General features: G+C 70.9%; 102 protein-coding genes and 1 riboswitch (2 of these 103 running past the window's edge). Of the genes, 47 read left to right on the plus strand and 55 right to left on the minus strand.

The window, feature by feature from the left end; genetic code table 11:
• The 8 genes from INTCA_RS05185 to asnB form a co-directional block, all read left to right on the plus strand.
• Positions 1-454 carry the end of a glycosyltransferase family 4 protein gene (locus INTCA_RS05185; RefSeq protein WP_013491870.1) on the plus strand. Its footprint begins 680 nt before the window's first position, so the window shows 454 of its 1134 coding nt (coding positions 681-1134); its start codon lies beyond the left edge, outside the window; it ends in the stop codon at positions 452-454.
• Positions 455-581: 127 nt separating this feature from the next.
• Positions 582-1502 carry a lysylphosphatidylglycerol synthase domain-containing protein gene (locus tag INTCA_RS05190; RefSeq protein ID WP_013491871.1) on the plus strand — a complete coding sequence of 307 codons (921 nt, stop codon included), beginning with the start codon at positions 582-584 and terminating at the stop codon, positions 1500-1502.
• Positions 1495-2187 (plus strand): RibD family protein, encoded by a 693-nt coding sequence (locus tag INTCA_RS05195; RefSeq protein ID WP_013491872.1) that lies wholly within the window; start codon positions 1495-1497, stop codon positions 2185-2187. Before INTCA_RS05190 ends, INTCA_RS05195 begins: the two co-directional genes overlap by 8 nt.
• Positions 2188-2192: 5 nt before the next feature.
• Positions 2193-2861 carry a GTP cyclohydrolase II gene (locus INTCA_RS05200; RefSeq protein ID WP_013491873.1) on the plus strand — a complete coding sequence of 223 codons (669 nt, stop codon included), beginning with the start codon at positions 2193-2195 and terminating at the stop codon, positions 2859-2861.
• Positions 2862-3009: 148 nt separating this feature from the next.
• Entirely contained in the window at positions 3010-3795 is a 786-nt protein-coding gene (locus INTCA_RS05205) for an SURF1 family protein (RefSeq protein ID WP_244859871.1), read from the plus strand.
• A complete protein-coding gene (locus INTCA_RS05210) occupies positions 3792-4148 on the plus strand; it encodes a DUF3817 domain-containing protein (RefSeq protein WP_013491875.1) in 357 nt (118 codons plus the stop codon). The genes INTCA_RS05205 and INTCA_RS05210 overlap by 4 nt, the downstream gene beginning before the upstream one ends.
• Positions 4149-4172: 24 nt before the next feature.
• Complete coding sequence (gene guaA / locus INTCA_RS05215; RefSeq protein WP_013491876.1) at positions 4173-5756, plus strand: glutamine-hydrolyzing GMP synthase; 1584 nt, start codon at positions 4173-4175, stop codon at positions 5754-5756.
• 165 nt (positions 5757-5921) lie between these two features.
• Positions 5922-8597, plus strand: a complete 2676-nt coding sequence (gene asnB / locus INTCA_RS05220) for an asparagine synthase (glutamine-hydrolyzing) (protein WP_013491877.1) — start codon at positions 5922-5924, stop codon at positions 8595-8597.
• A 90-nt stretch (positions 8598-8687) separates the two neighbouring features.
• Here asnB and INTCA_RS05225 read toward each other — a convergent pair whose 3' ends face one another.
• The 3 genes from INTCA_RS05225 to INTCA_RS05235 are packed head-to-tail and all read right to left on the minus strand — an operon-like array spanning position 8688 to position 12359.
• The gene (locus INTCA_RS05225; RefSeq protein ID WP_013491878.1) at positions 8688-10352 is read right to left on the minus strand and encodes a long-chain-fatty-acid--CoA ligase; all 1665 of its coding nucleotides are present in this window, start codon (positions 10350-10352) and stop codon (positions 8688-8690) included.
• On the minus strand, positions 10306-11520 hold the full coding sequence (locus tag INTCA_RS05230) for a lysylphosphatidylglycerol synthase transmembrane domain-containing protein (RefSeq protein ID WP_013491879.1): 1215 nt from the start codon (positions 11518-11520) through the stop codon (positions 10306-10308). Before INTCA_RS05230 ends, INTCA_RS05225 begins: the two co-directional genes overlap by 47 nt.
• Complete coding sequence (locus INTCA_RS05235) at positions 11517-12359, minus strand: PIG-L deacetylase family protein (protein WP_041307287.1); 843 nt, start codon at positions 12357-12359, stop codon at positions 11517-11519. Before INTCA_RS05235 ends, INTCA_RS05230 begins: the two co-directional genes overlap by 4 nt.
• 580 nt (positions 12360-12939) lie before the next feature.
• Here INTCA_RS05235 and INTCA_RS05240 point away from each other — a divergent pair.
• Positions 12940-13659, plus strand: coding sequence for an ABC transporter ATP-binding protein (locus INTCA_RS05240; protein ID WP_013491882.1), 720 nt, complete (start codon positions 12940-12942; stop codon positions 13657-13659).
• Between the two features lie 109 nt (positions 13660-13768).
• Here INTCA_RS05240 and INTCA_RS05245 read toward each other — a convergent pair whose 3' ends face one another.
• Positions 13769-15052: an ISL3 family transposase gene (locus tag INTCA_RS05245; protein ID WP_218916289.1), complete on the minus strand. Its 1284-nt coding sequence runs from the start codon at positions 15050-15052 to the stop codon at positions 13769-13771.
• A gap of 198 nt (positions 15053-15250) precedes the next feature.
• Between INTCA_RS05245 and INTCA_RS05250 the strand changes: the two genes are divergently transcribed.
• The 6 genes from INTCA_RS05250 (at position 15251) to INTCA_RS05275 (ending at position 19873) form a co-directional block, all read left to right on the plus strand.
• Positions 15251-16675: a hypothetical protein gene (locus INTCA_RS05250; protein ID WP_013491885.1), complete on the plus strand. Its 1425-nt coding sequence runs from the start codon at positions 15251-15253 to the stop codon at positions 16673-16675.
• A gap of 209 nt (positions 16676-16884) precedes the next feature.
• The gene (locus INTCA_RS05255) at positions 16885-17418 is read left to right on the plus strand and encodes a hypothetical protein (RefSeq protein ID WP_013491886.1); all 534 of its coding nucleotides are present in this window, start codon (positions 16885-16887) and stop codon (positions 17416-17418) included.
• Positions 17419-17422: 4 nt separating this feature from the next.
• Positions 17423-18592 carry a glycosyltransferase family 4 protein gene (locus INTCA_RS05260; RefSeq protein ID WP_013491887.1) on the plus strand — a complete coding sequence of 390 codons (1170 nt, stop codon included), beginning with the start codon at positions 17423-17425 and terminating at the stop codon, positions 18590-18592.
• Complete coding sequence (locus tag INTCA_RS05265) at positions 18589-19287, plus strand: NUDIX hydrolase (RefSeq protein ID WP_013491888.1); 699 nt, start codon at positions 18589-18591, stop codon at positions 19285-19287. Before INTCA_RS05260 ends, INTCA_RS05265 begins: the two co-directional genes overlap by 4 nt.
• Before the next feature lie 9 nt (positions 19288-19296).
• Complete coding sequence (locus INTCA_RS05270) at positions 19297-19650, plus strand: hypothetical protein (RefSeq protein WP_013491889.1); 354 nt, start codon at positions 19297-19299, stop codon at positions 19648-19650.
• Positions 19651-19657: 7 nt separating this feature from the next.
• On the plus strand, positions 19658-19873 hold the full coding sequence (locus INTCA_RS05275; protein ID WP_013491890.1) for a hypothetical protein: 216 nt from the start codon (positions 19658-19660) through the stop codon (positions 19871-19873).
• A 6-nt stretch (positions 19874-19879) separates the two neighbouring features.
• Here the strand turns inward: INTCA_RS05275 and INTCA_RS05280 are convergent, their stop codons facing one another.
• The 5 genes from INTCA_RS05280 to INTCA_RS05300 form a co-directional block, all read right to left on the minus strand.
• A complete protein-coding gene (locus INTCA_RS05280; RefSeq protein ID WP_013491891.1) occupies positions 19880-20383 on the minus strand; it encodes a carboxymuconolactone decarboxylase family protein in 504 nt (167 codons plus the stop codon).
• 63 nt (positions 20384-20446) lie between these two features.
• Positions 20447-21343 (minus strand): type IV toxin-antitoxin system AbiEi family antitoxin domain-containing protein, encoded by an 897-nt coding sequence (locus INTCA_RS05285; RefSeq protein WP_013491892.1) that lies wholly within the window; start codon positions 21341-21343, stop codon positions 20447-20449.
• Positions 21344-21587: 244 nt separating this feature from the next.
• Positions 21588-23168, minus strand: a complete 1581-nt coding sequence (locus INTCA_RS05290; protein WP_013491893.1) for an amidohydrolase — start codon at positions 23166-23168, stop codon at positions 21588-21590.
• Entirely contained in the window at positions 23165-24160 is a 996-nt protein-coding gene (locus INTCA_RS05295) for a quinone oxidoreductase family protein (protein WP_013491894.1), read from the minus strand. The genes INTCA_RS05290 and INTCA_RS05295 overlap by 4 nt, the downstream gene beginning before the upstream one ends.
• A gap of 9 nt (positions 24161-24169) precedes the next feature.
• Positions 24170-24682, minus strand: coding sequence for a GNAT family N-acetyltransferase (locus INTCA_RS05300; RefSeq protein WP_013491895.1), 513 nt, complete (start codon positions 24680-24682; stop codon positions 24170-24172).
• A gap of 87 nt (positions 24683-24769) precedes the next feature.
• On the opposite strand from INTCA_RS05300, the gene pcrA reads away from it, so the two are divergent.
• On the plus strand, positions 24770-27334 hold the full coding sequence (pcrA, locus tag INTCA_RS05305) for a DNA helicase PcrA (RefSeq protein WP_013491896.1): 2565 nt from the start codon (positions 24770-24772) through the stop codon (positions 27332-27334).
• A 101-nt stretch (positions 27335-27435) separates the two neighbouring features.
• Here pcrA and INTCA_RS05310 read toward each other — a convergent pair whose 3' ends face one another.
• Both INTCA_RS05310 and INTCA_RS05315 read right to left on the minus strand, forming a co-directional pair.
• On the minus strand, positions 27436-28281 hold the full coding sequence (locus tag INTCA_RS05310; RefSeq protein WP_013491897.1) for a M23 family metallopeptidase: 846 nt from the start codon (positions 28279-28281) through the stop codon (positions 27436-27438).
• A 241-nt stretch (positions 28282-28522) separates the two neighbouring features.
• Complete coding sequence (locus INTCA_RS05315; protein ID WP_244859872.1) at positions 28523-29467, minus strand: esterase/lipase family protein; 945 nt, start codon at positions 29465-29467, stop codon at positions 28523-28525.
• 81 nt (positions 29468-29548) lie between these two features.
• On the opposite strand from INTCA_RS05315, the gene INTCA_RS05320 reads away from it, so the two are divergent.
• Positions 29549-29977 carry a cobalamin B12-binding domain-containing protein gene (locus tag INTCA_RS05320; RefSeq protein WP_013491899.1) on the plus strand — a complete coding sequence of 143 codons (429 nt, stop codon included), beginning with the start codon at positions 29549-29551 and terminating at the stop codon, positions 29975-29977.
• A gap of 222 nt (positions 29978-30199) precedes the next feature.
• On the opposite strand, the gene INTCA_RS05325 is transcribed toward INTCA_RS05320, so the two are convergent.
• From INTCA_RS05325 to INTCA_RS05335, 3 genes are all read right to left on the minus strand, one after another.
• The gene (locus INTCA_RS05325; protein ID WP_013491900.1) at positions 30200-31051 is read right to left on the minus strand and encodes a cytochrome c biogenesis CcdA family protein; all 852 of its coding nucleotides are present in this window, start codon (positions 31049-31051) and stop codon (positions 30200-30202) included.
• Positions 31048-31815 (minus strand): DsbA family protein, encoded by a 768-nt coding sequence (locus INTCA_RS05330; RefSeq protein ID WP_013491901.1) that lies wholly within the window; start codon positions 31813-31815, stop codon positions 31048-31050. The genes INTCA_RS05325 and INTCA_RS05330 overlap by 4 nt, the downstream gene beginning before the upstream one ends.
• A 102-nt stretch (positions 31816-31917) precedes the next feature.
• Positions 31918-32607 carry an ArsR/SmtB family transcription factor gene (locus INTCA_RS05335; protein ID WP_013491902.1) on the minus strand — a complete coding sequence of 230 codons (690 nt, stop codon included), beginning with the start codon at positions 32605-32607 and terminating at the stop codon, positions 31918-31920.
• A 217-nt stretch (positions 32608-32824) separates the two neighbouring features.
• Between INTCA_RS05335 and sucC the strand changes: the two genes are divergently transcribed.
• The 3 genes from sucC to INTCA_RS05350 all read left to right on the plus strand — a co-directional run bounded on the left by sucC (position 32825) and on the right by INTCA_RS05350 (position 36539).
• Positions 32825-34015, plus strand: a complete 1191-nt coding sequence (sucC, locus tag INTCA_RS05340; RefSeq protein ID WP_013491903.1) for an ADP-forming succinate--CoA ligase subunit beta — start codon at positions 32825-32827, stop codon at positions 34013-34015.
• Positions 34016-34054: 39 nt separating this feature from the next.
• A complete protein-coding gene (gene sucD / locus INTCA_RS05345) occupies positions 34055-34948 on the plus strand; it encodes a succinate--CoA ligase subunit alpha (RefSeq protein WP_013491904.1) in 894 nt (297 codons plus the stop codon).
• A 268-nt stretch (positions 34949-35216) separates the two neighbouring features.
• A complete protein-coding gene (locus tag INTCA_RS05350; RefSeq protein ID WP_148236476.1) occupies positions 35217-36539 on the plus strand; it encodes a cell division protein PerM in 1323 nt (440 codons plus the stop codon).
• A gap of 11 nt (positions 36540-36550) precedes the next feature.
• On the opposite strand, the gene INTCA_RS05355 is transcribed toward INTCA_RS05350, so the two are convergent.
• Positions 36551-36949, minus strand: coding sequence for a hypothetical protein (locus INTCA_RS05355; protein ID WP_013491906.1), 399 nt, complete (start codon positions 36947-36949; stop codon positions 36551-36553).
• 90 nt (positions 36950-37039) lie between these two features.
• Between INTCA_RS05355 and purN the strand changes: the two genes are divergently transcribed.
• Together purN and purH are read left to right on the plus strand one after the other, a co-directional pair.
• Positions 37040-37660 carry a phosphoribosylglycinamide formyltransferase gene (gene purN / locus INTCA_RS05360; protein ID WP_013491907.1) on the plus strand — a complete coding sequence of 207 codons (621 nt, stop codon included), beginning with the start codon at positions 37040-37042 and terminating at the stop codon, positions 37658-37660.
• A gap of 82 nt (positions 37661-37742) precedes the next feature.
• Positions 37743-37820: riboswitch (ZMP/ZTP riboswitch) on the plus strand.
• A 31-nt stretch (positions 37821-37851) separates the two neighbouring features.
• Positions 37852-39447, plus strand: a complete 1596-nt coding sequence (purH, locus tag INTCA_RS05365) for a bifunctional phosphoribosylaminoimidazolecarboxamide formyltransferase/IMP cyclohydrolase (protein WP_013491908.1) — start codon at positions 37852-37854, stop codon at positions 39445-39447.
• Between the two features lie 93 nt (positions 39448-39540).
• On the opposite strand, the gene bar is transcribed toward purH, so the two are convergent.
• The 6 genes from bar to INTCA_RS05395 form a co-directional block, all read right to left on the minus strand.
• Positions 39541-40677, minus strand: a complete 1137-nt coding sequence (gene bar / locus INTCA_RS05370) for a barbiturase (RefSeq protein ID WP_013491909.1) — start codon at positions 40675-40677, stop codon at positions 39541-39543.
• Between the two features lie 5 nt (positions 40678-40682).
• On the minus strand, positions 40683-41642 hold the full coding sequence (locus INTCA_RS05375) for a carbamate kinase (protein WP_013491910.1): 960 nt from the start codon (positions 41640-41642) through the stop codon (positions 40683-40685).
• Positions 41643-41867: 225 nt separating this feature from the next.
• Entirely contained in the window at positions 41868-42140 is a 273-nt protein-coding gene (locus INTCA_RS19795) for a hypothetical protein (RefSeq protein ID WP_174411511.1), read from the minus strand.
• A gap of 15 nt (positions 42141-42155) precedes the next feature.
• On the minus strand, positions 42156-42659 hold the full coding sequence (locus INTCA_RS20560) for a carboxyl transferase domain-containing protein (RefSeq protein WP_041307292.1): 504 nt from the start codon (positions 42657-42659) through the stop codon (positions 42156-42158).
• Positions 42660-42813: 154 nt separating this feature from the next.
• Complete coding sequence (locus INTCA_RS05390; protein ID WP_013491911.1) at positions 42814-43278, minus strand: hypothetical protein; 465 nt, start codon at positions 43276-43278, stop codon at positions 42814-42816.
• Between the two features lie 133 nt (positions 43279-43411).
• Positions 43412-45478 (minus strand): MMPL family transporter, encoded by a 2067-nt coding sequence (locus tag INTCA_RS05395; RefSeq protein ID WP_013491912.1) that lies wholly within the window; start codon positions 45476-45478, stop codon positions 43412-43414.
• Between the two features lie 66 nt (positions 45479-45544).
• On the opposite strand from INTCA_RS05395, the gene INTCA_RS05400 reads away from it, so the two are divergent.
• Entirely contained in the window at positions 45545-46018 is a 474-nt protein-coding gene (locus tag INTCA_RS05400) for a MarR family winged helix-turn-helix transcriptional regulator (RefSeq protein ID WP_244859873.1), read from the plus strand.
• Between the two features lie 100 nt (positions 46019-46118).
• Here INTCA_RS05400 and INTCA_RS05405 read toward each other — a convergent pair whose 3' ends face one another.
• Positions 46119-48125, minus strand: a complete 2007-nt coding sequence (locus tag INTCA_RS05405) for a hydantoinase B/oxoprolinase family protein (RefSeq protein ID WP_013491914.1) — start codon at positions 48123-48125, stop codon at positions 46119-46121.
• A gap of 2 nt (positions 48126-48127) precedes the next feature.
• Entirely contained in the window at positions 48128-50218 is a 2091-nt protein-coding gene (locus INTCA_RS05410; RefSeq protein WP_013491915.1) for a hydantoinase/oxoprolinase family protein, read from the minus strand.
• A gap of 189 nt (positions 50219-50407) precedes the next feature.
• On the opposite strand from INTCA_RS05410, the gene INTCA_RS05415 reads away from it, so the two are divergent.
• Complete coding sequence (locus INTCA_RS05415) at positions 50408-51151, plus strand: response regulator transcription factor (protein ID WP_013491916.1); 744 nt, start codon at positions 50408-50410, stop codon at positions 51149-51151.
• Positions 51148-52251, plus strand: coding sequence for a sensor histidine kinase (locus tag INTCA_RS05420; protein ID WP_013491917.1), 1104 nt, complete (start codon positions 51148-51150; stop codon positions 52249-52251). The genes INTCA_RS05415 and INTCA_RS05420 overlap by 4 nt, the downstream gene beginning before the upstream one ends.
• A 47-nt stretch (positions 52252-52298) precedes the next feature.
• Here INTCA_RS05420 and INTCA_RS18570 read toward each other — a convergent pair whose 3' ends face one another.
• Positions 52299-53066 (minus strand): ferritin-like domain-containing protein, encoded by a 768-nt coding sequence (locus tag INTCA_RS18570; protein WP_013491918.1) that lies wholly within the window; start codon positions 53064-53066, stop codon positions 52299-52301.
• 239 nt (positions 53067-53305) lie between these two features.
• Here INTCA_RS18570 and INTCA_RS05430 point away from each other — a divergent pair, with 239 nt between their 5' ends.
• A complete protein-coding gene (locus tag INTCA_RS05430; protein ID WP_013491919.1) occupies positions 53306-54685 on the plus strand; it encodes an MBL fold metallo-hydrolase in 1380 nt (459 codons plus the stop codon).
• A gap of 235 nt (positions 54686-54920) precedes the next feature.
• On the opposite strand, the gene INTCA_RS05435 is transcribed toward INTCA_RS05430, so the two are convergent.
• The 6 genes from INTCA_RS05435 to INTCA_RS05465 all read right to left on the minus strand — a co-directional run bounded on the left by INTCA_RS05435 (position 54921) and on the right by INTCA_RS05465 (position 63804).
• On the minus strand, positions 54921-55844 hold the full coding sequence (locus INTCA_RS05435; protein ID WP_013491920.1) for a carbon-nitrogen hydrolase family protein: 924 nt from the start codon (positions 55842-55844) through the stop codon (positions 54921-54923).
• A gap of 1 nt (position 55845) precedes the next feature.
• Positions 55846-56559 carry an SRPBCC family protein gene (locus INTCA_RS05440; RefSeq protein ID WP_013491921.1) on the minus strand — a complete coding sequence of 238 codons (714 nt, stop codon included), beginning with the start codon at positions 56557-56559 and terminating at the stop codon, positions 55846-55848.
• The gene (gene cutA / locus INTCA_RS05445) at positions 56556-59048 is read right to left on the minus strand and encodes an aerobic carbon-monoxide dehydrogenase large subunit (RefSeq protein ID WP_013491922.1); all 2493 of its coding nucleotides are present in this window, start codon (positions 59046-59048) and stop codon (positions 56556-56558) included. Before cutA ends, INTCA_RS05440 begins: the two co-directional genes overlap by 4 nt.
• On the minus strand, positions 59045-60583 hold the full coding sequence (locus INTCA_RS20565) for an FAD binding domain-containing protein (RefSeq protein ID WP_013491923.1): 1539 nt from the start codon (positions 60581-60583) through the stop codon (positions 59045-59047). Before INTCA_RS20565 ends, cutA begins: the two co-directional genes overlap by 4 nt.
• A gap of 66 nt (positions 60584-60649) precedes the next feature.
• A complete protein-coding gene (locus tag INTCA_RS05460) occupies positions 60650-62131 on the minus strand; it encodes a uracil-xanthine permease family protein (protein WP_013491924.1) in 1482 nt (493 codons plus the stop codon).
• Positions 62132-62448: 317 nt separating this feature from the next.
• Positions 62449-63804, minus strand: a complete 1356-nt coding sequence (locus tag INTCA_RS05465) for a PucR family transcriptional regulator (RefSeq protein ID WP_013491925.1) — start codon at positions 63802-63804, stop codon at positions 62449-62451.
• A gap of 65 nt (positions 63805-63869) precedes the next feature.
• Here INTCA_RS05465 and INTCA_RS18575 point away from each other — a divergent pair, with 65 nt between their 5' ends.
• The 3 genes from INTCA_RS18575 (at position 63870) to INTCA_RS05480 (ending at position 68151) form a co-directional block, all read left to right on the plus strand.
• On the plus strand, positions 63870-64814 hold the full coding sequence (locus INTCA_RS18575) for an oxamate carbamoyltransferase subunit AllH family protein (RefSeq protein ID WP_013491926.1): 945 nt from the start codon (positions 63870-63872) through the stop codon (positions 64812-64814).
• Entirely contained in the window at positions 64807-67776 is a 2970-nt protein-coding gene (locus INTCA_RS05475; protein WP_013491927.1) for a bifunctional FdrA/YlbE family protein, read from the plus strand. The genes INTCA_RS18575 and INTCA_RS05475 overlap by 8 nt, the downstream gene beginning before the upstream one ends.
• A 174-nt stretch (positions 67777-67950) precedes the next feature.
• Positions 67951-68151 (plus strand): cold-shock protein, encoded by a 201-nt coding sequence (locus tag INTCA_RS05480; protein ID WP_013491928.1) that lies wholly within the window; start codon positions 67951-67953, stop codon positions 68149-68151.
• A 215-nt stretch (positions 68152-68366) separates the two neighbouring features.
• On the opposite strand, the gene INTCA_RS05485 is transcribed toward INTCA_RS05480, so the two are convergent.
• The 8 genes from INTCA_RS05485 to INTCA_RS05520 form a co-directional block, all read right to left on the minus strand.
• Positions 68367-69191, minus strand: coding sequence for an alpha/beta fold hydrolase (locus INTCA_RS05485; RefSeq protein ID WP_013491929.1), 825 nt, complete (start codon positions 69189-69191; stop codon positions 68367-68369).
• Positions 69188-70642: an aldehyde dehydrogenase gene (locus INTCA_RS05490; protein WP_013491930.1), complete on the minus strand. Its 1455-nt coding sequence runs from the start codon at positions 70640-70642 to the stop codon at positions 69188-69190. The genes INTCA_RS05485 and INTCA_RS05490 overlap by 4 nt, the downstream gene beginning before the upstream one ends.
• 29 nt (positions 70643-70671) lie before the next feature.
• Positions 70672-70893: a 2-hydroxymuconate tautomerase gene (locus INTCA_RS05495; protein WP_244859874.1), complete on the minus strand. Its 222-nt coding sequence runs from the start codon at positions 70891-70893 to the stop codon at positions 70672-70674.
• On the minus strand, positions 70890-71696 hold the full coding sequence (locus INTCA_RS05500; protein ID WP_013491932.1) for a 2-keto-4-pentenoate hydratase: 807 nt from the start codon (positions 71694-71696) through the stop codon (positions 70890-70892). The genes INTCA_RS05495 and INTCA_RS05500 overlap by 4 nt, the downstream gene beginning before the upstream one ends.
• Positions 71696-72856, minus strand: coding sequence for a 4-hydroxy-2-oxovalerate aldolase (gene dmpG, locus INTCA_RS05505; protein ID WP_013491933.1), 1161 nt, complete (start codon positions 72854-72856; stop codon positions 71696-71698). The genes INTCA_RS05500 and dmpG overlap by 1 nt, the downstream gene beginning before the upstream one ends.
• A gap of 3 nt (positions 72857-72859) precedes the next feature.
• A complete protein-coding gene (locus INTCA_RS05510; protein WP_013491934.1) occupies positions 72860-73867 on the minus strand; it encodes an acetaldehyde dehydrogenase (acetylating) in 1008 nt (335 codons plus the stop codon).
• Positions 73868-73871: 4 nt separating this feature from the next.
• Entirely contained in the window at positions 73872-74699 is an 828-nt protein-coding gene (locus INTCA_RS05515) for a 2-keto-4-pentenoate hydratase (protein WP_013491935.1), read from the minus strand.
• 298 nt (positions 74700-74997) lie between these two features.
• A complete protein-coding gene (locus tag INTCA_RS05520; protein WP_013491936.1) occupies positions 74998-75804 on the minus strand; it encodes an IclR family transcriptional regulator in 807 nt (268 codons plus the stop codon).
• 67 nt (positions 75805-75871) lie between these two features.
• Between INTCA_RS05520 and INTCA_RS05525 the strand changes: the two genes are divergently transcribed.
• The gene (locus tag INTCA_RS05525) at positions 75872-76660 is read left to right on the plus strand and encodes an IclR family transcriptional regulator (RefSeq protein WP_013491937.1); all 789 of its coding nucleotides are present in this window, start codon (positions 75872-75874) and stop codon (positions 76658-76660) included.
• Between the two features lie 90 nt (positions 76661-76750).
• Here the strand turns inward: INTCA_RS05525 and INTCA_RS05530 are convergent, their stop codons facing one another.
• The 6 genes from INTCA_RS05530 to INTCA_RS05555 form a co-directional block, all read right to left on the minus strand.
• On the minus strand, positions 76751-77788 hold the full coding sequence (locus INTCA_RS05530; protein ID WP_013491938.1) for an ABC transporter substrate-binding protein: 1038 nt from the start codon (positions 77786-77788) through the stop codon (positions 76751-76753).
• 90 nt (positions 77789-77878) lie between these two features.
• Positions 77879-78724, minus strand: coding sequence for an ABC transporter permease (locus tag INTCA_RS05535; RefSeq protein WP_013491939.1), 846 nt, complete (start codon positions 78722-78724; stop codon positions 77879-77881).
• Positions 78721-79524 (minus strand): ABC transporter ATP-binding protein, encoded by an 804-nt coding sequence (locus INTCA_RS05540; RefSeq protein ID WP_013491940.1) that lies wholly within the window; start codon positions 79522-79524, stop codon positions 78721-78723. Before INTCA_RS05540 ends, INTCA_RS05535 begins: the two co-directional genes overlap by 4 nt.
• Before the next feature lie 124 nt (positions 79525-79648).
• Positions 79649-80098, minus strand: coding sequence for a GlcG/HbpS family heme-binding protein (locus INTCA_RS05545; protein ID WP_013491941.1), 450 nt, complete (start codon positions 80096-80098; stop codon positions 79649-79651).
• Positions 80099-80126: 28 nt separating this feature from the next.
• Entirely contained in the window at positions 80127-81044 is a 918-nt protein-coding gene (locus INTCA_RS05550; RefSeq protein ID WP_013491942.1) for a catechol 2,3-dioxygenase, read from the minus strand.
• Positions 81045-81046: 2 nt separating this feature from the next.
• Positions 81047-81418, minus strand: a complete 372-nt coding sequence (locus tag INTCA_RS05555) for a 2Fe-2S iron-sulfur cluster-binding protein (RefSeq protein ID WP_013491943.1) — start codon at positions 81416-81418, stop codon at positions 81047-81049.
• A gap of 334 nt (positions 81419-81752) precedes the next feature.
• Here INTCA_RS05555 and INTCA_RS05560 point away from each other — a divergent pair, with 334 nt between their 5' ends.
• The 8 genes from INTCA_RS05560 to INTCA_RS05595 all read left to right on the plus strand — a co-directional run bounded on the left by INTCA_RS05560 (position 81753) and on the right by INTCA_RS05595 (position 91908).
• Positions 81753-82781 (plus strand): hypothetical protein, encoded by a 1029-nt coding sequence (locus INTCA_RS05560; RefSeq protein WP_013491944.1) that lies wholly within the window; start codon positions 81753-81755, stop codon positions 82779-82781.
• Between the two features lie 130 nt (positions 82782-82911).
• The gene (locus INTCA_RS05565) at positions 82912-84888 is read left to right on the plus strand and encodes an ABC transporter transmembrane domain-containing protein (protein WP_013491945.1); all 1977 of its coding nucleotides are present in this window, start codon (positions 82912-82914) and stop codon (positions 84886-84888) included.
• Entirely contained in the window at positions 84869-86839 is a 1971-nt protein-coding gene (locus INTCA_RS05570) for an ABC transporter ATP-binding protein (protein ID WP_013491946.1), read from the plus strand. Before INTCA_RS05565 ends, INTCA_RS05570 begins: the two co-directional genes overlap by 20 nt.
• A gap of 152 nt (positions 86840-86991) precedes the next feature.
• Positions 86992-88230, plus strand: a complete 1239-nt coding sequence (locus INTCA_RS05575) for an NAD(P)/FAD-dependent oxidoreductase (RefSeq protein WP_013491947.1) — start codon at positions 86992-86994, stop codon at positions 88228-88230.
• Between the two features lie 126 nt (positions 88231-88356).
• The gene (locus INTCA_RS05580; RefSeq protein WP_013491948.1) at positions 88357-88929 is read left to right on the plus strand and encodes a hemerythrin domain-containing protein; all 573 of its coding nucleotides are present in this window, start codon (positions 88357-88359) and stop codon (positions 88927-88929) included.
• 145 nt (positions 88930-89074) lie between these two features.
• On the plus strand, positions 89075-90751 hold the full coding sequence (locus tag INTCA_RS05585) for an ABC1 kinase family protein (RefSeq protein WP_013491949.1): 1677 nt from the start codon (positions 89075-89077) through the stop codon (positions 90749-90751).
• 34 nt (positions 90752-90785) lie between these two features.
• Positions 90786-91643, plus strand: a complete 858-nt coding sequence (locus tag INTCA_RS05590) for a bifunctional methylenetetrahydrofolate dehydrogenase/methenyltetrahydrofolate cyclohydrolase (protein ID WP_013491950.1) — start codon at positions 90786-90788, stop codon at positions 91641-91643.
• A complete protein-coding gene (locus tag INTCA_RS05595) occupies positions 91627-91908 on the plus strand; it encodes a DUF3017 domain-containing protein (RefSeq protein WP_013491951.1) in 282 nt (93 codons plus the stop codon). Before INTCA_RS05590 ends, INTCA_RS05595 begins: the two co-directional genes overlap by 17 nt.
• A gap of 77 nt (positions 91909-91985) precedes the next feature.
• Here INTCA_RS05595 and INTCA_RS05600 read toward each other — a convergent pair whose 3' ends face one another.
• From INTCA_RS05600 to INTCA_RS05610, 3 genes are read right to left on the minus strand one after another with little or no spacing between them, the layout of a single operon-like run.
• Positions 91986-92663, minus strand: a complete 678-nt coding sequence (locus INTCA_RS05600) for a GerMN domain-containing protein (RefSeq protein WP_013491952.1) — start codon at positions 92661-92663, stop codon at positions 91986-91988.
• The gene (locus INTCA_RS05605; RefSeq protein WP_013491953.1) at positions 92663-94039 is read right to left on the minus strand and encodes a sensor histidine kinase; all 1377 of its coding nucleotides are present in this window, start codon (positions 94037-94039) and stop codon (positions 92663-92665) included. The genes INTCA_RS05600 and INTCA_RS05605 overlap by 1 nt, the downstream gene beginning before the upstream one ends.
• Positions 94036-94737 (minus strand): response regulator transcription factor, encoded by a 702-nt coding sequence (locus INTCA_RS05610; protein WP_013491954.1) that lies wholly within the window; start codon positions 94735-94737, stop codon positions 94036-94038. Before INTCA_RS05610 ends, INTCA_RS05605 begins: the two co-directional genes overlap by 4 nt.
• A gap of 124 nt (positions 94738-94861) precedes the next feature.
• Between INTCA_RS05610 and INTCA_RS05615 the strand changes: the two genes are divergently transcribed.
• The 3 genes from INTCA_RS05615 to INTCA_RS05625 are packed head-to-tail and all read left to right on the plus strand — an operon-like array spanning position 94862 to position 95852.
• Positions 94862-95155 (plus strand): STAS domain-containing protein, encoded by a 294-nt coding sequence (locus INTCA_RS05615; protein WP_041307299.1) that lies wholly within the window; start codon positions 94862-94864, stop codon positions 95153-95155.
• A gap of 11 nt (positions 95156-95166) precedes the next feature.
• The gene (locus INTCA_RS05620; RefSeq protein WP_148236482.1) at positions 95167-95670 is read left to right on the plus strand and encodes a hypothetical protein; all 504 of its coding nucleotides are present in this window, start codon (positions 95167-95169) and stop codon (positions 95668-95670) included.
• Complete coding sequence (locus INTCA_RS05625; protein ID WP_013491957.1) at positions 95667-95852, plus strand: hypothetical protein; 186 nt, start codon at positions 95667-95669, stop codon at positions 95850-95852. Before INTCA_RS05620 ends, INTCA_RS05625 begins: the two co-directional genes overlap by 4 nt.
• Positions 95853-96038: 186 nt before the next feature.
• Here the strand turns inward: INTCA_RS05625 and INTCA_RS05630 are convergent, their stop codons facing one another.
• On the minus strand, positions 96039-97019 hold the full coding sequence (locus INTCA_RS05630) for a malate dehydrogenase (protein WP_041307301.1): 981 nt from the start codon (positions 97017-97019) through the stop codon (positions 96039-96041).
• Positions 97020-97253: 234 nt separating this feature from the next.
• The gene (locus INTCA_RS05635; RefSeq protein ID WP_013491959.1) at positions 97254-98102 is read right to left on the minus strand and encodes a class II fructose-bisphosphate aldolase; all 849 of its coding nucleotides are present in this window, start codon (positions 98100-98102) and stop codon (positions 97254-97256) included.
• 127 nt (positions 98103-98229) lie between these two features.
• Here INTCA_RS05635 and INTCA_RS05640 point away from each other — a divergent pair, with 127 nt between their 5' ends.
• From INTCA_RS05640 to INTCA_RS05655, 4 genes are all read left to right on the plus strand, one after another.
• Positions 98230-98940, plus strand: a complete 711-nt coding sequence (locus INTCA_RS05640; RefSeq protein WP_013491960.1) for a FadR/GntR family transcriptional regulator — start codon at positions 98230-98232, stop codon at positions 98938-98940.
• 194 nt (positions 98941-99134) lie between these two features.
• On the plus strand, positions 99135-100586 hold the full coding sequence (locus INTCA_RS05645) for a four-carbon acid sugar kinase family protein (protein WP_013491961.1): 1452 nt from the start codon (positions 99135-99137) through the stop codon (positions 100584-100586).
• Positions 100587-100634: 48 nt separating this feature from the next.
• Entirely contained in the window at positions 100635-101528 is an 894-nt protein-coding gene (locus tag INTCA_RS05650; protein WP_013491962.1) for an NAD(P)-dependent oxidoreductase, read from the plus strand.
• A gap of 2 nt (positions 101529-101530) precedes the next feature.
• The gene (locus INTCA_RS05655; RefSeq protein WP_013491963.1) at positions 101531-102976 is read left to right on the plus strand and encodes a GntP family transporter; all 1446 of its coding nucleotides are present in this window, start codon (positions 101531-101533) and stop codon (positions 102974-102976) included.
• 149 nt (positions 102977-103125) lie between these two features.
• Here the strand turns inward: INTCA_RS05655 and INTCA_RS05660 are convergent, their stop codons facing one another.
• The 5 genes from INTCA_RS05660 to INTCA_RS05680 form a co-directional block, all read right to left on the minus strand.
• Positions 103126-105456: a CHAT domain-containing protein gene (locus tag INTCA_RS05660; protein ID WP_013491964.1), complete on the minus strand. Its 2331-nt coding sequence runs from the start codon at positions 105454-105456 to the stop codon at positions 103126-103128.
• 109 nt (positions 105457-105565) lie between these two features.
• Positions 105566-106351: a hypothetical protein gene (locus INTCA_RS05665; RefSeq protein WP_013491965.1), complete on the minus strand. Its 786-nt coding sequence runs from the start codon at positions 106349-106351 to the stop codon at positions 105566-105568.
• A gap of 95 nt (positions 106352-106446) precedes the next feature.
• On the minus strand, positions 106447-110136 hold the full coding sequence (locus INTCA_RS18580; RefSeq protein WP_013491966.1) for a DUF11 domain-containing protein: 3690 nt from the start codon (positions 110134-110136) through the stop codon (positions 106447-106449).
• Between the two features lie 35 nt (positions 110137-110171).
• On the minus strand, positions 110172-110831 hold the full coding sequence (locus INTCA_RS19800; protein ID WP_013491967.1) for a hypothetical protein: 660 nt from the start codon (positions 110829-110831) through the stop codon (positions 110172-110174).
• 210 nt (positions 110832-111041) lie between these two features.
• The gene (locus INTCA_RS05680; RefSeq protein ID WP_013491968.1) at positions 111042-111659 is read right to left on the minus strand and encodes a SatD family protein; all 618 of its coding nucleotides are present in this window, start codon (positions 111657-111659) and stop codon (positions 111042-111044) included.
• A 181-nt stretch (positions 111660-111840) separates the two neighbouring features.
• Between INTCA_RS05680 and INTCA_RS05685 the strand changes: the two genes are divergently transcribed.
• Positions 111841-112221: an MmcQ/YjbR family DNA-binding protein gene (locus tag INTCA_RS05685; protein WP_013491969.1), complete on the plus strand. Its 381-nt coding sequence runs from the start codon at positions 111841-111843 to the stop codon at positions 112219-112221.
• Positions 112222-112266: 45 nt separating this feature from the next.
• Here the strand turns inward: INTCA_RS05685 and aqpZ are convergent, their stop codons facing one another.
• Positions 112267-113067: an aquaporin Z gene (gene aqpZ / locus INTCA_RS05690; protein ID WP_280513533.1), complete on the minus strand. Its 801-nt coding sequence runs from the start codon at positions 113065-113067 to the stop codon at positions 112267-112269.
• A gap of 233 nt (positions 113068-113300) precedes the next feature.
• Between aqpZ and INTCA_RS05695 the strand changes: the two genes are divergently transcribed.
• A protein-coding gene (locus tag INTCA_RS05695; RefSeq protein WP_013491971.1) for a glycosyltransferase crosses the window boundary here: on the plus strand, positions 113301-115343 show its 5' portion. Its footprint extends 1314 nt past the window's final position; 2043 of the gene's 3357 nt are visible here — the first part of the coding sequence; its start codon is at positions 113301-113303; its stop codon lies beyond the right edge, outside the window.

Below are 115343 nucleotides of genomic sequence, written 5' to 3' on the forward strand. Positions count from 1 at the left end.
GCTCGAACCCGACTTCGTCCATGCGGTCCGCGAGCAGGCTCGTCGGGCCGGGATCGCGGACCGGACCGACCTCGTCGGCCCGCTCGGTCGTGCCGACCTCGACCGCGCCTACGCGGCCGCTGACCTCGTCGTGCACGCCTCCCGCGCCGAGACCTACGGGATGGTGGTCACCGAGGCGCTCGCCCGGGGGCTCCCCGTCGTCGCGACCGCGGTGGGCGGCGTGCCGGAGACCCTGGGCACCACGCCGGAGGGGGACCGCCCGGGACTGCTGGTGGGAGCAGGTGCGACCGAAGAGCTCGGCGGCGCACTGCGACAGTGGCTCGTCGACCCCGCTCTCCGACGACGGCTTCGGTCCCTGGCCCGGCAGCGGAGGGATCAGCTGACGGAGTGGGCGCGCACGGCGCAGGAGATCTCTGAGGTCCTCCACCAAGTGAGCGGCGGTGAGCGGCGGTGAGCAGCGGTGAACAGCGGTGAGCGCCGGTCACACCGGGAGCAGCAGCGCTGAACCCGATGGCCCGCCGCGACGTCATCGCTGACGAGGGGTCCACCCGGGAGCCGACGACGGAGGGCGACGGACGAGCATGCGCCGCGGTCTGGATTGGGTGCGCCCGGTCAGCGGCGCCGCGATCGTCGTCGTCCTGCTGTGGCAGGTGGGGGCCGCGCCCCTGCTGGCCGCCGTGCGTCGGCTCGATGGAGGCTCCTTGGCCCTGGCGTGCACCGTCGTGGCGATGAGCACCGTGTGCTCCGCGTGGCGCTGGGTACTCGTCGCCCGTGGACTCGGTGTCGCCCTCTCTCTGCGGTCAGCCGTCGCGGCGTGCTATCGGTCGCAGTTCCTCAACCTCGCCCTACCCGGGGGCGTGCTCGGGGACGTGCACCGTGGGGTGCGTCATGGTTGCGACGTCTCGGACGTCGGCAAGGGCCTGCGCTCCGTGGTCTGGGAGCGGTCAGCCGGCCAGGTGGTCCAGGTGATGGTCGCGGTCCCCGTCCTCGTGCTCCTCCCGTCGCCCCTTCGCTCGTGGGTGCCCGCGGCCGGCGTCGCCGTGCTCGCGGGGGCGGTCGCGACGGCGCTGCTGGCCCGGACCGGGCGCATCGGCGCTCCGGCCCTCCTGCGCACCTGGCGCGCGGCGGTGTCCGAGCTCCGCGCAGGAGTGCTCGGCAGGCACACCTGGCCGGGCGTCGTCGCCGCCTCGGCAGTGGCCGTCGCCGGACACGTGGGCGTCTTCGTCATCGCAGCACGGCTGGCCGGCTCCAGCGCCACGACGTCGCGACTGCTCCCGTTGGCCCTCTTCGTGCTCCTCGCGATGACCGTGCCCTTCAACGTCGGGGGCTGGGGGGCGCGCGAAGGCGCCTCGGCGTGGGCGTTCGGCGCAGCGGGCCTCGGAGCGGCGCAGGGCTTCACGGTCGCCGTCGTCTACGGCATGCTCGTGCTCGCGGCGGCGCTGCCGGGTGCCCTGGTGCTGCTCGGGGCGTGGCCCCGCGCGGGGGCGGGGCGCCATGCCTGAGCGTCCCTACGTCCTCCTGAGCTGCGGCATGTCCATCGACGGGTACCTCGACACCAGCGCCAGCAAGCGGCTCCTGCTGTCGAACGCCGCGGACTTCGACCGGGTCGACGCCGAGCGGGCGGCGTCCGACGCGATCCTCGTCGGGGCCTCCACCATCCGCAAGGACGACCCGCGCCTCCTGGTCCGCTCGCCCGAGCGGCGGGCCGACCGCGTGTCCCGCGGCTTGCCGGCATCACCGACGAAGGTGACGGTGACGAGCCACGCCGACCTCGACTGCAACGCGAGCTTCTTCACCGTCGGCGAGACCGAGAAGCTGGTCTACTGCGCCTCCGAGGCGGTGCCGGAGGCGTCCGCCCGGCTGAGCGGGGTCGCCACCGTGGTCGACGCCGGACAGCCGTGCACGATGCACCACGTCCTCGAGGACCTCCACGGCCGCGGTGTCCGCCGGCTCATGGTCGAGGGCGGCGGCACGGTCCACACCCAGCTGCTCACGGCCGACCTCGCGGACGAGCTGCAGCTCGTCGTCGCTCCGTTCTTCGTGGGCGACTCGGCCGCCTGCCGGTTCGTCGGTGACGGCGACTTCCCCTGGAACCCGGAGCGCCGGGCGACCCTGGCCGAGGTTCGCCAGATCGACGACGTGGTGATGCTCCGCTATGCGCTGTCGTCGCGCTTCGAAAGGGGATGAAGGCCATGCTCCAGCCGTTCCCGGCCGCGTCGGTTCGCAACCACGTCACCGTGCCGCTCGCGTTCCCGGACGGTTTCGAGACGACGGCCAGGCTCTTCACGTTCGACGGGCTGGCCGACGGGCTCGAGCACGTCGCTCTCGGACTGGGCAGTCGCGCCGCCCCGCCTGCTCTGGGACCGGAGCCGGCGGCGCCGCTGCCGGTGCGCCTGCACAGCGAGTGCCTCACCGGAGACGTCTTCGGCAGCCAGCGGTGCGACTGCGGTGCCCAGCTCCGGGAGGCGGTGCAGGTGCTGGCGAACTCGGGCGGCTACCTGCTCTACCTGCGGCAGGAGGGCCGCGGGATCGGGCTCTACGCCAAGCTCGAGGCCTACCTGCTCCAGGACGCCGGGCTCGACACCTACCAGGCGAACGTCGCGCTCGGCTTCGAGGAGGACGAGCGTGACTACACCGTCGCCGCCCAGATGCTCCACGCCCTGGCGGTGCCGCGCGTCGAGCTGCTGAGCAACAACCCCGACAAGGCCGCGCAGCTGCGGGGACTGGGCATCGACGTGGTCCGGCGGGTGCCGACGGGCGTGCACCTGTCCGCGGCCAACGCCCACTACCTGGCGACCAAGGTGGTTCGTGGCGCGCACACCCTGGACCTCCCGCCCGACGGGCACCCCGGCCCGGCCTGAGGTCGGCGACGTGCGGGGGCGAGCCCAGCGGCATACGACAGCCTCCGGATGCCCCCTCGGACCGCCACGTCGGTCCCGTGACCCGGCTGCCGGTGAAGCGGACGAGCCCCCAGTCGGCCGCCGTCGCCCCGTGACCTACGCTGGGCGGGTGCTCCGTGGCCTGCTCACACCCCGCTGGGTGGGCTTGACGATCGTCATGCTCCTCGCGGTCACCGCGTGCGTCTTCCTCGGCCTCTGGCAGCTCGGCGTCGCCCAGGACGTCGGGCGCAAGGAGGCCGTCAGCGCGGCTGCCGCGCTGCCGCGTGCGCCGCTCGCCGAGGTGACGAGCCCCCACTCCGCGTTCGAGCCGGAGTTCTCGAACCGGCCGGTGAGCGCGACGGGGACGTATGCCGCTGAGCTGGGTTTCCTCGTCCCGGACCGTCGGCTGGGTGGCCGGGTCGGCTCCTGGGTGGTCGGGGCGCTGCAGACCTCGGACGGGGTGGTGCCGGTGCTCCGCGGGTTCGTCGAGGGCACCCCCGCAGCGGCCCCGGCCCCACCGCGGGGCACGGTGACGGTCCTGGGCACCTTGGGGCCCGGCGAGTCCCCGCGCCCCGGCGCCGCCCTGCCGGACGGGCAGCGCAGTGGGATCGACCTGGCCCAGCTCGTCAACGAGTGGCCCGGCGACCTCTACAACGTCGTGCTGCTGGCCGGCTCCGAGTCCGAGGGGTCCGGGGGGTCCGGCGGGTCCGGCGGGTCCGGCGGAGCCGACCCTGCCCTCACCCGGGTGCCGCCGCCCGACCTCGACACGCCGCTCAACCTCAGGAACCTCGCGTACGCGGTCCAGTGGTGGGTGTTCGGTCTGTTCGCGATGTGGATGTGGTGGAAGATGTTCCGAGCAGAGCAGCAGCCGGCCAGTTCCGAGCCGGTCGCATCGAGAGAGGACGCGCACGCGTGAGCACGTACCCGACCAACCTGGCCAAGCCGAAGCAGATCCGGACGGCCCTCACCATCTACCGGGTCATGGCGATCGTCGCCGGCATCGCGCTGTTCATCCTCATCGCCGAGATGATCATGAAGTACGGCTTCGAGCAGGAGAACTTCCTCACCGAGAACTGGAGCTACATCCACGGCTTCATCTACATGGGCTTCGCCGCGTCGGTTGCCAACCTCGGCGTCAAGGTCGCGTGGGGCTTCAAGCGCATCGTGCTCAACCTGCTTGCGGGCTTCGTCCCGGTCCTGCCGTGGATCGCGGAGCACCGCAACACCAAGGAGATCTCCGCGATGCTCCAGCGGGCCTACGTCGCCTGAGTCACCGGCCGATAGGCTTCCCGGGTGAGTGAAGCGCACGACCTCCAGGCCCACCCCGTCATCGTCGTCGACTTCGGCGCCCAGTACGCACAGCTGATCGCGAGGCGGGTCCGCGAGGCGCAGGTCTACAGCGAGGTGGTGCCGCACTCGATCTCGGCCGCCGAGATCCTCGCCAAGGAGCCCGCCGCGATCATCCTCTCCGGCGGGCCGAGCTCTGTCTACGAGGACGGGGCCCCGCGGCTCGACGCGGCGCTGCTCGACGCAGGCGTGCCGGTGTTCGGTATGTGCTACGGCTTCCAGGCGATGGCTCAGGCGCTCGGCGGGACGGTGGACCGCACCGGAGCGAGGGAGTACGGCAAGACCCAGGCGTCCATCTCACGCACCGACTCCACCCTCTTCGACGGCCAGCCGGAGGAGCAGGTCGTGTGGATGTCGCACGGAGACTCGGTGGGCGAGGTTCCGGACGGCTTCCGCGTCACGGCCTCCACCCTGAGCACGCCGGTCGCCGCCTTCGAGAACGACGAGCAGCGGCTCTATGGCGTGCAGTGGCACCCCGAGGTGCTGCACTCCGAGCAGGGCCAGCGGGTGCTCGAGAACTTCCTCCGCAGGGGCGCCGGGATCACCCCCGAGTGGACGCCCGGCAACGTCGTCGACGAGCTCGTCGAGTCGATCCGGGACCAGGTCGGCGAGGACCGGGTGCTCTGTGCGCTCTCCGGCGGCGTCGACTCCTCGGTGGCGGCGGCCCTCGTCCAGCGGGCCGTCGGTGACCAGCTCACCTGCGTCTTCGTCGACCACGGGCTGCTCCGCGAGGGCGAGGCCGAGCAGGTCGAGAAGGACTTCGTCGAGGCGACCGGCGTCGACCTCGTCGTCGTCGACGCCCAGGAGCGGTTCCTCACGGCGCTCGCCGGGGTCACCGAGCCCGAGGCCAAGCGCAAGATCATCGGCGAGCAGTTCATCCGGGTCTTCGAGCAGGCCGCCCGCGACGTCGTCGGTTCGCACGCCGACGAGGAGCACCCCGTCAAGTGGCTCGTGCAGGGCACGCTCTATCCCGATGTCGTCGAGTCGGGTGGTGGCGAGGGCGCGGCCAACATCAAGAGCCACCACAACGTCGGTGGCCTGCCGGACGATCTGCAGTTCAAGCTGATCGAGCCGTTGCGCACCCTGTTCAAGGACGAGGTCAGGCAGGTCGGGCTCGAGCTCGGCGTGCCCGAGGTCATCGTCTGGCGACAGCCGTTCCCCGGTCCGGGGCTCGGGATCCGCATCATCGGGGCGGTCGACGCCGAGCGGCTCGCCATCCTCCGCCGCGCCGACGCCATCGCCCGCGACGAGCTGACGAAGGCGGGGCTCGACCGCGACATCTGGCAGTGCCCGGTCGTCCTCCTCGCCGACGTCCGCTCGGTCGGGGTCCAGGGCGACTTCCGCACCTACGGACACCCGGTCGTGCTGCGCCCGGTCGCCTCGGAGGACGCGATGACGGCCGACTGGGCCCGCGTCCCCTACGAGGTGCTCGCCCAGATCTCGACGCGCATCACCAACGAGGTGACCGAGGTCAACCGGGTCGTGCTCGACGTGACGAGCAAGCCCCCGGGCACCATCGAGTGGGAGTAGCCCCACCAATCGAAAGAGCAGTTCGTCCCCTTTCGTGCCCAAGATCGCGGCGCGGGGGTGGGGGACGAACTGCTCTTTCGATTCGGTCGTGGTGCGCGGGAGGGCTGGGACCGACGGGTCGAGCGGGTGCGAGCCCAGTGGCATACGGCCATTAGGGTGTTCCGCATGTGCGGAATCGCGGGTTATCTCGGAATCGAGGCGGACGAGGCGCTCCTGCAGCGGATGAACGACTGCCAGGTCCACCGGGGACCCGACGGGGACGGCCTCTTCACCGATGGTCCCGTGGGGCTCGCCCACCGGCGCTTGTCGATCATCGACCGCGCACACGGCCAGCAGCCGATGACGACCCGCGACGGGCGGTTCACCATCGTCTACAACGGCGAGGTCTACAACTACCTGCCGCTGCGCGCGGAGCTCGAGGGGCTCGGGCACACCTTCACGACGGACAGCGACACGGAGGTCGTCCTCCAGTCGTTCGCGCAGTGGGGCGCCGAGGCGTTCGACCGCTTCAACGGGATGTTCGGCCTCGCCATCTGGGACGCGCAGGAGCGGTCGCTGACGCTCGCTCGCGACCACTTCGGGATCAAACCCGTTTACGTATGCCGCTCAGCTGGCTCGGGTGCCGGCGGCGCGGACGCGTGGTTGTTCGCTTCGGAGATCAAGCCCATCCTCGCGTCGGGCCGCTACGAGAGGCGGCCGAACGAGCGCACCATCTACCGCTACCTGCGCTTCCGGATCCACGAGGACGGCCGGGAGACCTTCTTCGACGGGATCGAGCGGCTCGAGCCTGGCGAGGTCATGACCATTGCCGAGGACGGGACCGTCGAACGCCGGCCCTTCACCCGGCTCCGCGAGGAGCTGCTCGAGCTCGCTCGGGAGCAGCGGCCCTACGACGAGGCGGCCGCGCGCGAGTACCGTGACCGGCTCACCGAGGCCGTCCGGCTGCGGCTGCAGTCGGAGGTGCCGGTCGGGACCTCGCTGTCCGGGGGGCTCGACTCGTCGGCCGTCGCCGTCATCATCAACCGGCTGCTCAACGAGCACGACCGGACAGCGGAGTCCGTTGGGGCGCAGCAGAACACGTTCTCCGCTGTCTTTCCCGGCTCGATCAACGACGAGGAACGCTACGTCGACGACGTCCTCGAGATCTGCAAGGGACACGTCGCCGGGCACAAGATCACGCCGACGCCGACGGAGTTCAAGGAGGACCTCGCCGACTTCGTGCGCACCCAGGAGGAGCCGCTCATCTCGAGTGGCCCCTACGCGCAGTACCAGGTGATGCGCGAGGCGACGAAGCACGTCACCGTCCTCCTCGACGGTCAGGGCGCCGACGAGATGATGGCCGGCTACATCCCGTACTACTTCGTCTACCTGCGGCAGCTGCGGGCCCAGGGTGCGCTCAGGGCGGCGGCGGAGCTGTCGAAGTCCCTCGACGTCCTCTACCGGCTCGGACGGTTCAAGCTCAAGGCGAAGCTGCGTGGGCGCAAGAGCATCCCGACGACCCAGCTCCTCGCAAAGGGGTTCGTCGCCGCGCACGCGGGGGAGCGCTACACCGTCGAGGGGAGCAACCTCAAGAAGCGGCTCGTCGAGGACCTCTTCGTCGGCTCGCTGCCCTCACTGCTGCGCTACGAGGACAAGAACACCATGCGGTTCTCCCTCGAAGGGCGCGTGCCGTTCCTCGACAAGGAGGTCGTCAAGTACATCTTCTCGCTGTCCGACGAGGCCATCATCAAGGACGGCTGGAACAAGCGGATCCTCAGGGACGCCACGCGCGACCTGCTGCCCGAGTCGATCAACCGGCGCCGCAACAAGATCGGCTTCACGACCCCGCAGGGCGAGTGGTTCATGCGGCTCAAGAACCACTTCTACGGCATCTTCCTGTCCGAGTCCTTCGCGGCGCGGCCCTACTTCGACCAGACCGAGGTCCTGCACGCGTTCGAGGGCTGGATCAAGGGCACCAACGACGTCGATTCGATGACGTTCTGGCGGCTGCTCAACCTCGAGCTGTGGCTCCAGGAGTACTTCGACGAGAAGGTTGACGAGGCGGCGCAGGGGTCCGTCAGTCGCGTCAAGACCGACTACGAACCCAACGCCCGCAAGCAGCTCGACCTCACCCTTGACGATGGGCAGGTCGTGCGCCGGTACCCCCTTCGCACCGAGCTCTACGCCCGCGAGGACGACCTCGACAGCAAGACCCTCGGCTACATCGACCGGTTCTTCGCGGGACTGCCCGAGGCGGGCGCCGACCACGAGGTCGCCACGAAGGGCACGTGGTACTTCTTCATCTCGGAGAAGATCGTCGCCATCACCCAGGGGCGCTCGTACTTCATCTGGGACATCAAGGTCTCCCGGCCCGCGCGGATCCTGTCGCGCTACGTGACCCGAACACCTGCCGGCATCGGCCTCGGGTCACCCTTCACGATGCAGCTCGCCATCGAGGAGGCCGGCTTGGCTCGCGTGCTCTACGCGTCGGCCGGTGGCGCGGTCGGCAAGCTCGTCGGTCGCCGGGGGCTGTTCTACGACCTGGTCGGCGGTGACATCCGCGCCATCGACGGACCGACCGAGTACTCCGTGTACCCGGCCAACGTCTCGGCCAAGCTGGCTCCGAAGGACCCGGACCAGGTGGCGGCCCGGCTGTCCGCGGCGATCCGCGAGCGGGTGCCGGCGCCATGGCGGGACACCTTCGGCGGGACGGTCGTCATGGACGCCAACGACATCGGCCGCAACGTCCTCGGCACGGACGCGCCGGGCCTCAAGGAGCGGTACGAGGCGATGTTCGCCGACAACCCGCTCGGGCAGGGCTCGGAGCAGACGCCGATGGCGATCGTCTTCGAGCTGACCTGAGCAGCCGGGAACGAGCCCGGAGAACGAGCCCGGAGAACGAGCCCGGAGAACGAGCCCGGAGAACGAGCCCAGCGGCATACGGCGAACGCGTCAGCCGGCCAACAGCAGGTCCCGCACCTCGCGGCGGAGCACCTTGCCGATGATCGTCCTCGGCAGGTCCTCGAGGACCTCGACCCGACGGGGCACCTTGTAGGCGGCCAAGTGGGTGCGGCAGTGCTCCCGGGCGGCCTCGGGATCGAACGCGTCCGGGTCCTCCACCGTGACTGCGGCGACGACCTCCTCGCTGCCGTCGCTCCTCGGCAGCCCGACCACGGCGGCGTCGGTCACCCCGGGGAAGTGTCTGAGGACCGTCTCCACCTCGGACGGCATGACGTTGAAGCCCCCGGTGATGATGACCTCCTTGATGCGGTCGACGACCGAGACGAATCCGTCGCCGTCCACCTCGACGATGTCGCCCGTGCGCAGCCACCCTCCGTCGAGGAGGGAGAGCGCCGTCTCCTCCGGCTTCCTCCAGTACCCCGAGAACACCTGGGGCCCCCGCACGAGCAGCTCGCCGCGCTCACCGGGGGACCGGTCGACGGTCGGGCGTTCGGGGTCGACGACCCGGATCTCCGTGCTCGGGAAGGGGACGCCGACCGCGCCCGGGCGGCGCGCGAGGCCGATGGGGTTGCCGACGGCGACGGGCGACGACTCGGTGAGGCCGTAGCCCTCGATGAGCAGGCCGCCGGTCACCGACTCCCACAGCTCGAGCGTCTCGGTCGGCAGGGCCATCGCCCCGGAGATCGCGAAGCGGGCCGTGGACAGGTCGACACCGCGGGCCCGTGCCTCAGAGGCGAACTTCTCGTAGATCGGCGGCACGGCGGGGATGAACGTCGGAGGGTGCTTCTTCGCAGCCGCCAGGAGCAGGTCGACGTCGAACTTCGGGAAGAGCACCAGCCGGGCACCCATGCTCATCGCGAACGTCAGGCACAGCGTGAGCCCGTACGCGTGGAACATCGGCAGCACGCCGTAGACGACCTCCTGGCCCGGGACCAGGCCGGGAACCCACGCCCGGCCCTGCGCGGCGTTGGCGGCGAGGTTGAGGTGGCTCAGCATGGCCCCCTTCGGGACACCCGTGGTGCCACTCGTGTACTGGATGACGGCGAGGTCGTCCACAGCCGGCTTCGGGTGGTTCGGGTCGATCCGGCCCTGCCGCAGCAGCTGCCCCCACGGGATGCTGCCGGGCGCGGGCCCGGTGAGGGCGGACCGGAGGGCGCGCACCTTCGGGACGGGGAGGCCGAGAGCGAGCCGCTTGACGAGGGGCATGGCGTGGACGAGGTTGACGGCGATGACGTGCGTGACACCGGGGAGCTTGCTCACGATGGGGGCGACCTTGTCCCAGACGATGGCGACCGTGGCCTCGTGGTCCGTGAACTGCGTCGCCATCTCGGTCGCCGTGTAGAGCGGATTGTGCTCGACCACCACGGCGCCGAGTCGGAGCACGCCGTAGAAGGCGACGACGTGCTGAGGACAGTTGGGCAGGACCAGCGCCACCCGGTCGCCCTTGCGGACCCCGAGCCGCCGCAGGCCCTCCGCAGCCTGCGCCACCTGCGCGTCGAGCTGCGCATATGTCGTCTCTGCCTCGAAGAACTCGAGGGCCACCCGGTCCCCGAACCGCGCAACTGCGGCGTCCAACAGGTCGGTCAGTGACTGTGTCACGGGCTCGATGTCAGCGGGAACGCCCTCGGCGTAGCTGCCCAGCCAGATCCGTTCCATCCCCACAGCGTCGTTGGCCACGGCCCGTTCCTTCTTTCTGGTTTCGCTGGATCTGCTCTGGGCGCGGCCGGCGGCCGTGTTCGCCTGTCGTCAGCTGCTCGTGGAGCCCCGGCACGCTGACGGAGGCTCGGGTGATGCCCTCGTGGTGATCCTCGTCGGCCGGGATCGTCTTGGGGCTGATCGACCACAGGAACCAGCCGAGGACTCCGAGGGGCACCTCGAAGAAGTGGGTGTAGAGGGAGAAGAGGACGACCCCCGCGGTGGCCAGGGCCGGGTCGGCGCCCCACCCGACGAGCACGGCGGCGGTCCCGGCCTCGGTCACTCCGAGCCCGCCGGGCGTGATGCCGACCGCGGTGAGCAGCCGTCCGACGGTGTAGGCACCGAACATGTACGCAAACGGCATCTGGACGCCCATCGAGTTGAGGCAGAACCAGAAGAGGATGTAGTAGACGCCGAAGAAGCCGATCAGCCCGTAGGTCATCTCGAGCCAGCCGTAGCGGACGATCTCGATGATGTCGTGGCGCATGCCGACGATCGTCTTCTCGAGGTCGGTGTGCGCGGCCCTCCTCCCGCGGACCCGGCGCCACGCCCGCGTCGCCCACCAACCGAGCTTGTGGGCGAAGACCTCGGAGGCGAGGATGCCCCAGAAGGCGACGATGACGGCGAGCCCGATGAGCGCTCCGATGACGGCGGCCTGGGCGACGACGGGGTTGAGATGGCCGATCCCGACGAGGATCGCGAGGATCCCGACGACGGGCAGGACGACGCGGGCGAGGACGTTCCACACGCCGGTGACGATCACCATGGTCGAGATGTCGCGACGGAGGAAACCCCAGGACCGCAGCTGCTTGTAGGTGACGACGACGCCGGCCGCGCCGCCCCCCGGGAGGAGGTTGCCGATCGAGCTGCCGCAGGCGTTGACGATCATCGCCTGCGCATGCGTCAGACCCTTGAGCGAGCCGGTGTAGAGGAAGGTGACGAGCCACAGCCCGGAGATCATGAGGACGGTGAGGCCGACGACGGTCCCGAGCCGCAGCCCCGACAGGGTGCGCCAGACGTCGGTCCACGTCGTGTGCGCGATGCGCGGCAGGCCCCACCACAGCAGGAAGACGGCCAGCCCGATCCCGACGACGAACTGGATGGCCTTCCGGACCCGCGTGCCGGTCACGTCAGGCCCGCGAAGACGTCATGCTGTATGCCGCTGGGCTCACTTCCCGATCCGCGGCCCGTCAGGTGGGGGGTCGCGTCGACGAACCACTCCCGCCCGAACACGAGGTCGTAGAGGGGCCGTGGGATCCGAAGGAAGGCGGCGAGGGTGCGGTCGGCGCCGCCGTCGGCACTCGACTGGGAGGCGTGGGCCCGCATCGAGGCCCGCTTGGCCGGGATGTGCCGCCGGACGTTGATCCGATGGGTGATCTCGCTCCGCGCGGAGAAGGCGCGCTCGAAGCTGACTCGGTCGAACTCGGGGGGGAAGCGGTAGACCTTGCCGACCAGGTCGAGGGCGCTGGAGATGGTGTCGCGTGGGACCGTCGCCTCGAGCAGCCTCGGGGTGCCGGCGAGCTCTGCGGCACGGCGCGCGACCGCGTGGACCTTCCGGTGGTCCGGGTGGCCGTACCCGCCGTTGGCGTCATAGCCGAGGAGGACGTCGACCCGCTCCTGCCAGAGGATCGCAGCCAGCCGTCGGGCTGCTTCGTCCGTGTCGGCCCTGACGAACCTGGTGCGTCCCGGTGGATCCGGCGGCGGGTCCGGGTCCAGGCCGCTGTCGGCATAGCCGAGGTGCTCGACGCGTCCGACGCCCAGTGCCCGGGCGCTCTCCTCGAGCTCGCGCCGGCGTTGGATGGCGAGGCCGCCGGCCGCATACGCCTGCGATGCCAGTCCGAGCTCGCCGTAGGTGGCGACGACGAGGACGACCCGGTGCCCTTCCGCCGCGGCGCGCGCCATCGTCCCCGAGGTGAGGAGCGCCTCGTCGTCAGGGTGCGCGTGGAACGCCAGGAGGGTGTACGACATGTCTCGGCCATCTTTGCGCATCCCGCCGCGTTCCCCCGTCAACTTCGAGGCGTGGGCCCCGTGCCACCCGGTCGTGCCACCCGCTGGTGCAACCGGTCGAGCCACGTTAGCCGAGGACGACCTCCTCGCGGTGCCTTGGTGCGCCCGGGCCGGGTCCCGGCGTCCAGGGCTACCGGCGGTATGGGTAAAGGGCGAGTAAATAATCTCGGTATTCGCCGTCGCCGGGTTGACACGGGAGTCGCCCCATTGCTTGGCTAAACGCGTCGCAGGGGGCCCTTTCTATCCAGAACGCGACGTTTTTCGTTCATCTTTGAACGACTCAGGGGAAAACGAGTTCACGGAAAGGAAAGTGGTTCGCATGTCTGTCCCAGCGATGTCCCTGACCACCGTCTCCATACTGAAGTTGACCGGTCGCTGGTCGTTCCGGAACTTCGGGCTGAGCGTCTACTTCGAGTGTGTGTAGCGGGTGACCGGCTGACGCCGACCCGCTGAGCTCGACGACGGGTGGCCGGCTCACGGCCCAGGATGCCTGGGCCGGTCACCCGTCGCACCGCACGCTGCACCGAGAAGGGACACCGCCATGCCAGCGCTTGAAGTCTCTGGGGTCACCTACTCGTACGACGGGTTCGTGACCGTCCTCGAGGAGGTCGGCTTCACGGTCGACGCCGGCGAGATCGTGGGGCTGCTCGGCCCCAACGGCTCGGGGAAGTCGACCCTCATCAAGACGGTCTTCGACCTGCTCCGACTGCAGTCCGGGACGATCGCCGTCGGCGGCCACGAGCACGCCTCGCCCGCGGCCAAGTCGGTGGCGATGTACCTCGCGAGCAACGACTACCTACCGCAGTTCCTCACGGGCCGCGAGTACATCGAGATGCTCGGGCGGCTCTATGGCGTCGCGGTTGAGCACACGGCTGCAGACCGGCTCTTCGAGACCTTCTCGATGGCGGGACGCTACGACGACCTCATCGAGGACTACTCCCACGGGATGCGGAAGAAGACGCAGCTCGTCTCAGCACTGCTCATGCGCCGCCCGCTCACGATCATCGACGAGACCTTGAACGGGATCGACATCGAGGCACTCCACCGGACTGAGAAGGAGCTGGCGCGGCTGAGGGCCGAAGGTCGTTCGGTCATCCTCTGCACGCACGACTTCGCGCTGCTCGAACGGCTCGCGGACCGCGTCCTCTTCCTCGACCACGGTGTGCTCGTGACCGACGCGAGCACGGATTCGGTCATCGACGAACACGGCTCCCTCTCGGCGATGGTCTTCGGCCACCTGGACGCGGAGCCCCGTCCATGAGACTGCGCAGCTCACTGGTCCTGGCTCGGATGCTCCTGCGCTTCTTCATCCGCCGGGTGACCCGCATGGGCGTGCTCCGCTCCACCGCGGTGAAGGTGGCTCATCGAACTTAGCCGGGCAGTGTGTGGTGAGTCGTGGCTGACGCCCGCCGGTGTTGGCGGGTGCAGGCCCACCGTATCCGGCGTCTCTGGTTGACCGGATTGCGGAAGCCGAAGGCGTCCCGTCCGACGTGCTTGGCGAGGCGGTTGTAGCCCTCGGAGCGGGCGTTGGTGTAGCCGGTGGTGATCGCGGCGAGCACGGCCGGCCACCAGGTCTCGATGGTCTGCGCGAGGCGGTGGGCCTCGGGCAGGTCACTCGCGGCGGCCTGGGCGTAGAACCGGTACAGCCGGTGCGAGATGAGCTCACGGTCCGCGCCCGGGGCCAGCGCGAGCAGGGAGCGCAGTCGCTCCTTCACGGCGTACGCGTGCAGCACCTCGGCGCCCGGCTCGCCCGCGTCGACCAGCGCGTTCCAGAGCCTCGCGAACGCATCGTGGGTGAGCCGTTCGTGGCCGAGCAGCAGCCGCCGGCGGGCGGCCCACTCGGGGTCCTTCTTCCGGCCGCGGCGGCCGCGGGCCTGCCGGGTGGCGTGCTGGCGCACCTCGGTGAGCATCTGGTTGCCGAGTGCGACGAGGTGGAACTTGTCGGCGACCAGGACCGCGTCCGGAAGGGCGTCGCGCACGGCCTTGGCGTACGAGGCGGACAAGTCGATCGCCACATGCGTCACCTGCGTCCTCCACGCATCCGGCTGGCCGGCAAGCCAGCCGGCTACAGACGAGGCGGTCCGTCCGTCGATGTGCGCGAGCAGCCCGGCCGTGCCGGCCGCGTCCACGACGGCGGTGTGCCACCGGTCGTGCAGCACCTTCCACCGACCCGTCACCGGGTCTTGGGCCCAGACCGGCTTGCCGCGGCGGGTCTCGTCGATCCCGAGCACGGCCACCGCCGGCAGCTCCTGCTCGAGGAGAGGGGTGACGTGCTCGACGAACGCGGCGTGCGCGACCGGCCAGGACACCCCGTGCGCCCGGGCCGCGGCCAGCACGCAGGAGAACCCGTCGGCGACACCGGCCCCGACCAGCTGCCGCAGCCGCATGGTCAGCCGCGTACGGGCCGGGACCTGCGGCAGGGACTCAGTGAACGTCACTCTGTCACAGAGCGGTTCGCGACACCGCCACCTCGTCTTGTGCCACACCAGCCGCAACGGCACCCGACCGTGCGGCACATCCCGTGGGCGGGTACGGACTCGTTCCTTGACCGAGGTGGAGAACACCCCGCAGGACGGGCACGCCGCCGCCGTCTCGTCCTCGGTGACCACGTGCACCACCCGTCCCCCGAACGCGTCGAGCTCAACTCGCTGCACGGCGACCCCCTCCAGGCCGAGCAGCCGGGAGGCGTGCTCAGCCGGGTCGTGGACATGCTGACATTGCGTAGGCTGGCTCAAGCCCGTGACCTCACTTCGTGACACGACTGCGTAGACAACAGCCATGATCACCGAGGTCACGGGCCCCTCACGTCACCGACGCGGACCCGGACCCTGCCCGGCTAACTTCGAAGACCCGTGAAGGTGCTCGCGCTGGCGGCGGTGGGCACCATCCTCGTCACGGGGGCCATCGCCGCGTACTTCTTCCTCGAGCCGATGGCCTCCGAACCCAAGGTGTGGGGACTGCTGTTCGAGATGTCGACCGTCTCCGTGGTGCTCTGGGTCCAGATCGCCTTTCTCCTCGTCAAGGTCCTGTTCCTCAACGCATCGGGGATGCTGGAGCTGAGCTTCCACCTGCCGTTGACCAACCGGGAGCGAGCGGCGGCCCTGCTCATCTACGAGGCCACGATGGCCGGCATGGTCTCCGCCGTCGGGTTCACCTCCCTCACCGCGGCAGCGGTCGCCCTGCTGGGACCGGCTGTGGTGCCGAGGCTGCTCGAGGCGATCGTCTTCCCGATCATCCTCACCTACCTCGCGCTGAGCGCCGCCTACCTCGTGCTCGGACGGGTCCTGTCCCTGATTGGGTTGAGGCGCGTCCAGGGCATCCTTCTCATCCTCATCATGTTCGGCCTGCTCACGCTCTACGCGTCGAGGTTGGGGCCGCTCTCCTCCCAGGCGACCGCGGCCTACCTCTCGGACCGCACCGAGTTCGTCTGGGTCGCAGCCCTCGCCTGGCTCACGCACCAGTATGGACCCGTCGCCATGGCGGGCGTGTTCCTCCTGGCCGCAGTGACACTCGTGGCCGTCGCGCTCTGGGCCACCCCCAGCGAGCACGTTCCCCACTCGCGCTACCTCAACGTGCCGTTCGGCTGGCCGGTCGCCCGCCGTCTCGGCCCGTACGACCGGTGCCTGCTGCGCAGCTCGCAGACGTGGCTGGCGATCGCCGTCGCGGTGGCCGTCTTCGTCGGTCTGTGCCTCGAGCCCGTGGCCAACCCGCTGTGGGCGCTCGCCGTGCTCTCGATGAGCGGCCTCTACCAGTTCGCCTCGACGGAGCCCTTGCGCGTGCTGGTGGCCGACGGGGCGTCGGCCTGGCGGACCTACGGACGCCTCGTCAAGGCCCAGTTCGTCCTCCTGCTGGCACTGGCCGTCCCGTCCGTGGCGGTCGTGGCCGCGGTTCGCCCGGGCGAGCTCGGCGGTTCGGCCCCCGCCCTGGTCGGCTGTGCCGGGGGGGCCCTCATCGCGATCTGCATCGGAATTGCCTTTCCCGCGGAAAACGACAATCCCTTCTCCGTGTTCCTCGGGCTGGCCATCACCGCCGCTGTTCTCGGCCTGGGGGGAATCGCATTGGGAATTCTCCAGCTGCCACCCCCGGTGGTTTTCACCATTGCCCTCGGAACGGCCATTCTCGTGGTCTGGTACAGCGTTCAAGGAATACGAGCAACTGATTCAAGGAGAAGAAATGAAGAAGGCGCTTCTGGTCGTCAACAGCGCGGTCGGGGCGGCATTGCTCACGCTCGTGGTCGCGGCGGGAGCTCTGCTCTATCTCATGTTCTCGACGGATGAGGACAACATTCGCAAGGAGGGCCTCTTCGGCGCGGTCTTCTTCGAGACCCGCGAGGTGCGGGAGGGGGTCATCGGCTCGTCGATGGGGGTGGACGACCCCGTGGGTCTGATCGTGGTCTTCGTGGTCCTCTTCGGGCTCGTCACCCTCACCCAGCTCGCCTTCCACGCTCTCAAGGCCTACCGGGCTGACCTGATCCGGGAGCGGTCCCATGGCTGGCGTGCGGACGTGGCCGGCTGCCGAGGTGCAGCTGCGCCACGTCGTCGGGGGAGTGGCGGCGCAGGTCTGGCCGCTGCTCGGTCTCGTGGTCGTGCAGTTCACCGGCGCAGCGATCTGGCTCGCCCTGTCGGGCGACCGCAGCCTCCTCGACGTGGCGGCGGGCTTCGGCAGGATGGTCGTGGTGGGTCTCGTCGGCTCATTCGCCCTGCATGAGGCGACCCACGTCGTCCTGCTCCGACGGATGCCGGGGATCACCCACATCACCCTGGAGCGCACGGCGTGGCGCTTCTCCGTCGCACCGGTGGGCGCCCTGTCGTCCCGGCAGGTCGGACTCGTGGCCGTGGGCGGACCGGGCGCCTGCCTCCTCGCCGCGGCGGCGTGGTGGGTGGCGCTTCCCGCGTCGGGACTCGCCTGGTGGTATGCAGCACACGTCGTCTTCCTCCTGCCCGTCTTCGGTGACGGTCGGATGCTCCTCGCGAGCGTCCGGGCCGGCCTCCTCGGAACGGGTCGACGCATGACAGAGTGATCCCGTGAAGGTGGCGCTGCTGACCGACTGCTACCTGCCCCGGCTGGGTGGGATCGAGGTGCAGTCCCACGACCTTGCTCAGCATCTGGTCGCTCTGGGGCACGAGGTGGAGGTGTTCACCGCGACGCCCGGTCCCGAAGGGCAGCTGCGCGGCGAGATCACGCCCGTGGACGGCATCCCCGTGCACCGACTGGCGATCCGGCTCCCGTGGGAGCTGCCGGTCAACCCCCTCGCGCCTCGCGAGCTTCGCCGCCGGCTGACCGCTGGCGGCTTCGACGTTGCCCACGTCCAGACCGGTGTCGTCTCACCCTTCGCGTGGGACGGCACCCGCGTCACACTCGATCTGGGCCTGCCGACGGCGATGACCTGGCACTGCATGCTCGGCCAGGTCGCGCCGGGCTTTGCGGTGGCGGGTTTCGTGCACCGGTGGGCCGCCCGCGGGGTGGCGATGTCGGCGGTGTCCGGCGTCGCAGCGGCGCCCTTGCGCGAGCTCGTCGGCCCGGCGGCGGCGGTCACCGTCCTGCCCAACGGCATCGACGTCGCGCACTGGCGTCCGTCACGCAGTGCCCACTCGACGCAGGGGGCGGCCCAACCATCGAGTGTGCAATCTCCGCCGCTCCGACTCATCACCGCCATGCGTCTCGCGCCCCGCAAGCGACCCCGGGCCCTCGTCGAGCTCGTCGCGCGCGCCGAGCGGCTGGCCGGCCGGGGATCCCTCAGCCTGACGATCCTCGGCGAGGGACCGGACCGCCGTAGGGTCGAGTCGTACCTCGACACCCACGGCATCGGGTGGGTGTCCCTCCCCGGCCGGGTCCCGCGGGACGAGCTGCGCGAACGGTATGCGGCGGCCGACGTCTACGTCTCACCGTCCGAGCTCGAGTCCTTCGGCATCGCAGCACTGGAGGCGCGAACGGCAGGCCTGCCCGTCGTGGCCCGGGCCGGGTCCGGGGTCGGCGAGTTCGTGACCCACGACGTCGGCGGCCTGATCGTGCCGGACGACGCCGTCATGGCCGGGGCGCTCGCGGGCCTCGCCGTGGACCGCGGCAGGGTCGAGCGGATGCGCCGATGGAACCTCGATCACTCGCCGGAGCAGGACTGGCCGCACGTGGCGGCGCTCGCGGTCGCGGAGTACGAGCGCGCGATCGCCCTGACCGGCAAGGCCAGTCACCGGTGAGGACCAACGTCCCGGGAGGCATCCGGGTCCTCGGCTCCCACCGGGACGGCACGCGCGTGGACGCAGGTCGCCTGGCCCACGGTGAGCACCCCGAGGCGCTCCTCGCGCGGCAGGGCTGGCTCGCCGAGTCCGCCCTGGCGGCAGACGTCGTGGACGGCGGGGCGCTCGAGGTCAGCTATCGCGTGAGCGAGCTGAGCGGCATACGGCTCAAGGAGGAGGACGTCCCCCGCGACCCCGGCGTCGGGCCCGACGAGGTGGGTGACCCCTACCAGCGGGTGGCGGCCTACGCGCTCGTGACGAGCCGGCACGGACTGCTCCTGACGCAGTTCAACGACCAGACCCACGTGGCGGGCGACTGGGGGCTGCCCGGTGGGGGCCTCGACGACGGTGAGTCGCCCATTGAGGCCGTGCACCGGGAGGTGTGGGAGGAGACCGGCCAACGGATCGAGGTGGAGTCCCTTCTCGAGGTGCAGTCGTCGCACTGGATCGGCCGGGCCCCGGGCGGAGTGCTCGAGGACTTCCACGCCGTGCGCATCGTCTACCGGGCCACCTGCCCCGAGCCGCGAGACGTCGTCATCCACGACGTCGGAGGCACCACGGCGGACGCGCGATGGGTGTCCCTCGACGACCTGGGCGACCTGCGTCTCAGCCACTCGTGGCACCACCTGCCCGACCTGGTCGCGGCTGCTCCATAGGATGCCCGCATGGAATTCCTCTACGACCTTGTCGTCGTCCTTCATCTGCTCGGCATGGCCGTCATCGTCGGCGGGTGGGTGCTCTCCCGCGGCGCCAAGCGCTTCCCGGTCCCCATCGTCTGGGCGGCCCGGCTGCAGCTGCTCACCGGCATCCTCATCGTCGGCCTGCTCGAGGGTCCGCTGCAGCCCGAGTGGTCGCTCAACTACCCCAAGATCACCACCAAGCTCGTCCTGGCGCTCGTCATCGTCGCCCTGGCCGAGATCGGCCACGCCCGCTCCCGCAAGAACAAGTCGGCGCGGACCCAGCTCGACGCGACGGGCGCGGCCGGGCTCGCGGCGACGCTCGTCGCCGCCCTCTGGTAACCGGCCGGTGCGTTGGAACGCCGGCGTCCTCGCCGGGCTCCTCATCGGTCTGGCGTGGGTCGTCGCCGGGACACTGCTCGCCGTCCTCGGCCGTCGGCGGCGGCTCACGTCGACCGTTGACGGCGCGGGCGGCGTCGGGATCATCGGGATCTTCCTCGTCGTCGTGGGTGCGCTGACGCTCTTCGCGACGCTGCTGCTCGCCGTCGTCCCCGGCAACGACTGAGGACGGTCACGTCGCAGGCCGGCTCCCTCTCGGGAGTGCCCCGAACTCCTCGCGGTAGGTCACCGGGTGGTGGCTGAGGATCGAGATCCGGTTGAAGGCGTTGATCATCGACGCCGCGTAGACGAGCAACGCCAGCTGGTCGTCGGTGAGGTCCTCACGGAGCAGGTCGTACTCGTCGTCGGTGAGGTGCCGCTCGGCGACCCGGGTCACGGCCTCCGCGATCCGCAGCGCAGCCTCTTCGACCCGGGTGAACAGTCCGGACTCACGCCAGGCGGGGAGCACCGCGATCCGCTGCGGGGACTCGCCGGCGCGCAGGGCCATGTGGGTGTGGAGGTGGAGGCAGAAGGCGCAGCCGTTGATCTGTGAGGCGCGCAGGTTGACCAGCTCGAGGACGACGTGGTCGATGCCGTGCTCCGCCGCGCGCTCACGGATCTCCGAGGAGACCGCCGCCATGGCGCCGTGGACGGTGGGCTGCTGCTTGTCGGTGTAGACGTAACGGTGGCCTTCCATGGCCCGACGCTACTCCGGCGGGGCCGGCCGTTCAGACATCACAACCCGAGTGTGCGCTTCACGTCACGCGCGGCGGGCGGCGTCCATCGCAGCTTTGTATGTCCGGAGGTCCACAGCGCCCGCGGCCCTGGTCAGCACCGACGTGACCCAGGCTTGGCGGTGCATCACCTGCGGCCACGAGAACCGGAACACCCGCCACCCGCCCAGCGTCAGCTCGTCGTAGCGCCAGCAGTCGCTGTCGAGCTGGTCTCGCTCCGTGTGGAACTCGTGGCTGTCGGCCTCGACGACCAGCCGCAGCGTCTCGTCCACGAGATCGGGGACCACGCGCTTGCCCGCCACGCGCAACGGCACCTGAGGACGCAGGTCCAGGCCCGGCACGCCGAGGCCGATGGCCCGGAGCGTGGACTCGAAAGGATTGGCCGCCTTGCCCGACGCGTTGAGCAGGACCCGGAGGACGCGGGTTCGTCCTGCTCCACGAACCATGGCGGCGGCCGCGAGGAAGTCGCTCGCCCGCAGTGTCCGGCTGCGAAGGGCCGAATCGGCCACGGAGAGCGCCTCGGTCAGCGGCAAGGCGCGGGCACAGTCGATGACGGTGCGCATCGGAGTGGTGAACGGGCCCTCCCTGTCGCCCTCCGCGAGCTTCGACCTGCGGAAGGTGGCGCGCTTTTCACCGGCCACCTTGCGTCCCGGCGGGACGATGAGCTCCGGACGCGACGGGGTGGTCCTCACCTTCCAGCCGTGGGCCAGTGCAGCCGAGCGGAGCCCGACGGTCGCGGACAGCTCGTGGGCCAGTCGGATCGCGGCGTCGCCCGGTCCCAGGATGTAGCGCCCGCGCCTGGCCCGCTCGATCTGGCCGTCGTCGATGGCCCGGCGCAGCTCGTTGCGGGTGAGCACTGCGAGCAGCTCTTGTCGCGTCGCGACCCCGCCGAGACGGGCCAGCCGGTCTGCCACTTCGGTCATGGGGCCACGGTGCCTGATCCGGGTTGCCCGCCCCCGGAGATGTCCACAGGCCCGTCAGACACTGGAACTGAGGCCCGTGAGGGGGCTGAAGCGGGGTCCCGGGGTGAGATCGGGACTTCGGGTGTCCGACGAGCCAGCCGTATGCCGCTGGGCTCGGTCCCCGAGGCGCGTTCTCGGTGGGGCGGGGTGTGCCGCTGGGCTCGGTCCCCGAGGCGCGTTCTCGGTGGGACGGGGTGTGCTGGGCTCAGTGCTCGAAGGCGAGCTCCGCGCCCACCCAGGTCTGCAGCACGGTGGTGTCCCGGATCGCCATCGGGTCGACGATCTCGAGGGCCCAGGGGTCGCGGTCGACACAGATGAAGTCGGCGAGCTGACCGGCGGCGAGGCGCCCCACGTCAGTACGCCTGACGGCTGCCTGGGCCCCGACCGTGTAGGCGCGGACCGCCTCGTCGAGCGTGACCCGTTCCTCGGGCCGCCAGCCCCCAAGGGGGGTGCCGTCCGGGCGTTGTCGGGTCACCGCCGCGTGGAGACCGTAGAACGGGTTGGGGTCCTCGACCGGCGCGTCCGAGCCGAAGGCGACGCGGATGTCGGCGTCGAGGAAGGAGCGCCAGGCGTACGAGGCAAGGCGGCGGGGCCCGATGATCTCGTCGGCCAGCTCGAGGTCCGCGGTGCAGTGGCTCGGCTGCATCGACGCGACGACGTCGAGGCTGCGGAACCGTGGCAGATCGACGGGCCGCACGTGCTGGGCGTGCTCGATGCGCAGGATGCCGCGGTGGCCCTCCTCGCGCATCAGGCCGAATGCGTCGAGCACGAGCCGGTTGGCCTCGTCCCCGATCGCGTGCGTCGCGACGTCGAGGCCCGCGGCCAGGGACATGCGGATCCGTTCCACCAGAACGGGATACGGGGTGACCGCGATGCCGCACGACCCGTGCCCGGCCATGCTGCCGACATAGGGCTCGCTCATGTGGGCGGTGTGCGACCCGAGGGCCCCGTCGCTGAAGAACTTGACCGGCCCCACCCGGAAGCGGTCGTCGCCCTGACCGGAGCGGCGGCCCTCGGCCACGGCGCGCTCGAGGTCCGGGTCGCGGACGCACTTGGTCACGCGCAACCGGAGTGCGCCGTCCGCGTGCATCGCGAGGTAGGCCGCTCGGGCGTCCTCGCCGTCGATGTCAGTGATGCTCGTCAGCCCGACGGACAGCAGCCACTGCTGGCAGCGCTCGAGGAGGGGCCGGAGCGGCTCGGCGCCCTCACCCTCGATGAGCGGGTCCACGAGGCGCTGGGCGGACTCGCGCAGGATGCCCGTGGGTTCGCCCTGCGCGTCGCGGACGATCTCGCCGCCGACGGGGTCGGGGGTGTCCCGGGTGATCCCGGCCCGGTGCAGGGCCAGGGAGTTGGCCCAGACGGTGTGGCCGTCGACGGAGTCGAGGACGGCCACCCGGTCCTCGGTCACGGAGTCCAGGGCGTGCCGGTCCGGTTGCACGGGGACGGCCCACCGGTTGCTGTTCCACCGACCCGAGCTGAGGGGCCGACCGGCGGGGGAGGAGGCGACGTGGTCGCGGATCAGTCCGAGGGACTCCTCGAGCGAGCGGGCCTCCCGTAGGTCCACCTCGGCGAGGTCTCGGGCCACCCACTCGGTGTGGATGTGCGCGTCGTGCAGGCCCGGCATGACGAGGGCGCCGGGTAGGTCGACCACCTCGGCGGCACCGCCGGCACGCGCCTCGTCCCCGACCGCCACGACCCGGCCGTCCTCGACGAGCAGGGCGGTGGTCCAGGGTGACTCGCGGTCACCGGTCCAGATGCGGTGGTGCCGGAACAGGCTGCGGGTCACGCAGCGTCCCCGCCCGAGGGGACGAGGATGAGCTTGCCGGTGGTCCGCCGGCCCTCGAGGGCCGCGTACGCCTCGGCTGCCTGGTCGAAGGGGTACCGGCCGCCGACCTCGATGGTGAGGCTCCCGGCCGCGATGGCCTCGAACACCTCACGGGCCCGCCACTCGAGCTCGGACCGGTCGCCGAGGTGGTCGGCGAGCTTGGGGCGGGTGACGAAGAGCGAGCCGCCGGCGTTGAGCCGCTGCAGGTCGAACGGTGGCACCTGCCCGCTCGCGCCGCCGAAGAGCACCATGAGTCCCCGCGGCCGGAGCGAGGCGAGGGAGGCGTCGAACGTCGCCTTGCCGACCCCGTCGTAGGCCACGTCGACCCCACGACCGGCGGCCTCGCGGACCGCCGCCGCGAGGTCGGGCACCTCCGCGTAGTTGATGAGGTGCGCGGCGCCGAGCCGCCTCGCGATCTCGAGCTTCTCGCTCGACCCAGCCGTCGCGACGACGGTGGTCCCCTTGGCGACGAGCAGCTGGACGAGGAGCTGCCCCACCCCGCCCGCCGCGGCGTGCACCAGGGCGACGTCACCGGGCCCGGCGGCATACGTGCTGTTCGCGAGGTAGTGCGCCGTCATCCCCTGGAGCAGGGCGGCCGCGGCGATCTCGAGGTCGACCCCGTCGGGGACGGTGACGAGCGGCTCCACGGGCTGGTTGACGAGCGTGCTCTCACTGCCGTTCGCCTGGGCCCACCCGACCCTGTCGCCGACGGCGAACGCGGTGACCCCCTCCCCGACGGCGGTCACCGTCCCGGCCCCCTCGTCGCCGAGGACGAAGGGGGGCTGGCCGGGATAGATGCCCTGGCGTCGGTAGACGTCGATGAAGTTCACCCCGGCGGCCGCGACCCGGACCTGGACCTCGCCGGGACCGGGGTCGGGGACGTCGTGCTCGCGAACCTCGAGGACGTCGTGCTCACCGTGCTCACGGACGAAGACACCTCTGGCAGTCGTCATGACGACACCCTACGACGGGCTCCCGCCCGCGAGGCGGCCGAGGGCGTCCCCGGCGACGCGGTAGGTCGTCCACTCCGTGAGCGGCTGGGCACCCTGCGAGCGGTAGAACTCGATCGCCGGCGCGTTCCAGTCGAGGACGACCCACTCGAGCCGGGTCCAGCCGCGCGCGGTGCAGACCCGGGCGAGCTCGGTGAGCAGGGCCTTGCCGATGCCGAGGCCCCGCTGCGCCGGCTCGACGAAGAGGTCCTCCAGCCACAGCCCGCGTCGCCCGGTCCACGTCGAGAAGCTGGCGAACCACACCGCCATCCCCACGACGAGTCCGTCTCGCTCGGCAACATGGGCGTATGCCGCTGGGCTCGCTTCCCGGGGGAACAGGGCCTCGCGGAAGTGGTCGGCTGTCGCGACGGCGGCGTCCGGGTCCCGCTCGTAGTGGGCCAGCTCGCGGACCAGCCGGGCGAGGTCATCGACGTCGTCGACGGTGGCGGGTCGGATCGTGAAGGAGGGCGTGGCGGAGTCGGGCACGGGCCCATCCTCGCGCACGGCCGGCCCGAGCAGGAGGGGTGCCGGCTGGTCCGGGCTGTCGGTTCACCGACGTAGGCTTGGACGATCATGAGCACGCTCTTCGACGACCTCTTCGGGCCCGCCGGGCCGCCGCAGGCGGGACCCGAGCCGACGTCGTCGGTGCGGCACGCGACTGACCCGGGTGGACATCCGACGGACCCGAACGTCACCTCCCAAGGGGTGCCGACGTGGGCCGAGGCAGCCGCACGGGGAGCGACGGTGGGCGCGGACCCAGCCCAGCGGCATACGGCACCGGGGTGGGGCTCAGCCGACCCGGAGACGCTGCTCGAGGGGCTCAACCCGCACCAGCGCGAGGCCGTCGTCCACGAGGGTGGCCCGCTGCTCATCGTCGCCGGCGCGGGCTCGGGCAAGACCCGCGTGCTGACCCACCGCATCGCCTGGCTGCTCGGCAAGCGGGGGGCCCAGCCGGGGCAGATCCTCGCGATCACCTTCACCAACAAGGCCGCCGCCGAGATGCGTGAGCGCGTCGAGGCGCTCGTCGGACCGCGCGCCCGCTCGATGTGGGTGATGACGTTCCACTCGGCGTGCGTGCGCATCCTGAGGCGCGAGGCTGCCAAGGTCGGGATGAAGTCGACCTTCTCGATCTACGACGCCGCGGACAGTCTGCGGCTCATGAGTCTCGTCATTCGTGACCTCGACCTCGACCCGAAGCGCTATGCGCCGCGCAGCTTCTCGGCGCAGGTGAGCAACCTCAAGAACGACCTCGTCGACGAGGAGACCTACGCCGCCCAGGTCGGAGAGGGCACCAGCGCCCACTCCCATCACGAGCGGACCATGTCGGCCGCCTACACGCAGTACCAGCGACGGCTGCGGCAGGCGAACGCCCTCGACTTCGACGACATCATCATGATGACCGTCAACATGCTCCAGGCCTTTCCCGACGTGGCCGAGTACTACCGACGCCGGTTCCGGCACATTCTCGTCGACGAGTACCAGGACACGAACCTGGCGCAGTACCAGCTGATCAAGGAGCTCGTCGGCGACGGTGTCCGCGGTCCGGGCGAGGGCGACTACGTGGTGCCACCTGCCGAGCTGTGCGTCGTCGGCGACTCCGACCAGTCGATCTACGCCTTCCGTGGCGCGTCGATCCGCAACATCCTCGAGTTCGAGCAGGACTACCCCGACGCGCGGACCATCCTCCTCGAGCAGAACTACCGGTCGACCCAGCGGATCCTCCGCGCGGCCAACTCGGTCATCGCGCGCAACGAGGCGCGGCGGGCCAAGAACCTCTGGACCGACTCGGGCGACGGGGCACTGATCGTCGGTTATGTCGCCGACAACGAGCACGACGAGGCTGCGTTCGTCGCCAAGCAGATCGACGAGCTCGCCGAGCACGGCGTGCGCCCCGGCGACGTCGCGATCTTCTACCGCACCAATGCCCAGTCCCGAGCCATCGAGGAAGTGCTCGTGCGGGTCGGACTGCCCTACAAGGTGGTCGGCGGCACGCGGTTCTATGAGCGGCGTGAGGTCAAGGACGCGCTGGCCTACCTGCGCGTCATCTCCAACCCGACCGACACGGTGAACCTGCGCCGCATCCTCAACGTCCCGAAGCGTGGCATCGGCGACCGCGCCGAGGCGTGCGTCGCCATGCTCGCGGAGCGGGAGCGCATCCCCTTCGTGGCGGCCCTCGGCCGGGCTGAGGACGCCCCGGGCATCGCGACACGTTCGGTGGCGGCGATCAAGGGGTTCACCTCGCTGCTCGAGGAGCTGCGCACCGTCTACGAGAGCGGAGCCGGGATCGCGGTGCTCCTCGAGGCGACGCTCGAGCAGAGCGGCTACCTCGCGGAGCTCCGGGCCAGCCACGACCCGCAGGACGAGACCCGGGTCGAGAACCTCGCCGAGCTCGTGGCCGTCGCCCAGGAGTACGACGAGCGCAGGGCCGAGGAGTTCGCGGTCGCCGCCATCGAGGGTGGGCTCGCGCCGGGAGAGGAGCCGGAGGACGTCGGACCGACCGGGCCACTCGAGGAGTTCCTCGAGCAGGTGTCCCTCGTGGCCGACGCCGACGAGATCCCCGACTCGCCCGAAGCGGACGCGGGCCCCGACCTCGGGGTGGTCACCCTCATGACCCTGCACACCGCCAAGGGGCTCGAGTTCCCGGTGGTCTTCCTCACCGGGCTCGAGGACGGCACCTTCCCGCACTCGCGCTCCATGGGTGACCCCAAGGAGCTGGAGGAGGAGCGCCGGCTTGCCTATGTCGGCATCACCCGGGCTCGGGAGCGCCTCTACCTGACCCGTGCGGCGGTGCGCTCTGCATGGGGCGCGCCGCAGTACGGTGCACCCTCGCGGTTCCTCGACGAGATCCCGGATGACCTGCTCGACTGGCAGCGGCTCGGTCCGAGCTTCTCCGGCGCGCGGGGTGCCGGACAGCCGGCGGTCGCGACGCTCGCCGCCCGGCCGGGGGTCCGCAGCCCCGGCAACCGCGTGGTGGTCTCGCTCAAGGCCGGCGACCGGGTCACCCATGACGCGTTCGGCCTCGGCACCGTGGTGCGCGTCGAGGGGGAGGGCGACAAGTCGCTCGCCCACGTCGACTTCGGTGGGGACCTCGGCGTGAAGCGGCTGCTGCTGCGGTACGCCCCCGTCGTCAAGCTCTGACGCCGGCCACCGCCGCAATCGAGAGAGCAGTTCGTCCCTGCCCGTCGGTCAGGTGCCTGACGCGGACGCGGTACGAGCTGCTCTTTCGTTCGGGCTCTGGGTCAGAGGTAGATGCCGCGCGCGGCGAGCCAGCTGCGCGGTGGGACCGCGGCCCCTCCGGCGGGGTGGATCTCGAGGTGCAGGTGCGGGCCCGTCGAGTTGCCGGTGTTGCCGCTGTAGGCCACCTGCTGGCCGGGGGACACCTGCTCGCCGATGCTGACCACGAGTCGGCTGTTGTGCGCGTACCAGGACACGGTGCCGTCCCAGTGGCGGATCTTGACCATGTAGCCGTAGCCCTCGTTGGACCAGCCGGAGAAGAGGACCGTGCCCGACGAGAGGGCGTAGACCGGGGTGCCGGTCGGGGCGGCGAGGTCCTGGGCCGGGTGCATCCGGCCCCACCGCCAGCCGTAGCCCGACGTCAGGGTGTAGCCGTGGAAAGGCATGATCCACCGCTGGGCAAGGGCGAGGCGGCGCTTGCGCTCGACCTCTGCCTTCTTCTTCGCCGCGGCGGCCTTCTCGGCGGCGGCCTTCTTGGCGGCGGCCTTCTCGGCAGCGAGGCGCTCCAGGGCCGCGTCCGCGGCTTCGGCGCCCGCCTCGGCGGCAGAGCTCGCAGCGAGGCCGAGGGCCGCTTCGGCGCGGACGCCGTCACGCGAGGCCCTGAGGTTGCCGCGGTCCGCGGAGGCGGCCGCGATGGCGTCGACGTCTGCCACGAGGCCGAGGCCGGCGACCGAGTTGGACACGTTCTTCATGGCCGCGGCCTCGGCGCTCAACGGGCTCGCGCCCGCGTCACGGACGACGAGTCCGCCGGCGACGGTGGAGGAGACCAGGGCCAGGGGGACGAGGAACTGGCGCCCCCGGGTGGGCTTCGTCGCAGGTCGGTGCCGACCCACATAAGTGTTGTTTGACACGCAGCGCTTACCTATCTCAGACCAATTGCCAGACCCGAGGGTAGCGTGACCAATTCGTTATCCAGAAATCGGCCACGGTTCTCCTTTGGTCTGCGTCGTGGAGGAGGGATCACGACCCGCCACGACCCTAGGGGATGGAGGTCCCGAAGTTAAAGGACCCGGACGGGCGAATTTCTCCCAGTTTGCGGCCTCGGCCGCGAAATCAGCGGTCGGCGCTGTTGGGGCCAACGGGATCCGGGCGTCAGACGGACCTGACCCGCCGCCGTGTGACCTCGCTCACACCGGGGGTCACGGTGGCCCCGGACGAGTCGAGGTGCGCCAGCGCCCTCGAGATCCCGTGCACCACCGAGCGGGTGAAGGGCAGGCTGCCGTGACCCACCCCATGCAGCCCGATGTTGTGGACGTTGAGGTCCGGGTGTCGCAGCGCCGCGTTGCGCTGGGGAAGGACCACCTGGTCGAGGTCGGACCAGTAGGAGATGAAGCGTGTCTGGCACTCGCGGACCGGCTGGGCGAGCTCGGCGAGCAGCTTGCTGCCGGGCCGCAGCTGTCGGGTCAGCGGGCTGTCCCAGGCGTAGGCGAGGTAGCTGCCGCCGTGCGGTGTGCCGAGCGTCACCAGGGTGTGTACTCGCAGGTCGCCGCCGAGCCGGGTCACGTAGTAGCGGGCGATGAGACCACCGAGGGAGTGCCCGATGATGTGGATCCGCTCGTAGCCGGTCTCCTCCACGAGCCGCTCCACCTCGTCCGAGAGCCGCGCGGCCGCAGCCCGGACGTCCTGGGTGGACAGGGGGTAGTTGATGCTCTCGATCCGACCGAATCCGCGGCTGACCAGACGCCTCCGCAGGACGGTGAAGATCGACCGGTTGTCCACCAGGCCGTGGATGAGCAGGATCGGGGTCTGCGCCGCGTCGAGGTCGCAGACCGACAGCCCCCGCTGGACCGGAGACAGGTGGTCCACCCGGTAGCCGGTGCGTCGGTGGGAGGCACGGGCGCCGACGAGGCCGAGCGGATACAGGCCGAGGTGGAAGCCGAGCCAGGTCGCCTCCAGCGCCGCCCCCACGAGACCCGTGGGAGTGAGCACGGCCCTGGCCACGGCGCCCACGTGTCCCAGCGCGCCGTGGGAGACGTCCGGCCCCTCCATCGGGGTCGGCTCCTGCGGCGACGTCGCGGACTGCGCGGCGAGGGGCACGGTGGTGACGGTACCCGCGCCGGTGGGCGATCAATCACCTTTTCGGCCGTCCGGCGCGGCCCGCTGGCTAGAGTGCGCGGCATGACATCCTCCCCTGACTCCAGCGCGCCCACCGGAGCCGTCATCCGCGTCATCGTCGCCAAGCCGGGTCTCGACGGGCACGACCGTGGCGCCAAGGTTGTCGCCCGCGCCCTGCGCGACGCCGGTATGGAGGTCATCTACACCGGCCTGCACCAGACGCCGGAGCAGATCGTCGAGGCGGCCATCCAGGAGGACGCAGACGCGATCGGCCTCTCGGTCCTGAGCGGTGCGCACCTGACCCTCTTCGCGCGGGTCCTCGAGCTGCTCGAGGAGCGCGACGCGACCGACATCGTCGTCTTCGGCGGCGGGATCATCCCCGACGACGACATCCCGCAGCTCGAGGCCCTCGGGGTCGCCAAGGTCTTCACGCCCGGTGCGACAACGACCGAGATCGTGCAGTGGGTCAACGACCACGTCGAGACCGACTAACGCACGCCGACCCGAACAGACGCGCGTGCGCGGTTGGGCGCAGGACCGCGCGTCTGTCCAAAGACGCGCCCCAACAGGGGCTGCTTGGCTGACGATCCCGCGGTCGACCGATGAGCCCGCGGTCGTCCACACCTGGACGGCCATCGACGGCGAGCGGATCCTCGCCCCTCGGACGCAGTCGCTCGGCTACGTGGTCCCAGACCCGGCCGTATGCCGCCGGGTTCAGTCCTCCTCGGACGTGGCCTTCCACCGTCGGAGCGTCCACAGACCCGCGGCGACGGCGACCGTGGCCGGCAGCACCCACGTGGGGACCGCAGACGACCAGCGGGTGATCCGTTCCTGCAGGGAGAACTCGAGGTCGGTCGTGTCGCCGAGGCCGAGCACGCCGGTGATGCCGGCAGTCCCGTCGAACATGAGGAACAGCACACCGATCGTGATGAAGAGCAGGCCCGACACGAGCGTCGTCGAGTGGACCTGCAGCGGTCCCACCTTGACGGTCCGTCCGCGCAGCCACGGGCGTCGTCCGAGGTCGAAGCGGTCCCAGAGGGCGGCGAGGACGAAGAGCGGCGCGGCCATCCCGAGCGCGTAGACCGCGAGGAGCAGCCCACCTTGGACGGGGGAGTCCTGCGTGGCGGCCATCGTGAGGATGGCACCGAGCACCGGGCCGGAGCAGAAGCCGGCGAGCCCGTACACCGCCCCGAGGGCGACCGTGGACAGCCAGCCGCCGCGCCCGCGTGCTCCCGCGGTGAAGCGCGCCTGCAACCGGTCCATGAGCGGGATCGTGAAGCCCTTGCCGAGGACCATCAGCACGCCGAGGACGATGATCGACCACCCGGCGACCGCGATGAGCAGCTGCCGGTGCCCGTAGAAGAGCGAGGACGCGGCACTCGCACCGACTCCGAGCGGCACGAGCGTCAGGAGCAGCCCGACGTAGAACGCCAGGGTCCGCAGCAGCTGGGCCGTTCGCGACGCGAACGCGTAGGCGAAGAAGGACGGCACGAGCAACGCGCTGCACGGGGAGAGCAGCGCGAGCACCCCGGCCGCGAACGCTGCGAGGAGGCCGACCTCGGTCACTTGGCCGCCGCCGCCTTGGCCGCCTCGGCCTCGATGAGCCGGGTGAACGTCTCGGTCGGTTGGGCGCCGATGACGGGGTTGCCGTTGACGAGGAAGGCGGGGGTGCCGGTGACGCCGATGTTCTGGCCCTCGGTGAAGTCCTGGTCGACCTTGGCCTGCAGCTTGGGGTCGGCCAGGTCCTTGCGGAACTTCGCGACATCGAGGCCGATCCTCGCGGCGACTCCCGCGAGGTAGTCCTCGGTCAGCTTGCCGCTGTTCGGCGGCTGCTGGTCCGCGAACATCGCGTCGTGGAACTCCCAGAACTTCCCCTGCTCGGCCGCGGCACGACCCGCGTGGGCCGCGGTGCCCGACTCCGGGCCGAGGTACGGGAAGTCGCGCCACTCGATGCGCAGGATGCCCTTGTCGACGTACTCCTTGACGAGCGTCGGCTTCGTGTCCCGGGCGAACTTCCCACAGAAGGGGCACTGGAACTCGGAGTAGTTGACGAGGACGACCGGCGCGTCCTCCTTGCCGAGGGCGACCGGGTCGCCGGGGGTGCGGCGCGCGAGCGAGGCGAGGGCCGCGATCTGCTCGTCCTGCTCGGACGAGCCGGCGGTGGTGTCCGAGGTGCCCGTGCTCCCGGGCGCACCCGGCGCGGGCTGCTCGCTACCGCCCGCAAGCTTCGGGCCGAGCCCGGCGAGGAGCGCGACGAGGGCGGCGACGACCGTCACGACGATCGGCACGAGGAGCCGCTTGCGTCGATCCGGCTGGGGGATGTCGGTCATGGTGATCCTTCGCGGGTGGTGGGGGTGTGGGGCGGAGGTGTGGACGGGAGGCAGGACAGTGGTCGTCGTCGACGCAGCCGTATGCCGTGGGGCCGGCTCGCGTCAGGAACGCACCTCGACGGGGTGGCCGGCGAGGCGCCACTCGAGAAGCCCGTCCTGCAGGCGTCGGGCGTCCCGGCCCTGAGCGCGCAGCAGCCGGACCGCGTCGCTCGCGAGGACGCAGTGGGCGCCGCGGCAGTAGGCGACGATCTCGACGTCCGGGTCGGCCAGCTCGAGGTGGTTCGCGAGCTCGCCGAAGGGGACCGAGCGGGCTCCGGGGAGGTGCCCGGCGGCATACTCCTCCGGCGGCCTGACGTCGAGCACGACGACGTCGCCACGGTCGAGGCGGGCGAGCAGCTCCTCGCGGGTGACCTCCTCGATGTCGACAGTGGTCGCGCCGCCGATGCCGAGGTAGGACGCGAGCGCCTTCTCGACGTCGGCGGAGTGCTCCCGGGCGACGGTGAGCATCGAGGAGTAGAGGTTCGCGACGTCCTCGCCGGCGAGGCGGTAGTGGATCCGCGTGCCCTCTCGTCGGGTCGCCACGAGGTTGGAGAGCTTGAGCACCTGCAGGTGTGCCGACGCGGTCGTGATACCCAGGCCGGCCTCGCGGGCAAGGGACTCGACCGTGCGCTCACCTTGAGCGAGCAGGTCGATGAGCACGAGGCGCTTGGCGCTCGCGAAGGCCTTGCCGACGATCGCGAGCTGGTCGAAGAAGGCGGCGTGCCGGTCGGGGCCGGTCGCGGCTGTCGTCATGTATCCTCCAAAGTTCTCTGGAATACCGTATGAGATCACGGTGATTCGTCAAACTCGGGGAGCCCGACCCAGCCCGAAGCCGCATCTCCTCCACCATCTGGGCAGGCAGTGTGATCTTCGTCCGGTCCGGAAGTGCCGACTTCGGGCCCTCTTGCACCGGGCACTAGAGTCCGAGGGTAAGCCGACTCCCGATCGATGATGAGGACGGAAACCACCCGTGGATCTCTTCGAGTACCAAGCGCGCGACATGTTCGAGGCGCACGGCGTCCCGGTTCTCGCCGGCGCCATCGCCACCACCCCCGAAGAGGCGCGCGCAGCCGCCGAACGAATCGGGCAGAGCTCCGGCGGCGTCACGGTCGTCAAGGCCCAGGTCAAGACGGGTGGCCGCGGCAAGGCCGGCGGCGTCAAGGTCGCCACGTCCGCCGACGAGGCCCAGGCGCACGCCGAGCAGATTCTCGGCATGGACATCAAGGGCCACACCGTCCACCGGGTGATGATCGCCCAGGGTGCCAAGATCGCCGAGGAGTACTACTTCTCGATCCTGCTCGACCGCGCCAACCGCAGCTACCTCGCCATGTGCTCCAAGGAGGGCGGGATGGACATCGAGCAGCTCGCGGTGGAGCGGCCCGATGCGCTGGCGAAGGTTGCCGTCGACCCGAACGTCGGCATCGACGAGGCCAAGGCCCGCGAGATCGTCGACGCAGCCGGCTTCGACCCCGAGACCGCCGCCAAGATCGTCCCCGTCCTCGGCCGGCTGTGGGAGGTCTACCGCGACGAGGACGCGACGCTCGTCGAGGTCAACCCGCTCGTCAAGACCGAGGACGGCGAGATCATCGCCCTCGACGGCAAGGTCAGCCTGGACGCCAACGCCGGCTTCCGCCACCCCGACCACGAGGCACTCGAGGACAAGACGGCCGCCGACCCCTTCGAGGCGGAGGCGAAGGAGAAGGACCTCAACTACGTGCGGCTCGAGGGCTCGGTCGGCATCATCGGCAACGGCGCGGGCCTCGTCATGAGCACGTTGGATGTCGTCGCCTACGCCGGTTCTGAGATTGACAGCGTTCGGGGTCCGAAACCCGCCAACTTCCTCGACATCGGGGGCGGCGCGAGCGCCGAGGTGATGGCCAACGGCCTCCACATCATCTTGTCGGACCCCCAGGTCAAGAGCGTCTTCGTCAACGTCTTCGGGGGCATCACCTCCTGTGACGCGGTCGCGAACGGCATCGTCGGCGCCCTCGACGCGCTGGGCACCGAGGAGGACCGGCCGCTCGTCGTCCGGCTCGACGGCAACAACGTCGAGGAGGGGCGCCGGATCCTCGCTGAGCGCAACCACCCGCGCGTGATCATCGAAGAGACCATGGACGGCGCGGCGCGCAAGGCGGCCGAGCTCGCCGCGGCCGCGAACTGACCGGCCCGAGACAGCAGAGACCAGAGAGAGACACAGAACATGGCTATCTTCCTCAACGCTGACTCCAAGGTCATCGTCCAGGGCATGACCGGCTCCGAGGGCATGAAGCACACGCAGCGCATGCTCAAGTCCGGCACGACCATCGTCGGCGGCGTCAACCCGCGCAAGGCCGGCACGACCGTCGAGTTCGAGGACGGCGTGACCGTTCCCGTCTTCGGCACGGTCCGGGAGGCGATCGACGCCACGGGGGCCAACGTCTCCGTCATCTTCGTCCCGGCGCAGTTCACCAAGGCGGCCGCGGTCGAGGCGATCGACGCCGAGATCCCCCTCGCGGTCGTCATCACCGAGGGCGTCGCCGTCAAGGACACCGCGGAGTTCTTCACCTACGCCCAGTCCAAGGGCACGACCCGCATCATCGGTCCGAACTGCCCCGGCCTCATCACGCCCGGCGTGTCCAACGCCGGCATCATCCCGGCGACGATCTCCGGCCCCGGCCGGATCGGCCTCGTCTCCAAGTCGGGCACGCTGACCTACCAGATGATGTACGAGCTGCGTGACTTCGGCTTCTCGACCGCGGTCGGCATCGGCGGCGACCCGGTCATCGGAACCACGCACATCGACTGCCTCGAGGCGTTCCAGAACGACCCCGACACCGACGCGATCGTCATGATCGGCGAGATCGGCGGCGACGCCGAGGAGCGCGCGGCTGCCTACATCAAGGAGCACGTGACCAAGCCGGTCGTCGGCTACGTCGCCGGCTTCACCGCCCCCGAGGGCAAGACGATGGGCCACGCCGGCGCCATCGTGTCCGGCTCGTCCGGCACCGCCCAGGCGAAGCAGGAGGCCCTCGAGGCCGCCGGCGTCAAGGTCGGCAAGACGCCCTCCGCGACGGCAGCGCTGATGCGCGAGATCATGCAGGGCCTGTCGAAGTAGGACTCCCGCGCCATCTCGAGGCGGCCATCCTCTCGGGGGTGGCCGCCTTCGCGTCCGGTGCCGTATGCCGCTGAGCGCGCTGCCGCACCATCCCGACCGCCCAGCCCTCCCGCCCTTTCCCCCGCAACACACCCGCCTACCGGGTGCACGTGCCGCCTGCAGGTGGGGGTGGCGGACGATATGCGGGTGTGTCGCCACGGCGTGGGTGCTCGCCCTCTGCCGCTCCGCTTGTGACGATGGGACCTGACCCCGAGTGGCCCTGTCTGGAGTGAGTCAGCTGTCCCATCCCCACCGCGTCCCTGCCACGGATCGAGCCCGGTCCTCGGCGATCCGCGCCGGAGCCCTCGCCGCGTCCGGCACGTTGGCCATCGTCGTGCTCCCGGCGCTGGTCGGTTGGCTCGCAGCCCCGGAGGGGTCGCTCGGGTGGTTCTCCGCCGTGCAGGTGGGCGCCGGGATCTGGTTCGTCGGTCACGGTCAGTCCATCGGCGGCGGCGGAGTGACGGTCTCCCTGACGCCGGTCCTCCTCTTCCTGCTCTTCGTCTACGTCGCGGCCCGCTGGTGCCGCCGGCTCGTCGTCACGGAGCGGGCTGTGGTCTCGGCCGCGGAGTGGAACCAGGTCGCGCTGCGCGGGGTCGTGCCGGGCTTCCTGCTCGGCTACGTCGGTGCCGCGTCGGTCTTCTCGCTCCTGACGCTCGGGGCGCCGCTGGCACCTGGCGTTGCTGCGGTGCCGGGCACGCTGTGGGTGCCCGCTCTCGCGCTCGGATACCTCCTCGTGCGGCCCGCGGACGCCGAGGCGCCGGGTTTCGTGCGGGCCTGGTTCCTGCGCGGGCCGAGCTGGCTCCCGTTCGCCTGGCGAGTCGGGTGGCGCGGGGCGGCCATGCTCTTCGCCGTCGGCACGGGGGTCGTGCTGCTCCGGCTGCTCGTCACCGCCCCCGACGTGCTGCGGATCCACGGTGAGTACGGGCTCAACGTCGTCGCCGGAGCCGTCGTCGTCCTGGCTCAGCTCATGCTGCTCGGCAACGCGGCGACCTGGGCGCTGGCCTTCCTCGCCGGTCCGGGCTTCTCCGTCGCGGCGGGCTCGGTGATCTCCCCGGCGTCCGCCGAGCCCGGTCTCATGCCCCTCGTGCCCATCCTCGGGGCCCTGCCCGACCAGGCGGACTACCCGCCGATCCTCTTCGTCGTCCTCCTGATCCCGGTCGCGGCTGGGACGGTCATCGGCCGCTGGCTCGACCGAGAGGTCGAGTTCTTCGGGAACGTGCGTGCCCGGCTGATGGCCGCCGCCGCCGCCGCTGCCATCGCGGTGGCGGTCCTCGGGGTCCTCACCTGGCTGGCCAACGGGTCGGTCGGCGCCGAACGGCTCGCGGCCGTGGGACCCGCGGTCGCACCGGTCGTCGGCGCTCTGCTCGTGGAGGTGGCTCTCGGAGCTCTCGCCTGGACCGGCTGGTGCGTGTGGCGCGACCGTGTCGAGGCTCGCCCGGCGGACCCGCTCGCGCCACCGGAGGACGAGGAGTCGGGCTCGTCGACGAGCCAGCCCGCGGCCCCCGACACCGTGACCACCGACATCGGCGACCCGGAGCGCCCGGTCTTCTAGGGGCGGGGTCGCTACTGGACCAGCAGCCTGAACCCGATCGGCCCCTGCTCGCGCAGCTCCTCGCAGGCCCCTCGTGCCTGTTGGGTCTGGGCCCCGCTGAGGCACTCCTCGTACGCGCTGATGTCGTCGTAGAACACCGCCTGCCCGGCGAGGGTGGCCAGCATCAGGCCGACGATACCGAGGGTGACCGCCGGCCAGACCTTCTCGCGCCCGCGGCGCGGGGCGAGGAAGCGGAGCAGGCGCACCGTGAGGACCGCAGCGAGCACGAGCGGCAGCACCGCGACGAACCGCTTCGGCAGCGGCAGATACATCGCGATGATGCCGAGCAGGACGAGGAGGGTGACCGGGAAGGTGCGCCTGGCCCTCTCGCGTGCGAAGGCGAAGTCCTGTCGCCGGTCCGGAGTGCTCATGGTCCCATCCTCACCCATGGCCGCGTGGCCCCGCTCCGTGGGGGCAGCCGCGGCCCGCCCATTCGGATCGGCGCTCGCTAGACTCCGCGCGTGACGTCCGAAGCACCCGTTCCCGTCGACATCGCCGTGCTCGTCTCGGGGTCCGGCACGTTGCTGCAGGCGCTCATCGACGCGGCGGCCGACCCGGCCTACGGGGTGCGCATCGCCGCCGTCGGCGCCGACCGCTCCTGCGCCGGCATCGAGCGGGCCGAGCGGGCCGGCATCCTCACGGGGGTCTTCGACCCGGCCGAGCACTCCTCCAGGGCTGACTGGGATGCTGCGCTGGCGGGCTGGCTGCGCGGGGTCGCACCGCGGTTCGTCGTCTCCGCCGGGTTCATGCGGATCCTGGGGGAACGGGCTCTGTCCGAGCACCTCGTCATCAACACGCACCCCGCGCTCCTCCCCAGCTTTCCGGGGGCTCACGGGGTGCGGGACGCGCTCGCCTACGGCGTCAGGGTGACCGGCACGACCTGCCACGTGGTCGACGCCGGCGTCGACACCGGGCCCATCATCGACCAGCGGGCCGTCACCGTTGCGGACGAGGACACGGAGGAGTCGCTGCACGAGCGGATCAAGGTCGAGGAGCGCGACATGCTCGTCGACGTGGTGCGCCGCCTGGCTCGGGAGGCCCTCGTCGTCGAGGGGCGACACGTTCGGTTCGACGTCCCCTGACCCTCGACCGAGTTGCGCCGGATCGTCGGTGGGCCGCAGCAACCGCTGGTCGATTGCGGTCGTGGCAGGCACGGCCGCTACGCTGACACCACACGACTGGCGCAGGTGGGGAACCACCAGGGAGTGAACCGTCGGAGCATCGCCCGCCTGGGTGCTCCTGGTAACCGCACCTACCTGTTGAGGAGCCCCTCATGCCCGACGGTCGCCGCCCGATCAAGCGCGCACTCATCTCCGTCTACGACAAGACCGGCCTGGATGATCTCGCCCGGGCTCTCGACTCGGCAGGCGTGTCGATCGTGTCGACCGGCTCCACCGCCAAGACCATCGCCGCGCTCGGCATCGCCGTCACCCCGGTGGAGGAGCTCACCGGCTTCCCGGAGTGTCTGGAGGGTCGCGTCAAGACCCTGCACCCGAAGGTTCACGCCGGCATCCTCGCCGACACTCGCAAGCCGGACCACCTCGAGCAGCTCGCCGACCTGGGCGTCGAGGCCTTCGAGCTGGTCGTCGTCAACCTCTACCCCTTCCGCGAGACCGTGGCGTCCGGCGCGAGTGACGACGAGTGCGTCGAGCAGATCGACATCGGCGGGCCCTCCATGGTGCGCGCCGCCGCCAAGAACCACCCCAGCGTCGCGATCGTGACGAGCCCAGCGGCATACGGCCTCGTCTCGGAGGCGCTGGGAGCCGGCGGCTTCACGCTCGCCGAGCGCAAGCGTCTCGCCGCGGAGGCGTTCGTCCACACAGCCGGCTACGACAACGCGGTGGCCGACTGGATGCAGGGCCATGCCGAGACCGGCGAGGGTGGCTTCCCGGCGTGGACCGGCGGCGACTACACGCTGGCGACGACGCTGCGCTACGGCGAGAACCCGCACCAGCAGGCCGCGCTCTACCGCAGTGGTGCGCCCGGCGTCGCATCTGCCGAGCAGCTGCACGGCAAGGAGATGTCGTACAACAACTACGTCGACACCGACGCTGCCGTGCGCGCCGCTCACGACCACGGCGACCGACCCACCGTCGCGATCGTCAAGCACGCCAACCCGTGCGGTGTCGCGGTGGGGGCGACGATCGAGGACGCCTATGAGCGTGCCCACGCGACCGACCCGGTCTCCGCGTTCGGGGGCATCATCGCGGCCAACCGGACGGTGACGGCCGCGATGGCCGACCGGGTCAAGGACGTCTTCACCGAGGTCATCGTCGCGCCCGACTTCGAGGACGAGGCTCTCTCGATCCTGCAGTCCAAGAAGAACATCCGCATCCTCCGGCTCCCGGCGAACCAGACAGCCGACCCCGCGGCGGTGGAGACCCGGCCGATCTCCGGGGGGCTGCTCATGCAGAGCCCCGACCGGGTCGACGCCGTGGTGCGCGACGACGCCGGCGCCGTGACGGGCGGGGACGACGCGGCCTCGTGGCGTCTCGTGTCGGGCGAGGCAGCGGACGACGCGACGCTGACGGACCTGCAGTTCGCCTGGCGCGCGATCCGCGGGGTGCGCTCCAACGCCATCCTGCTCGCCGACGGTGGGGCTGCGGTCGGCATCGGGATGGGGCAGGTCAACCGGGTCGACTCGTGCTACCTCGCGGTGCGTCGTGCGGGGGAGGACCGGGCGCGCGGCTCCGTGGCTGCGTCGGACGCGTTCTTCCCCTTCGCCGACGGGCTGCAGATCCTCATCGACGCCGGGGTCCGCGCCGTCGTGGCCCCGGGCGGCTCGGTCCGGGACGCGGAGGTCATCGCGGCGGCGCAGGCCGCGGGCATGACGATGTATTTCACGGGCACCCGGCACTTCGCCCACTGAGCATCACACCCTGCAACACACCCGCTTACCGCACGGCCCCCATGCCTGCAGGCGGCTGCGGCAGGCGGTAAGCGGGTGTGTTGCAGCGTCAGGTCAGCGACTCCAGCGATACCCCGTCGGCTGGCCCTCGCCGAGATCGATGATCGCCGCAACGGGTCCGCCGCCGTCCGGCCCCTGGTGCGCCGCCGACACCGACACGAACACCGCGGGGTCACCGGTCACCGCCGCGGTGACGCCGCCGACCGCCGCCTTGATCTGGCGGTGCCAGTGGACGTCCGAGTCGTCGAGCATGGCGTTGCGCCGGCCGTGGACCATGCCGTCCTGGCTCACCTCGCACTTGAGGAAGACGTTGACGAGCCGGCCGTCGATGTCGGTCCAGTGCGGCCGCTCGGGCAGGTCGAGACCGGCGTCCTTGATGGCCTCCCAGATTCCGTCGGCGTCCAGCGCGTCCCGCATCACCGAGTGGCCGATCCGGTAGCGCCCACCGATCCCACGCGTGTTGCCGACGACGACGACCTGCGCCTGGTCGAGTTCCACGCCGGACGAGCAGGACGCCACCGAGGAGTACAGCGACCGGTTGTGCATGATGTCCTCGTCCGAGGGCATCTCGATCTCGCCGAGCGCCACGGCGACGCCGAGGCCGGTCGTCCCGTTGGACAGGTCCATCGACTCGTGGGTGTGCTCGGTCCAGACCTTCATCCCGCGGGACTTGGCGTCCCGGATCGTGTGGATGGTCAGCAGCGGCGTCTTCGTCTGCACGTAGTGGACGTCGGCGGGATCGGTGATCCCGGCCCGCTCCATGGCCACCTGCACACCGGCCGCGACCTTCTCGACCATGGCGGTGTAGCCGATCTCCTCGGGCTTGATCGGCTCGCTCATCGCGAACCCGACGGTGAGCCGCAGGTCGTCGGATGGTTCCGTCCGGTCGGCGGGAAGGGTCGCGAAGATCGTGGCGTGCGGGCTGATGACCCCGTCGGTGCCACCGGACCAGACGATGGGGATCTGGCTCACCTGGTCGGCCGGCGCGCCCTTCTCGACGAGCACCTGTCGGAAGGCGCGGTCGGCGATGATGCGGGTGTAGTCGTTGACGCCGCCGTTGCCCTCGGTCTTGCCGATGATGGCGACGACCCGGGCGGCTTCCATCACGCCGTCGTCGATGAGCCGGGCGAGCTCGGACGCGTCGGCGACGGAGTGGATCGGGACCTTGCGTACCTCGATGGCTTCTGGCACGTGTCTCACCTTCCGAAATCGTTTGCGGGCGTGGGGTTCTCGATGACGGTTCCGACGCCGTGCTCGACGGCCTCGGTGATCTGGTCGAGGGCGGTGATGATGCTCCGGCGGCCGCCCGACCGCAGGAACCGGAGTGCCGCCTCGACCTTGGGGCCCATCGACCCTGACGCGAAGTGCCCGGCTGCGGCGTAGCCCTCGAGCTCGGCAACCGTGACGCGCTCGAGGGGGCGGGCGTCGGGGGTGCCCCATCCGACGACGGCGTGGGGCACGTCGGTGGCGATGACGAGCGCGTCGGCGTCGATGGCCCGGGCGAGCAGCGCTGCGGTGAGGTCCTTGTCGATGACGGCCTCGACGCCGTGCACGGTCGCAGCATCCGAGCGCACGACCGGCACGCCGCCGCCCCCTGCTGCCACGACGACGTAGCCGGCCTTCATCAGGGTGAGCAGCGTGTGGGCGTCGAGCACCTCCAGCGGCTCGGGCGAGGCGACCACCCGCCGCCAGCCCTTCTCGCCGCGGTCCTCCCAGATCTGTCCGAGTGCCATGAGGGGTTCCGCCTGCTCGCGCGGCAGGTAGCGTCCGACCGGTTTCGTCGGTGTCGTGAAGCCGGGGTCGTCGGCGTCCACGAGGGTCCGCGTGACGATGGCCGCGACGGGCCGCTCCACGCCGCGCCGGGCGAGCGACGCCTCGAGCGCGTCGAGCATGGTGAAGCCGATGGTGCCCTGCGTCTGGGCGCCGCACCAGTCGAGGGGCACGGGCGGCACGACGTGGGCGGCGAGCTCGTTCTTGACGAGGATGTTGCCGACCTGCGGGCCGTTCCCGTGGGTGATGGCGACGTCGTGGCCGGCGGCGACGAGGTCGGCCACGTGGGACATCGCCTTCTGGATCGCGTGCCGCTGCTCGTGCGGTGCGGCGCTCCCGCCGGGGCCGGTCATGGCGTTGCCGCCGAGTGCGACGAGCACTCTCATGGCACTCTCCTCGGTGTCGTTGCGGTGAGCCTAAGGAGCGAGTCGGGGTGGGCGCGTTGGCAGGTCCTGCCCAACCCGCGGTCGCCCGTTGGCACTTGTCGTATGCCGCTGAGCTCGCTCCTGCGGGCATGCCCGGTCCTGCTGAGCCCGCCCATCGAAGGAGAGGGGCCGCAGAAAGTGCACTCGACCGTGAGGGCGGCTTTCCACGCAGTTCGTGCGGACGGGTCAGAGGCGGCGGTAGCGGGCGAGGCGGGCAGCCGGCTCCTGGCCAGCGAGCGTGGCCAGCTCGTGCTGGATCGCCTGGCTCATCCGGAGGCAGAAGGCCTGGGGCTCGTCCGCGGCATCCGGGTGCTCGGCGACGATGCGGTCGATGATGCCGTCGGCGAGCAGGTCGAGGGAGCGGACCCGTTGCGCCGCGGCCAGCTCGCGGGCCAGCGCCATGCCGCGGCGCGCCACCCGGAGTCCCTTGAGACAGGGGCTCGTCGAGCGTCTGGCCACGGCGGTCCTGCCCGATCACGAGCAGGGCGCGCACGCCGGGCGGTGCGCGCGCCGGGATCGAACGATGGAGTCCCAGGCCGGGCTGGCGGCCAGGGACTCCGTCGGCACGTCTGGCACATCGGGCACGTCGGGCGGTCCCTCGCGGATGCCCATGAGCACGTTGAGGGCACGGTCGGCGGTCTCAGCGAGGGCCTCGACGGGCAGGATCGCGTCGATGGGACCGTGCTCGAAGACGCCGACGAACGCCGGGGTGCCCTCCTGCATCCGGGTCCCCCCCGAGGCGGGCGCCGCGAACACCGGCAGCTCCTCACGCAGGGCGCGTTCGAACGCGACGACGATGCGCTCCGCCGCGACGGCCCCGATCGACCCGGCGAGGAACCGGAACTCGCCCGCGATGAGGGCGACGCGTCGCCCGTGGATCCCGCCCTCGCCGGTGATGATCGCCTCGTCGCACCCGCTGCGCTCCCGAGCGGCAGCCAGCTCAGCGGCATACGGGCTGCCGTCGGGTGCGGGCCGCACGGGAGCGCTGTCCCAGCCGACCCACGTCGAGGACGGTGTCGAGCAGCTCGCGCGCCGCGAGCCGGCTGGGAGGGTCGCCCATCCGCGTCCGGCCGGGGGAGTGTCAGGCCTGGCCCCTGCTCGGCCTGGCCCCTTGGCGGAGTCTGCCGTCGAGTCAGGACGTCGAGTGCTCGAAGCGTCGGTCCGCCAGGTAGCCGAGCATCGCCAGGAGGACGACCTGGGCGCCGGTGATGACGGCGGCCCACAGGCCGATGGGAAGGTCGCTGACCGCTTCGTACTCGAAGACGCCCTCTCCGAGCAGCCCGATGCCGAAGACGATGAAGAGCAGGAGCACGGCGATCTGGACGCCCACTCCCAGCAGGTGGAGGGTCCGGTTGTCGAGCGCGAACAGGATCACCGCGCCGATCCCGTAGGCGACGGCGAGGGCGAGGTAGCCGCCGTAGGTCGTCGTGTCGGTCGCACCTGGCTCGAGCTCGGCGTTCCTGACGAGGAGCATGAGCACCACATAGAGGAGCGCGACGACTGCGCTCATGGCGGCCGCGACGGTGCGGACCGTCCTGCGCGTCCCGGCGCTCTTGGTGTGGACATCCACGCTGGCGTGACTGGCTCTCGTGATCACGTTCCACCCTCCTCGTTGAGGTCCTACAGCCCATCAAATCAGCCGTATGCGGGATCTCGCCATGCTCCAAATCAGCCAAATCGCTCAACTCGGCACGAGTTGAGGGGCTGGCCGTCCTGACGACGCTGGCGTCCTAGACGAGCTGGGGCGCGGCTTCGACCTCGTCGCGGCCGCCGGAGACGTGGCGGGGCCACCAGAACCGGTCGCCGAGCATGAGCGCGATGGCCGGCACGAGCAGCGTCCGGACGACGAGCGTGTCGAGGAGCACACCGACGCAGATGATCACGCCGACCTGGGCGAGGACGACGAGGGGGAGGACGCCGAGGACGGCGAACACGGCGGCGAGCAGGATGCCGGCACTCGTGATGACGCCACCGGTGGCGGCGAGGCCGCGGAGCATGCCGCGCCGTGCGCCGTGCTCGCGGGCCTCCTCCTTCGCGCGGCTGACGAGGAAGATGTTGTAGTCCACGCCGAGGGCGACGAGGAAGACGAAGGCGTAGAGCGGCGCGGTGTCGTCGAGCCGCTCGAAGCCGAAGACCTGCGTGAAGAGGACCCAGGAGATGCCGAGGCTCGCGACGTAGGTCGCCACGACGGTGGCGACGAGGATGACCGGTGCGACGACGGAGCGCAGCAGGAGCATGAGGACGAGCAGCACGAGGGCGAGGATGACCGGCAGGACGAGGCCGCGGTCCTCAGCGGCTGCCGTCGTGGTGTCGAGGGCCTGGGCCTCGGTCCCACCCACGTGGGTGCCGTCGAAGCCAGCGACCGCGTCGCGCAGGCTGACGACGCCCTGCCGCGCCTGGTCGGATGACGGTGCTCCGGCCAGCACCGCGTCGATCTGGGTCACGCCGTCGGCCTGGTTGCTCACGCGAGCCGAGGTCACTCCGGGGGCTCCGTCGACCGCGGCCAGGACGGCTTGCGCGTCGTCGGTCGTCACGACCCGCGCCGGGTCGGCGCTGCTGGCCGGGAACGACTCGGCCAGTCGCTCGGACGCTGCGATCGCCTCGGGCTTCTGGAGGAACTGGTCGGAGACCGACAGCCCGGTGTTGATGCCGAGCGCACCGACCGAGGCGATGAGCAGACCGGCCAGGGTGACGGCGACCACGGTCCTGGGCCGGGCTGCGACGACGTCGCCGATCCGCTTCCACAGCGTGCGGGTGTCGGCCAGCGCCGGCTCGCCGACGTGCGGGACGCGGGGCCAGAAGACCCAGCGCCCGAAGACGACGAGCGCAGCGGGCAGCACGATGAGGGCGAAGGCGGCGGCGATGACGATGCCGATGGCGGAGGCCAGGCCGAGGCCTCGGGTGGTCGGGAAGGCGGAGAGCAGCAGGGTGAGGACGCCGAGCACGACGGTCGACGCGCTGCTCACGACTGCCTCGGCCGTCCGGGCCACGGCCACGGCCATGGCTTCGCGCCGGTCGGGGTGGCGTCGGAGCTCGTCGCGGTAGCGGGAGATGAGCAGGAGGGCGTAGTCCGTGCCGGCGCCGAAGACGAGCACGGAGAGGATGCCGGTCGTCGACTCGTCCCCGGCCACGTCGAGCGCGCTCAGGGCGTGGGTGGCGGTGACCATCGCGACGCGGTCCGCCACGCCGATGACGGTCAGCGGGATGAGCCAGAGGATCGGGCTGCGGTAGGTGAGGACGAGCAGGGCCGCGACGATCGAGGCGGTCGTGAGGAGCAGCCGGGTGTTGGCCCCCTCGAAGACGCCCGCGAGATCTGCCTGCACGGCGGCCGGCCCGGTGACCTGGGCGGTCAGCCCATCGGGCAGGTCCGCCTTGACCGTGCCTCGGAGCTCCGTGATGAGCCGGGCGGAGTCGGGTCCGTTGTTCGCGTCGACCGGCACGACCACGATGGCGGACGTCCCGTCACTGCTGGGGACGACGGGGAGGTCCGCGCCGTTGGAGACCGCGGCTGCGCGCTCCTGGACGATGGCCCGGTCCTGCTCGGTCAGCGGTTCGCCGGTGCGGCTGAAGAGCACCACCGCGGTCGACCCCTCGGCGGCGGGGAGGCGCTCGCGCAGCGCGGCCGCGGCCGAGCTGTCCGACCCGACGGGCAGCGGGTCGGTGGGCTTGGCCTGCCGGGCGGGGTCGCCCGCGATGCCCGTGACGAAACCGGAGAGGAGGAGCACGCCGAGGGCGATGGCGCCCGCCCACCAACGGGCCGTGATCCGGCGGGCAATACGGTCTGCCAAGGTCGACATCGAGGACTCCGTGGATAGCATGGGGACGAACAGATCACTCGGTACCTTACTAAGTTGGTGAGCGATATGACAGCCGGGCCCTCGCCTTCGCCCGAGATGTCCTCCCGCGTGCCCGAGTGGCGATCCACTGGCACCCTGGCCGCCCTGCAGGAGCTGCTCGACGTGGCCGGGTCAGCCCCGGAGGCGGTCGCTCGTCGCGCCGGCATCTCCACCTCCGAGGTGCACTCGATGCGCCTGCTGTCCCAGTCGCCGATGGGCCCGGTCGAGCTGGCCCGCCACCTCGGCGTCACCTCCGCAGCATCGTCGGGCGTCGTCGACCGGCTGGTCGCCCACGGTCACGCGGAGCGACGGCCCCACCCGGCCGATGGCCGTCGGACCGTGGTCGTCGTCACCGAGCAGGGACGAGCCGCGGTCATCGGCTGGCTGCTGCCGATGTTCCAGGCGCTGGCCGCCCTCGACCAGTCGCTCAGCGAGGTGGAGAGAGCCGTCGTCGAGCGCTATCTCACGGGAGCCGTCGAGGCTCTGCGCTCCCTCCTCTAGGAAGTTCTGGCCGGATGCCGCTGGGCGCCGGCCCGTGCATCACCGGGTCGGGCTCGGGTGGCCCTCTCAGGCGCGCCGCGCAGGAGCACCTCCGGCCCGGTCACAGCCAGTCGCACTCCGCGGCCCGGGCCCCGGCGGCCAGCCGGGCATAGCCGGGCCCACGGTCGAAGAACGGCTGCGGATCCGCGTCACGTGCGGCGCGCAGCTCGGCGCGCAGCGCGTCGGACGCTGCCGCGTCGATGACGAGCGCGTCCTTGTCGCCGGACGCGACGACCCCGTAGTCCGCCCTCGCGCCCGCGAACGACACCTTGCCCCAGCGCAGGTCGCGCTCCACCTCGGCGTAGGGGCGTTCCAGGGGGTCGCCCCACCCGCCACCGCCGGTGGTGCGGATCCGGATGGTCTGGCCGGCCAGCACCGGCTCGTCGTTGGCCAGGGCGTCGACGACCCGCTCGGTCGGGCCACCCACGTCGACGGTCACCTCGAACGGACGCCCGGCCTTGCCGCCCTTGACCCCCCAGCACGCGAGGATGGAGCGGTCGGCGATGGACATGAAGCTCGCGTCGCGCAGCATCCGGATGTGCTTCTCGTAGCCGAGCCCGCCGCGATGGCGCCCGGCGCCCCCGGAGTCGACGGCCAGGCCCAGTCGCTCGACGACGAAGTGGAACCGGCTCTCGGTGAACTCCGTGGGCAGGTTGCGCGAGTCGGGGACGACGTGGATCGTGTCCTCACCGTCGGCGTAGTAGCGGCCGCCAGACCCGCCGCCGAGGACCTCGCGCATGAGGTAGTCGTTCCCGTCCCGGTCCTTGCCGTAGACGCCGGTGTAGCGGATCGTCTCCTGGTCCGCCGGCATGCGCCCGTCGACGGCCTTGGCCACGACGCCGGCCAGGACACCGAGCAGACGGAGGATGACGAAGGTGCGCGCGTTGGTCGGCGCGGGATAGATCGGGGTGAGGAGCGTTCCCTTCGGCGGGAACCGCATCTCGATGAGTGGGACGACTCCTTCGTTGACGTCGAGCTCGGCCATCCGCTCGGGGGTGTCGGCGAGGTTGCGCAGGATCGGCGCGAGCCACTTCTTGAGGAAGTTCCCGCCGACGTAGTCACCGCAGTGGTTGATCGGTCCCTTGGCCTGTGGGCCGGTCCCGGTGAAGTCGATGAGGATCTTCCCGCCGTCCTCGCTCGTCTTGGTCAGCGTGATCCGCTGGGTGTGCAGCTGGGGCTCGTCGACGCCGTCGTGCTCGGCGTAGTCCTCCCAGATGTACGTCCCGTCGGGGATCTTCGAGAGGATCTCGCGGCGGTAGGTCTCCGTCGTCTTGTCGAGGATCGCGTCGAACGCGGCCTCGACGGTCCCGCGGCCGTACCGCTCGAAGAGCTCCGAGAGCCGCCGCGCCCCCATGAGGCACGCCGAGCACTCGGCGTCGAGGTCCGCGGCGAGCGAGTCCGGCATCCGGGAGTTGCGGGTCATGATGCGCAGCGCAGCCTGGTTGGGGACGCCGGCGTCCCAGAGGCGGATCGGCGGGACCGACAGGCCCTCCTCGAAGACGCTGCGGGCGTTGGAGGGCATCGAGCCGGGCACGGCGCCGCCGATGTCGTCGTGGTGCCCGAACGCCTGGACGAAGGCGACGACCTCACCGCCCGAGAAGACGGGCACCGTGACACAGAGGTCGGGCAGGTGGCCGATGCCGCCCTCCGACTCGTAGACGTCGTTGTGGAAGAAGACGTCCCCCTCCCTCATCTCGTCGATCGGGAAGTCGCGGACGATCGGGTGCACGAGCGCGGAGTACGAGCGGCCGGTGAGCTTGCGCAGCTGCCGGTCGTGGATACCCGCGCGGAAGTCGTGCGCGTCGCGGATCATCGGGGAGCGCGACGTCCGCGAGATGGCCGTCTCGACCTCCATCTCGACGCTGGCGAGGGTGCCCTCGACGATCTCGACGAGGATCGGGTCGACCGGGGTCCCCGCCGGGGTCAGGCGGTTGCCGTGCTCATAGGACGTCGGCAGCCCGGCCGGGTTCACGGACTCCGGCCGTATGCCGCTGGGCTGGCTTCCGCTGGAGGCCGCCCCGTCCTGGGGGGCGAGCTTGGTGACGGCGGCCTGGCAGGAGAGACACATGGTCAGGCTCCTCTGGTGATGACGAGGTTGCCGAGCGAGTCGACACGGACCCTGAAGCCGGGGTGGACCGGGACGGTCGAGCCGAACTCCTCGATGATGGCCGGACCCTCGATCGTGTCGCCGGCGCGCAGGTCTGGCCGCCACCACACCCCGGTGTCGACGTAGCCCTCGGCGGCATCGAAACAGACGGGGCGGCGGCTCTTGAGGGCGCGGCCCTCGAGCGCGGGCTCACCTGCAGCCGAGCGGATCTCGCGCAGCTCGGGCCGGGTGATCGGGCCGATCCCAGTGACGCGGAGGTTGACCCACTCGACCTGCTGGGTGGGGTCGTGACGGAAGTCGTAACCGTACGTCGCGCGGTGCGCAGCGTGGAAGCGGGAGGCGACGTCAGCGGCATACGGCTCGTCGATCGTGCCGGCCGGGGCTGGCACGCGTACCTCGTAGGCCTGACCGAAGTACCGCAGGTCGACGGTTCGCGTGTAGCGGTGCGCGTCGCGAGGGAAGCCCTCAGCGTCAAGGGCGTTGGCAGCGCGAACGGTGAGCTCGTCGAACGTCTTCTGCACGGCGGCGTGGTCGAGGTTCGCGTGGCGGGCCACGGCGGTCTGGACGTAGTCGTTCTTGACGTCCACGGTGAGCAGGCCGAACGCGGAGACGTTGCCCGGGTTCTGGGGGACGACGGCACCGGCGAGGCCGAGGATGTCGACGAGGCGGCAGGCGAGGAGCGAGCCGGAGCCGCCGAAGGTCGTGAGCATGAAGTCACGCACGTCGAGGCCGCGCTTGACGCTGACCTGCCGCAACGCGTTGGCCTGGTTCCACGCGGAGATCTCGAGGATGCCGGTCGCGCACTGCTCGACGTCGAGCCCCAGGCGCGTGGCCAGTGCCTCGACCCCTGCGCGGGCTGCGTCGACCTCCAGGGGGATCTCGCCGCCGAGCAGGTGCGGCGGGATGCGACCGAGGACGACGTGAGCGTCCGTGATCGTCGGCTCCGTGCCGCCCTTGGCGTAGCAGAGGGGCCCGGGCTCGGCGCCGGCTGACTGGGGGCCCACCTTGAGCGTGCCCTCGGGGGAGATCCACGCGATGGAGCCGCCACCGGCGCCGACGGTGACGACGTCGATCATCGGGATCTTGCTCGGGTAGGCGCCCACGGTGCCCTCGGTCGTCAGGGTCGGCTCGCCGTCGAGGACCACCGAGACGTCGGTGGACGTGCCCCCGCCGTCGCACGTGAGGACCTTGCTGAAGCCGGCCTCCCTGGCGATGAGGCCCGCCCCGAGGGCGCCCGCCGCCGGACCGGACAGGACGGTGGTGATCGGCTGGTTGACCACCTCGTCGGCCGAGAGCACCCCGCCATTGCTCTTCATGACATGGAACGCGATGGGGGATCCGCCTGTGAACTGGTCCAGTCGCTGGTGGATGTTGGCGACGTAGCGGGACACGCTGGGCTTGACCGCCGCGTCGACGAGCGTCGTCATCGACCGCTCGTACTCGCGATACTCCCGCAGCACCTCGGAGCTGATCGACACGACGGCCTCGGGATGCTCGCGGCGCAGGACCTCGCGCATCGCCCGCTCGTGGCTGTCGTTGGCGTACGAGTGCAGGAAGCAGACGCCGATCGTCCCGATGCCCCGGTCGCGGAACCAGCAGGCCGCCGCGACGGCGCTCGCCTCGTCGAACGGCCGGATCTCGGTGCCCTCGAAGTCGACCCGTCCTCCCACGGTCCGGACGTGGTCGGCGGCGACGATGCGGGGCGGCTTGACCCAGAAGTAGGAGTTCCCGTAGCCGTCGGGCACCGCCTGGCGCGCGATCTCGAGGATGAACTCGTAGCCCTCGGTCGTGATGAACCCCAGCCGCTCGACCTTGCCCTCGAGGAGCCGGTTCGTCGCGACCGTGGTGCCGTGCGAGACCGCTGAGACGTCCTCGCCGGTCGCGCCCATCATCCCGAGCACCTTGCGCAGGCCGGTGATGAAGCCGTCGGCCGGGTTGCTGGGGGTGGACGGTGTCTTCGTCGTGACCAGCTCGCCGGACGACTCGTCGAGCGCGACGACATCGGTGAACGTACCCCCGGTGTCGATGCCGACCCTGATCCGTCGCGACGTCATGAGAAGGATTCAACAGTCGGTACGCGGGGGATGCGTTGGCACATCCTGCCAATGGAGACCGGAGGTGCCGTCAACCCCCACCACGCCGGTCCCGTGCTCGCCGGAGCCGCAGGCCACCACACCGCCTCACGTCCGTCGCGGGAGCCGAGGCTCCTACGCTGGGCTCGTCAGCACCAGCAAGGAGGACGCGTGGCTCGTCATGTTCTCGTCGTCGACGACGAGGCCCAGATCCGAACCGTGCTCCGGGCCTATCTCGAGGCGGATGGCTTCGTCGTCTCGGAGGCCGGCACCGGCGGCGAGGCCTTGCGCCAGATGACCACGGCCAACGGCCAGCGCCCCGACCTCGCGCTCCTCGACGTGGGGCTACCGGACCTGGATGGTCTCGAGGTGCTGCGCAGGGTCCGGGCGCAGTCGGACCTCTTCGTCATCCTCGTGACCGCCCGGTCCGAGGAGGTCGACAAGCTGGTCGGCCTCGGGATCGGGGCCGATGACTACATCACCAAGCCCTTCAGCCCCCGTGAGGTCGTCGCCCGGGTGAAGACCGTCCTGCGCCGCAGGCATGAGGCCGGGGCCCCAGACGTGGGCCCGGACGTGGACCCGGCGACGGTGGCCAACATCCTGCGCTTCGAGGGCCTGACCATCGACGAGGACCGGCGCGAGGTGACGACCGCCTCCGATCCCGTCACCCTCTCGACCCTCGAGTTCGACCTGCTGGTGGCATTCGCGGAGGCGCCTGGGCGAGTCTTCTCCAGGGCCCAGCTGCTGGAGAAGGTCTGGGGCTACGACTTCTACGGCGACGAGAGAGTGATCGACGTGCACATCCGCAGCCTGCGCAAGGCACTTGCCGACGACGCATCCTCCCCGCGGGTCATCGGCACGGTTCGGGGGGTCGGCTACAAGTTCCTCCTCGAGCGGCAGGGGCCGGCACGATGAACCGTCTCGCCGTCCGACTGGTCCTGTCCCACGTGCTGGTCGCGGTCATCGGCGCCGCGGCCACGTACGTCATCGTCCGGGAGATCGCACCGCCGTTCTTCGACGAGAACATGCGCACGAGCGGGATGGGTGCGGCCGGGCACGGCCAGGGGCAGGCGGCCGGCACCTTCCGGACAGAGTTCGTCGACGCGGTCAACCAGGCGCTCATCATCGGGGCTCTGGTGGGTGCCGTCGCCGCAGCGCTCTTCGGTGTCTTCGCTGCTCGCCGCGTCATCCGTCCGCTCGGCACCGTGCGTGCGGCCACGCGCCAGATGGCCCGGGGCCGGTATGACGTGCCCGTCCCGGTTCCCCACGAGACCGAGCTCGCCGAGCTCGCCACGGACGTCAACACCCTGGGTCGGGGCCTGGCGGACACCGAGGCGCGTCGGGTTCGGCTCCTCGGCGAGGTGGGGCACGAGATGCGCACACCCCTCACCGTGATCGACGGCTACGTCGAGGGGATGATCGACGGCGTCCTGCCGTCCACCCCGGAGCAGCTCGGCAACGTGAGCGAGGAGGTGCGTCGCCTGCGTCGCCTGTCGGAGGACCTCTCGATGCTGTCCAGGGCCGAGGAGGGGCGACTGGGCCTGTCTCGCCAGCAGGTCGACGTGGCGTCGGTGGTGCGGGCCGCCGCCGAGCGGCTGCGGCCCCAGGCCGAGGACTCGGGACTGTCCCTCGTCGTCGACGTCGGTGCTGTGGAGCTGAGGGCGCTCGCGGACCCGGACCGCCTTGCCCGGGTCGTCACCAACCTCGTGGGCAATGCGATCCGGGCCACTGGCCCCGGAGGCGAGCTCCACGTGGCCTGTCGGCGCGAGGGCGACGTGGCAGTGGTCGAGGTGACCGACAACGGGGAGGGGCTGGAGGAGGGAGAGCTCGAGAGGGTCTTCGAGCGCTTCTACCGCGTTTCGGGCCGCCGGGTCGGCGAGCACGACACGGGGTCAGGCATCGGGCTCACCATCGCGCGCGGCATCGTCCGTGAGCACGGCGGCGACCTGACGGCGTCCTCGGCCGGGGCTGGTCACGGTGCCACGTTCATCGCTCGCCTGCCCTTGGCGGGGTAGGCCTTGCCCCGAGCACGAGGTGCTCGGGGCAATCTGGCCGCTCTCGATCAGCTTTGGTCGTCGTCGGCCATGGGGCAGTCACCCGTCCCCGGGCCCGCCCCGGGACCCATTCGGCCGCTCTGGCCCGTGCCGGCTCCGGGGCCCATCCGTGAGCCGTCAGCACGGTCCGTCATTCCGCCCATCTGCCCGTTGCCCTGTCGACCGCCCAGCCAGCCGCCACCGGACCCGACGGCAGGCAGCTCGCCTGCGGCTGCCGCCTCGAACGCGGCCAGGTGCTGCTCGGAGGCCGTCCCGAGCCGGGTGAAGAGAGTCTTCGCGGTGTCGTCCTTCGTGCCCGCGGCGATCTTCTTCAGGTCGGCGACGTCACGCTTCTCGAGGGCGATCCCGACGTCGTAGGCCGAGTCGAGGGACGCGTTGCCCTGCGCCAGCCAGCCGTCGTAGAGCTTCTGCAGCTCCGGGTAGGCGTACGTGCCGGCCGCCTTGCCGGCCGACGGGTCGCTCACCCCGTAGCGAGTCAGGAGGGCGCCCACGGCGTCGAAGTGCCGCTGCTCGCTCAGCTTGATGTGGCTGAACGGGACGGCCTGGTCATACGTGGCGGCCAGTGCCGTGTAGAGGTCGCGGGCCATCCGCTCCTCCTCCCGGGTGAACTGCAGGTCCTTCGCCACGGTGGCGTCGACCGACGTGGCCGTCGCGACGCTCGTCGCGGCGGCTTCGGGCGCGCTGCCCAATGCCTGGGCGACGCCTTGCACCCCGGCGGCCGTCACGAGCATCGCGCCCGCTGCCGCCATTGCCCTGGTCTTCCATGTCCTCGACATGAGATCCTCCTCGAATCGTCCTGCGGACCCGCTTCCCGGGCTTCTGCTTCGAGTCAACGGCGCCGGGATGAAGCGTCGGGGCGCGCCCGTGTGAAGCCTTCGTGAAGGCGGCACCGCGGGGTGGGCACCGGGCCGGCCCAGCGGCATACGGCATCGCCGGGAAGCTCGCGGAATAGATACCCCGGGGGGTATGCGTTAGCATTCCTGACAAGCGACTCACCATCGTCCAAGGAGCTTTCATGCGGTTCACCCAGTACTACCTCGACTGCCTCTCCCAGGCGTCCTACCTCGTCGCCGATGACACGACCGGCCAAGCCGTCATCGTCGACCCGCGCCGCGACGTCGCCGAGTACCTGGCGGACGCACGTGAGCACGGACTGTCCATCGTCGGGATCATCAACACCCACTTCCACGCCGACTTCCTCTCCGGGCACCTCGAGCTCGCCCGGGAGACGGGCGCGTGGATCGGCTACGGCGCCGCGGCGCAGGCCGAGTTCGAGATCCGTCCGCTCGAGGACGGCGAGCGGATCAGCCTCGGCGACGTCACGCTCGAGATCATGTCGACCCCCGGGCACACTCCCGAGTCGATCAGCGTCCTCGTCCACGAGCACGCCGACGACGAGGTCGCCTATGGCGTCCTGACCGGCGACGCCCTCTTCATCGGCGATGTCGGCCGCCCCGACCTGCTCGCGTCCGTGGGAGTCACCGCCGAGGAGCTCGGCCGGATGCTCTACGGCTCGGTCCAGAACAAGCTCATGGGCCTGCCCGACGAGGTCCGCGTCTTCCCCGCCCACGGTGCCGGGTCCGCATGTGGCAAGAACCTCTCGACGGAGAAGCAGTCCACCATCGGCGAGCAGCGCCGGTTCAACTACGCCTGCCAGCCGATGAGCGAGGAGGCGTTCCTCGACGTGGTCACCGAGGGCCAGTCCGCGGCGCCCGCCTACTTCGTCTACAACGCGACGCTCAACAAGGCCGAGCGCTCCGTCCGCGACACCGACGCGACGATCCCGCCGCTCACCGACGAGCAGGTCGACGCGGCGCTCGCCGCCGGCGCGATCCTCGTCGACGCCCGCGACCAGCAGGAGTTCGCCGCCGGGCACCTCAAGGGATCCATCAGCATCCCCACCGACGGCCGCCTCGCCGAGACGGTCGGCACCGTCCTCGACCCGACGCAGCAGTTCGTCATCCTGGCCTCGGACGAGGAGGCCCAGGAGACCGCGGTCCGCTTCCACCGGATCGGCTTCGACCAGGTCCTCGGCCACGTCGCCGACCCGGAGCGCTACCTGCTCGCCCGGGAGGAGCGGGTCGAGCGTTCGAGCCGCCTGACCGTCACGCAGGTCGAGGAGATCTGCGAGGTCGACGACGTCCAGCTGATCGACATCCGCAACGTCGGCGAGCTCGCGGGCGGCACCATCCCCGGCGCGGTCCACCTGCCGCTGGCCGAGCTGCCCGGCCGCATCGACGAGCTGGACCCGCAGCGGCCGGTCGTCCTCTACTGCGCGGGCGGCTGGCGGAGCAACGTCGGGGCGAGCCTGCTGCGCGCCAGGGGGTTCACGGACGTCTCCGACGTCGTGGGCGGCTACAACGCCTGGGCGCTGACGCACGCGCTGGCCTCCTGACAGAACGGGAGGCCACCCACGTCAGGTGGGCACCCGGTGAGCTCAGCGGCATACGACATCCCGTATGCCGCTGGGCTGGCTCATCGTCGAGTGTGCACTTCCTGCCGCCGCCCGGCTGGGAGGCCCGATCGACTCTTGACTCCGGACAACTCTGGCGCTGGACGAGGAGATGAGGGTCATTCGTGAGTTGCTCCGGCGGTTCGACGAGGGGTCGGGCTGATCCGCGGGTGGCGGCTCAGCCGTCGTTGCCGCGCCGCGCCGGGTCGTGCCAGAACGAGCTCGACGCCGGGCGCTCCAGCTCGTCCCGGTGGCCGCGGATGAGGTCGAGGTTGCGGTCCCTCAGGTGGTCGAAGCCCTGGCCGACGCTCGAGCCGGGGGTGAGCGACGCGAGTGCCTCGGCCGGGTCCAGCCGCGCGGAGATCCAGCTCTCGTGGCTCGCCGCCCTGGCGACGACGTGCCCGATCGGGGTCACGATGTGGGAGTTGCCGAAGTAGAGGACCCCGGCCGGGTCGATCCCGGTCGCGTTGGCGCCGATGACGTAGACGTGGTTGTCGTAGGCGCGGGCTCGGGAGGTGAGGTCCCAGATGTCGGCCGAGCGCAGCAGGGCCGAGGGCCGGCAGATGACCTCCGCGCCCTGGACCGCCTGGATCCGCGACAGCTCGGGGTAGTCGCCGTCGAAGCAGATGATCATCCCGATCCGGCCCAGGTCGGTGTCGCACACGGTCACGGACGAGCCGGGCGTCACCCAGCCGCCCCCGTCGACCGCCTCGGTGCAGAACGGGTGCGTCTTGCGGTAGACCCCGAGCAGGTCGCCCGCCGGGTCGATGAGCACCGACGCGTTGTGGACGATCCCGCGCTCCAGCCCTCGCTCGTACGTGCCGATGCACACGTGCGCGCCGGTGTCCCGGGCGACCTGCTGGATCGGCTCGATCATCGCTCCGGGGAGCTCCGTCACGAGATCCCAGAGCTCCTCCGTGGAGCAGCCCGGGGTGAACCCGGTGGTCGCCGACTCGGGGAGCACGACGAGCTCGGCGCCCGTGGCATCGACGCACCGGCGGGTGAAGTCGACGCACCGGTCGAGGTTGTCGCTGATCGACTCCTTCGTCAGCGGTCCCGGAGCGGGGGCGACCTGGATCGCAGCAGCGATGAACGCGCGCATCTCATCCCCTCCCGATGGCCCAGCCGATGAGGACGCCGACGAACGCGATCCCCGCGCCGGTGAACGTGCCCAGGACGAAGTCCTTGATCCGGGTCGACTCGGCGCTCGTCGTCGACTTCCCCGCATAGACCGCCCCAGCAGGCCGTATGCCGCTGGGCTCGGCCCCGCTCGGTGCGCCGGCTCCCGGCGGGGTGGGCTCCCCGGCACCCGCTCCCGCAGCAGCACCCGAGCCAAGCGCGGCCGCGGCGGGGAACTGGGCACGGAGCTCGGGAGGGACCCCGGCGATCTCGGCGTCGAGGGCGGCGAAGAACTGGCCGGCCATCTTCTTCGTCACCCCCGACAGCATGCGCTGGCCGACGCCGCCGATCGGGCCGCCGACGGTCGCGTCGGCGTCGTAGCTGACCAGGGTGCCGCCGTCCTCGCTCTGGGCGACCCGGACGTCCACATCGGCGGCGACGGTGCCCGGGGCTCCCGACCCCGATGCCTTCATCGTGAACGACTCGGGGTGCTGCGGATTGAGCAGACGAACCTCGCCGTCGTACGTGCCCTTGATGGCCGCGACGCCCGCGCTGACCGTCATCGCGTAGTGGTTGGGCCCCACCTCGACGAGGCGCTGGCAGCCGGGGAGCGCTCGGGCGAGGACGGCTGGGTCGTGGATGGCGTCCCAGACGTGCAGCGGGTCGGCGGAGAGGGAGGCGGTGCCGGTGATCTTCATTCTGACGGCTCCTGCGTCGAAGGGTCGGTCGTCGGGTCGTTCGTCGCCGCTGCGTCCGTCGGCTCTGCGTCCGTCGAGTGTGCAGCTCGTGCCCGCCGGAGCGACGGCAGCTCCCCAGCCGCGTGCCGGCGCCGCAGCTCCCAGAGGTCGTTGGGCGAGATCGGCATCCGGGTGATGGGGAAGCCCTCCGCGTCCTCGATGGCGGAGGCGATGACGGCTGACACGGGGATGCAGCCGGCCTCACCGGCGCCCTTGATCCCCAAGGGGTTCAGCGGAGACGGGGTCTCGAGGTGGTCGGTCTCGATCTCCGGGACCTCGGACGCGTACGGCATGAGGAAGTCCATGAAGGAGGCGTTGAGCAGCTGGCCGGACGAGTCGTAGTCCATCCGCTCGTAGAGCGCCCCGCCGACGCCCTGGGCGACCCCGCCGTGGACCTGGCCCTCGACGATCATCGGGTTGATCATCGGGCCGCAGTCGTGGACGACGCAGTAGCGCAGGATCCGGATCTCAGCCGTGACCGGGTCGGTCTCGACGATCGCGGCGTGCATCCCGTTGGCGAAGGTCGCCTGGGTGGGGGAGTAGAAGTCCTTGCCCTCGAGGCCGGGCTCGTCGTCGTCGGCGACGGGTGGCTTGTCGGGGTCGAAGGTCCCGGCGAACTGGGTCGCCGCCTGCGCGGCCTCGTCGAACGCGTAGCGGAGCGGGTTGGACAGGACGGAGACCGTGCCGAGGGACATCGCGGTCCCGGGCGCGCCCCTGACGCTGACCGTCCCGTCGGCGATGTCGAGGTCGTCGACGGACACCTCGAGGGCGTCGGCCGCGATCCGCAGCGCCTTGGCCCGGACGTTGCGCGCTGCGAGGGCGATGGCGTTGCCCGACATGACCGCGGCACGAGAGGCGAACGTCCCGACGGCGTAGGGCATTCGGCGCGTGTCACCGGTCGTCACGTGGACGTCCTCGATGCGCACGCCCAGCTCCTGGGCGACGATCTGGGCGAAGACCGTCTCGTGCCCCTGCCCCTGGGAGGTCAGACCGGTCGACACGTTGACCCGGCCGGAGGTCTCGACCTGGACATGGCCACCCTCGTACGGTCCCACGCCGGTTCCCTCGACGTAGCAGCCGATCCCGAGCCCGACCGTGCGACCCTCAGCCTCCGCGGCGGCGCGGTACTCGCTGAAGTCGTCCCAGCCGACGAGCTTCTTCAGCTTGTGCAAACTGGCCGGGAAGTCGCCGGAGTCGTACTTGAGGGGCCGGCCGTCCTGGAAGAGCAGGCCGTGGTCGTAGGGCATCTCGGACGGCTGGATGAAGTTGCGCGACCGGACCTCCGCCCGGTCGAGCCCGAGCTGTTCGGCGATCGCGTCCATGACGCGCTCCATCGCGAAGACCCCCTGCGGCCGCCCGGCGCCGCGGTAGGGGGTGACGATCACGGTGTTGGTGTAGAGCGACCAGAACTCGACCCGGTACGCGCCCGGCTTGTAGGGGCCGAGCAGCTGGGTCGAGGTGATGATCGGGACGATGATCCCGTAGGGCGTGTAGGCGCCGTTGTCGTGCCAGAACCTCACGTCGAGCCCGAGCACCCGCCCTTCGTCGTCGAAGCCCACGGTCACCTCGTGCAGCTGTCCGCGCTCGTGCGCCGAGGAGACGAAGTGCTCCCGCCGGTCCTCGGTCCACTTGACCGGCTGCCCCAGCAGTCGGGCGGTCCACGCGACGAGGGCCTCCTCGGGCCAGGGGTGCATGATCTTGACCCCGAACCCCCCGCCGACGTCCGGCGCGATGCACTCGACCTTGGCGAGCGGCAGGCCGAGCCGGGCCGCGACGGCCGCGCGCACCCCGGTCGAGGTCTGGGTCGAGGAGTACATCCGCAGCTCGCCGCGCTCGTCGTCCCAGCGGGCGTAGACGCCCTTGCCCTCCAACGGCATCGACGCGCTCCGCTCGATGGCGAGGTCGAGCGTCAGCGTGTGCGGGGCCGCGACCAGCGCCGCCTCCACGTCCCCGACCTCCTGCGTCAGGTGCGCAGCGATGTTGCCGGGCACGTCCTCGTGGACGAGGTGCTCGCCGGCGCGGGCCGTCTCGATGCCGACGACGACGGGCAGCTGCTCGTAGGTGACGCGGATCCGCTGGCAGGCGTCCTCGGCCACATAGCGGTTCCGCGCGACGACCATGACGACGGCCTCGCCGACGTGGTTGACCTCGTCCCGGGCCAGGGCGTGCGCCGTCCGGCCGTGGGTCAGACTCGGGTGGGGGATGAGCAGGGGGAGCGGCTCGGCCATCGGGCCGGTGAGGTCCTCATGGACGTAGATGCCCGCGACCCCCTCGACGTCGATCGCGTCGGCCACGTCGACGTCGACGATCCGCGCGTGGGCGTGGGGGCTGCGCACGAACGCCGCCTCGAGCGCGTCGTGCCCCAGGTCGTCGAGGAAGCGCCCGTTTCCCGTGACGAGCCGCGGGTCCTCGCGACGCCGGACCGGCGCGCCGAACATCTGGGTCGTCACGCTGAGCCCTCCTCAGCCACAACAGAACTGGTCGTATGCCGCTGAGCCGGCTCAGCGGCATACGGCACCTTCCGCTCCTCCCGGAGCTCGGCGGCACGCAGGACGCTCTTGACGATGTTCTGGTACCCGGTGCAGCGGCAGAGGTTGCCCGAGATCGCGTCGCGGGCCTCGGCGGCGGTGGGGGAGGGGTGCTCGTCGAGGTAGGCGGTGACCGTCGTGACGAAGCCCGGCGTGCAGAAGCCGCACTGCAGGCCGTGGCACTCGATGAAGGCCTGCTGGACCGGGCTCATCGACTCCTCGGTGCCGAGCCCCTCGATGGTCGTGATGGCGTGGTCCTGGGCGGACACGGCGAACATCAGGCACGAGCGCGCCGGCTCCCCGTCGACGAGGACGGTGCAGGCGCCGCACACGCCGTGCTCGCAGCCGACGTGGGTGCCGGTCAGCTTGAGGTCGTGGCGCAGGAAGTCGGAGAGCAACCGGCGGGCGGGGACGGTCGCCGTGTGGGTGACCCCGTTGACGACGACGGTGACCGTGACCTCCTCGGCCCCACCCGTCGAGTGTGCACTTCCTGCCGCCCGAGCCCCCGTCGAGTGTGCACTTCCTGCCCGTGGGGTCGGCACCTTCTGCACACTCGACGAGGGGGCCGGACGACCAGCCCTCGTCGAGTGTGCACTTCGTGCCGCCTCGGCCAGCGCCCTCCTGGTCAGCTCGGCCACGAGGATCCGCCGGTACTCGGACGTGGCGTGGATGTCCGACTCCGGCTCCACGTGGCCACGCACGGCCTCCACGACGGAGTCCAGCGCGGCATCCCAGGCGCCGGACCCCGGCTCCACCCCGCCGAGCACCGCCTCGAGGTCCACCACCGAAGGCACGTCGGTGACGGAGACGAAGGAGGCTCGGGCCCCCGACACGGTCCCGTCGGTGAGCGTCACCGCGACCCCCACCCCGGCCAGCGCGTAGTCACCGGACCGGCGCGCCGACTCGAGGAACGCCGTCCCCGTCCCTTCGACGAAGCAGCCGAACCGCACCGCGACGGCGAGCTCGTCGGGGCCGCAGGACGTCTCGAGGGCGCCCCGGAAGAACTCCTCCCACGGCACCTCCCGGGCGCCCCGAGGCCCGACGGTCTCGACGACGCCGTCGGTCAGGGCCAGGATCGCGGGCAGCTCGCCGGCCGCGTCGGCATGGACGATCGAGCCGACGGTGGTGCCACGGTTGCGGATCGCCGGGTGCGCGACGTTGCGCAGGGCCTGGCGCAGGACGGGCTGGGCGAGGCGGGCAGCCTCGGACCGCTCGAGCGCACGCTGCCGGACCAGGGCCTCGACCCGCACCCAGCCGCCCTGGACGGTGATGTCCGAGAGGCCGTCGATGCGGTTGATGTCGATGAGGTGTCCGGGCGAGGCCAGGCGCATGTTGAGGATCGGGATGAGGCTCTGGCCCCCGGCGAGGACCTTGCCGTCGTGGCCGACGTGACCGAGGACCGCGACGGCTTCCTCGACGGAGCGGGGTGCGTGGTGCACGAAGGCGGCGGGCTTCACCGAACCGATCCTGCCTTCCCGACCCGTGGCGCACCAGAGGGTCTCTGCGAGTGTCGCCTCGTGGTCTCAGCGGCGCGGGTCGGGTCGCTCGTCGCGCTGGTAGAGGTCGTCGACTCCGTCGGCGTCGCCGTACGTGCCCTCCTCCTCGCCGAGCGAGATCATCGTGCCGCCTGCCGCGTCCGCTCGGGCCCGCAGCTCCGACGGGGCGATGACCCGGGCAAGGTGCCAGCCGGCGATCGCGACGATCGTGCCGAGCGCGATCCCGCCGAGGGTGAACTCGTCACTGAACTTCAGCTCGACGTTGCCGACGCCCATGATGATCCCGGCCGCGACGGGCACGAGGTTGATGGGGTTGCCGAAGTCGACGCCGTTCTCCTTCCAGATCTTGGCGCCGAGCAGGCCGATCATGCCGTAGAGCACGACGGTGATGCCGCCGAGGACCCCACCGGGCACCGCCGCCACCAGGGCACCGAACTTCGGTGAGAGGCCGAAGAGGATGGCCACGATCGCAGCCACGTAGTACGCAGCGGTCGAGTACACCCTCGTCGCCGCCATGACCCCGATGTTCTCGGCATACGTGGTCGTCGGGGAGCCGCCGACCGAGGACGCCAGGGCGGTGCCGAAACCGTCAGCCGCGATGGCCCGGCCCATGTAGGGGTCGAGGTCGTGGCCGGTCATCTCGGCGACGGCCTTGACGTGGCCGGTGTTCTCGGCGATGAGCGCGATGACCGCGGGCAGGACGAGCAGGATCGCGGCGACGGAGAAGCTCGGGGTGTGCCAACCGACGACCTCCTTGCCGTCCTGCGCGACCATCGTCTGCGCCGGGAAGCCGAACCAGGACTCGCTCGAGACGCGTTCGAAGTTGGTCCGGAAGTGCGAGGTCACCTTGCCGGCGCCGGCGTCGAACGAGGTGATCTGGCCGAAGCCCTTGTCGAAGAGCCAGGAAAGGACGGTGCCGAAGATCAGCGCGAGGAAGACGGCGATGCGGGAGATGAACCCCCGGAACGCCACGGCGCAGACGATGGTGAAGGTCATGACGAGCACGGCGATCCACTGGTCCTGGGGCCAGTAGATGCCGGCGACGACGGGGGCGAGGTTGAAGCCGATGAGCATGACGACCGCACCGGTGACGACGGGAGGCAGCACCCGGTGCAGCACGCCGGAGCCCATGAAGTGGATCAGGAGCCCGACGAGCGCCAGGACGATGCCGGCGACGAGGATCGCGCCGGTCACCTGGGTCGAGTCGCCGCCCTGCGCCCGGATCGCCGCGACGCCACCGACGAAGCTGGCCGATGTGCCGAGGTAGCTCGGCACCTTGCCGCTGACGATGAGCAGGAAGCAGATCGTCGCGATGCCGCTCATCATGATCGCGAGCTGCGGGTTGAGGCCCATGATGAGCGGGAAGACGAAGGTCGCCCCGAACATCGCGACGACGTGTTGGGCGCCGAGCCCGATCGTCTTGCCCCACGAGAGGCGTTCGTCAGGAGCGACGACGTCGTCGGGGCCCATCGTCTTGCCGTCCCCGTGCAGTTTCCAGCCCAGAGCCATCGAAACTCCTCAGCGATTTTGCGGCCGGTCACCCTCGTGTGACCCGACTCACTCCCAACGGCGGGATGGGCGAAAACTACTCCGGTTCAAGGGGAAGGGGTTCGGCATTTGCTGATAACGAGTTGGTCCCGTTACGTGTGAAAGGTGCCGTACCGCCTGGGTGCCGGCGAAGGCGGTGCCGTATGCCGCTGAGCTCGGTCCCAGCCGAACGCCCGTTCCCAGCCCCCCGCCCTCCCCGATCGAAAGAGCAGTTTGTCCCCCTTGGGCGCGGCCGTGACCTGGTCGCGGCCCGGGACAAACTGCTCTTTCGATCGGGGTCAGAGGCCGCGCATCTGGTGGACCTTGAGGGCGAGGGCCAGGGTGAGCCGCAGCTCGGGGTCGGAGGTGAACGGGCCGAGCATCTTCTCGAGCTTGCCGATGCGGTAGCGCAGCGTGTTGTAGTGGAAGAAGAGCAGCCGCGCGGTCTCGGCGACGTTCATGTTCGTGTCGATGAGGATGCTGAGCGTCTGGCGGAGGTCGGCGTACTCCGGCTGGTCGTCCGTGGCGAGCTCGCGCAGCGTCTCACGGACGAAGCGGCGCAGGGCGGCCCCGTCCGGGATGAGGGCGAGGAGCCGGTAGATGCCGAGCCCGTCGACGTGCGCGAGGGCGCCGTCACCCTGCATCTGGCGGCCCACGGTGACGGCGGACAGGGCCTCGTCGTAGGCCTGGGGCAGCTGCGCGGGAGACGTGATCGTCCGCGACACACCGGTCGAGAAGCTGCGGCGTCCCCCGCCGCCGTCGCCGCGGACGATCCGGACGAGTTCTCCCACGACGCGCATGACCCGCTCGGTGTCGCCGGACTCGCCCACGGCGACGAGCACCACGACCTCGCGGCTGAAACCCACCACGGGGGTGCTCGGGTCGCGGACGCCCACGGCGTGCGTCCAGGCCCTGGCGAACCGCTGCTGGAGGAACCGGATCTCGTCGCGTTCCCGCTCGGTCTGGTCGTCGTCCTCGTCGGTCTCGGCCACCACCACGACCATCGGCCGGTCGATGTCCCAGCCGAGCGATGACGCGTGGGCGATGGCGTCGATCGGGGTCCCGGCCCGGCCGGACAGCGCGTCCCGGAGGAACTCGGCGCGGTACTTGCTCTCGACGGCGGCGACGGCCTGGTCCTTGGTGATGGCCAGGGCGGCCACGGTGGCGGCTCGTTCGAGGAGTCGCACGTCGTCCTCGGTGAGGGTGCGCCGGCTGGAGAAGGCGACGATGACGCCGTGGTCGAGCTGGCCCGCGATGATCCGCACGGCGGCCCGGTCGGAGTCGGTGCCGGCGTCGCGTGCTCCCATCGACTCGGACTCCACGAGGAAGCGTCCGGACCGGTCGAAGCAGGGGAGCGCCACCGCCCGGGCGAGCTCGTCGGCAGCCCCGGCCCGGGCGATGACCCGTCCGTCGGTCGTCGTCACCATGGCGACCGCACCGCCTGTCGCGTCGAGGAAGGACACGACGCGTTCGCAGAGCTCGTCGAGGGTGCCGCCGGCGAGGACGATCTGCACCAGAGCCCGGTCGGCGTCCTCGAGGCGGCGCAGGGCGAGCGTCTGACGCTCGAGCTGCGCCTTGACGGAAGCGAGCTCGGAGGCCGATTCCGCTGTCAAGTCACCCTCGATGAGGACGAGATCGTTGGCAACATTCACCATGAGCGCACCCTAGCCTGCCTCGGTAGCGTCGGTCATCGACCCGGGTGAAGGGAGGAGTGGCGCCTGTGCTGACCGCTGCCGCGCGCCCGTCGTGGCCCGCGGCCGTGTCCCCCCTGGTCCTCGGGGCGGTGGCCGGTCCGCGGCGTGCGGCACGAGTGCTCGGTGTCTTCCCGACGTGCGTCTACGTGGGTCTCGGCCCGCACGACGCCGTGCTCGCACTGCTGGCGCGGGATGCGCTGCTCCAGCCGATCGGGCTCCGCCTCCCGACCTGGTCGCCGGACGTGCGATGGGACGTGTCCCCCGGGGACGAGGTCGACGTGGGCGAGGGGCGGGTGCGGCTGGCCCGGGCTGATGTCGTTGCAGCCCGGGTTCAGCGCCTGCCCCGCGTCGCGCCGCCCCCACCCGACCAGCCACCCCACCGGCCACTCGACTGCGCACTCGACTGCACACTCGACGACACCGATTGTGCACTCCACTGCGCACTCGACTGGCCACCCGAGGCGCAGAGGTGGCTGGCCGCCCTCGCCCAGGACCTGGCTGCGGCAGCCCTCACGAACCAGCCCGTTGCTCCCTTCCTCCGGTCCCTCGTCGGGGCCGGGCGCGGGCTGACGCCGAGCGGCGACGACGCGATCGCCGGGGTCGTCCTCGCGCTCCGGGCTGCCGGCCGGCTGCGCGCGGTCGACCGGGTCGGCTCGCACCTCGGGCCGCTGCTGGACCGCACCACCTCGGTCTCGGCCGCCCTGCTCCGGGCCGCGGTCGAGGGCTACGCCGTCCCCGAGGTCGTCGCGCTCCTCGCGGCGCCCGGCCCGTCGCCGGACCCGAGGCTCCTCGAGCGCGTGCTCGCCATCGGCCACTCCTCGGGTCGGGACCTCCTCGCCGGCATCACCGGGGCCCGCCGAGCGCTCAGCGCCCACCGAGCCGTCGGCCACCGAGCCGTCGGCCACCGAGCCGTCGGCCACCGGACGGGCACCGTGCACGCCTCCGCCCAGGAAGGGGTCCTCCATGCCTGACCAGGTCGAGATCCGCACCGGCGCCTACGTCGACTCCGTCAGCCTCATGCAGGTCTCGCGGACCGTGGCGGCTGCCCCCGGGGTCGCCGCGGCCCAGGTGGCGATGGCCACGGAGCTCAACCTCGCCGTCATCATGGGGATGGGCTTCGACGTGCCGGCGGCCGGTCCGAACGACCTCGTCGTGGCCATCCGCGGAGACGAGGAAGCGATCGCCGCGGGGCTCGCAGCCCTCGACGAGGCACTCGCGGGTCTCCGTGCGGCGGGGTCGCAGGCGGGCGGCTTCGGCGAGGCGCCGGCCCCCCGGACCCTCGGCGGGGTGCTCCACCGGGTGGGCGCCAACCTCGCGCTCGTCTCCGTGCCGGGGCAGCACGCGACGACGGAGGCCCTGGACGCGGTCGAGGCGGGCGTGAGCGTCATGATCTTCTCGGACAACGTGCCGGTCGAGGACGAGGTGCGGCTCAAGTCCATCGCCGAGCGCCGGGCCGTCCTCGTGATGGGTCCGGACTGCGGGACGGCGGTCGTCGGCGGGGTCGCCCTCGGCTTCGCCAACGTCGTCCGCTCCGGCTCGGTCGGGGTCGTCGCCGCGTCGGGCACCGGCGCGCAGCAGGTGATGTGCCTCCTCGAGGCCGCCGGGGTGGGCGTCAGCCACGTCCTCGGCGTCGGCGGCCGCGACCTGTCCGCAGCTGTGGGCGGACGCTCCACGAGGCAGGCGCTCGCAGCCCTCGCCGCGGACCCGGCCACCGAGCGGATCGTCGTCGTCTCCAAGCCTCCTGCCGCTGAGGTGCTCTCCGACATCGAGTCGTATGCCGCTGGGCTCGGCAAGCCGGTCCACTGGGCGACGCTCGGGGCGGGGAAGCCGGACCTCACCGCCGCGGTCGAGTCGGTCCTGGCTGCCCTCGGCGCCGAGGTGGAGTGGCCGCGTTGGGAGGCGGACCAGCCGGCCGCGACCGGGTCGTCGCTCCGCGGCCTCTTCGTCGGCGGGACCCTCGCCGACGAGGCGATGCTCGTGGCCGGGCAGACCCTCGGTGACATCCGGTCCAACATCCCGTTGCGCCCCGACCTCTTCCTCGGGCCAGAGCTGACCGATGCCGGGCACGTCGTCATCGACTTCGGCGACGACACCCTCACCCGGGGCCGTCCGCACCCGATGATCGACCCGTCGCTGCGCCTCGAGCGGATCGCGGCCGAGGCGACCGACCCGACGTGCGGCGTCCTGCTCCTCGACCTCGTCCTCGGTCACGCCGCGCACCCGGACCCGGCGCCCGAGCTCGCGGACACGATCCGCGTCGCCCGGGCCACGGCGGAGGCATCAGGACGGACCCTGCCCGTCGTCGTCTCGATCACCGGCACGGAGGACGACCCCCAAGGGCTGACTCGCAGCGCCCTGCTGCTGCGCGACGCCGGGGCCTCGGTCCTCCTCTCGAACGCCGCCGCGACCCGCCAGGCCGTCCGGCTCCTCGGCCGGGCACCTGCCGAGCCGGCGTCGGGGACGAGCCCGGCGGCATCCGGCATCGAGGGCACGGCCCGTCACACGGAGCCGGCCACGCAGCTGCACGGACTGCTCACAGCGGACCTGTCCCTCGCGGCCGCGGGCGTGCCGCTGTTCGCGGAATCCGTTCGCGCCCAAGCGGTCCCGGTCAGCGAAGCGGCGTGGCAGCCACCGCTCGCGGGAACCGAGCGCGACCTGGCGGTCGTCCTCGCCGACGCCCGCCGTGCGGAGGCCAACCGGCTGGCGTTCGAGCGGATGACGGCGGCCGGGGCAGACTTCGTCGACGTGCGGCCCGCTCGCGAGGCGTTGGGGCTCGAGAAGGGAACGTTCCTCCACGCGGGCCCTCCGATCACCTTCGACCGCGCGAGCGGGCCGCTCAAGGGGGCGCTCATCGGGGCGATGCTCTTCGAGGGGCTGGCCGACACCCCGGAGGAGGCCGAGGCGGCACTCGAGCGCGGCGACGGCATCACCCTCGAGCCCTGCCACCACCGCGACGCCGTCGGCCCGATGGCCGGCGTGATCAGCCCGTCGATGTGGCTCTACGAGCTGCGCGACGACGTCCACGGCAACCGCTCCTGGTGCTCGCTCAACGAGGGGCTCGGGAAGGTGCTGCGCTACGGCGCCTACGGGACCGAGGTCATCGACCGGCTGCACTGGATGAACTCCGTGCTGGGCCCACTGCTGCAGCAGGCCGTCCGGACCCGGGTCGAGGCCTCCGGTCCGATCGACGTCAAGGCGATCATCGCCCAGATGCTCCAGATGGGCGACGAGGGGCACAACCGCAACCGCGCCGGGTCGCTCATGCTCCTGCGCGAGCTGCTGCCGACGATGATCACCGCGGACGCGCCCTCGACCGACATCGCCGAGGCGGTGCGCTTCTCGGGAGCCAACGAGCACTTCTTCCTCAACCTCGGCATGCCCGCCTGCAAGCTGGCCACCCTTGCCGCCCACGGGATCCCGGGGTCGTCCGTCGTGACGACGATGGCCCGCAACGGGACCGACTTCGGCATCCGGGTCTCCGGGACCGGCGACGACTGGTTCATCGGGCCGGCGAACACCCCGGCGGGCCTCTTCCTCGGCTCCTACGGGCCGGAGGACGCCAACCCGGACATCGGCGACTCGGCCATCACCGAGACCGCCGGGATCGGCGGCTTCGCCATGGCAGCGGCCCCCGCGATCGTCCGTTTCGTCGGCGGTGACGTGCCCTTCGCGTTGCGCGCAACCCAGACGATGTACGAGATCACCGTCGGGGAGCACCCGGCCTACCAGGTGCCGATCCTCGAGTTCCGGGGGACGCCGACCGCCATCGACGTGGCGGCCGTCGCCCGGACCGGGATCCTCCCGCAGATCAACACCGGCATGGCCGGACGCGTGGCCGGTGTCGGCCAGGTCGGAGCCGGGCTGGTCAACCCACCCGAACAGTGCTTCACCGCCGCGCTGGCGGCGCTCGCCGCCGCCGCCCGGATTGGGTGATCACGCGCGCAGGGGCTAGAGTTGGTCCTGGTCAACGTTTGCTGTTTGTGTGTTGCACGCTCGCAGAAGACATTGCGAGCGCAACCTGCTCCTGTCCCAGGAATCTGGTCGCGTCCTTGCCGACCCGGACCGTCGCTCGACGAGTCCGTTAGTACCTGAAACAAGGAGCACACCATGGCACAAGGAACCGTCAAGTGGTTCAACTCGGAGAAGGGCTTTGGCTTCATCGCCCCGACCGAGGGTCCGGACGTCTTCGTCCACTACTCGGAGATCCAGACCAACGGCTACCGCAGCCTCGAGGAGAACCAGGCCGTCGAGTTCGACGTCGAGCAGGGCCCCAAGGGCCCGCAGGCGATGCGCGTCCGTCTCGTCTGAGCAGTCGCTGAGCAGTCGCTGAGCTGAGCGGGCCGCGCGCCCGCCACCTCACGCACCAGAAGGGCCGGAACCCACGGGGTTCCGGCCCTTCGTGCTGGGCCCCTCCACCTCCGTCGAGTGTGCAGTTCCTGCCGACAAGAGGTGCACACTCGACGAGAGGGGGGCGGGCAGCGGGACTCAGCTCAGCGGCATACGGGCGTCGTCGTCGTCGTCGCTCAGGCGAGGAAGCGGGCGAGCAGCGCGTTGAAGTCGTCCGCGTACTCGATCTGCGTCCAGTGGCCGCACTGACCGAACACGTGCAGCTGGGACTGCTCGATGAGGTGGAAGAGGTTGAGCGACGTCGTGAACGGGATGACCTGGTCCTCGCGGCCGTGGAAGAGCAGCGTCGGCGCGCTGATCGAGCGGATCTCGTCCATCGGCAGCACCATCGAGTCGACCCAGCGCTGCCGGGGTGCCGGGAACATCGCCGCGAACCGCTCGTCCGCGCCGTCCTTGACCGAGGCCTCGTACCGGTCTCGGGCCAGGTCGTCGGTCATCCGGGACGTGTCGTGGGCGAAGAGGTCGAGCAGCGCGCGCATGTTGTCCACGGACGGCTCGTAGCCCCACACGGCGTCGAGCCCCTCGGTGATCGGGAACGGCACGCCGACCGACCCCATCAGGACGAGCCGGTCGACCCGGTCGGCGTGCTGGCTGGCCAGCCGCAGGGCCATCGCCCCGCCGAAGGAGTTGCCGACGACGCTCGCCCGCTCGACACCGAGGACGTCGAGCAGGGCGACCGCGTGAGCCAGCCACGAGTCGACGGAGTACTCGTGTCCCTCGGGCGGCACGGTCCGGCCGAAGCCGAGCTGGTCCGGCGCGATGACGCGGTGCCCGGCTGCGACGAGTGCCGGGATGGTCAGGCGCCAGTTGGCAGCCGCGCTGACGCCCGGTCCGGAGCCGTGGAGCAGCAGTACCACCGGCCCGTCGCCGACGTCGTGGACCCAGGTGGGCACTCCGGCGACGTCGAGGATCTCGCCCCCGAGGGGGCTGGGCTCGGTCACGCCCTGACCTGCCGGTCGATCTGCATGACGACGGCCTTCGGCTCGGTGAAGAACTCGCGGCTGAAGTTGCCGCCCTCACGCCCGACCCCCGAGTCGCCGACGCCGCCGAAGGGCGTGCGCAGGTCGCGGATGAAGAAGCAGTTGACCCAGACGGTGCCGGCCTTGAGGTTCGAGGAGACGCGGTGGGCGCGCGAGAGGTTCTCGGTGAAGAGCATCGCGTTGAGTCCGTACGCCGTGTCGTTGGCCAGGTGCACGACCTCGGCCTCGGTCTCGAACGTGTTGACGACGACGACCGGCCCGAAGATCTCCTGGCAGTACTGCGTCGCCGTGAGCGGGAGGTCGGTGATGATCGTCGGTCGCACGAGCCAGGAGCCGTCCTCGGCGAGGCCGCCGGTGAGGATCTTGCCGCCCTGCTCCTCGACGGTGTCGACGTAGGACTTGACCTTGAGGTAGTGCTCCTCGGAGGCGAGGCACGAGAACTGGGTGTCGGCGGCGAAGGGCTCTCCGATGACGAGGTTCTCCGCGGCCTCCTTGAAGCGGGCGAGGAACTCCTCGTAGATGCCGGCCTGGACGAAGAGGCGCGACCCGGCGAGGCACACCTGGCCGGCGTTGCGGAAGATCGCCTCGACGGCCCAGTGGACGGCGTTGTCGATGTCCGCGTCCTCGAAGACGATGTTGGCGCCCTTGCCGCCGAGCTCGAGGCTGACGGGGGTGAGGTTCTGCGCGGCGGCCGTCATGATGATGCGGCCGGTGCCGGACTCACCGGTGAAGGTGACGCGGTCGACGCGCGGGTCGCCGGTCAGCGACGAGCCGGCCGGCACGCCGAAGCCGTTGAGCACGTTGAGGACGCCGGGCGGGAAGCCGGCCTCGATGGCGAGCCGGCCGAGCATGACGACCGACGCCGGGGTGTCCTCGGCCGGCTTGATGATGCAGGTGTTGCCCCAGGCGATGGCGGGGGCGATCTTCCACGAGGCCATCATGAGCGGGAAGTTCCAGGGGGAGATCGCGGCGACGACGCCGGCCGGGCCGTACTCGGTGTACGTGTGGTGGCCGCTGTCCATCGGCATGACCTCGCCGACGTGGTCGCGCTGGTGGTCGGCGAAGAACCGGAAGTTCCACACCGAGCGGGCGACGTCGTGCTTGGCCTGGGCGAACGGCTTGGCCATGTCCGTCGAGTCGAGCCGCGCGAGCTCGTCGGCGTGCTCCTCCATGAGGTCGGCCAGCCGGTGGATCAGCGTGGCGCGCTCGGTGCGCCCCATCCGCGGCCACGGGCCCTCGTCGAACGCCTTGCGGGCGCTCGCGATGGCGCGCTCCGCGTCGGCGGCGGAGGCCTCGGCGACCTCGGCCCACTTCTCGCGCGTCCACGGGTTGATGGTGTCGAAGCGCTTCCCGTCGAGGGACTCGACCTCTTCGTTGTCGATGATGTGCCCGAAGAAGGGGTACTCGGTCATGGTGGCACCTTTGTCGGTTGCGTTGAGTTTCAGGAAGATTGAGCCGTATGCCGCTGGGCTGAGCGCTCGGCGATGGTGACGTCCCCGGCGGCGAAGTGGGTCGGGGCCACTTCACGAAGGACGACCCGGACGCTCTCCAGGGGCGCGTCGACGGCCTCGACGGCGGCCTGGGTCACCTTGGAGATGAGGGTGCGCAGCTGCTCGGGGCTGCGTCCCTCGACGAGGGTGATCTCGATGAGGGGCACGGTCACTCGCCGCCGTTGATGAAGACGGAGCCGAGGTTGGTGAAGTGCATCGCGACCGAGCTGCCCGGGGGCGCGAAGACCGCATCCGTCATGCCGCCGGTGAGCACGATCCAGCCGGGCTCGATGGCGTGCCCGCGGCGGGCGAGGTCGTTGGCGGCGAGGGCGAGGGCCTCACCGGGGTGGCCCTGCACGGCGGCGCCGGTGGCGGAGTCGACGATCTCGCCGTTCACCTCGACGAGGACGGCCTCGAGGGCCAGGTCGAGGTCGGTCGGCGGGAGGCCCACCGGGCCGGTGACGAAGGCTCCCGAGGATGCGTTGTCGGCCGAGACGTCGCCGGCCTTGAACCGGAAGTTGCGGTAGCGCGAGTCGATGACCTCGGCGCCGCCCCACACCGACTCGACGGCGGCCATGGCCTGGGCAGCGGTGACACCGGGGCCCTCGAGCCGGTCACCCATGACGAAGACGATCTCCGGCTCGATGCGCGGGTGGATCAGCGTCGACTGGGGGACCGGGTCGCCGATGGGCAGGATCATCGCGTCGGTCAGCCAGGCGACGAAGGGGAAGTGGACGCCCATCCGCTGCTGCTTGGCCCGGCTGGTCAGTCCGAGCTTGACCCCGACGAGCTTCTCGCCGCGGTCGAGCCGCTTCTGCAGGTTGAGGTCCTGGATCGCGTAGCCCGTGTCGAGGTCGAGCTCGGGCCACTCGTCGGTGAAGGGCTCGCGCTCTCGGCGTTCGTCCTCGCAGGCGAGCAGCTCCGCGGCGACGGACTCGATGTCCCAACCGGCCTCGGGCCTGGTTCCCTTCGCCATCAGCGCACCCCGAGCCCGGCGAGGTCGCCCATGATCAGGCCGTTGCGCTCGCGCTCTTCGGCTTCCTGGGCGAGCTGCAGGGCGATGTCGATGATCATGTCCTCCTGGCCGCCGACGTAGCCGGCCTCGCCGACCCGCTGGAGGATCGCGTGGGCCGGCACGCCGTAGCGCTCGGCCGCGCGCTCCGCGTGGAGCAGGAACGAGGAGTAGACGCCGGCGTAGCCCTGGGTGATCGACGCGCGGTCCATCCACGGCAGGCGCGGGATGAACGGGCGGACGACGTCCTCCGCGGCGGAGAGCACCTGGCCGAGGTCGATGCCGGTCCGGATGCCCAGCCGCTCGTACGTCGCGGCGAGGACCTCGGTCGGGCTGTTGCCGGCTCCGGCGCCGAGGGCGCACAGGGCTCCGTCGATCTGCTTGGCGCCCGCCCGGTAGGCGAGAACGGAGTTGGCGATGCCCATGGAGAGGTTCTGGTGGCCGTGGAAACCGACCTGGGCCTCGGCCCCGATCTCCGCGATGACCGACTCGATCCGCTCCTGGGCGGTGTCGAGGACGAGCGCCCCGGCCGAGTCGACGACGTAGACGCACTGCGCACCGGCGTCGACCATGATCCGGGCCTGCTGGGCGAGCACCTCGGGGGAGGCCTTGTGCGACAGCATGAGGAACCCGACGGTCTCCATCCCGAGGTCGCGGGCCGCGGCGAAGTGCTGGAGCGAGACGTCCGCCTCGGTGCAGTGGGTCGCGATCCGGGCGACGGACGCGCCGGCGGCGTGGGCCCGCTTGAGGTGGTGGACCGTGCCGAGGCCGGGGAGCATGAGGATCGCGATCTTCGCCTGCGTCGCCTCGTCCACGGCCGCCTTGATGAGGTCGAACTCGTCGACCTTGGAGAAGCCGTAGTTGAAGCTCGACCCGCCGAGGCCGTCGCCGTGCGAGACCTCGATGACCTGGACGCCCGCCTGGTCGAGGGCGTGGACGACGCCGCGGACCTGCTCCTCGGTGAACTGGTGCTGCATGGCGTGCGAGCCGTCGCGGAGCGTCGAGTCGGTGATCCGCAGGTCGCGCTCGCCGCCCGCCGTCGGGGTGTTGGCGAGGATCTCGGACTCGGTCACCGGCGCGGTGACGACCGGGGCGTCCTCGGGACGGATGGTCATGTCGCCCATGGCTCAGACTCCTGCCTTCTCTGCGGGGCTTGCGGCGTCCGGGAGCTCCCCGAGGTCCGCCGAGGACTTCCACGTGGACGCGACGCCGAGGCGGTGGGCGACGAGGATGTCGCCGACGCGGGCGGCAGCCGCGGTGATGATGTCGAGGTTGCCGGCGTAGTCCGGCAGGTAGTCGCCACGGCCCTTGACCTCGATCGGGACGAAGACCCGGGCCTGGCCCTTCCACGTCTCGCGTGAGGGGTCGAACTGGACGTCGGCGCGCAGGTGGTAGCCGGGGACGTACTCCTGGACGGTCGCCACCATGCGGTGGATCGACTCGAGGATCGCGTCCTGGAGGGCGCCGGGCTCGGCCGCCTCGTCAGGGATGGCGCAGAAGACGGTGTTGCGCATCATCAGCGGCGGTTCGACGGGGTTGAGGATGATGATCGCCTTGCCGCGCTGGGCGCCACCGACGACCTCGAGGGCGGCGGCGGTCGTCTCGGTGAACTCGTCGATGTTGGCCCGGGTGCCGGGACCGGCCGACTTGGAGGAGATCGAGGCGACGATCTCCGCGTACGGCACGGGGACGACGCTCGAGATCGCCGCGACGATCGGGGTGGTCGCCTGACCGCCGCAGGTGATCATGTTGACGTTCATCGCGTCGAGGTTGAACTCGAGGTTGACCGGCGGGCAGAGGTAGGGGCCCACGGCAGCGGGGGTCAGGTCGACGGCGAGGATGCCGGCCTCGGCGTAGCGGGGCGCGTTCGCCTCGTGGGCCTTGGCCGACGTGCACTCGAAGACGATGTCGGGCAGCTCGTCCTGGGCGAGGAGCCAGTCGACGCCCTCGTGGGAGGCCTCGAGACCGAGCGACTTCGCCCGACGCAAGCCGTCCGAGGAGGGGTCGACGCCGATCATCCAGCGCGGCTCGATGACGTCGCTGCGGCGCATCAGCTTGAACATGAGGTCGGTGCCGATGTTGCCGGGGCCGACGATGGCAGCAGTGCCCTTGGTCCGTGGGGTGTGGTTCGCCATCGGGCTACTCCTTGGGGTTCGAGCTGGGGTCTGAGCTGCGGTCTGAGCTGGACGTGAAGCGGGCGGTCACCGAGCCGAGCCCGGCGAAGGTCGCGGTGAACGTGTCGCCGGCGGCGACGGGGACCATCGCGCAGATCGACCCGGGCAGGACGACGTGACCGGCTTCGAGGGTGATCCCCCGGGCGCCGACCGTGTTGGCGAGCCAGACGAGCGAGTTGAGGGGCGAGCCGAGGACGGCACCCCCCGCGCCGGTACCCACGACCTGTCCGTTGCGGTGGAACGTGCCTCCCGCGAGGCGCAGGTCGACCGCCGTGACGTCGGTGGGGGTCGAGCCGAGGACGACGGCCCCCGAGGACGCGTTGTCCGCGATGGTGTCGAAGAGGCCGATCCTCCAGTCCCGGATGCGGGAGTCGACGAGCTCGAGCGCGGGCAGGACGAAGTCGATCGCCGCGATGGCCTCGTGGACGGTGACTCCGGGGCCACGCAGCGGCTTCTTGAGGACGAAGGCGATCTCCGGCTCGATCCGAGGCTGGATGAAGCGGTCGACCGGGATCGGCATGTGCTCGAGGTAGAAGAAGTCGTCGAGCAGGTGCCCGTAGTCCGGCTCGGTGACGCCGAGCATCTTCTGCATGGCTGCCGAGGTGAGGCCGACCTTGTGGCCCTTGATGGTCCGGCCAGCCGCGGTGAGCTCGTCGATCTGGAGCAGCTGGATGGCGTAGGCGTCCTCGAGCGTCAGGTCGTCATACGTCGACGTGAGCGGCTCGATCGGCTCGCGCGAGCTGTAGGCGGCGAGCAGCTCCTTGGCTGCGCTCGACCGGAAGTTGCTGTCCACCAGGGGCTTCCTTCGTGAGGTCGCGGGCGCGCGGACCGCACCCAACTTCTTCGTGGTTCACGGTAGGTCGTCACCCGGTCATCCGTCGTGCCATGTTCCGCTCCCGGGAACGACGCCTGACCCACTCGAGTGCGCAGTCCGTGCCGGACCCAGCCCAGCGGCATACGGCAGGAAGTGCACACTCGACGCCACGACCCACTCGAGTGCGCAGTTCGTGCCGGACCCAGCGCAGCGGCATTCGGCAGGAAGTGCCCACTCGACGCGACGACCCACTCGAGTGCGCAGTCCGTGCCGTTCCTCAGCGGCCGAGGTTCTTGACGATCCGGTTCGCCGCGGCGGTCAGGAGCGGGACGAGCTGGCCGACAGCCGGCTTGACCTGGTCGGTCGGCCCGAACACGGACAGGGAAGCGACGGCCCGCCCATGGCTCACCACGGGCACCGCGACGGAGGAGGCCCCGTCGAAGGACTCGCCGTGGGACTCGGCGTACCGCTTCGCCCGAACCTGGTCGACGACGGTCTCCCACTCCTCGGCCGTGCGCACGGTGCCCCGGAGTCGAGGTGGGAACCCCGCGTTGAGCCGGGCCCGGTAGACCGTCGGGTTGAACGCGGCGATCACCTTGCCGGAGCTCGTGCAGTGCGAGGGAAGTCGCCGCCCGAAGTGGCCGAGGATGCGCACACCGTCGAGGTTCTCGATCCGCTCGATGAAGACGACGTCGGCGCCCTCGGGAACGGAGAAGTTCACCGTCAGATTCGTCGCCCGGGCGACCTGGCGCAGCGTGGGCAGCGCGGCGTGCCGCAGCTCGTTGCGGGCCAGGGCGAGCTGGCCCAGCTCGTAGAGGTGGATCCCCAAGCGGTAGGCACCGGACGTCGCGTCCTGCTCGACGAAGCCGCGCGACACGAGGGTCTGGAGCAGCCGGTGCGCCGTCGACTTGGCCACTCCCAGCCGCCGGGCAATGTCGGAGACGCCGAGCTCACCGTCGACCGCGAAGCACTCGAGCACGTCCAGGGCGGAACCCACTGACTTCAGTCCGGACGGGATCTGCGGGTCTACCACCGTCGCTGGCTTGCGGGGGGTCGTGGAGCACCACGCGGCTTCGATCGACATCGACCAGGCCTCTCATCAGTGGGAAGGTGGGGCTGACAGTGCCGTGTCGATGGCGTTGAATCAACACATGCGTTCCACTGACCGGAACGGACCCATCCCAGAGGTCCCAGCCACGCCTGTGGGGGTGCTTGGCCGGACCCTTGCGCTCCTCGAGTCGTTCAAGAACGCCGATGCCAGCCTGACCTTGGCTGAGCTGTCCCGACGCACGGGCCTTCCCAAGGCCACCGTCCACCGGATGACGGCAGAGATGCGCCGAGAGCACATGCTCGAGCAGCTGGACGACGGCTCCTACCGCCTTGGACTTCGACTCTTCGAGATCGGCGAGCGGGTCCACTCACACCGCTCCTTGTCCCAGGCCGCCCTGCCCATCATGGAGGACCTCCGTGAGGCCACCCGGCAGCGGATCCATCTGGCCGTGTTGGAGGGTGTCGACGTCGTGTACGTCGAGATCCTCGGCGCGAACCTGCTCCGCCAGATCGGGTCGCGCACCGGTGGGCGGTTTCCTGCTCATGCAACCGGGGTGGGCAAGGCGATCCTCGCGTACTCGCCCGTCGCGGTCGTCCGGGCGCGGATCGACGCCGGTCTCGACCGAGTCACGCCCCGGACCATCACGACTCCGGGTGCCCTGCAGCGTGAGCTCCAGGAGATCAGGACCAAGGGGTTCGCCCAGGACCGCGAGGAGTCACACGTCGGAGTGTCCTGCGTGGCCGCGGCAGCGTTCGGGAGCGACTCCAAGGTCCGGGCGGCCTTGTCCATCACGGGGCGAACGACGTCCATCGACCCGGCGAGGCTGGGTCCCGCGATCCGCATCGCGGCGAACACCCTGAGCCGGGCGTTGCGCGAGAGCCACCTCTGACCCGCCGACGACGGCCGCGGGACCTGCCCGATGGGCAGGTCCCGCGGCAGCCAATCCCGGTCGGCGGTCCGACCCGGTCCGGCTCCGTCCTCAGCGCCCCGCGTAGGCCGCGTTGCGGATCTCGTCGAGGTCGCCCCCGGTGACGTTGCTCGTCAGGTCAAGGCTTGCGGGGACGGTCCCGGCGGTCGAGAGCACCTCGACCACGGTCTTCCACACCTCGGCCTTGGTGTCGCCCGGGCGGTCGCCCTCGTTCGGCGCCATCACCGCGAGGGCCTCAGTGAAGAGGGCCTTCGCGGCTTCCTTGTTCTCGCAGGCCGAGGGCACCGCGCCGCAGACCAGGTCGAACGCCTTGTCCCGGTTCTCCAAGGTGTAGTACTCGGCGTCGATCCAGCTCTTCGTGACGGCCTTGGCCTCGTCCTTGCCGCCTTCGCTGTCGAGGAACTCCTGGGTCGTCGCCATGCAGGTGCCCGGGATCGACGAGTACTTCTCGGGCGTGATGTCGACGAACTCGATGCCCTGGGCCCCGAGGGCAACGAAGTCGGGGTAGGAGGACGCGTAGCCCTGGACCTTGCCGTCCTTGATCGCCGAGAGCGACTGCGGGCCCGCGCCGCCGATGGGAAGCTGGGTCACGGAGTCGGTCAGGCCGGCGCTCGCGAGAGCTGCCTTGACCAGGGCGTTCTCGCCGCCACCCGGCTCGGTGATGCCGAGGGACTTGCCGGTCAGGCCGGCGAGGTCGGTCACGCCGCTGTCAGCGAGCGCGCCGATGCGGTAGACGTTGTGAGCCTGGTGGCAGAAGAGCACCCGCACGTCAGGACGCTTGGAGGCGGCAACCGCGACGTCCGCCGAACCCATCAGGGCGAAGTTGACGTTGCCGGCGACGAGCTGCTGCGAGACGTAGCCTGAGCCGTCCGCCACCGAGACCTTGACGTTGTCGATGCCGTTGGCCTTGAACAGCCCCTGTTCCTTGGCGACCGTCACCGGCGCCATGGGGAGCCCCTCCGGGAAGGGCAGGAGGATCTCCGTCTCAGTGGAGGGCTTGGCCGCGCTCTGCACGTCACCGCCGCTGCACGCAGCGAGGCCGGTGACGAGGACGAGGCAGGCCGTGGTGGTGGTGAGCAACGTCTTCATCGTTGTTCCTTTCGAGTTGCTGTGCCGAGGCACGGCGAGACCGGGGGGACAGGTGTCCCCGGGGGTGTGCGGAGGCGTCAGGTCGAGGCCTCAGTGCTTCCAGGTGATGAGGCGCTTCTCGGCCAGTTCGATCAGGCCGTAGAGCGCCAGGCCGATGAGGGCGAGGAAGATGACGACCGCGAAGCCCTTCGCCACCTCGAGCTGGAAGTTGAACTCCTTGACGAGGACACCGAGCCCTTCCGAGGCTCCGACGAACTCGCCGACGATGGCGCCGAGGAGGGCCAGGGTCAAGGCGGTCTTGATCCCGGCGAAGGCCACCGGCGCGGCCGTGGGGAGAGTGAGCCGGAAGAACGTCTGGGGCGTCGTGGCGCCGTAGGTCCGGAACAGGGTCCGTGCGTTGTCGTCGACCGAGGCAATTCCCGCGACGGTGTTGATCACCACGGGGAAGAAGCAGATGACCGCGGCCATCACCACCTTGGATGTCATCCCGAAGCCGAACCAGGTGAGGAAGACAGGGGCCAGCGCGACGCGCGGGGTGTTCTGGAAGGCGACGACGAAGGGCCACAGCGCGGTGCGGAACAGCGCGAACGTGCCGGTCAGCGCCCCGATGACGAGGCCGGCAAGCCCTCCGATCAGGAAGCCGTAGAGCGTCTCCTGGAGCGTCTGCCAGGTGGACTCCCAGAAGTAGCTCGTCTGCATGATCTCGGCCATCGCGGCGAAGGTGTCCGACGCAGCGGGGACGGTGATGGGGTTGACCAGGCCGGACTGGACTGATAGCTCCCAGCCGGCGAGGCCCGCGACGAGCACGGCGAGCGGGAGCCCGATCTTCGCGGCGCGGCTCGAGAGCGCCGGCATCCGTCGCGACACTGCTGCGCGGCGTCCGCTCCCCGGGGTCGATGGTGCGCCGCCGACGCGGGTGGTGGTGTCGATGCTCATGCGAGCAATCCGTCCTCTCCGACGAGGGCCTGACGAACCTTCTGGCTGGTCTCCATGAACGCCGGGGTGCCGATCATCGCGGCCACCCGCGGCCGCGGCAGGTCGACCCTGATGTCGGCGAGGACCCGCCCCGGGTTGGCCCCCAGAGCGATGATCCGGTCCGACATCAGGACGGCCTCGGGGATGGAGTGAGTGACGAGGATCGTGGTTCGACCCAGCGCCTCGTGCATTCGGGTGAACTCGAGCCCCAGGTGCTCGCGCTTGAACTCGTCCAGCGCGGAGAACGGTTCGTCGAGGAGCATCACGCCCGGGTCCAGGGACAAGGCTCGAGCGAGCGAGACGCGCTGCTGCATGCCACCCGACAGCTCCCACGGCCGGTGTTCCACGGCGTGCGAGAGCCCCACGAGCTCGACCAGCTGAGCGACTCTCTCCTCCACCTCGGGTCCGTTGAGCCGGGCGAGGTCGAAAGGCAGGCGGATGTTGCCGGCGACCGAGCGCCAGGGCATGAGGACCGCCTGTTGGAGCATGAGCCCGACATCTCGCCGGCCCTCGCGCGGTGGTTGCCCCCCGAGCGACACCTCTCCCTCGTCGTACGGGATGAGCCCGGCGAGGATCTTGAGGATGGTGGACTTCCCGCAACCCGACGGCCCCACGAGCGAGATGAGCTCGCCGGGGGCGATGTCGATGTCGATTCCGTCCAGGACGGGATTTCGACCGGCTGTGGTCACATAGGACTTGCTCAGCCCGCGCATCACGATGGGCTCGCCGGCGATGGTGGTGAGCCGGTCAACGACAGTCATGAAGGGCCTTGTCTGGAGTATTTCCTGGGGTGAAGGTCGAGTGTGCAGTTCGTGCGGGTCGAGTGTGCAAGGGAGGTCGTATGCCGCTGGGCTGGGTCCCGCACCTTCTGCACACTCGAGTTGGCTAGTCAGGGGTGGCGACCGCGGCCGCCCCGGCCTCGGCGATCTCACGGTCCTGCTCGGCAGAGCCGCCGGAGACCCCGACGGCGCCGACCAGCACGCCGTCGACCCGAACCGGGACGCCGCCACCGAAGACGACGAGCCGGTCGCGGTGGACGATGCCTTCGCGCAGGGCGGGCTCGTCCTCGATGAGGCCGAAGAACTCGTGCGTGGCGATCCCGTTGAAGGCCGACACGGTCCACGCCTTGTCCTGCGCGATCCCGGAGGAGAGCAGCGGAGCCCCGTCCATGCGGGCGAAGGCGAGGAGCGCCCCCGACGGGTCGGTCACCGCGACGTTGACGGCGATGCCGATCTCAGCCGCCCGCTCGAGGGCGGCGTCGACGGCAGCGCGCCCAGCGGCATACGTCATCGTCTGGACCGTCCGCACGTACGTCGCGGGCGTCGTCGTCGTCATCGCTCTCCTCCAGGTCGCACGGGCACGGTCAGGTGCTGACCGTGGTGAAGCGCTCGTTCATCTCGCGGGCGTGGTAGAAGATGCCCCGGGCGATCTGGTCGGGCGTCCACTTGACCGTCGGACGGTCCGGGTAGGCCAGGTAGCCGCCGGCGAAGACCTCGTTGCGGTTGCCGGACGGGTCGAAGAAGTAGATCGTCTGGCCGCGGGTGATGCCGTGGCGCGTCGGGCCGATGTCGATCGGCACGTCGTCCATGACCATGATGTCGCCCGCGTGGCCGACCTCCGCCCAGTCCTGGAGCTTGAAGGCGACGTGGTGCAGCTTGGACTGCGGGCCCTCGAGGACGGCGATCTGGTGGATCTGGTTGTTGCTCGTCATCCACGTCGCGATGTAGTGCGCGTCGTCGTCGTTGAGGTCCGTCTGCACCCGCTCGGTCGCGTAGAAGCCGAACACGTTGGTCAGCATGTTCTCCATCGTCCGCACGTCCTCGGCGAGGATGAGCGAGTGGTCGAGGCCCGGGACGCCGACGCCGACGAGGTGCCGGGGGAAGGCCTCCGGGTTGTGCGTACCGACCTCGGTGCCGATGAGGGTCTGGTCGTGGTAGACCTCGAAGACGTGGTCGGACGGGGTCGTGAAGCGGATGCCGTCGCTGACCTCGGGGTTCTCACCCTTGGACATGCGCTCGACGGTGAGGCCGAACTGCTGGCCCTTCTTCTCGATCTCGTCGATGTCCTCGGCCTTCTCGACCTTGAAGCCGAACTTCACGAGGCCGACGCCGCCCTCTTCGATGACGAGGGAGTGGTGGTCCCACTCGTCCCAGCCCTTGAAGTAGAGCTTGCCGTCCTGGTCGAGCGTCTCGTAGAGGCCGAGGGTGTTGGCGTAGTGCGCCTTGGCCTCGGCGAGGTCGGTGACCCGGATGTGGGCGTAGCCCATCCGCAAGATTCCCACTGTTACTCCTTCGTGGTGGTGCCGGCTGCCAGGGCGTCGGCACGGAGCCGGGCCTTGTCGTTCATCTGGCGCAGGAACGGGTTGACGAGGCGCAGGCAGGTGTCCCGCATCTCGATGGTGAGGTCCGAGTCCGGGACCGCCCGGCAGCTCAGACAGGTGCCGTCCGTGCGCTCCTCGTCGGAGATCACGGTGTCGGCCACGGGGTGGTCATAGGAGAAGTCGCCCTCGCGGACGTCCACCTTGCAGATGGCGCAGCCACCGCGGCGGCACCCGATCGTGTAGGCGTAGCCCGCCTTGTAGAGGCCGCCGAGCACCGTCTCGCCCGGCTCGAGGTAGAGGACCTCGCCCGTCGGGTGGATGGTCAGGTTCGGCACCAGCGCTCCTTTGCGTACTTTCCGGCGGGCACGTCCGCGTGCCGCCGTAATGAGAGTCGCTGCTCACCGGCGGGTCCGGCAGGCCCGTTCCTCATCCCGGAACAGTCGCCGACTCCCCAGCCGTATGCCGCCGGGCTCAGTCCTCGTCGAGTGTGCACTTCATGCCGGGCTCAGTCCTCGTCGAGTGTGCACTTCGTGCCGGGCTCAGTCCTCGTCGAGTGTGCACTTCGTGCCGCCCTGCGGCATTGTCCACATCCCCTTAAGAACCACCCCGTTTCTCCCCAGATGCGGCGACGGGCGTCGCAAGCGGACTCAGTCTGGCCGACCGTGGGGCATGACGAGCATCAATGACGTGCAGCTGGGCCATCACTTCACCGTGGGTCAGGGACGCTTGGCGGGACTGACGGGGCGAGACCTCCGGCGGCCAGATCTCCATCGCCCGTGCCGCGGCGTCAGGGCGCGCGACGCGTGCGCAGACCTCACCAGCCAGGCGTCGGCGCTGTCGCTGGTGCTGCCCGAGACGGCGGCGTTCTCCCACCTCACCGCCGCGCGCCTCCACCGACTGCCCCTCTCCTACTCGATGGAGGAGGACCAGCGCCTCCACACCATCGTGCCGGTGGACCGGCCGCAGGTGCGGCGGGAGGGAGTCGTGGGACACCGGATGGTCCATCCCCGGTCGGTCACCGAGGTAGCCGGACTGCGCGTCGTCGATCTGCCCGACACCTGGGTCGACCTGGGTGAGCTCGTCGGGCGAGGAAGACCGGTCGGCCTGGACGACCTGATCGTCGTCGGAGACGCCTGCGCGACGCGTCTTGAGTCCCTCGCCCCGTTGCGCCACGCACTCGCGAAGCGAACCAGGCCTCGTGGCAAGAAGACGCTGACCGAGGCGCTGGAGTCCATCAGAGTCGGCTCCTGGTCACCGCGCGAGACGACGTGCCGGCTCATGTTCCTCCGTGCCGGGTTGCCGGAGCCGACTCTCAACGAACCGATCTACGCAAGCTGGGACCCCCAGCTTCTCCTTGGCTACGGCGATCTGGTCTGGCGGATCGAGCTTCCCGATGGTCGAGTCCTCAAAGTCATCGGCGAGTACCAGGGCCACGACTTCCACGCCGGCGAGGCCCAGCGCGGCCACGATGAGGTGCGCCGGCGACGGTTTGCCCGGGACGGCTGGATCGTCATCGAAATCTGGAACGACGACGTGACCTCGCCGGAGGCCCGCGAAGTGACCATCCGTCGCTTCGCTGCTGCGCTGGAGGTCGCCACCGAGACACTGACGTTCGCGGCGGCCGAGCCGAGGTTCTTCTCCCGCCACGCCATGGACCTGGCGTTACAGCGGTCCGCTCGTCGCTTCGCGTGGGTATGAGCGGCGCGAAGTGCACACTCGAGCTGGGGCCAGCCCGGCGCGAAGTGCACACTTCGACGGGCGGGGGTCGAGGGGGGCGGACGGTAAATCGGTGGGGCGGGCCGCTCGCGGACCCTAGGGTTGATGGGTCATGCGAGATTTCCCGCCCGAGATCCGGGCCTTCACCGACCGCGCCACGAGCCGCGACGAGCCGGACACCCGAAGCCCGCGGACCTTCCTCTGGTGGATGGTCCGTCAGCAGGGAACGCTCTTCGTCGCCGGGCTGGTGGTGGCAGTTGTCTGGATGGTGCCCCAGGCGCTCGGCCCGTGGATGGTCGGCCGGGCCATCGACACCGGCATCGTCACGGGCGACACGACGGCGACGATCCGCTGGGTGCTCATCCTCGGCGCCGTGACCGCGGTCGGTGCCCTGAGCGGAACGGTCTACCACACGATCATCGTCCGGGAGTGGCTCATCGCGCTCTACGGCACGACCAAGCTCGTCACCCGCAAGGCCCTCCAGCTGGGCCACGTCCTGACCCGCCGCACGCCGACCGGCGAGGTCCTGTCGGTCTCCGGCAGTGACGGTGACCAGTTCGGGGCGCTCATGGAGGTCTCGACCCGCGCGATCTCGCAGCTCGTCGCCTACCTGGCCGTCGCGGCGATCGTGCTGTCGACGTCGGTCCGGATGGGCCTGCTCGTCCTCCTCTCGGCGCCGCTGCTCGTCATGCTCGGCACGCCGCTGCTGCGACCGATGCAGCGGTGGCAGGGGATCGAGCGGTCGCGCAACTCAGAGCTGACCTCGATGGCAACCGACATCGTCGCGGGCCTGCGGATCCTGCGGGGCATCGGCGGCGAGGGCACCTTCGGCGGCAACTACGCGGAGCAGTCGCAGCGGGTCCGGCACTCGGGCGTCCTGGCGGGGACCTGGCTCGCCGCGGTCGAGGCGGTCGGCGTCCTGCTCTCCGGCGGGTTCGTCGTCGCCCTCATGTGGCTCGGCACCCGCGAGGTCGCCCAGGGCCGCCTCACCCTCGGGCAGTTCGTCAGCTTCCTCGGCTACGGCCTGTTCCTGCTCCACCCGATGCGCACCTTCGTCGAGTTCGCCCAGAAGTGGATCCGCTCCGTCGTCTCGGCCCGCAAGGCGATCGCCGTCCTCGGCCAGCGCCCCCCGTGGGTCGAGCCGGAGCAGCCTCGAGCCCTCCCCGAGATGGCGCCCATCGTCGACGAGGCCTCCGGCACCGTCATCGAGCCCGGCCTGCTGACGATGGTCGTCTCGGCGGTGCCCGACGACTCGGCCGCCCTCGCGGACCGTCTCGGCCGGTACCTGCCGTCCGACGAGGGAGCGCTCGTCAGCGAGGAGATCCCCGAGGAGCTCAAGGGCCGGGCCGCCCGGCGCGAACGCTCCCAGCGGGCGCGGGCGCGCGAGGCCCAGGCCCGCCGCGACGAGGAACGCGCCCGGCAGGCGTGGGGGGTCACCGTCGGCGGGGTCGACCTGGCCGCAGCACCGCTCGACGCGGTCCGCGGCCGCATCCTCGTCAGCGACACGTCGCCGCAGGTCTTCGCCGGCACCCTTCGCGACGCGATCGACCCCCTCGGCCACCTGACCCGGTCGCAGGCCGAGCTCGCCCTCCACACAGCCGCCGGCGAGGACGTCTTCGACGCGCTCCCCGGCGGCTGGCAGGGCCGTCTCGACGAGCGCGGCCGCGGCCTCTCCGGCGGGCAGCGGCAGCGACTCGTCCTCATGCGCGCGCTCGCCGCCGACCCGGAGGTGCTCGTCCTCGTCGAGCCGACGAGCGCCGTCGACGCCCACACCGAGGCCCGGATCGCTGAGCGGCTCGGGCCGCACCGCGCGGGGCGCACCACCATCGTCATGACGGCGTCGCCCCTGCTGCTCCACCACGCCGACGAGGTCATCCTCCTCGACGCAGGGAAGGCCACCACCCGCGGACGGCACGTCGACCTCGTGGCCAGCTCAGCGGCATACCGCTCCGTCGTCGTGCGCGGCGAGGTCCAGCCGCCGGCGCGACCCGACCCCAACGAGCCCTACGACCCCAACCACTCCTACGACCACCACGATCCCTACGACCATCTCAGCGAGGAGCCGGGCGATGAGCACCGTCGACACTGACGCCTCCCCGCTGACCGGCGACCTCGCGGGCGAGTCGGCGCGGACGTGGGACCGCCCCGCCGCCCCACCCGAGGTCCCGGACGAGCTGCGGCCGCCGACCGCGGCCACCGTCCAGGAGCGGGCCGCGGCCCTCCGACGGCGGCACCTGCTCCGCGAGCGGCGGGCCCGGGAGTTCGTCGCCGAGACGATGAGCTCGACCACGGGGCTGCCCATCGCCGACCGGCGCAGCGTCTTCCGGTTCGTCGGGTCCCTCCTCGCCGCCCGTCGGCGCCTGACCATCGCGGTCATCCTCGGCAACGTCCTCGCGGCCGGGGCCGGCCTGCTCATCCCGCGCCTGCTCGGCGCCCTCGTCGACTCGACCGTCGCCGACGTCGCGGCCGGCCGGCAGGACGCAGCGCTCGCGGCCGCGAACTCCATGGCGCTCGTCGTCGCGGGGATCGTGGTCCTGCACGGACTCATCACGTTCGCCGCCCAGGTCACCTCGACGCTGCTCGGGCAGGGCCTGCTCGCCGCCGCACGTGAGGAGATCGTCCGGGCGATCCTGCGGCTGCCGCTCTCCCGCGTCGAGTCGGCGGGCTCGGGCGACCTCGTCACCCGCGTCACCCGGGACGTCGGGACGATGAGCGAGTCGGTCCGCTGGGCGCTGCCCCAGTCGATCACCGCGGGCACGACGGTCGTCCTCACGCTCGTGGCCATGCTGAGCAACTCGCTGCTCATGTCCCTCCCGTCCCTCGTGCTGATGGGTCTGGCGCTCGTGCAGATCCGGCGCTATCTCGTCCGGGCCCCCAACGGCTATCTCACCGAGGGCGGGACCTACTCGCGGATCAACACGAGCCTCACCGAGACCGTCGAGGGCGTCCGTACCGTCGAGGCGCTGGGCCTGGCGGGCCACCGCCTGCGCCGCGGCGACGACGACATCGAGGTGTCCGGCCAGGCCGAGCGCTACACGATGACGTTGCGCAACCTGCTCTTCGTCGTCATGGACCTCGCGTTCAGTCTCCCGCGGGTGCTCGTGCTCCTCGTCGGCGCCGTCGGCTACGCGCAGGGCTGGGCGACACTCGGCCAGATCACCACGGCGATCCTCTACACGGAGGCGTTGTGGGGGCCGTTCGACATGCTGGTCCACACCGTCGACCGGGTGCAGGTCGGCGTGGCGTCGACGACTCGCCTGCTCGGCATCGCCACCGTGCCGCCCGATCGCGAGGCGGGCGCCGCCCTCCCGGCCGGGCCGGACCTCGTCGGACGGGACCTGCGCTACGCCTACCGCGCCGACCACGACGTGCTGCACGGCATCGACCTCGAGCTGCGCACCGGTGAGCGCCTCGCCGTCGTCGGGCCGAGCGGCTCCGGCAAGTCGACGCTCGGTCGGCTGCTCGCGGGCATCCACCGGCCGCGCACGGGCACGGTCGAGGTCGGCGGCGTGGAGTTGACCGACCTGCCGCTCGACGTGCTGCGCACCGAGGTCGCGCTCGTCACCCAGGAGCACCACGTCTTCATCGGCTCGGTCCGCGACAACGTCGTGCTCGCTCGCGAAGCCGCCTCGGACGACGAGGTCCGCGCCGCGCTGGCTGCCGTCGACGCGTGGGACTGGGTCGAGCGGCTGCCCGAGGGGCTCGCCACAAAGCTCGGCGCCGGCCACACCCAGCTGACTCCCGGACGGGCCCAGCAGATCGCCCTCGCCCGGCTCATCCTGGCCGACCCGCACACCATCGTCCTCGACGAGGCCACCTCGCTCATCGACCCGCGGACGGCCCGCCACCTCGAGGGCTCGATGAACGCCCTGCTCACCGGCCGCACGGTCGTCGCGATCGCGCACCGCCTGCACACGGCGCACGACGCGGAGCGGATCGCGGTCGTCATCGACGGGCGGGTCGCCGAGCTGGGCAGCCACGACGAGCTCGTCGCGCACGACGGCGAGTACGCAGCGCTCTGGCGCGCGTGGACCTCCTGACCCCGCTGGGAGGTCGGGGTCCGAGCGCGAGCGCGCTCAGCGGCATACGGCCGAACCTCTCGTATGCCGCTGGGCTCGCTCCCGCACAGTCGTGACCTCAGGCGGGGGGCGGGGTCTCGACCAAGCCGAGGCCGGTGGGGGAGAGTGGCTGCATGAGCACCAGCGACCCCATCGTCATCGTCGGGGGCGGTCTCGCGGCCGCCCGTGCCATCGAAGCCATCCGGGAGAGCGACCAGGACGTCCCGGTCGTGCTCGTCGGCAAGGAGGACCGGTTGCCCTACGAGCGGCCGCCGCTGTCCAAGGGCGTCATGCTCGGCAACGACCCCGAGGACTCGGCGTTCCCCCACCCGCGCGAGTGGTACGACGAGAACCACGTGGAGCTCCGTCTCGGCGTGGCCGTCGACCGGCTCGACCCGACGGCCCGCACCGTGACGCTCTCTGACGGGAGCGAGTTGTCCTACGGTTCGGTGCTGCTCGCCACGGGCTCCGGCCTGCGCAAGCTGGACGTTCCGGGCACCGACCTGGCGGACGTCTTCTACCTGCGGTCGATGACCGACTCGGCGAAGATCCGGGCCCGGCTCGTGCCGGGCAGCGACGTCGTCATCATCGGCGCCGGTTGGATCGGTCTCGAGGTCGCGGCCGCGGCCCGGCACCACGGTGCCGAGGTGACCATCGTCGAGCCACAGTCGGCGCCGCTCCTGGGCGTCGTCGGCGAGCAGGTCGGGTCGTGGTTCGCCGACCTGCACCGGTCGCACGGCGTGACGCTCCGGCTCGGGGAGGGCGTCGAGCGGCTCGAGGGCGAGGACGGGAGGGTCACCGCAGTCGTGACGAGCAGCGGCGAGCGGCTCCCGGCCGACACCGTCGTCATCGGGGTCGGGATCCGGCCGAACACCAGGCTGGCCGAGGATGCCGGGCTCGAGGTCGACAACGGGATCGTCGTCGACGAGGCCCTGCGCGCGTCGGCTGACGGCGTCTTCGCGGCGGGCGACGTCGCCAACTGGTTCAACCCGACGCTCGGCACGCACGTGCGCGTCGAGCACTGGGCCAACGCGCACGACGGCGGGTATGCCGCCGGCCAGTCGATGGTCGGCCAGGACGTGCACTACGGGCCGGTCCCGTTCTTCTACTCCGACCAGTACGACATCGGCCTCGAGTACGCGGGCCACGTGCCGCGTGGCACCGACACCGAGGTCGTGTTCCGTGGCGACCCGGCGAGCAACGAGTTCATGGCGTTCTGGGTCGTGCCCGAGGGGGACGGGGTCCGGGTCCTCGCGGGGATGCACGTCAACGTGTGGGACACGATGGACGCCGTCCAGGACCTCGTCCGCAACCGCACCGTCGTCGACCGCACCCGTCTCGCCGACCGGGAGGTCGCCCTGGCCGACCTCTGACGTGGTCGTGCCGTTGTGCCGCCGTGGCACACTGTGAGCCCGGTCCCAGCGCGGTTTCCGAGGTGGGTGCGGGGGTACGGTGCGACAACAGGCCACTTCCGCACGCGACTGTTCGAGGGGGACCAGATGGAGACCCGCGTGGCCACGCTGCACGAGATCCGCGCCACGCTCCACGCGGAGCACGAGCACCTCTGGCGGCTGATCGGTGCGGTGCGACATGCGCAGGGGGAGGACCGGCGTGCAGAGCTGGCCGCGCTGTTGCGCTACCTGGCGGTGCACGAGGCTGCCGAGGAGGTCGCCATGCACAACGCCTGGGTCACCGACTCGACACGAGAACGCCTCGACGAGGAGCGCGAGATCGCGGACGTCATCGAGCGGCTGGTGCATGCTTACGCGCTGCGCGGTTCCGTGCCCGAGCCCGATGTGCCCACCAGTACGGACTCCGACGACGAGTTCCTGGTCATCCTCGACCAGCTCGAACGCAGCCTGCGGGACCATTCCGAGGCCGAGGAGAACGAGGAGGCGCCGATCCTCGCCGCCGAGCTGAGCCCGGAACAGCTCGGCGACCTCCTCCGCCTCCTGCTCATGGTCCGCGAGATGGCGGGCGACGCCGCCTCGCCCGTCGCCGGTGAGTCCTTCGCGACGATGCGCCTCGCCGCGCAGCGCGAGTTCAAGGCCGCCCAGCGCCAGGTGCGCTGACTCCGGGGGAGCGGGAGGTCGCCTTCGTCGGGGAGCGAGCTCAGCGGCATACGCCATGGGCCGGATGCCGCTCAGCTCGCTTCTGCTCGCGCGTCGACCACGTGGGTGGCTGAGTCCGCGGGGCCCGGGGTAGTACGGTCCGATCATGGATGCCGGGCACCGGAAGCGCTACGCCGACCTCGTCCGTCTCGTCGTGCGTCATGGGCGGCGGGACCTGCTGGCCGGGGTCCAGACCGACGAGTTCCTCGTGGAGGAGGGGGAGGCCTTCGACGTCGGTCAGTCCGACGGATCGGGCCCGGAGCGGCTCGCCGCGGACCTGGAGCAGATGGGCCCCACCTTCATCAAGCTCGGCCAGCTCCTGTCGACCCGCGTCGACCTCCTTCCGCCCGCCTACACCGACGCCCTCGCGCGCCTGCAGGACGACGTCGAGCCGTTCGGCGCCGACGAGGTGCGGGCCATCGTCGAGGAAGAGCTGGGCGCGCCGATCCGCAGCCTGTTCAGCGACTTCGACGACGCGCCGCTCGCGGCGGCCTCGCTCGCCCAGGTGCATCGGGCGACGACCCGCAACGGCCGCGACGTCGTCGTCAAGGTCCAACGCCCCGGCGTGCGGGAGGCGGTCCGCGGCGACATGGAGGTGCTCAGCTCCATCGCCGGGAAGGTCGACCGGCACACCGAGGTCGGGCGCCGCTACGGCATCGACAACCTGCTGTCCCACTTCCGGCGGTCCCTGGCGGGTGAGCTCGACTACCGACAGGAGGCCCAGCACCTCATCCGGTTCGGCGAGCTGACCGCCGAGTACTCCCACCTCGTCGTGCCCCAGCCGGTGACCGAGCTGTCCACCTCGCGGGTGCTCACGATGGACTTCGTCGCCGGCCGGCCGGTCACCACCGTGGGGCCCTTCGGACTCCTCGACGTCGACACGCGGCCCCTCGTCGAGGAGCTGTTCTCCGCCTACCTGCGGATGATCCTCGTCGACGGCACCCTCCACGCCGACCCGCACCCCGGCAACGTCCTCCTCACCGACGACGGGCGACTGGCTCTGATCGACTTCGGCATGGTCGCCGCGGTGCCGCGCCGGGTCCGCGACCAGGTCGTCAAGCTGCTCCTCGCGCTCAGCGAGGGCGACGGCGAGGAGGCGGCGCTCGTCCTCGCCGAGATGGGGCACCCGCTGGCCGGGTACGACGCCGCGAAGTTCCGCGACGACGTGTCGCACCTCGTCTCGACCGCAGTGACCATGGGCAGCGACGTCGACGCGGGCACGGTCCTCGTCGAGCTGAGCCGCCTGTCCGGCCAGCACGGGCTGCGGCCCCCCGCCGAGATGGCGATGATCGGCAAGACCCTGCTCAACCTCGACCAGGTGACCCAGCACCTCGACCCGTCGTTCGACCCGTCCGAGGCGATCCGCGACAACATCGAGGAGCTGCTCCGCGGCGGGCTCTCCGTCTCGCTGTCCGGGGCGATCTCCTCGGCGATCGAGGCGAAGAACTTCGCTGCCCAGCTGCCGAGACGCGCGAACCGCATCATGGACGCGCTCTCCGACGGTGAGCTCGCCTTCCGCGTCAAGACCATCGACGAGGTGCGCCTCGTGTCGGTCCTCCAGCACCTGGCCAACCGGTTGACGATGGGGATCGTCCTCGCCGCGATCGTCGTGGGTGCGGCGCTGATGATGCAGGTCCCGACGACGAGCCGGATCCTCGGCTACCCCGCGATCGCGATGGTCTTCTTCATCGTCGCCGCCATCGCCGGGGCCGTCCTCGTCGGCTCGATCCTCATCACCGACCGCCGCGAAGCGAGGGCCGCGCGTCGGGCGAGGGAGCAGTGAACGGGCGCGTGACGAGCGTGGCAGGATGGCGACCGTGACGGCACAGATCCTCGACGGCAAGAGCACCCTCGTTTCGATCAAGACCGAGCTGACGGAGCGCGTCGCCGTCCTTCGGGAGCAGGGGATCGTCCCGGGGCTCGGCACGGTCCTCGTCGGTGACGACCCGGGCAGCCACTGGTACGTCAACGCCAAGCACCGCGACTGCGCGGAGATCGGCATCACCAGCATCCGGCGCGACCTGCCCGCCACCGCGACGCAGGCCGAGGTCGAGGCGGTCATCGACGAGCTCAACGCCGACCCGTCCTGCACCGGGTTCCTCGTCCAGCAGCCGACCGGCCTCGACGAGATGGCGTTGCTCTCCCGGGTGGCCCCGGAGAAGGACGTCGACGGACTGCACCCGACCAACCTCGGCTGGCTCGTCCTCGGGCGTCCCGCCCCGCTGCCGTGCACGCCGATGGGCTGCATCGAGCTGCTCCGCCGCTACGACGTGCCGATCAACGGCGCCAAGGTCGTCGTCGTCGGCCGCGGCCTGACCGTCGGCCGCCCGCTCGGCCTCATCCTCACCCGCAAGTCCGAGAACGCCACGGTGACGCTGTGCCACACCGGCACGAAGGACCTCGCGGCGGAGGTCCGCCAGGCCGACATCGTCATCGCCGCCGCCGGGGTGCCCGGCATCGTCACCGGTGACATGGTCAAGCCGGGCGCCGCCGTGCTCGACGTCGGCGTGAGCCGGGTCGACGGCAAGATCGCCGGCGACGTCGCCCCCGACGTCGCCGAAGTGGCCGGCTGGGTCAGCCCCAACCCGGGAGGGGTCGGCCCGATGACGCGCGCGCTGCTGTTGAGCAACATCGTGCAGGCCGCCGAGGCGCACGCCCGTGCAGTGGCGAGGTAGCGGGTTCGTCGTCCTCGGCTGGTGGTACGTCGTCGCCGTCCTCGGGGCCGTCGGGGTGCTGCTGATGGCCTTCGGCGACGTGCGCTGGGGCGGCCGCATCATGGCCGGCGGGCTCTTCTTCGGCGCCTTCGTCCGGCTGGTCGCGCGGCCGGCCCGCAAGGCCGGTGGGTTGAACGCGCGCTCCCGTGCGGTCGATGTGCTCCTGTTGCTGGGGTTGGCCATCGGCATCCTCGTCGCGTCCGCGACGGTCAAGCTCGACGTCTGAGCTGAGTCTCCGTCGAGAGTGCACTTCGTGCCGGGCCCAGCCCCATCGAGTCAACTGGCGCGACGCCCCTCGCGGGTTCAGCGCTGCGTGGCGCGCGCCCCCGGGATCGGAGCGTTCTCCTTCGCCAGGACGGCGAAGTCCTCGGCGGTCAGGGGACCGGCCGTCAGCACCCCATCGGGCAGGGGCGCCTCGATGCGTTCGCCATCGACCGTGAGGAGCACGGAGTCGATGCCTGGGACGGACGCGAGACTGAGAACGATCTGGCCGACCGCGTGGGGCAGCCGCCGAGCGGACGGCGCCGGGTCGCCGGTCTGGACCTCGACCTCGGCCAGCCCGTCGGTGATGCTGTTGAGCGTGAGCTGGACGTCCGGGCCGAGCGCCGTCGACAAGCCGGACATCCGCTCGAGCTCGCTCGGCCCTTGGGAGAGCCGGGCCAGCACGGTGGCGGCGGCGCCTGCATCGTCGCTGGCCGCAGCGCCGGCCTCGACGGCATAGAGCCGGTCGGAGTCGTCCAGCCAGTAGATGTACGGTCCGCGGGTGGCGGCCTCGCTCGTCCTCGGCGTCGGCGGGGGGGCCGGCTCCATGAGGTTGTACGGGACCTCGGTGATCGTCATCGGTGGGGAGCTGGCGGGGACACCGCATCCGGCGAGGAAACCGGCGACGAGCAGCCAGACGGCTATCGCGACCGAGCGGCTTCGACGCGAGATCCGACTCAGCCGACGGTTCACCGCGCGCACTCTGATGTCACGGCTCATCACTCCCCTTCCTCGCTCAGCGGCAGCGCGAGGGTGAACCGCGCGCCACCCTCGGCTCGGTCCTCGCACCACACAGACCCACCGTGGGCTCGTGCGGTTTCTTCCACGAGGCTGAGCCCGAGGCCCGTGCCCTGGCGCGAACCGCGGGAACCGGACCGCGCGAACCGTTCGAAGATGAGCTCCCGATCGGCCTCCGGCACGCCCGGACCGGCGTCGTCGACCCGGATCAGGGCTCGACCGTTGCTCGTGGTCACGTTCACCGCGGACAGCCCCCCGCCGTGCAGGTCGGCGTTGTCGAACAGGTTGACGAGAGCACGGTTCAGCTCCTGTTTGTCGGCAAGGACGCGCACGGGCTGCGTCGGGACACTGAGCAGCTCGGTGGCGCGGTGGTTCTCCGAGAGGGCGTGCGCCACCAGGTCTCGAAGGTCGACGTCGACGACATCTCGGTGGGCGGTGCCCGCGTCGAGCCGGCCGAGCTCGAGCAGGTGCTCCAACGCTCGACGGAGGCGGTCGACCTCTCCCTCGACGAGCTCGACCGCTCTCTGCGCGCGCAGGGGGAGCTCGTTGCGGGAGCCGGCGAGCACGTCGACGCTGGTCATCAGGGTGGTGACCGGAGACCGCAGCTCATGGCTGACGTCGGCTGCGAAGCGCGCGTCGCGTTGGACCCGTTCCTCCAGCGCTTCGACCATCGTGTTGAAGGATCCGACGATGACGGACAGGTCCGGATCCTCGGTTGCGCCCAGACGGGTGTCCATCTGCCCGGCGGCGATCCGTGCGGCCGCGGTGGCAACGCTCTCCAGCGGCGCGATGGCGCGCGCGGCAGCGGCCCGCGACATGAGTGTCCCGCCGATGGTCGTCAGTGCGGCAAAGGCGGCGAGGACGCTGCCGAGGGTGGTGAGCGTCGAGTCGAGCTCTGAAGCGGAGGCGATCTGGTAGAAGTTCGCCTCGACTGCTGGAAGGGGGACGCCGACGACGATGACCGGCCGGCCGTCCAGGCGGCTCCATGCCACTCCCGCCAGGCCGGAACGGACGACCTGCCGCACCTCGGGCGCGATGGCGTCCTCGGCGACGTTGAGCGAGGATGAGTACCAACGCTCCTGGCGCTTGACGAGCACGACCGACCCGGACGAGCCGGGCACGCTGGCGAGGACCTCGATGACGTCGGACCCGCGGGTGCGCAGCCCGTCGCGGACCATCGACGCGCTGGCGAACGCCTGCTGCGCCGCGGTCTGCTCGCGCTGGCCGATGAGGAACTCACGGGCCGCGAGGTAGGTCCCGCCTGCGAGGATTGCGGAGACGACGAGAGCGAGGCTGGCGAAGGAGAGGGTGATGGTCGTTCGCAGGCTGAGCGGCCGCAGCCGAGCAAACCGTTTCACGATCTGGCGTCGAGGCGATAGCCCAGGCCGCGAGCCGTGACGAGGAGCTGCGGTTGGCCGGGATCGCGCTCGATCTTGGTGCGCAGCCTCCGCACGTGGACGTCGACGATGCGTTCGTCGCCGAAGAACCCTCGGTCCCAGACCCGCTCGAGCAACATCCGCCGGCTGCACACGCGTCCCGGGGGCTGCGCCAGCTCACAGAGCAGGCGGAACTCGGTCATCGTCAGGTGAAGTGCCTCTTCGCCGCGGCGGACCAGGCCGGCATCGACGTCGAGGACGAGCGGCCCGTCCTGGGCGTCGAGCACGACTCGAGACCCTTCCTCACCGTGCCCGCGGTGCTGCCGCCGCAGCAGCGCGCGGATCCGGGCAGACAGCTCCTTGACCTGGAACGGTTTGGTCACGTAGTCATCGGCGCCGGCCTCGAGGGCTGCGACGATGTCATGGGTGTCGACTCGCGCGCTGACGACGATGATCGGCGCGTCGCTGCTGCGCCGGACCTCCCGGATGAAGGTGAAGCCGTCCATCCCGCCCAGCATCAGGTCGACGAGCATGACGTCGATGGGCTGGCTGCGCACGGCGTCGAGCGCGGACTCGGCCGAGGCATGGGGGAGCGGCGTGTCGCCCTCGCCCTCGATGGACATGGCGAGCGAGGCACGGATGCCGTCGTCGTCTTCGAGAACGAGGATGGTGAGGGCCACCTCGCGATTGTGCCAGCGCTGGGGCTCCCTGACAGCCGCGCGACTGTGCCTGAAAGGCGTCAGTCACACAATCGCAAAGAAGCCGTCCATCTGGTCGTCATGTCGCGGCGGCAGGGTGGAAGACGTGAACGAGTCAGGTCTGGTCCACGTGACCTTGGACGAGCGATCCCTGCCGCACGATCTGCTCCTGCTCCGTGCCAGCACGGCCGAGTGCCTGACTCGCGGGCGCGGGAGCGTCGTCGTCGACATCTCGTCGCTGCGCCGACTCTCCTCGGAGACGATCGCCGCGCTCTTGTGGACGCGGCGCAAGTGCAGCGGCCTCGGCATCGGCTTCACGATCGTGGGGGCCAGGGCAGCGGCGGCCCAGTCGCTCAGCCGGTGCGGGATGGCGGAACAGCTCACCGTGGGAGGCGGATGATGGCGGTGCAGGTGACCGATCGGGGTGCCATCCGGACCCATGACGGCCCGGGCGGCTGGCACATCACCCTGGTCGAGTGTCCCGACGGACTGTCCAACGTCTCCACGGTCCGCGGCGTGACCCGGGTGTTTGTCGCGGACCTGCCTGCACCCGGCTCCACGGGCCCGAGCTGTTTCGCTGCCGCCGCGTGCACGCCGGACGGCGACGCGCTCGTGCTGTCCCGGCAGGCGCCACCTGCGCTGATCATCTCCGACCGCGGGTACCGCCGGGCACCGGTCGTTCCGGGGACTGATGAGCTGGTCGACGTCGACGACGACGAGATGATCCTCATCTTCTCCTCGACCGTCTTCGAGGAGATGCCGCAGCGGCTGGCTCGCGTCCTGCACGGTCACCCAGAGGAGCTGCTGAGGTCCGACCCGGGCGCCTTTCTGCTCGATGTCTTCGAGGAGACCGGGTCCGGGGCCGGCGCGGTGATCACTCGCGGTGCAACCCACCCAGATGGAGGGCCAGCGTGACCCCTGTTTCAGCGTTCGTGGCGGCACTCGCGGAGGAGCATCGTCTCGCCCATGCCGAGCTTCAGGCGGCGGAGCAGACCGGGGACGAGGTGAGGCGATCATTGGCGCTGGGGCGCCTCGCGGACCTGCAGGAGATCGCGTCGCGCAGCCTCGACGTCGTCTCGCTGGACGCGATGAGCTGATCAGGCCGTATGCCGCTGGGCTGAGTCCACACCCGACGTACCCGGGCGCCCGACGCCAGGGCCGAGCCGGCAGGAAATGGACCTGGTCGGCGGAGCCAGCCCACCAGCACACGACCCCGAACGACGTCGAGTGTGCAGTTCGTGTCGACACGAACTGCACACTCGACGAAGGGGGCTGGCGGAGCCTCAGATGAGGCCGAGCTCCTTGACCTGGTCGCGCTCGGACTCGAGGCGCGCCACCGAGGCGGCGATCCGCTCACGCGAGAAGTCGTTGAGCTCGATGCCCTGGACGATCTCGTACTTCCCGTCCTTCACGACGCACGGGAACGACGAGACGATGCCCTCGGTCACGCCGTAGGAGCCGTCGGACGGGACCGACATCGACACCCAGTCCTCGGTGCCCTTGACCCAGTCGCGCATGTGGTCGATCGTCGCGTTCGCGGCGGAGGCGGCCGACGACAGACCGCGGGCCGCGATGATCGCGCCGCCGCGCTTGGCCACGGTGGGGATGTACTCGTCCGTGATCCAGGACTGCTCGACGAGGTCCGCCGCGACCTTGCCGCCGACCTTGGTGTTGAACAGGTCCGGGTACATCGAGTCGTCGTGGTTGCCCCAGATCGCCAGGTGGGTGATCTCGGTGACGCTGACGCCGAGCTTCTTGGCGAGCTGCGTCTTGGCGCGGTTGTGGTCGAGTCGCGTCAGGGCGTTGAAGCGCTCGCGGGGGATGTCGGGGGCGTTGGACATCGCGATGAGCGCGTTGGTGTTGGCCGGGTTGCCGGTGACGAGGACCTTGATGTCGTCGGCGGCGTTGTCGCCCAGCGCCTTGCCCTGGCCGGTGAAGATCTTGCCGTTCGCGGCGAGCAGGTCGGCGCGGTCCATGCCCTCCTTGCGCGGCATGGCGCCGACGAGCATGGCGAGGTTGGTTCCGTTGAAGATGGCGTTGGGGTCGTCGCCGATCTCGACGCCGGCGAGGGTCGGGAACGCGCAGTCGTCGAGCTCCATGACGACACCCTCGAGGGCCTTGAGCGCCGGGGTGATCTCGAGGAGGCGGAGCTCGACCGGGGTGTCCGGGCCGAGGAGGGCCCCGCTCGCGATGCGGAAGAGGAGGCTGTAGCCGATCTGGCCGGCAGCGCCGGTGACGGCGACTTTCACGGGGGGTGTGCTCACGGGAGGCCCTTCACATCAGTGTGGCTGTGGACGCATTCGAAACTACCAGCCGGGTCGGGGGCCCCGCACCCGCGGGCGGGCCCCGTGACGTGGGTCACGGTTCCGTCCCGAGGGGTGATGCCGTATGCCGCTGGGCGCGCTCTCGCCGCGAGGTGGCCGTGGCAGGTCGGTCGCGTTCGCGGGCGGGCAAGCGTCCATGGCCGCGGCGGCGGCGTGGGTCGGGGCGCTGGCTCGCTAGCCCGCTTCGAAGGTGGCGAGGGTGCGGCTGACCTGGTTTCGCGCCTCGTCCGACCAGGAGCGCATGACCGACTCGAGGTTGGCGCCGTGTGCGATGGCCGCGGGCACCGTCGCGGCGAGGCGCTCGAGGACGGCCGTGCGCAGCTCGGTGTTGACGTTGATCTTGCCCACGCCGGAGGTGATGCACCGGCGCACCGTCAGCGGTGACAGCCCGGAGGCGCCGTGCAGCACGAGGGGGAGGTCTACCTCGGCGGCGATGGCGTCGAGGCGCTCGTGGTCGATGACCGGGTCCCCGAGGTAGCTGCCGTGGACGTTGCCGATGGAGACCGCGAGCAGGTCGACCCCCGTCTGCGCGACGAAGTCCTTGGCCTGGGCCGGGTCCGTGAGACCGGCGGCCCCGGCCGCGACCAGCGCGGCCACGTCCTCGTTGCCCTCGATCCGGCCCAGCTCGGCCTCGAGCGCGACGTCGTGGTCCGCAAGCAGCTCGCGCGCCTGCAGGACCAGGGCGACGTTCGCCGCGTAGCCGCCCTTGGACCCGTCGACGAGGACTGCGTCGGCGCCGGCTTCGACGGTTCTGAGGATCAGATCGAGGTCGCCGGCGTGGTCCAGCTGGATGGACACGGGGACCGGGGCGTGGTCAGCGAGGGTCCGCAGGGCCCTGACGAGCGTCTGCCCGTAGGTGGTCGCAGCGGTCGACGGCGAGACGAGGAGCACCACACCCTCGTCCCGGTCCGCTGCGGCGGCGACGACCGCAGCCGCCGTGGTGAGGTCGTAGCAGGTGAACGCCCCAGCGGCGCGTCCGGCGCTCTGGGCGGATCTGACGAGGGTGTCGAGTCGAGTGCGCATGGGTCTCCGGGGGATCGGCGAGGCTGTTGGGAAGGCGGAGGTGGAGCCAGCCGCCAGGCCGGGCTTGTCGGATGGCGATCTGGTTGCTACCGTAGCAGTCCTCAGAGGTCTGATGAGTGGAGCAAAGATGCCACGGGTGAGCTTGGTCGAGACGGTCACCGACCGTCTGCTCGACCGCATCATCTCCGGGGAGTTCCCCGAGGGCTCTGCGCTGCCCCCCGAGGCCGCCCTCGCAGAGCAGTCGGGCGCCTCCCGGCTCACCGTGAGAGAAGCGGTCCGGGTCCTCTCGTCCCAGCACGTCGTGCGAGCCCTTCAGGGGCGCGGCACCTTCGTCAACCCGGTCACTCGATGGACCTCGCTCGAGGCGCTGGTCCGGATGCAGCGAGGCGACGCGTCCAAAGTCATCGCTCAGCTCGTCGAGGTCCGCGCCATGATCGAGGTCGGCGCAGCGGAGCTCTTCGCTGTTCGGGTCAGCAACGAGGACCTCGCGGGGCTGCGCGGGTATGTCGAGCAGATGCGGGCTGCCCACGACCGCACCGATGTGGGCGCCTTCGTGGCGGCGGACCTCGCGTTCCACGACCTGATCCTGGACGGCTGCGGCAACCCGTTCGTGCCGGCGACCTTCCTGCCCATCTCCCGGGCCCTGCGGGACGCCAGGACACGCACCTCGTCGGTGACCCAGATCCGTGAGCACGCCATCGTCGAGCACTCCAGCATCATCGAGGCTCTGGAGACGGGCTCCGCGGAAGCGGCCGCGGCTGCCATGCGCTCCCACCTGATCCAGACGCGCGACGATGCCCGTCGCTATCTCCAGGCGACCGGAGACGGATCGACCTGATGCCATGACATCGATCCAGTGAGCCACTGACCCACTGACCTCCTGAGCTGCCCGCAGGCCCCACCCCTGGCAACCGAGGTGGGACCCAGCTCCGCCGGGCCGCATCGGCTCGGTCCTCGGTCCGCCCACCACCCCCACTCACCCCCTACCCGCGCTCGACGACAGACCTCTGAGGTCTGAGGAATGGAGATACCGTGTCCACCGACGTACTCGGCAGGCAGACGAAGGAGCTGCTCCTCGCCGGACTGCCCGACCCCCTGACGGTGACGGCATCCGACGTCCGCGCGGCGCGGGCAGCGACGACACCACGTCGCCTCGTGGTCCTCGACGACGACCCCACAGGGACCCAGTCCGTCGGGGACCTCCCGGTCCTGACCAGCTGGACCGAGGGCGACCTCGCCTGGGCCTTCGGGACGGGCGCCCCGGCGGTCTATGTGATGACCAACACGCGCAGCCTCGACCCGCAGGACGCGGCCCGGCGCAACTCGGAGGCAGCCGGCAACGCCCTGCTCGCAGCCGCCCGTGTCGGCGTCGAGGTCGACTTCGTGTCCCGCTCGGACTCGACGCTGCGCGGCCACTATCCGCTCGAGCCGGACGTGCTGACGCAGGTGCTCGCCGAGTCCGGCGTTGCCGTCGACGGCGTGGTGATCGTCCCGGCGTTCGGCGAGGCCGGGCGGATCACCGTGCGGTCGGTCCACTACGCCGGCTCGGAGGCGGAGGGCTACGTGCCCGCGAGCGAGACCGAGTTCGCCAAGGACGCCACCTTCGGGTACGCCTCATCCGACCTGCGCGACTGGGTCGAGGAGAAGACCGGGGGTCGGATCGCGGCGCACGACGTCACCGCGATCACCCTCGATCTGCTCCGGTCCGGCCCCGGCGCCGTGGCCGAGGTGCTTGGCTCGCTCACCGACGCCCAGCCCGTCGTCGTCGACATCGTCGAGGAGTCGGACCTGCGCGTCCTCGCCCTCGCACTGCTGCAGGCAGAGGCAGCAGGGAAGCGGTTCGTCCACCGGGTCGGGCCGCCCTTCGTCCGCGCCCTGATCGGCCAGGACGTGCTCGAACCCCTCACCTCCGCCGATGTGGCCGCGATTCGGGCCGGCGGCAAGGGCGAGACGTCTCCGTACGGCCTCGTCGTCGTCGGCTCCCACGTTGCGCTGACGACCCGCCAGCTGGCCCGGCTCGAGGAGCGGCAGGCGCCCGTCGTCGTCACGATCGACGTCGAGCAGGTGCTCGGCGCCGGCCGGGCTGACCACCTCGACGGTGTCGTCGCCGACACGGTCAAGGCGCTCGCCGAGGGCAACGTGGTGGTCCGGACGTCTCGCGTCCTCGTCACCGGTGCCGACGCAGGCGGCTCCCTCGACATCGCCCGACAGGTCTCCGACGCCGTCGTCGAGGTCGTCCACCGCGTCCTGGAGGCGGCGCCGCCGCGGTTCGTCGTCGCCAAGGGCGGGATCACATCGTCCGACGTCGCGAGTCGCGGTCTCGAGATCTCCCGCGCGATGGTCCGGGGGCCGATGCTGCCCGGCATCGTCTCGCTCTGGGAGCCGACCGAGGGCCCGGCGCGAGGCATCCCCTACATCGTCTTCGCCGGCAACGTCGGCAGCGACGCGAGCCTCGCGGACGTCGTGGCGAAGCTCACCGACTGAACCAACCCCGAACAGCATCAGCCAAACCCGTTCAAGGAGGAACAACCCATGCCACCCCAACTCACCGTCGCAGTCCTCGGACTGGGCGCGATGGGTCTGCCCATGGCGAGTCGTCTCGCCGAGCAGTTCACCGTCCGCGGTTACGACATCAACCCAGAGCGGAGCGCTCTGGCCGCCGAGCAGGGAGTCGTCCAGGCGACCTCCTCGCGCGAGGCAGCGACCGGAGCGGACGCCGTCCTGCTCGCGGTCCGCAACCGCGCCCAGCTCGACGAGGCGCTCTACGGGGATGACGGAGTCGCAGCCGTCCTTTCACCCGGAGCCGTCGTCATCCTCACCTCGACCGTCGGGATCGAGGCGGTCCGCGATGTCGCCGGCCAGCTCGACACCGCCGGCTTCCACCTGGTCGACGCCCCCATCTCGGGTGGGCCGGCCCGCGCGGGGACCGGTGACCTGCTCATCGTCGTCGGTGCGACGGACGAGGCCTTCTCCGCCGCCCAGCCGATCCTCGAGCACCTCGCCTCGACACTGGAGCGGATGGGCCCGCTCCCGGGTGACGGCCAGGCGATGAAGACCGTCAATCAGCTCCTCTGTGGCGTGCACATCGCCGCTGGTGCCGAGGCCCTGGCCCTCGCCGGGCAGCTCGGCCTCGATCAGGAGCAGGTGCTCCGCACCCTCGGCGCCGGGGCGGCAGCGTCCTTCATGCTCGGCGACCGCGGTCCGCGGATGCTGCAGGCCCACGACGACGGTGGCGCCGAGGTGCGCAGCCGCCTCGACATCTTCGTCAAGGACATGGGCATCGTCAGCCGCGCCGCTCAGGGCGTCGGCCTCGCCACGCCGGTCGCCGCCGCGGCCGAGCAGCTCTACCTCATCGGCCAGGCCCACGGGCTGGCGGCCTCCGACGACTCGTCCGTCATCACCGTCCTCACCCCCAAGGAGAACTGACCATGGGAACCGCTGGTCTCTTCATCACCGCCCTGCTCGCAGTCGTCTTGCTGCTCGTCCTCGTGATTCGGTTCGAGCTGCCGGCGTTCGTCTCGCTTCTCCTCGTCTCCATGGGGACGGCGCTCGTCGCCGGCGTCCCGATCGGCGAGGTGGTCCCGACGATGGTCGCCGGGATGGGCAAGGTGCTCGGGTCGGTCGCCATCGTGGTCGGCCTCGGGTCGATGCTGGGCCGCCTCATCGAGGTCTCCGGTGGTGCCGACCACCTGGCCCGCAAGTTCACCCAGGTGCTCGGCCCGAAGCGCGTCATCGTCGCCCTGACGGCGGCGGCGTTCATCCTCGGCATCCCGGTGTTCTTCGACGTCGCCTTCATCATCCTGGCGCCGATCGTCTTCGCCTTCGCCAAGATCGCCAAACTCAACCCGCTCAAGGTCGGACTCCCCGTCGGTGCCGTGCTGCTCACCCTGCACGTCACCGTGCCACCGCACCCGGGCCCGGTCGCGGCCGCGGCCCTCACCGGTGCTGACGTGGGCCTGCTCACCGTCCTCTCCCTCGTGATCGGCGCCATCGTCTCGGTCATCGGCTATTTCGCGGCGAAGCTGTTCGACGTCCGCAAGATCGTCCTGGGTGACTCCCCGGCCACGGAGGCGGTTGACCAGCACGACAGCAGCACCCCGGCGGACAGCGACGGCCCCGGAGCTGTGTCCCCGGGCAGCCCCTCCTCGGGCGGCGTGGCGACGGCGATCTCGACGGCCACCCGCACGCAGCCGACGACGAAGACGCCCGGTACGGGCACGATCATCGGCCTCATCCTGCTGCCGATCGTCCTCATGATGCTCGGGTCCACGCTGTCCACGGTCCTCGGCAAGGAGCACGACTTCACGCCGATCGCCTCCTTCATCGGGGCGCCGACGACTGCGCTGCTCGTCGGCGTCCTGGTCGCCTACCTCGTCATCGGTCACCGCACCGGTTGGACGAAGACGAAGCGCAGCCTCGTCGCCGACTCCGCCCTGCCCATCGTTGCCGTCATCATCTTCGTCACCGGCGCCGGCGGCGTGTTCGCCAACGTGCTCGTCGAGTCCGGTATCGGGGACGCCCTGACGAACAGCCTGACCTCGATCGGTCTCCCGGTCATCGTCGCCGGCTTCCTCATCTCGCAGGCGCTGCGGGCGGCGCAGGGCTCGGCCACCGTCGCGATCCTCACGACGGGCGGACTGCTCGCGGACGCCATCGCCAGCGGGGGCTACTCGCCGCTGCAGATCGCCCTGATCACGCTGGCGATCGGTTTCGGCGGCCTCGGCCTGTCCCACATCAACGACTCCGGTTTCTGGATCGTGACGAAGTACCTCGGCCTGTCCGTGGCCGATGGGCTCAGGACGTGGACCGTGCTGACCACGATCTGTGGGGTGAGCGGGTTCCTCCTCACATGGGCGGCCTTCGCCATCGTGTGACCCCTGTCAAGGGAGAAGGGCCGTCCGACCGGGCGGCCCTTCTTGGCGTCCGGCTCCTCGTCGAGTGTGCAGTTCCTGCCGCATGCCGCTGGGCTGGCTCCTCGTCGAGTGTGCAGTTTTTGCCGTCCGGAGGCCACCGTTCCTCGTCCTCAGCGCCGGCGCCGAACCAACGGGATGAGGGAGACGGCGAGGAGGAGGACGCCGATGAAGATGAGCCACCAGTACGTGCGATGGCCGGTGTAGCCCGGGAGGGCTGCCATCGACGTGCCGCCGATGATGCCCGTCCCCGTGAGGATGAGACCGGTCAGGATGCCGAGGCCAGACCCGGCGGCCCGGACTGGTCCGGGGGCAGATCGGGGCGGGCCATGGCCGCGTGACCGCCCGACCCCTCCGGGCCCCGCCATCGTGTCGGGTGCAGGCAGGGAGGGAGCAGGTGCAGCCGGGGGCGGAGGTGCCGATGGAGCAGGTGCGGCCGGTGGCGGAACCCAGGGAGCCGGTGCGGGACCCGGGGCCTGAACGGGCGGCAGGGTCCAGCCGGTCGACGGCCCGGGGTCCAGCTCGGGTTCCCTTGCTGCCCAGAGCGACCCACTGACCGTGGCCGGGGGCAGGGGCAGGCGGACGAAGCGAAGCGCCGCGAGTCCCGGTGGTGGCAGGCCGTCCGACCGTGGGAACGGCTCCTCCCAGTACAGGGGCCGGACGAAGCTGTCGCCCCTGGCGGCCAGCGCCTCCTCCCACTCGATCCGACAGGTCGCGGAGCTCATCGAGTTGCGGGACCAGAAGAGCTGGAAGCTGTCCGCCTCCGCGATCTTGGACCGCATCCAGTCGATCGGCGCCCCGGACCGGCGCTCGGCGACGATCTCGGAGAGATACCCGTCACCCAAGGCCTCGGCGACCGCCACGACGCCCTCGACGAGCACACCGTCCTCGGGTGCGTAGCACGGGAAGATCCGCCTGAACCGCTCGACGGGGTGTTCTTGCGGCGGCGCAGGCTCCGCGCCGCCCACCGCGAGCGTCAAGGGTGCCTCCGCGACCAGCAGCGGCCCGGAGAAGACCCGCAGGTGCCCGTTGACCGTCGTGCCGGCCCGCTCGGTGCCGGCCCGGAGCAGGAACGTCAGCTGGGCGATCTCTCCGGTCCACGTGACGGCGGCCTGGGCCGGGCTGCACTGGACGTCAGGCACGTCGGGGCGGACGACGAGTCCGGCACCGCGAGGGAGCGGCTGCGAGGAGGGTGTCGCCGTCGTCGCAGTGGGGGTGGCACCGAAGAAGGCCTTCACTTGGTCCTCGACCTCGGCCGACTGGTCGACGACCACTCCGCTCTCCGTCGTGATCCGTTCGCCGTGGTGGGCGAAGAAGAGCATCGGCTCCCACACCGTCGGGCGGAGCGCGGCCGGGTGGGAGACCGTGAACCGCACGTCGCGGTCGAGGCCGGGCACCGGGATCCGCGCCTGGTCCGCGGAGATCGAGGAGCCGAGGTGCAACGCGACCGCCGACCACTCGGTCGACACCGGCCCGTCCGCGGCGAGCAGGGCGGCGCGGCCGCGAGCCACGGCGGGCTCGACCAGCCCGCCGCTCTCGATGAGGGTGGCGTAGAACTCGTCGGCGAAGGCCACTGCCGCCGTGTCGGTGATGGCGCGCCGCATCGCGACCACGGCGGGGATACCGGCCCTGACGAACGCGGCGGCGGTGCCGGCGAAGGGGTCGCTCCCGTCGCTCCCGTCGCTCACGGCGCTGTCACAGCAGTTGAGGACCGCGAGGCGCAGCGACGGCGAGGCGGCCAGGATCGCCGCGATCTCGTCGGCCGAACGGCTCGAGACCGTCGTCCCGTCCTCGGCGGTCAGGTCGAGGTGCCCGACCCCTCCGGCGGGGTGCACGCCGTGACCGATGTAGTGGAAGACGTGGAACTCCTTGGCCTGCAACGTCTCCCGGATGAGGTCGAGCGACGCCGTCCTCAGCGTGACGACCTCCACGGCCGCGCCCCAGCTGAACGGCCGAAGGCGGGACTGGATGCTCATGATCTCTGCCGCGGCGTCGATGGCCGGGGTCCCGTCAGGGGTCGACACGGCGAGGAGGATGCGCAGGGGTGTGGCGCTGGTCGTGGTGGCTTCCCGGGCCGACATCTCGGTGCACCGGACGACCGCGCGCCACGGGTCCAGCCCGAGGAACGTGAAGCGGTCGGGGTCGCGGAGCAGCTCCCACGGCAGGTCGTCGGCACCGCCTTCGAAGCGCAGGACGACGCGCACCCCCAGCCCCGACGCGAGCGCGCGGTCGGTGCTCTTCTCGTAGCGCAGCCGCACCTCACCGGGCAGGAGCGCGGCGAACAGGGCGTCACCGACCACCTTGTCGTCCCCGTGGGTGCTCGGCCAGGGCGCGCTCAGCGTGGCCGTCTCGCCGGCGGGGGAGTCGAGGACCCTCGTCTCGAGGACGTCACCGCGCCGGGCCACCACCAAGTCGACGTCGAGGTACCCCGATGGCCTCTCCATCGAGCCATGATCCCACCGTGGCCGCCACCCCGACGGCAGTTCTGCGCATCCCGACCGTCGAGTCGACCGGTCAGGCACCCCCCGTCCGGCCAGGCCGCTCGACCGGGGCTCAGCCCCGAGCGAGGGCCAGCGAGCCGAGCGCCACCAGCCAGCTGACGAAGCTGCCGACCAGGAAGTACTCGGTCACGTCGTCGATCCCGACCCGGCTGCTCGGCGGTGGGGGAGAGGTCCGGGCGGCGGCCTGGATCTCCGGGAAGCGCAGCAGCCCCTTGGCCGCGATGACGATGCTCGCCGCGCCGAACTCGCCGGCGAGCCCGAGCCCGAGGATGACGAGGCGTTCCATCGGCCCGAGCAACCGACCGCCCTTGAGCCGGTCGGCGGGCTGCGGGTCGGCCGAGGGGGACTGGGCGGCCACGACCTGGTCCGAGCGCAGGGCCCCGATGGCGAGGAGCACGAGCCGGACGATGATGTTGCCGGTGGCGAGGTTGAAGGACACCAGCCCGGCGAGGAGCAGGACGCGCGAGACGGACACGTCCGTCGCCCAGGGCAGGTCGGCCCAGCGGAGCCAGCCGGCCAGGGGCCCGTCGGGGACAGAGGCAAAGCCGGAGAACCCCAACAGCACCACGACGAGCGAGGCGAACAGCCCGAGCGGCAGCCAGGCGCGCCGGCCGTCCGCCTGGGTGCGGCGGGACGTCGCCACCCAGCCCACGAGCCCACCCGCGGTCACGACCAGGGCCACCACGTCGGCGACGCCGTCGACGCCGGTGATGACGGCGAGGAGGACGAGCGTGACGACACCGGCGAGCGGGGCCGAGCCCAGCGGCATACGGCCATTTCTCGCGCGGACGAGATCGGCCACGCCGAACGCGACGAGCGCGAGCGATACCCAGGTCATGTCACGCATCCTGCCGCAGACCGCGGACAGTGCCCGGCAGCGACGTGCCCGGGGCCGATGGCCCCGGGCACGCCGGCGCGGCGATCACGTGGTCGCTACTTGCCCTTGCCGGTCCCGCCCTTGACGACGATCGTCACGGCGTTGGTGTTGTTGGCCAGGACCGGGTCGGCCGTGGCGCTCGACACGGTGGCCGTGTTGAGGATCGTGCGGACGCTGCCCTGGGTCTGGACCTCGATGACGAACGAGACCGACTGGCCGGCAGGCAGGTTCGGTGCCGTGCACGTCACGGAGTGCGTCGACGTCGCGTAGGTGCACTGCGGCGAGACGTACTGCACGACGACCTTCTTCGGGTCGAGCGGCAGCGTGTCGACGACGGTGACGTCCTTCGCGTCCGATGGGCCGCCGTCCCCGCAGTTCGGGGTGACGGTCGACTGTGCGTCGGTCTCGCAGCCCTCGTCGTTGTGGACGGTGAGGGTGTAGACGATGACCGGGCTCGGGTTGCCGGACCGGCTGACACCGGTCTTGTCGAGCCAGAGCTCGGCACTGGTGGCGACGTCCGTCTGCGTCGTGGCCGAGTTGTTGCTCGGATCCGGGTCGGCGGTCGACGACGTCACCGTCACCGTGTTGGACAGGACCGTCCCCGAGGGGACCGAGGCGTCGACCAGCACCGTGAGCAGGACCGTGACGACCTGCTGCGGCTGGAGCGTCCCGAGGTCACAGACGGCGATCCCGGGTTGGGCGAGGGAGCAGACGGTGTTGCCGTTCTGGTCCTGCCCGCTGACGAACGTCGTCCCCGCCGGCAGCGGGTCGGTGATCGTCACGTCGGCCGCTGTCGACGGCCCGTGGTTGGTGACCTGGATGGTGTAGGTCAGCTGGTTGCCGGCGAACACCGGGTCGGGCGAGTCGGACTTGGTGACGCTCACGTCGGCGGAGGCCTCCACGACCGTCTTGACGCTGGTCCGGTTGTCCGAGTTGTCCGGGTCGCTCGTGTCGCTCGCGACGACGGCCGCGTTGAACAGGATCGTGCCGTCGGGGACGTCCGGGGCGACGAGGGCCACCACGGTGATCGTCTCCGTCGCTCCTGCGGCGAGGTTGCCGAGGCCGCAGCGCAGGTCCCGGTCACCGGGGTTGCCGTTGGTGCACGACCCATCCGCGGTCTGCGCGGACACGAAGGACAGGCCAGCGGGCAGCGTGTCGGTGACGACGACGCCCACCGCGGTGGACGGTCCGGCGTTGTGGACGGTGATCTCATAGGTCAGCTGGGTCCCGGCCACGACCGTGGCGGCCGCCGTCTTGGCGATCGACAGGTCCGCGGACCCGAGGAAGCTCACGCGTCCCCTGGCCTGGTTGTTGCTCGTCACCGGGTCGGGCGTGGCGGACGAGACGGTGGCGACGTCGTTGATCTGGGCGACGTCGGCGGCTTCGACGGAGACCCGCACGGTGGTGCGGCCGGTTACCGGCTCGGTGCCGAGGTCACAGGTGATCGTCACGTCGTTCGTCGGGCCCGCTGTGGTGGGCGCGCAGGTGCCGCTCGCCGCAGGGGTGACCGTGACCGCGGTGACGCTGAACGGCGTCGCCGAGGTGAGCACGTCCGTGAGGGTCACGGCGCGGGCGTCCGACGGACCGAGGTTGTCGACGTGGATGTCGCAGTAGCCGGTCTCACCTGCGGGGGCGGGCTCGTCGGGCTTGCACACCTTGATCACCGCGAGGTCCGCCCGGTCCTCGACGATCGTGCCGAGGGTGAAGGTGTTGTTCCGCGTGTCCGTGTCGTTGTCACCGGTCACCGAGACCGTGTTGTAGATCGTGACGGCGTCGGCATTGCCGAGCAGCCCCGGATCGACCCTCACCTTGATCGTGAAGGTCGTCGAGGCGCCTGCGGCCACGTCGCCGACGACACAGGTCAGGGTCCCGACCGGGCCTTCGACACACGGCACGGTGGCCGTCTCGTAGGTGACTCCCGCCGGCAGGACGTCGGTGACCACCGCGTTGTAGACGGTGTCCGGTCCGGCGTTGCTGACGACGACGTCGTAGTAGAGCTGCGACCCGGCTATGGCGGGGTCGGGCCGGGACGTCTTGGTCACGGTGAGGTCGCCACCGCTGAGGGCCGGCGCCTCGAGCCGGTCGTAGTAGACGTCGAGGTCGAGCCGGCCGGCCGGGAAGCCGGTCGTCGTCACGGTCCGCCGTCCGTCGCCCCACAGGTAGTGGAAGCTCGCGGCGTCACTGCCGACAGCGAGGTACTCGCCGAAGTAGCACTGCGCCGTCCCCGGGTTGTAGTGCGGGAAGAGCGGCGGGATGCCGGCGGTCACGTCACTGACGCGGACGTTGGCGCCGTAGGTCACGCCTCCGTCGGTCGAGTAGGCGGTGTAGACGTCGGTGTTGGTGTTGCCGGGGTTGTCGTTCCGCTTGTCGTACCAGGCTGCCGAGACGACACCCGTCGGCGAGACGTCGACGTAGGGGTTGAACTCGTCGAGGTTGTTGGCCGCGACTCCCATCTGCTGGACGTTGCCCCAGGTGAGCCCGCCGTCGGTCGACCGGGCGACGAGGACGTCGGAGCGGTCGGTGGCGTTGGCGGGGTTCTCCATCCAGGCGGCGTAGACGTTGCCGTCGTTCGGCCCGCCGGTCGTGTCGACGGCGAGCCAGGCGCCGTGGAGCATCCGGATGTTGCCGTTGAGGATGGGCCGGCTGTTGTTCGTGCCGCAGTTGTTGGCGGCGGTCACGTCGCCGGGTTGCGGCGCGTTCGCGTCGATGTCGACGACGGCGCCGAAGCTGAGCCCACCGTCGAGCGAGCGGAGGAACTCGATCTGTCCGGCGGCGCGGTTCGCGTAGGCGACGTAGATCTCGCCGCCCGAGCCGACCTGGATGCTGCACCCGAAGGCGGCGGACCCCTGTGGCACGAGGACCTGCTCGCCGATGAAGGTGGCGCCGCTGTCGTTGGACCGGCTGAACCGGAGCTCGCTCGTGCCGGTGGTCGTGTCACCGGGGGTGGTCTGGAAGAAGCGCGTCCAGCACACGTAGACGTCGCCGTCGTTGGCGCCGCCCGTGTTGTCGACCGCGACCCACGGTTTGTCGTTGAGGGTGGTGCCCGCGAGCCCGGACGAGACGGGGGAGGCGTCGACCGCGGCGGCGAAGGTCTGGCAGCCGTCGGTCGAGCGGGCGATGCCGATGGCGGGGTTGCCGCCGATGGTCGCGATCTCGCCGTAGAAGAAGTCGCCGGTCGTCGAGTGGGCGACGATGACGGGGTCGCCGCGGCCGCCGATGCCGTCGAGGTCGGTCCACGTCTGGCCGCTGTTCGCCGACGACGCCAGCCCGGAGAGACCGCCGGCGGTGAAGTCGTTGTAGCCCGCACAGACGATGGGGCCGTCGACGGCCAGGGCGGTCTCGCTCTGCGTCGTGACGTCGGTGGTCAGGTTGTCGTCGGCCGGGTCGTTGACCATGACGTCGGCCCCGAAGATCGGGTCACCGGGAGCGTTGGGCACGTCGAAGGTGGTCATGGTCTCGGCGGGCGGACGTTTCGGGGTGTCCTTCGCCTTGGCCGGGGCCGGGACGAGTCCGGCCATCTCGAGCAGGAGCCGCTCACCGGCGCCGGAGGGTGACTCTCCGGGTGGGAACTGGCCGAGGATCTCGGCCACCGGGTCGGGTGTGCGGTCGGCCGTGAGGCCGGCCGTGAGGCCGGCCGTGCGGCCGGCAGCCTGGGCGCCCAGTGGTCCGGAGACCAGCAGGCCGCCGACCAGGACGGGTACGGCAGTGAATCCGATCAGTTTGCGTGCGAGCGTGCTTCGTCGCATCGCATCCCCCTTTCACGATCGTCAGCTGACGATGGTCACAGCTGTGGACAACGCAGTTTCGTGAGCAGGTCCGCGACCTCGCGAAGGCGTTGCTGCGTCTTCTCGGGGGTCGTCGTGACCGTGACGGCGATCTCGGCTCGGCGGCCGGGGCTCTGTGCATAGGCGAGCTGCCGCTGGGGTGTCCCGGGCAGCACGCGGACGTCGCAGGTGCCGTATCGCTCTGGCGTGGAGGTGCGTTGGCTGCGCCCGGCCAGCCATTCTTCGAGAGTGAGGTCGTCATCCCGGGTGATGACGCAGAGCTGCACGGCGGCTCGGTCGAGCTCGGGGGAGCCCGCGTCCGAGGGCGCGGGGCGGTCGACCGTCTCGGCCGAGACGCAGCGCGCGTCCTGCTGGAATGCCGTGCCGATGACTGCCCGGTCCTGCACGGTCCAGCCGTGCGGTACGGGCAGCGAGTAGCCGTCCTCGAGGAGGGTCGTGCCGGCGGTGGTGGCCGGGGTGGTTCCGGCCGGGGTGGTTCCGGCCGAGGTGGTTCCGGCAGAGGTGGTGCCGGCCGGGGTGGAGGAGCCGGATCCGGGTTCCACGCCCGCAGGCGCGCCGCAAGCCACGAGCAGGACGCTCGCGATGAGCGCCTTGCCCCCCTCGAGACGGCGCGTGCGCCGTGATGTGGCGTGCTCCATGAGTGACCCCCGGTCCACCTGTGAGCATCCCACCGGAGGTGGCCGGGTGTGACGGGTTTCACAGAATCGGGGTGGCTGACTCCCCGTTGAGGCCCGGGATGCGCCGGATGTCCATGCCGTATGCCGCTGAGCTCGCTCCCACGTGCACGCTCAGTTCCTCCTCAGTGGGCTGGGCCGGGCACGGTCTGGCGTGGTGGCGTGGCGTGGATTGCGTGGCGTGGCGCCCGGTCAGGGCAGCTCGCCGAGCATCCGCATCGCCTCCATGGCCACTCCGATCCCGTCGCCTCGGACTCGCTGGGACACGGCCGAGGGCGTGATCCCCTCACGCTCGGCGATGTCCTTCTGGGTGAGTCCGGAGAGCCGACCCGCCAGGATCCGCCACGACCCGGGCGACAGGGCGCCGAGGACCTGGTCGAGGGTGAGCAGGGCGGCGTTGACGGCGGTCACCTGAGCTGGTGGGTCCTCGGGGGACCGAAAGATCGTCCGGGTGGTCCGCAGGGCTGCCTTGCCGGCCAGCTCGGCGGCCTGCTCGATCGCGTCGCGCGCTGCCCAGTAGGCGGGCCCGTCGTGGATGCCGCGCTCACGGTCGAGCACCTGGATCGCCCCGCGCCCCAGGCCGAAGCGCACGTCGTGCGGTCGCAGCCGGGCCCGGATGTGGAAGGCAGCGGTCAGCGCGTCGCCGAGGGTGGCATAGACCCCCTGGAACTCGTCACCGAGCGTGATCACGGCCGGGTCGACGACGGGGTGGTCGCGGTTGACGCGCTCGAGCACCTCGCCGACGGTGTCATGGAGCGCCTGCCGGTCACCCGCGCGCCGGGACTCGACGATGTCGCCGATGAGCGCCACACGCGTAGCCTCTGCCTTCATTCGATCCATATGAAGATATTAGCTTAATCAAGTCCAAATGAAGAAGAACCCTAACTCCACCCCATCGAAAGAGCAGTTCGTCCCCCACGCCATCGAAAGAGCAGTTCGTCCCCCACGCCATCGAAAGAGCAGTTTGTGACCCACCGGGCAAGATGGTTCCGTGGCCGTCACCGCTCTCGACGTACGCGACCTCGCCCTGCGCCTTCCGCGTGCCTATGAGGCGTGGGTCCGCGACTACCGCAAGTTCCGGGTCGGCCAGATCGTGTTCGCGAGCGTGAGCCCGGACGAGACGGTCCTCGGCTTTGGCTTCCCCCGCGAGGAGCGTGACTCGCTCATCGCCCGGGAGCCGGGGACGTTCTTCCTGCCCCGGCCCTCCGATCTTCGCTATCGGTGGGTGTGTGCGTGGCTGGCGGCACTGGACCACGACCGGCTCACCGTGCTCATCGAGGACGCGTGGGAGATGTGCGTGCCGAAGTCGGTGGCCGCCGCCTACTTCGCCCAGCAGGGCGAGGTGCACACCGAGCCGCCGAGGGACACGTAGTCGCGCGGCGACCACGCCGGCGTGGGCGGGCGCGCGCCCTCCGTCTCAGCGATCCAGGACCGGCCGCCCAGCCTCGTCCCGCTCGGCGTTGGCGATGTCCGAGGTCGACCCGTCGACGTCCATGTGCCGCCGGTCGTCACCGGTGATCCAGGCGTAGGTCGCGCCGGCGATGACCGCCCCGACGATCGGCGCCACCCAGAAGGCCCACAGCTGCCCGGGTGCACCGGCGCCGTTGAAGAAGGCGACCGCGGTCGACCGAGCCGGGTTGATCGAGGCGTTGCTGACGGGGATGGCGACGAAGTGCGCGAGCGTGAAGGCAAAGCCGATGGCGAGCGGCGCGAACCCGCGCGGTGCGTCGTCCTTGGTCGCGCCGAGCACCACGTAGACGAAGAACGCCGTCATGAGCGCCTCGACGACGAGCACGGCACCGAGGCCGAAGCCGTCGGGGGACGCGTCCCCGTAGCCGTTGGCCGCGAGGTTGCCGGTCGACGACAGGCCACGGCTGGCGACGAGCCCGGCGAGCGCACCGCCGGCGAGCAGCCCGCCGACCACCTGGGCTGCGAGATAGGGCAGCACGTCACCCCAGTCGAAGCGCTTGGCGATGGCGAGCCCGATGGTCACGGCCGGGTTGAAGTGCCCTCCGGAGACGTGGCCGACGGCGTAGATCATGGTGGCGACGACGAGTCCGAACGCCAGAGCGACGCCGAGCCTCCCGACGCCGACGGGCACGGGCGCGCTGTCGGAGAGGGCCTGGGTGACCACCTTGGCGTTGAAGATCGCGGTGCCGCAGGCGACGAAGACGAGCCAGAAGGTGCCCAGCGCCTCCGCCCCCAGTCGCGAGCTCATCCGTGGCTGGTACATCGGGTCTCCTTCGTCGAGGCCGGGCGTCCTCTCGCAGCGTAGTAGACGCAGGACCCGTCAGAGGGGAGCGAGCATGCCGTATGCCGCTGGGCTGGCTCCCGTGTCCCGCTCGCAGCCGTGGTCGGTCCGCTTCGGGGGCTTGCCGGGTAGGCTGCCGCATTGCCGAGGCACTCGGATGGCCGATGCGCCGTGGAGACCTCGTAGAGGAAGGTTGACACATGGGTGCTGGGCCGGGCGTGACCGGGAAGCGCAAGGCACCGGCGGGGCGGCCTGCCTCGCGTCGGGTCTGGCTGAGCCTGCTGGCCGCTGGCCTGGTCCTCCTGGCAATCCTGCTGGTCGCGGCCGGCGTGCTGCTCGTCCAGGGCCGGGTTGCGGTGGCGGCGGTCGTCCTCGGTGCCGCGCAGCTGCTCCTCCTCCTCGCCGGCGCGGTCTACGTGCGTCGCCTGGCGGGCCTGACCTCGCGGGGTTTCTCGCGGCTCAGCGCCCGGGTCGCGTCGGCACCGGAGGGGCGAGCCGTGGACTCCGCCTCGGCCCGGGTCGCGAAGGGGCCGGAGGGCCAGACCTCGGCCAAGGACCTCGTGGAGACCGGCATTTTCGACGCCGACTTCTACTCGGCCGCCGCCAACCGCACCTTCCGGGGTCCCGAGGAGGCCGCCTCACACTTTCTCTCGGTGGGCATGGCGGAGCTCCTGCCGCCGCACCCGCTGGTCCTCGTCGGGAGGCTGCCGCAGGCGGTCCGCGACACCTGGCGCGAGGGCGACATCGACGGCGTGCTCGCGTTCCTCCGTCAGGATCGCGCGACGCTGCCCGCCCTCGGTCCGCTCTTCGACCCGAAGCTGCTGCCCTCGGCACCCGCCGGCAGCGAGGAGCATCCGGGCGGGTGCCTCGGGTCCTTCCTCGAGAGCGCGTCGGACGACACGCTGCTGCCGGCCCCCCGCCGCAGCGTCCGGTGGGGTGACGTGCGCCGCGCCGCGGGCGAGTACTCGAGCGAGTTCCGCAGGACTGCCGTGCTGCGCCGGCCGCGAACCACGAGGACGTGGAACGCGGGCAAGGAGGAGGAGTGGCGTCGAGCCGTCTCGGACGTCAGCCTCTCCGTGGGGAGTGACGGTCATCCGAGTGTCAGCGTGATCATGCCTGCGTGGAACCGTGAGTCCGAGGTCGCGGGAGCGATCCGGTCGGTCCAGTCGCAGGGGCTGCAGGCCTGGGAGCTGCTCGTCGTCGACGACGGCTCCGACGACCAGACCGCCAGTGTGGTCCGATCGCTCGCCGCGGGCGACGCGCGGGTCCGACTGGTGGAGCGCGCTCACGCCGGACTGTCCGCGGCCCGCAACGCCGGCCTCGCGGCGGCCACGGGGGAGTTCGTCGCCTTCCTCGACACCGACCACCGCTGGGAGCCGGACTTCCTCGAGCTGATGCTGGGGGGCCTGCAGCACACGGGCGCGAGCGCCGCCTACAGCGCCATCGAGCTGCGGACGGGTGACACCTCGTCCTACCAGGCCTACCGCGGCGGCCTGCAGCACCTGCTCGTGCGCAACCACATCGACCTCAATGTCTTCGTGGCACGGCGTTCCCTGGTGGAGGGGGCTGGAGGCTTCGACGAGGAGCTGCCTCGCGGTGTCGACCACGACCTGGCGATCCGGGTCGCCGAGCGGGAGGAGCCGGTCCTCTTCCCGTTCGTCGGCTGCCGCTACGACCGGCCCGACGCCGACGCACCACGCGTCACCACGACCGAGTCGGACAACTGGCAGTTCGCCGCGATCGGCAAGAACCTCGTCGACTGGGACGGCCTGCTGGCGAAGGGCGACGCGGCCGTGCCCGGGCGCATCTCGGTGGTCATCCCCACCTACCAGGACCACCTGATGACGGCGGCCGCGGTCGACTCCGTCTTGAGGATGCCGGGCGACCTCGAGGTCGTCGTCGTCGACAACGGCTCCACGTTCGTGGTCGGGACGGTCCTCGCGCAGCTGTGGGCCGGCGACCCGCGCGTCAGGGTCCTGCACCTGCCGAAGAACCTCAACTTCGGCATCGGGTCGAACCTCGGCGTCGCCGCGGCGACCGGGGAGTACGTCTTCTTCCTCAACAACGACACGGTCGCGCCGGAGCAGGGCCTGGACGTGCTGGTCGGGCGGTTGAGCGACCCGGACTGTCTCGGCGTCCAGCCGCTGCTGCTCTATGGCGACGACTCCGTCCAGGCCGCAGGGACGATCTTCGTCGCGGACAACCACCTTCCGCTGCACCACCTGGCGGGGATGCCTCCGGAG

Origin of the sequence: Intrasporangium calvum DSM 43043 (genome assembly GCF_000184685.1) — a bacterium.
In the GTDB taxonomy this organism is placed as follows: domain Bacteria; phylum Actinomycetota; class Actinomycetes; order Actinomycetales; family Dermatophilaceae; genus Intrasporangium; species Intrasporangium calvum.

Excerpts from the sequence above, each read along its gene's own strand:
- INTCA_RS05190 (WP_013491871.1), top strand. The coding sequence starts at position 582 with ATGCGCCGCGGTCTGGATTGGGTGCGCCCGGTCAGCGGCGCCGCGATC.
- INTCA_RS05195 (WP_013491872.1), top strand. The coding sequence starts at position 1,495 with ATGCCTGAGCGTCCCTACGTCCTCCTGAGCTGCGGCATGTCCATCGAC.
- INTCA_RS05200 (WP_013491873.1), top strand. The coding sequence starts at position 2,193 with ATGCTCCAGCCGTTCCCGGCCGCGTCGGTTCGCAACCACGTCACCGTG.
- asnB (WP_013491877.1), top strand. The coding sequence starts at position 5,922 with ATGTGCGGAATCGCGGGTTATCTCGGAATCGAGGCGGACGAGGCGCTC.
- INTCA_RS05225 (WP_013491878.1), bottom strand. The coding sequence starts at position 10,352 with ATGGAACGGATCTGGCTGGGCAGCTACGCCGAGGGCGTTCCCGCTGAC.
- INTCA_RS05235 (WP_041307287.1), bottom strand. The coding sequence starts at position 12,359 with ATGTCGTACACCCTCCTGGCGTTCCACGCGCACCCTGACGACGAGGCG.
- INTCA_RS05240 (WP_013491882.1), top strand. The coding sequence starts at position 12,940 with ATGCCAGCGCTTGAAGTCTCTGGGGTCACCTACTCGTACGACGGGTTC.
- INTCA_RS05255 (WP_013491886.1), top strand. The coding sequence starts at position 16,885 with ATGGCTGGCGTGCGGACGTGGCCGGCTGCCGAGGTGCAGCTGCGCCAC.
- INTCA_RS05270 (WP_013491889.1), top strand. The coding sequence starts at position 19,297 with ATGGAATTCCTCTACGACCTTGTCGTCGTCCTTCATCTGCTCGGCATG.
- INTCA_RS05280 (WP_013491891.1), bottom strand. The coding sequence starts at position 20,383 with ATGGAAGGCCACCGTTACGTCTACACCGACAAGCAGCAGCCCACCGTC.
- INTCA_RS05285 (WP_013491892.1), bottom strand. The coding sequence starts at position 21,343 with ATGACCGAAGTGGCAGACCGGCTGGCCCGTCTCGGCGGGGTCGCGACG.
- INTCA_RS05295 (WP_013491894.1), bottom strand. The coding sequence starts at position 24,160 with ATGACGACTGCCAGAGGTGTCTTCGTCCGTGAGCACGGTGAGCACGAC.
- pcrA (WP_013491896.1), top strand. The coding sequence starts at position 24,770 with ATGAGCACGCTCTTCGACGACCTCTTCGGGCCCGCCGGGCCGCCGCAG.
- INTCA_RS05320 (WP_013491899.1), top strand. The coding sequence starts at position 29,549 with ATGACATCCTCCCCTGACTCCAGCGCGCCCACCGGAGCCGTCATCCGC.
- INTCA_RS05330 (WP_013491901.1), bottom strand. The coding sequence starts at position 31,815 with ATGACCGACATCCCCCAGCCGGATCGACGCAAGCGGCTCCTCGTGCCG.
- INTCA_RS05335 (WP_013491902.1), bottom strand. The coding sequence starts at position 32,607 with ATGACGACAGCCGCGACCGGCCCCGACCGGCACGCCGCCTTCTTCGAC.
- sucD (WP_013491904.1), top strand. The coding sequence starts at position 34,055 with ATGGCTATCTTCCTCAACGCTGACTCCAAGGTCATCGTCCAGGGCATG.
- INTCA_RS05355 (WP_013491906.1), bottom strand. The coding sequence starts at position 36,949 with ATGAGCACTCCGGACCGGCGACAGGACTTCGCCTTCGCACGCGAGAGG.
- purH (WP_013491908.1), top strand. The coding sequence starts at position 37,852 with ATGCCCGACGGTCGCCGCCCGATCAAGCGCGCACTCATCTCCGTCTAC.
- INTCA_RS05375 (WP_013491910.1), bottom strand. The coding sequence starts at position 41,642 with ATGAGAGTGCTCGTCGCACTCGGCGGCAACGCCATGACCGGCCCCGGC.
- INTCA_RS05395 (WP_013491912.1), bottom strand. The coding sequence starts at position 45,478 with ATGTCGACCTTGGCAGACCGTATTGCCCGCCGGATCACGGCCCGTTGG.
- INTCA_RS05400 (WP_244859873.1), top strand. The coding sequence starts at position 45,545 with ATGACAGCCGGGCCCTCGCCTTCGCCCGAGATGTCCTCCCGCGTGCCC.
- INTCA_RS05405 (WP_013491914.1), bottom strand. The coding sequence starts at position 48,125 with ATGTGTCTCTCCTGCCAGGCCGCCGTCACCAAGCTCGCCCCCCAGGAC.
- INTCA_RS05410 (WP_013491915.1), bottom strand. The coding sequence starts at position 50,218 with ATGACGTCGCGACGGATCAGGGTCGGCATCGACACCGGGGGTACGTTC.
- INTCA_RS05420 (WP_013491917.1), top strand. The coding sequence starts at position 51,148 with ATGAACCGTCTCGCCGTCCGACTGGTCCTGTCCCACGTGCTGGTCGCG.
- INTCA_RS18570 (WP_013491918.1), bottom strand. The coding sequence starts at position 53,066 with ATGTCGAGGACATGGAAGACCAGGGCAATGGCGGCAGCGGGCGCGATG.
- INTCA_RS05430 (WP_013491919.1), top strand. The coding sequence starts at position 53,306 with ATGCGGTTCACCCAGTACTACCTCGACTGCCTCTCCCAGGCGTCCTAC.
- INTCA_RS05435 (WP_013491920.1), bottom strand. The coding sequence starts at position 55,844 with ATGCGCGCGTTCATCGCTGCTGCGATCCAGGTCGCCCCCGCTCCGGGA.
- INTCA_RS05440 (WP_013491921.1), bottom strand. The coding sequence starts at position 56,559 with ATGAAGATCACCGGCACCGCCTCCCTCTCCGCCGACCCGCTGCACGTC.
- INTCA_RS05460 (WP_013491924.1), bottom strand. The coding sequence starts at position 62,131 with ATGGCTCTGGGCTGGAAACTGCACGGGGACGGCAAGACGATGGGCCCC.
- INTCA_RS05465 (WP_013491925.1), bottom strand. The coding sequence starts at position 63,804 with ATGGTGAATGTTGCCAACGATCTCGTCCTCATCGAGGGTGACTTGACA.
- INTCA_RS05475 (WP_013491927.1), top strand. The coding sequence starts at position 64,807 with ATGCCTGACCAGGTCGAGATCCGCACCGGCGCCTACGTCGACTCCGTC.
- INTCA_RS05480 (WP_013491928.1), top strand. The coding sequence starts at position 67,951 with ATGGCACAAGGAACCGTCAAGTGGTTCAACTCGGAGAAGGGCTTTGGC.
- INTCA_RS05490 (WP_013491930.1), bottom strand. The coding sequence starts at position 70,642 with ATGACCGAGTACCCCTTCTTCGGGCACATCATCGACAACGAAGAGGTC.
- INTCA_RS05500 (WP_013491932.1), bottom strand. The coding sequence starts at position 71,696 with ATGGCGAAGGGAACCAGGCCCGAGGCCGGTTGGGACATCGAGTCCGTC.
- dmpG (WP_013491933.1), bottom strand. The coding sequence starts at position 72,856 with ATGGGCGACATGACCATCCGTCCCGAGGACGCCCCGGTCGTCACCGCG.
- INTCA_RS05510 (WP_013491934.1), bottom strand. The coding sequence starts at position 73,867 with ATGGCGAACCACACCCCACGGACCAAGGGCACTGCTGCCATCGTCGGC.
- INTCA_RS05520 (WP_013491936.1), bottom strand. The coding sequence starts at position 75,804 with ATGTCGATCGAAGCCGCGTGGTGCTCCACGACCCCCCGCAAGCCAGCG.
- INTCA_RS05525 (WP_013491937.1), top strand. The coding sequence starts at position 75,872 with ATGCGTTCCACTGACCGGAACGGACCCATCCCAGAGGTCCCAGCCACG.
- INTCA_RS05530 (WP_013491938.1), bottom strand. The coding sequence starts at position 77,788 with ATGAAGACGTTGCTCACCACCACCACGGCCTGCCTCGTCCTCGTCACC.
- INTCA_RS05535 (WP_013491939.1), bottom strand. The coding sequence starts at position 78,724 with ATGAGCATCGACACCACCACCCGCGTCGGCGGCGCACCATCGACCCCG.
- INTCA_RS05540 (WP_013491940.1), bottom strand. The coding sequence starts at position 79,524 with ATGACTGTCGTTGACCGGCTCACCACCATCGCCGGCGAGCCCATCGTG.
- INTCA_RS05545 (WP_013491941.1), bottom strand. The coding sequence starts at position 80,098 with ATGACGACGACGACGCCCGCGACGTACGTGCGGACGGTCCAGACGATG.
- INTCA_RS05560 (WP_013491944.1), top strand. The coding sequence starts at position 81,753 with ATGACGAGCATCAATGACGTGCAGCTGGGCCATCACTTCACCGTGGGT.
- INTCA_RS05565 (WP_013491945.1), top strand. The coding sequence starts at position 82,912 with ATGCGAGATTTCCCGCCCGAGATCCGGGCCTTCACCGACCGCGCCACG.
- INTCA_RS05570 (WP_013491946.1), top strand. The coding sequence starts at position 84,869 with ATGAGCACCGTCGACACTGACGCCTCCCCGCTGACCGGCGACCTCGCG.
- INTCA_RS05575 (WP_013491947.1), top strand. The coding sequence starts at position 86,992 with ATGAGCACCAGCGACCCCATCGTCATCGTCGGGGGCGGTCTCGCGGCC.
- INTCA_RS05580 (WP_013491948.1), top strand. The coding sequence starts at position 88,357 with ATGGAGACCCGCGTGGCCACGCTGCACGAGATCCGCGCCACGCTCCAC.
- INTCA_RS05585 (WP_013491949.1), top strand. The coding sequence starts at position 89,075 with ATGGATGCCGGGCACCGGAAGCGCTACGCCGACCTCGTCCGTCTCGTC.
- INTCA_RS05600 (WP_013491952.1), bottom strand. The coding sequence starts at position 92,663 with ATGAGCCGTGACATCAGAGTGCGCGCGGTGAACCGTCGGCTGAGTCGG.
- INTCA_RS05635 (WP_013491959.1), bottom strand. The coding sequence starts at position 98,102 with ATGCGCACTCGACTCGACACCCTCGTCAGATCCGCCCAGAGCGCCGGA.
- INTCA_RS05640 (WP_013491960.1), top strand. The coding sequence starts at position 98,230 with ATGCCACGGGTGAGCTTGGTCGAGACGGTCACCGACCGTCTGCTCGAC.
- INTCA_RS05650 (WP_013491962.1), top strand. The coding sequence starts at position 100,635 with ATGCCACCCCAACTCACCGTCGCAGTCCTCGGACTGGGCGCGATGGGT.
- INTCA_RS05655 (WP_013491963.1), top strand. The coding sequence starts at position 101,531 with ATGGGAACCGCTGGTCTCTTCATCACCGCCCTGCTCGCAGTCGTCTTG.
- INTCA_RS05660 (WP_013491964.1), bottom strand. The coding sequence starts at position 105,456 with ATGGAGAGGCCATCGGGGTACCTCGACGTCGACTTGGTGGTGGCCCGG.
- INTCA_RS05665 (WP_013491965.1), bottom strand. The coding sequence starts at position 106,351 with ATGACCTGGGTATCGCTCGCGCTCGTCGCGTTCGGCGTGGCCGATCTC.
- INTCA_RS18580 (WP_013491966.1), bottom strand. The coding sequence starts at position 110,136 with ATGCGACGAAGCACGCTCGCACGCAAACTGATCGGATTCACTGCCGTA.
- aqpZ (WP_280513533.1), bottom strand. The coding sequence starts at position 113,067 with ATGAGCTCGCGACTGGGGGCGGAGGCGCTGGGCACCTTCTGGCTCGTC.